This is a genomic window from Microcoleus sp. Pol14D4 (genome assembly GCF_036701245.1).
Taxonomy (GTDB): domain Bacteria; phylum Cyanobacteriota; class Cyanobacteriia; order Cyanobacteriales; family Microcoleaceae; genus Microcoleus.
Window position 1 is genome coordinate 1 of the sequence record NZ_JAUBQM010000013.1, and the last position, 91,887, is coordinate 91,887.

The following is a 91,887-nucleotide window of genomic DNA, read 5'->3' on the forward strand; positions in this document are numbered from 1 at the left end:
GGCTTAACTGCTTATCAAGCTATTCAAAAAGCCCTCTCTCTTCATGGCTCCCTTTTTTCCCCTAGTTGAGCAATTACAGTTTATGTTGATAGCGACAGGTTTCAAGCTGCCGCTAAAATCAGTATCTAAGCTGATGCAAGATTAATGTTTAATTGATGACTTCAAAATTCACGCACTCAAAACTTAAGACTACTTTAAGCTTGAGTATTTTTAATTAGAGCCACTTCAATTTTGTCACCAGCCTTTTGACTCACTTGTGCGCGCAAACCTGGCCCAAAAAAAGTAGCTATTTTGTCTTGCTTTTCTTCCCAGACTTCGATCGGCATTAGCGGCGAATAAAACTCTAGAATTAACCCATAAGCACCATCCACATTAACTTCCCGCAACCCTTGCAGGAGCGGCCGTTCCTCGTCTGTCGGGGCAAGGCCCAGGCGCTCCAAAGCATCATCTAAGTGCGCTTGTTGGCCGTAGCGAAATCGAGTGACATCTTTGCGGACTTGGTTTTGAGTATCTGTGGCCTGACTTTCTCGCAGCAGGAGAACTTCAGCAGAGGTAGGTTCGGTGAAATCCACTGGTTCGAGTTCGGCCGCTTTCAAGGCCAAACCTCCCAGCAACAGCGGAATTCCATAAAAAAAACCGGCTAGGTTCAGGGTAGGTCTGTCTGTGAAGTAGGCTCCGAAACCGACTGCTGCTATAATACCGCCAACAACTAAGGCTAGGTTTGCTAAAGAAATTTTGCGTAACATATTAGTGAGGTAAGTAGTCGGACAGAAATAATATACTTTAATTATTATCTGTCAAAAAGTCTTGAATAAATTTAGTTTTTTTGCCAAAAGACCTGCAAAAACTGCTAGCATCTATGAGCGCGGGAGCGGTGTGCATCCACAGTCTTGTCTCTAGGTTCAGAAGCTTATCCTGCCGGACTCGCCCGGGCACGCCATCGGTAAATATCCGTGTTAATTGCGCGGCGTTGGTTCCAGAAGGCAATCGAGATCGGCAGTATCATCAAAGTATACAGAGTGGCGATCGCGATCGACACTCTTGCCCTTTCAACCATTTTTCGGACATGATTAAAGACGAAGACAAACAAACTGCTGGAGCAAACAAGGCGGTTTTGGAGCAGATTAACTCGCTCAAACGCGAAGATGAAAGGCTTTATAATATCTTAGCGATCGATGTCTGGGCCCTAGCCAAGACGATGGATGAATATCAACCGGGATTTTGGGCTGCTTTTATGAAAAACCGGGAGAAGGCCCTGAAGCGATTTTTAGCTGGAATGATGAAAAATAAACCCGCAGATAGCAAACGTCCGCCTTTTTTACGCTAAAATGTGGCTGGAGTTTGGCTGAAGTTTTGATGTACAATCAAACTATAACACAGACCAAAAAACCCTGAGCAGGTTCATCACTTCCCATATAAAAACAGTGAAGGATTTGCCCAAAAAGGTATGTCGGTGAATTAAGAATCTCCGTCTGTTCGCAGGGGGGAATGTCAAATATTTTTGTTAATAGTAGCAAAGGCAAAAAACCATGGATGCACAAACAATCAAAGAGCGCGTAGCAGAGATCGAGAGCAAGCGGGAATCTCTCGTGCGGCTGTTAGATCGATCGGACTTGGGAGCCCTGAGAATAGATGTGAGTCAGGCGATCGAAGAAATTGACGATCTATTAGAAGAATTCAAGCGTACTTTTAACAGTTAGGGCCATTGGGCATTGGGAATGGGGCATGGGGCATGGGGCATTGTTGACTGTTGACTGTTGACTGTTGACTAATAGCTAATAACCAATAACAGATAGCTAATAACCAATAACAGATAGCTAATAACCAATGCCCCATTCCCCATTCCCCATTCCTAATGATTAATTCAAAACCATATCCATCAAAATTTGCTGAGAACTCACTTCCGGGCAATTAGCAGGCGGCCGCCGCTGAGAGTAGTGTCCTCCCGGCTGCAAATCCCAAGCTTGGCGGTTGTCAGCCAGCATTACCCCCAAAATTTCTTGCAATTCCTTGGCAATTGTCGGGTCTTCCACCTGAACGATCGCCTCAACCCGTCTGGTGAGATTGCGCTGCATCCAGTCGGCAGAACCAATATACACCTCTTCGTCGCCACCGTTGTAAAAATAAAACATCCGAGAATGCTCTAAAAAGCGGCCGATAATACTGATAACTCGGATATTTTCGCTAACACCTTCAACGCCGGGACGCAAACAGCAAATCCCCCGAATAATCAAATCAATTTTAACTCCCGCTTGCGAAGCTTCGTACAAAGCAACAATGATTTGAGGGTCAACTAAAGCGTTCATTTTAGCGACAATGCGGCCACAGCTACCGCTGCCGCCTTCGGTCTGCAACCGGCAAAATTCTGCCTCGCGGCGGATTAAAGCTAAAAACCGATCGCGCATATTGACAGGCGCCACCAATAATTTGCGATAAGATACCTGGCGCGAATAACCAGTCAAATAATTAAACAAATCCGCCAAATCCGATCCCAAATCCTCGCGACAACTCAACAAACCCACATCGGTATACAATCCGGCTGTTTTGGGATTGTAATTGCCGGTGCCGATGTGGACGTAGCGGCGGATGTACCCGTCCTCGCGACGCACTACCATCACAATTTTGGTGTGGGTTTTGAGTCCCACCAAACCGTAAACTACGTGAACTCCAGCTTGTTCTAACTTGCGAGCCCAATTAATGTTATTTTCTTCGTCAAACCTAGCTTTGAGCTCCACTAAAACGGCTACCTGCTTGCCGTTTTCCGCTGCTTGAATTAAGGCGCTGACGATCGGCGAATCTCCAGAAGTGCGGTATAAAGTCATCTTAATTGCTAAAACGGAGCGATCGTGCGCCGCCTCAGTAATAAACCGCTGTACCGTCGCAGCAAACGAGTGATAGGGATGGTGCAGCATCAAATCCCCCTGCCGGATGGTGGTGAAAATATCCTCGCCCTCTTCAGCATCCAACCTCGATTTGTCTAAAATCCTTGCCGATTCCGAGTTCCGCAAGCGTGGCGGCACAACTGGAGTCCAAGGCGGGTCTTTCAGTTCCGGCACCGGCAACCCCACAAAAGACATCAAATCCTTGAGGCCTAGCAGCCCCTCTACGACGTAAACATCTTGCTCTCCCAGATCCAGCTCCTCCATCAGCATATCTCGCAGCGCAGGCGGCATAATCGCTTGAATTTCCATCCGCACCGCAGAACCTCCAAACCGGCGCTTGCGGAGCTCCTGTTCTATTGCCAGCAGCAAATCCTCTGCCTCATCTTCCTCCACCGTCAAATCGGAATTGCGAGTAATGCGAAACGGGTGATATTCCTCAACGTCCATCCCCGGAAACAAAGCTTCTAAATTGTGGGCAATCACCTGTTCGAGGGGCACGCCAGTCCAAACAGGAGATTTACCCCTCTGCTGCCACTGCAAATCCCCCGGTAGTGGCAAAAACCTCGGCAAAACCTGCGGTACTTTGACGCGGGCAAATAATTCTTCCCGCGTGTCGGGGTCTCTGACTACTACTGCTAGATTGAGGCTGAGATTGGAAAGGTAGGGGAATGGGTGGCTGGGGTCAACTGCTAGGGGAGTGAGTACGGGAAATACTTGTTCTTTGAAGTAGCGGTGCAAGTAATTGCGCTGTTCTTGATTGAGGTCAATGTAGTCGAGAATGTAGATTTCGCTTGCTGCTAGTTTCGGCCGCAGGGTCTGCTCAAAATAGGAGTGCTGCTGAGTAACCATTGGCAAAAGCCGCTTGTTAATGGCATCTAGCTGTTGTTGGGGCGTGCTGCCGTCGGAGGTCAATTTGCTGACTTTTGCGTGTACTTGTTGTTTGAGGGCGCCCACGCGCACCATAAAATATTCGTCTAGGTTGGAGCTAAAAATAGCGAGAAATTTAAGTCTTTCTAGGAGGGGCGTGCGGGGGTCGAGGGCTTCGTGGAGCACCCGGTTGTTGAATTCTAGCCAGCTTTGTTCTCGGTTGAAGTAATATTGAGGATCGCTGAGGTTGATTTCAGTGTAGGTTTTGGCGGGGGTCTTTTTTGGCTTGGGCATGGTTTGAGGGACTCTTTGGGAGGCTCGGTGATGGCATCTCTAGAAATAGTATTGTAGGTTAAAGGATTTGTTCGCATCTGCTTTTGGTCGATCGTGCGTTCTTGTAATACCTGTAGGGAAACGGCATTGCCCTGTCCGACCCCTGGATTGCGAACCCATCCCTCCCATCCAATTCTGTACCGCATTCGGCAAGTCCTCTTGATTTCGCGGAAAACCTGTTAACGGCAATTGCAGGGGTGGGTTAAGCGTGCCATGCTTGATAAAATTCTGGGTAAGTCATATTTTCGGCACACTCCCAGATGACTTCGTGACATCTTTCATTCCGACCAAAATCATTTTTGTAGATTTCCGAAGTTAGGCGATTTTTCAAACCTGAGACTGCGGTGGCGAAGTGTTTACCTTTCATAATTTGCAGTAAGCTATCTGCCGGGTCAAAAATAGAATATTCAGGGTGATAATTAGGAATCAACTCTATTAAAGTCGCGATCGCAACTGGATAATATTTCTCTATTTTCCCTAAGCTAGATGCCGCTCGACACCGGGTATCTGGGTTAGCTGAGTTGCCGATTAAATCGACTAAAGTGGCGATCGCAACTGGGTGATTTTTGTCTATTTCTCCCAAATATTCTGCCGCTTGAAGCCGGGTCTGTTCATCACCTGAAGTGCGGATTAACTCGATGAAAGCGGCGACCGTCACTGGGTTATCTTTGCCGATTTTCTCTAATTTATTTCCCAATTCCCACAGATGATAGGCATTCTGAGAAGTGCCAAGCAACTCGACTAAAGCGGAGAGTGTAACTGGGTTATTGTTGTCTATTTTTCCTAAGCTTTCTGCCGCTTGAAGCCGGGTATATTCACTTTGAGAAGTACCGAGCAACTCCACTAAAGCGGAGATTGCCTCTGGGTTATTTTTGCCTATTGCCCCTAAGCTTTTTATCGCTTGACACCGGGTACTTTCAGCACCGGAATTGCGGATTAACTCGACTAAAGCGGCGATCGCAACTGGGTTATTTTTGCCTATTTTACCTAAGCTATCTGCCGCTGACCACCGGGTTCTTTCATTGGAATTGCGGCTTAACTCGACTAAAGCGCTGATTGCAACTGGGTTATCTTTATCTATTTTCCCTAAGCATTCTGCCGCTCGCCACCGGGTAACTTGATTGCGGGAAGTGCTTATTAACTCGACTAAAGCAGCGATCGCAACAGGGTTATTTTTGCCGATTCTTGCTAATTTTTCTGCTGCTTGATAACGAGTATCTTTAGGACGGTAGTTGCGGATTGACTCCAATAAAGTTTCGACCGCTACCGGGTTATCTTTGTCTATCCTACCTAAAATTTCTGCTGCTCGCCCTTGAGTAACTTTATTATCTGAAGTGCGGATTAACTCGACTAAAGCGGCGATCGCAACTGGATTATTTTTCCCTATTTTCACTAAGCTATATGCCAATATTATACAGGTAGGTACGTTATGCCGAGAGAAATGCGGGTAGAAATGGTTATGATCTGAAGTGCGGATTAGTTCTACTAAAGCTGCAATCGCTTCTGGGCTATCTTTGCCTATTTCCCCTAAGCTATACGCTGCTAGCCTCCCGGTCTTTTTCTCAACTGACTTGCGGAGTAACTCGACTAAAGTGGCGATCGCAACTGGGTGATTTTTTTCTATTTTCCCTAAGCTCTCTGCCGCTACACACCGGGTATGTTCATCTTGAGAAGTACCGATTAACTCGACTAAAGCGGAGATAGTTTCTGGGTGATATTTGCCTATTTCCCCTAAGCTTTTTGTCGCTCGCCTCCGGGTATATTCATCACCTGAATTGCGGATTAACTCGACTAAAGCGGAACCCGCCTTTTCCCGATCCGTCTCTTTCAGAACTTCCCTTGCTCTATCGACAATTGGATCTAGAAATGTCCGCCAATCCTGTTTTTGCTTATTAAAATAACCAAATCCCCAAATAACAATCTGCGACACAATCTCATCAGCAAGACTACAATCTTTAAACTCAGCAATCCCCGCAGCCGCTAGAAAATACGCCCGATATCCATAAAATTTATCCCACCTAACCTTAAACTTAACCAACGCCTTAATAAACGCTTCCTTCTCCTCTTTCTCTACTTCCTCCCGCCCCAACCACAGCAAAATCACCTCTTGCCACTGCTTCTCAAAAATGCGATACCTAGCATCAGGATGTTGCGGATTCTTAGGAATATGATTCAAGAAAAAGTGCCAATCCTCAACCGCCAACGCCGCAAAATATTCCTGAAACGTCAAATGGTAAAAAGCATAAATCCCCTCCGCCGTCTCCGCATCCCTCGCCACTAAATTCAGCCAACCCAAACGACAAGCTAACTCAAAATGGAATTCACCCATCACCCGATATGCCACACTTTCGGGCAACTGAAACCGATCCGTTTCATTTAACATCCCTGAGAGGGCCAATTTCCCCAAAGCCGCATTCAATTCCTGCTGCTGAATCCAATTCAGGAGCGGTTTTTTCCACTGATACAAAGTAGTCACAAACCGCTGATAAAGCTTAGCCTTAGTATCCGGCAAATCTCCATCCAAGGATTGCCAAGTGCCACACAATAGCGAACATCTCAGGGGATTTTTCACTAAATCTCGAATTCGCTCTTTCCCGGATGCTGCTAATGCTTCCCGTAGCTGTTGAGCGAGAACCCCCCCAGCCCCCCTTGCTAAGGGGGGAGCAAGAGTTTCATCTAATGCTTCGCGTAGCTGTTGAGAAAGATCCCCCCCAGCCCCCCTTGCTAAGGGGGGAGCAAGAGTTTCATCTTCTCTTGTCTGCTCCCCATCATCTCTTGTCCCCCCCCTTACCAAGGGGGGGTTAGGGGGGGTTCCAAACCATTTATCGATAAACATTTCCACCTGTTCGGGATAGGAAAACTCCAGAGTACGATAAGTATCAAAAGTATCCAACGCAGAGCCGATCGCATCCCAGACATTCTGCCGACAACTTAGCACAATTCGCGCCTTTTGAATACAGCCGCCAGTTCTAATTTGCTGCAGAATTTCCGCCAAAGGATTGCGATCTGCTACCGCCATCTCATCCGCCCCATCCAACACCAACCAAACGCGCTCAGCATTAAACTGTGCTAAAAAATCATCCTTAATTTCCGCAGTCGCCTCAGCCTTCCCAATTCTCTTAATAGCCGCCAACAGCCAATTATCAAATAAATACGGCTCTAATTCCTTCCCCTGCAAATCCGCCAAGGATACCCAAATTACAATCGCCTCGGAAATGCCCGCCGCTACCCAATTCGCAATCTGCCGCAACAGCATTGTTTTCCCCGCCCCTGGTTCCCCAATAATTCCTAACCGCTTACCATTGCTTTTAGGGATACTTCCTTGCTGGATAACTTGCTCAAGAAACTCGCTGTGTTCAAATTTTTGGGTAACTTCCTTTTCCCGGTACAAATCCGAACCTTCCTCAGCCGCAACATCCTCGCGTCGCTGAGTCACTTTCTGCCGTTCCACCAATCCCAGCGGCACATAAACATCATCTATTTCATGGTTGCCAAAAGTTAGCTGATTGCTACTAAGCCGCTGCTGTTCTTTATCCTCTAATATCTGCTGGCAAATAGCTTGCCAATCAATCGGCACATAAACAATCCGGCTTTTTTCAACTATCTCCTCAAGCCAAGCATACATCTCTTGGGTTCTGCCATCAATCCGGGTTAAACTCTGCCCCGTAAAAAAATGAAAAACTTTGTCATTGTCCTTGATTTCCCGAGCAAAGTATACAGATACCAAGGTAAACAATTCTTGCTCTAACTTAGTCTTGTAGGGTGCGACATCGCAATTTTCCAGGGCGACTTCCAGCAGTTTTGGCTTGACTTCTTCAACCTGATTCTGTTTTAACTCATCTGCGGCAGTCAGCAGCAATTCTATCTCATCTAAACCTGCAATGGGAATCCCAGAGGAGACTGTTTCTTTATCAACCTGTTCTAATTCTAATTTGAGCTTTTCGAGCTTTCGTTTCAACCAATCAAAATCCCGCCGCCTCTCTTGCAGCGAATAGGCAAAACTCTCTCGGTTAGCCGCATTTTTTGGATCGATTTCCTGTTTGCATTCTGATGCGATTTGTTGCTGAGCTTTCAGGAAAGAAGTTTTCAGCGCTTTTTCTAAATCGTGGTTGACAATTTTTCCGTTTCGTGAATTTTTTTTTATTCCCGTCAAACAGAGGTGCTTGAGTGCATCATTGGCTTGAGCGCCCACTATCCCATCGAAAGCGACCTTGAGAAGACCTCCCAATAGCAAAGCATTTAGCATTTGACGGTTCTCCTAATTTCGGGCTGCAAGCGGGTTATTTCAATGATAGGCGATCGACTTTGGTTGCGGGCGATCGACCTATGCTGAAATCATCACATCAAAACTTCGATCGCCACATCAAAAGTCGATCGCTGAAACATTGAATTTAGGCAAAACTTTCAACTACTTTTCTAGGATTACCACGAAATCCTCAATCATCACATCAAAAGTTCGAGCCAGCTTGTGGACTGCTGCAAAGTCAACCATTGCCATCCCCTGAGAACGGGCATAATTGCTAATGGTACTGTAGCCCACGCCCGATCGCTCCGCAACCTCTTTGAGCGTCCATCCCTTCTCGGCAGCCAACTCTCGAACCCGCAATCTGACTAAGCCTTTGCTCATATTCACTATTTACAAAATTTTGGATTTAGTATAATATATCAAAAAGCGATCGCCCCCGGTCTGCAAACTAAAGACGATCGCCAGTTAAAATTAATCCCGACAGATAATTTCTGTCGATCGCACTTAGCAGAGATAGATTTACCTACTACCACCAGATGCAACTACAATGATATCAGAAAATCAGTTAAGATCGTCAACGATCGGCGCATCAAAAATTATTCACAAATCGTCGATCGTCAATCCGCGATCGAGATTTGTCACCGAAGAAACAGTGGCACTCCTGTTCAACATCTCACCCGAACAGATATACCGGATCGATTGCTGCCACAACGTGGTGTACGTTCATGCTAAAGGCCTCAGTCGATTTGTCAGCTACGCTGATTTCCCCCCAATCTTAGAAGTAAAACCGCCCTGCGCTCAAGATTTTGTCGCCTGGTACAAACGCTGGAAACGGACACAAGCACCAGATTTTTGGACTAAATTCTATACGTACAACTTCAAAACGGCTGTTTCAGTTGACAGCTTGCTTGAATGGGGTAAATTAGTCGCTACAGTTAAATCGGTAATTTCTGCTTCAGCGCTGCAACAGCTACGAGATGTTTACGCTCAAGAAAAAACATTGATGGAGAATTTTTAAAGCAGTAGGGGCGAGTAAACCCGCGATTGTTGGCCACCAGCAAGATCAATGTAAGGTGCGCTTCGGCGCACCCTACGAAATAGAGATTCTACTCAAAACTCTTCTTTACCTTCCAATCCCCACATATTGGAAACCAGCCGTTTCTAAAGCCTTCTTGTCTAGGAAATTGCGGCCATCAATCATCACCGGATGATTCATCAACTTCGCCATTTTATCGTAATCTAAATTGCGAAACTGTTCCCAGTCAGTCACCAACACCAAAGCATCGCAACCGTCGGCCAGTCTTTCCGGATCGGTTTCTACCAAAACTCCCGACAAACCGTGACGCATCCCTGTTTGAGAAACAATCGGATCGTAAGCTTTAACTTTCGCTCCCAACCGATTCAAATTCTCGATTAAATTTAGCGCTGGAGCATCTCGCAAATCGTCAGTATCCGGCTTGAAAGTTAAACCCAAAAGTCCGACAGTTTTACCTTTGAGAATCTTCAAAACTTGTTGCAACTTTTCAATAGCAATCAACCGCTGGCGTTCGTTAACTTCCACCGCCGCTTTCAGCAAATGCGCCTCGTAGCCGTAATCGTCAGCAGTGTGAACTAAAGCCGAGACATCTTTGGGGAAACAAGAACCGCCCCAACCAATGCCCGCTTGCAGAAACTTGTTGCCAATCCGCGAATCTAAGCCGATACCTCGGGCAACTTGACTAACATCTGCACCGACGCGATCGCAAATATTAGCAACTTCATTAATAAAGCTAATCTTCGTAGCCAAAAAAGCATTAGCTGCGTACTTAATCATCTCCGCTGAACTGATATCAGTCATCACCACCGGAACCTCCGGCAAAGACGGATTTTCTGCAAACTTGCGATCGACAATCGGCCGGTATAACTGTAGCATCATATCCATAGCCCGCCGAGAGTTGCTGCCGAGAACAATGCGATCGGGATTAAAAGTATCGAAAACAGCACAGCCCTCCCGCAAAAACTCCGGGTTGCTAACTACATCAAATTGAACACCAGTTTTTGCTGCTACTTCCTCACCAGTAACCCCGTCACCGTTTTGAGGCTTTTGACGTTCTGCTAAACCATCTAGTACAATTCTTCGTACCCAATCTCCCGAACCGATGGGCACTGTCGATTTGTTTACGATTACTTTGTAATCGCCGTCGAGGTGAGCTCCAATTCCACGAGCAACCGCTTCCACGTAGCGAGTATCGCTTTCCCCAGTAGGCAAAGGAGGCGTCCCCACCGCAATAAACAAAATGTCTCCGTGAGCCACTCCTGCTGCTAAGTCCGAAGTAAATTCTAGATTGCCCGACGCAGATGCAGAGGACATTAATTCAGACAGTCCGGGTTCAAAAATAGGCGACTGTCCGGACTTCATTAATTTAACTTTTTCTTCGTTGTTGTCTACGCAAATCACGTGGTGGCCGATGTGGGCCAAGCAAGTGCCGGTGACTAAGCCAACATATCCTGTACCGATGACACAAACTTGCATAGAAATCTCCTCAAAGCTAGTAAATAAATCAGGTAGGAATTGGGAATTGGGAATTGGGAATCGGGAATTGGGAATTGGGAATAAGGAAGATTTTTTCTCTCCCCCACTCTCCCATTCTCCCCCTCTCCCAGTCTCTACTTTTGGTTTCCCTCGATGCGATCGCGGAAATCCTTTACAGTCAACTCTAAACCTTTATCCAGCGGCACAGTTGGCTCCCACCCCAACCAACTTTTAGCACGAGTAATATCCGGTTGTCGCTGTTTTGGATCGTCTTCCGGCAGCGGTTTAAAGATAATCTCTGCCCCTGGATTAATCATATTTTGAATTTTTTCTGCCAGTTCCAAGATAGTGTATTCGCCTGGATTTCCCAAATTCATCGGCCCGATTTGGTCGCTATTCATCAAACGAATAAATCCTTCCACCAAATCAGAAACGTAGCAAAAACTACGTGTTTGGGAACCGTCGCCGTATACAGTCAGCGGTTGGTTTCGCAAAGCTTGAGCAATAAAATTGCTCACTACTCTGCCGTCATTTTCCAACATCCGGGGACCGTAGGTATTGAAGATTCGCACAACTCGAATGTCTACCCCATTTTGACGGTGGTAATCAAAAGATAAGGTTTCAGCTACTCGTTTGCCTTCGTCATAACAACTGCGAATTCCTATACAATTAACGTTGCCGCGATAATCTTCTGTTTGCGGATGGACATCAGGATCTCCGTACACTTCGGAAGTCGAAGCGAGAAAGAATCTTGCTTTTACCCGTTTGGCCAATCCCAACATATTCATCGTGCCGATGACGTTTGTTTTAATTGTCTTGACAGGGTTGTACTGATAGTGTATGGGGGAAGCAGGACAGGCCAGATGGTAAATCTGATCTACCTCTAACCGAATCGGTTCCGTGATGTCGTGGCGGATCAACTCAAAATACGGGTTGTCCAGCCATTTAAGGATATTGCGTTTAGTCCCGGTGTAAAAATTATCCAAACAGACTACCTCATGTCCTTGGGCCATTAAGCGATCGATTAGGTGAGAACCGAGGAAACCCGCACCGCCTGTGACTAAAATTCTCATTGTGGAAACTGCCGTTCTGTTTAGGGGTAGGACTGGAGTACAAAAATTCAGTCGCTCGAATGAAACTTTCTAATAGAATAACAAAATTGCGATCGCCAATGTAAAGACTTATGAGTCACTTTTATAAAATCTTTAATTAACTTAGCATTGTCAAATACTTGGAAGAAAGTGCTATAATTCGCAAATGTTGGTAGCAATTTTTATTGAAGCTTTAATATTTCCGAAAAAACACTCTTGACATTAGTTATGTTATTTGTTATTGGTTATTGGTTACTTGATGACTTCGCTTTGAGGTTGGGCGATGCCCTAGGCGATAGGTGCGCTTCACGGGCTTATTTGAAAAAACCCGGGTCGATTTATCTGAAAAGCAATATGAGAGAAATTATGTCGATTTCGGGAAAAGAATGTCTGCCACTTTCAACCCTGCGTGGCACTCGTTCAATTGGAATTTCTGGAGATTCCAGCCAGAACTAAATCAGGTTGATTGTCTAGCCTTTAGTTTTACAGTTTCTCAAGAATTGAGCAAAGTTACGATCGGCTAAAGTTGTATCGAAGGCGAAGTCGGTGCCAGAGTCTGATAAAGTTCGCAGTCTTTGTATCATTAAGCGTCTTGCGAGGATATGCAACTGACTCTGGATGGAATGGGGACATTCCGGCCGCGCATCTGCATTGACATATTCAAAACATTCTCAAAATAAAAATTTGGTAATAATCTCGGGAAAACTGTAGTTTTGCCTGAACCGTTAGGGCCGCTAATGATGTAAATATTTGACCTAATAGTAATATTAATGTTATCGCTGGGGTTGTTGATTTAGTCTGTAAGGGCGATCGCGCTTCCTGATTTTAGTCGCTTCACGCTACCAATCTGTTGAATTGTGGCAAAATTTTAGTTACCGTTGTTATCGTTGATGTCTAGATTTTGTATTGATAGTTCTGAAGGTAGCGGTACAGTTATTTGTAGGAAAACATCAATTGTTATTTGATTGTTCTCAAACGTTATATTGCTTACATTAACTTTACTATTTTCAGATAAACCGTTTTGAATAGGTAATTTAGCAGGTGGCTTAGTTTTATATCCAGCATCCTCAAGCCATTCAGCAATATTTCTCCAGTTTTCTATCTTTTCAATGCCTTTACCCACAAAGGCTTTAACGTATTTATAAATAGTGGCACAGAGGTCAGTTTCAACACCCTTGGGATTCTTTTGCAGCTTTTCGGCGATTTCAGCGGGACTGTAGCCACAAAGCAACCCCCGCAGATGCAGCTTTTCTACGGGGGTGAGAGGCTTTCCCTTAACCGCGGCCAAGTCCGAGTACAGAGTTTTTAAGTCCCAGCGACTTTCTGCCTCGACGAAGCGATCGTTTGTGGATGCCATAGATGGGTGTCTCTAAATTTCCTGATGAAATTCTAACATAACTCCTGATGAGTATCAGCTTATTGCCAGACTCAGCTAGCGTATGATAAGTAAAGGCTAAAGCGCAAAGGGTACAAGTTACAAGTCAAAAAGTTGGTGGGAGCGCTTTTGAGCTATTACTGACTACAGTTAGCGATCGGACAGGGGAGTAAGGCTGAACTTTCGTAAATTTCTCGCTTTGAGTCTAGTCTCTGGCACAGGTAGTAATTTTTTTAATTTATTTTCTGGGTTTTTGCATAATTTTCTGGATTTGCCCAGATATATAAACAGGAGGCTGCAACAGGCCTTGTTGGGAAGGAGTTCGTGTTTGTGAGTGCGATCGGCGAAAGCTTTGCTATGCAAGACTTTTGCTGGGTGAAAGGCGAAGGTAGGCAATATAGGCAGTAGGGATGAAATAGTACATGGAATCGAGTCATTGGTATGAATCCAATTTTGGTGGTAATTGCCAAATAGATTCATAACCAATCTGAAGCTCGTAAAAAGTTCATTTTTCTACTTTCTTAAAAATTTAGTATAAAGGACTACAGATGGTATTCATAATTAAGGCAGAAATACTCAGTAAATGTGGGAAGAAAGTCATTTCTCAAGGCTTAATTTTATCTGGCATTTGTCTAACGCTGACAGGTTGTCCAAAACCAGAACCTCCTCCACCAACAACCAAGTATCATTTTTACATCGTTCTGTCACCCATTAATCAAGAGCAAGTTACACAAGCCACAGCATTTTTAACCCAAGCTAAAGGCAAGGTTGATAAAAAAGCACAAATTATTGTTCCAGGAAACCGCTACACAATCGCCAAGTTTTGTGAAAAAGACACGCCTGAATTTCCCACTCCTGGTACTGAATTGCCCGATGAAAAACCAGTATCAATTCAAGCTGTAACTGGGGAAGCGGACAAAGCACTCACTAGAATAGCAAATGGGGAAATAACCTGTAAGGCTAGTGCAGAATCTCTCGCAAACCTTGCACCTTACTTAAAGGATGCGGCATCTAAATACCCAGAAAAAATAATTGTTTTGATTCAAGCTCCTTGGAACCTCGCTGAGGTAAATCGAGCCTTTCCCAAAATTCAAGCTGGAATGGATCAATTAGCTCAATCAGACAAAGAAAAAGTAGAAAAAATTATTTTATTTGGCGTGAATGACGGAGCTGCCAATCAGGTCGCTACAGCCTTTCAACAGTTCAATAAGGATGGGAATAGAAAGGCTGAGTCTCCAGCTACAAGCGTTCCACAAACGCTTAACCACCTCAAGAAAATCCACACTGATGTCTTAAAGTTAAACTAGCTGAATTTATATTTGACAGATCATGCCCAACTCCGATGAAGCAGAAATTGACAAAAATCTCAACAGCCAATTTCCGGACGATATTCGTCACTGGTTGAGGAGAAACGATCCAGAACTCTATTTTATCTTGTTGTCAAAGTTGCTCCCAAAGTGCAAAGAACAACTGCTATTACAAAAAAATCTGAAGACTAGAGAGGAGGATTTACAAAAACTACATAAGTTGTTAAAAGATGCAGAAATTGAAGTGGCTGCTACAACAGCAGCACTTCGTTTTTGGGAACGAGACACTCCAATCATTTTTCCTGGCGTGAGATTTGGAAGATTTAGTATAGGCTTTTGGTCTCTCCCGCCTTGGTCATTTTTTAACACTTTCTTTGATTGGACGCTGAAAATAGGACTCAGTGTAGTACCAGTTCTTTCTTTATTCAGCATTTTCACTATTTCTGACTTGAATAACCTCCAATATACGCCGAGCGTTATAGTTAGTATTTTATGTGGAATATCACTTGTTTGGCTGACTTCAGCTACAGTGACTAACTGGATAGTTTCTCAGGATAAGAATAAACAGCATAATCAAGAAAATAATCAGTTACTAGAAGAGACAGAGGAAGGAAAAACAAGCCAGACTAAATTTGATAAAATTTATCGAGCTTGTTTTCCGGCGATCACAAAGTTGACCAAACTTATATTTCCTATTCCTATTTTGACAGGCTTGATCAAAATTGTAGTAGGAACTGATTTAAGAGTTGATAGTGATACATTCTTGTTTTTTATCATTTGGCTGTTAGAAGCTTTAATTGGGTATGCTACCGTACCGCCACTAATTGATTTAGCAAGAAGCAACAATATCAACTTAAGTACAGGTGTTCCCGAACCACTAGCGGCTCTGACGGGTGAGCAGAAATTTGAAATTCTTTTTGGTGTAAGTATCTTTGCTTTCATAAATATCATGTTTGCCATTGCTAAAGGCAGAACTTATCGAGTTAACTCTGAGAAAAAAATAGCCCTGGGTAAAGCTATTGCTCGGAGAGACATGAATAAAATATTGTTAGCTAACTGCCAGAAAGAGATAGCATACTTGAAAGAAAAGAATCAAGCGCTTGAGCAACTTCTCAGACCCAATAAATTAATTGAGAAGTTTCACCAGGGAATTGAGAATCTCTCAATTTGGGCTAGGCAAGGTAAAGACTACAGTGATATTGATGACCCTAGTCCCAATATTGAAATTACCAATAATGGAAAGCTACACAGTCCAAGCATTCCCGTTCAGGAAAAATTTACTTCTGGCCAGGAAGGTTCAGAAAATCTAACCAATCGATAAAAAATTGTCAACTAATAGGAGTAAAAACTATGTCATCGAATAATGAAAAAAGCACTAACTTTGAAAAAGTAGCCGCATTTGTGGATGCTGTTACTCTTCTAGCGTCAGGTGCAGGTGGTGTAGCTCCTCCTTCCCCTGATATACAGACCCAAAAACCCAATTATTCCATTGTTGAACAACAAAAGTCAGAAGCACAAAAACGGTATGAATCGCTCCCCAAAATTTCTAAGACACTTGAGTTGGAGGAACAATTAGAGACAAGGGGAGGCGAAAGAGAATCTGAACAAAGAGAGAAAAGAGATAACGAGCTAGAGACCAGCTTAAACGCAGAAAGTATGGCAAAATCTTCAGGTTCTCCCGATCCTGAACCTGAAAGCGAAGAAGGTGAGTACGTTAGTGAGTATATGAAGGATCTTGAGAGTCGCTTGGAAGCTGGGACCTTAACCCTTAAATCTCCCGAAGAACACTCTGAATGTGAACTCAGCGAATCGGAAACTGAATCTGAGTCTGAATATAGCAAATCGGAAACTGAATCAGCATCAGAAAGCCATAGTGAAATGAAATACGGTTAAGCATCGAGTTGCAATATACAAACGGTGATAAATATGCGGAACGCTGACGAAAATCAAGCAATACCACCAAAAGCTAATCAGTCTATTAATCACATGGGGTCTGTAAATCCGAATGTCTCGAACCAGCCGATAGAACAAGGCTCTATAAATCAACCCTTCAAACCAAATGGTGAACAGATGATTCAGGGGTCTACTCCTTCTGGCTTGAAGAAAATGATTGAGCAAATTTATCGTGAAGAAAAAATGGATCAGGTTGTGATTGTTCTTGATAAGGTAAAAAATGCTCGTCAAAGGTATGAAAACAGCTATTGGCTATATCGGATTTTTTTACCAGGCCCTTTCTTGCTAGTTTGGAATATAAAAAAACTCTTGCAATCCAATACCGTTACTTCTCAATTAGTGAAGACTTTAGATCCTGATGAAGTAGCTCTACTGCTGTCTAATGTACTTTACGCCGTCTCGCTGCTGTTTGGATTCGTAATTTTTATTTCATTATCATTAAAAGTATCAAACTTACAATGGTGGTTTGTTACTGGAAGTGTATTTATGTTACTTTTAGCAATAAGAGTCATTTGGTATGAAAAAATAATTCAGGATACTCGCTGCGTCAAATTATATGACGACTTCAGCAATGCTATCAAGGATCAAGAGGCAGAGGAGCGTCAGTTCATTGCAAACATTTGTGGCTTATATAATAAACTCAGAAACACTGAAAATGAATCTAAAGTTAACAGACTTCTAGATCGCATCAAAATAAACGATAAAAAAGAGTACAGAAGGCTTGAACTAGAAAGCCAAGAGAACTTACAAGCCCTTGAAGCAAGTGTAGCTTATGCTCAAACTAATGATGCACAAATGCGCCAAAAGCTCATAAATGAAACTGAGCTTGAGTATATGGCATCTAAATATCAAATCACAGGTGAGGGAATGTACGCGCAGGCACATCAAATAACTTTGGCAATGATTAGAAGTGAAGAGACAGTTCTAAAAGCACTTGCAGAGGCCTTGGTAGGCGATGAGAAAGCGAACCGTGATATGTTGCGTTTTATCCAACAGGAACTTGCAATATTAGGCGGTTTGAAAGGTGATTTAGGAAAAGATGGACGTGGGGCTTACGCTAAAGTGAATTTTAACGAAAAACTTCACGATCTTATGAAGACACGAGCTAAAAGATACGGGAGTACAGAACCATGATTGATTACATTGAAATTGAACTTTCTCATGGCGAAATCGTCGATTTTTTATCCTATCCTTTGGATCAAGCGTTTGACTGTCTTGAGGGTAAGCTAGTTAATGAGGATTTGTGTAATGCTTTAAAAGACCCGACTAACTACAGGAACCTCCATTCAGACCAAGGTGTAATCTTTCTTGGATTTGCCTCCGATCGACCTGATTATCTTTGCAGGTTTCCCGTGTGGCTACCTGCTGATTTAATCACGAATCACATTTTAATTGGTGGAGCCATTGGAAGTGGTAAAACGACTCTAACTTACAGGCTAATAGCTGGTGTACTAGAGAATTTTGGAACAGTCGTTATCGGTGAGGCTAAGGGTGGTCAAAACGGTTATGCCGAAGGTGCTGCCTTTACAAATTTAGCTTTGTATTTGCAGAAGAGATCTAACAGACCTGCATATCGCTGGCCTAGAGGAAACTGTTGGTTTAATTCTCTGCCATATTTAAGGGATAAATCAGACAGAGATAGTTTTTTACAAGCGATACGTCGGCTAATTCAAGTAGGTGGCGATATGCAGTTGTTTATTGACAACGCCGTTGAAATTGCCAGCCTGCTGATTGAGTATATGCAGATGGATACGAAAAACGATCCGAAAAAGTGTACGCTGAGAAAATTAGTTTACTTTCTCAGGTATCCCAGTGAAGTAGAAAAAAATATTACTAAGCTGATTAATCTTATGGGAGAGGTAAAGGGACTTGATTCGACAGGCAAGGCAGATTTCACAAAAATTAAAGACATCAAGCATAGACTGGAAACATCAAATTTTTTCAGAATGCTGAAAGATGAGTATGTGGGAACTCGTTCCGGGATAAACAGACTGGCTAATGAAATAGAAAAAGACGAAGATGTACTGTATTACAGTGAACCGCATAATCAAGGTCTGGATGGTCAGCCACTTGTCGAGTTAATAATTGATGACATACTCTACAATCGCTCACTGGTGATTGTAAGCCAGCCCCTAGCCAAGCCTAGTTCAGAGAGTGTTGGCGTTCTTTTCTGGGATTCTTTGTTGAATCAAATTTTAGAAATCGGACCAAAATTACCGAAAAATAAAGCTGGCAAGCGTAGAGAAAAAGTAGCAGTTTTTTTAGATGAAACTCACCGTTTACCTGTTGGCCAGTTGGGAGATGCAGGTGAGATTCTTCGTGAGTTTGGTGTTGGTTTAATAGAAATTACTCCTGCGGTTGTAGATACTGCAAGATGGGAAAAGAATAAATCGGTTTGGCAAACGATGATTTCTCTCAGCCCAGGAATTGATGCTGTCACCAAAGAAATATACGCTCATCTTCCTGCCATTCCACAGGATGATATTACTATTCGACCTTATAAGGATGCTCAAGGAAGAACAAGAATTGGTTATGAGATTAATGATAAATCATCTCAAAAACAGGGAAATGATAATCCAGGGGTGTCTTGGCGTTCTCTCCAATATACGGGTAATAGAACAGCTTTACTATGGTTGAACAACAATAAAGCTCTTTTCTGGATTGATTTTGAAAGTGAACTTCTAAAGCACATTGATGGCTTACTCAAAGATGCGATTTCCCCCAAGGCTTCAAGGGCTGTAAAAGCAGCCGTAGATTATGCTCTTGGATTGGTTAAAGAGTTTCGCGTGTAGTGGTGTCATGCTGATTGAAGAGCGATCGCCCTTATTTTAAATACAAACAATCAAACTACTTGCTCAAAAGAAGTTCATCAGATACAATTCCGAATTAAACGGAAACGATCTCACTTCCCTTAATTACAAAACAAACTCGGCTCTACATGAAAAAAACTCCCCAGAATCAATGCCAGCTCTTTGCTAATATCTCGATCGCCATTAACCACTTCATACACTCTTTTTTCAGATCCAATAACTCCCACTAAGTCAGCAGGTTGTAACTCTCTTTGTTCCATCAAAAACAGCAGTATTGAATGAGGCGTTGCTGTTGTTCCTGGTGCGTAATATTCCTGCTCAAATTTTTCAATCAATGCAATCAGCAATTCATATAACTCATTTTCTTCAGGAGTGCGATCGCCCCGGTGCATTAACTCTTGCACAATAGCCAGAGCCTTCTCATTATCCGCTTCATTTCTAATTATTTTAGGTTGATACAGAGACAATAACTCTTTGTATTTATCTGGATTAAAAGTAAGGGTCATTTTTCCATTTCTCCTTATCATACTCAGCATGGGTGAGAATATATTTGATATAAATTAATTGGCTTTCATAATCCATACTAACGATTAATCGATAATTATTACCTTTGATATTAAAAACTGTAAACCCCCCAACTGCTTCGGCTTTAGGAAAAACAGATTGTACCTCAATTAAGTTAGACCATTTAGCCTTGCTAGCAATTTTAAACCAGTTATCCAAAGCTTCCCCGCAATCAGCATGAGTTTCGCTATATTCACGCACCCGTTTGTAGCTGATTATGTGCATCTACTATACGCAATTTAAACTAAGTTTTAGTTTAGCTCAACCAATTTCTTTGGTCAAGAGCGATCGCCCTTAATCTGCAAAAGGTAGAATAGGCCCGAAAGCCTGTTCCTAGAACCCCATTTGTGGAACAGACCGGAAAGCCTGTTCCTAGAACCGACAAAAAAACAGACTCTTTGTGGAACAGGCATCTTGCCTGTTCCTGACAAAAAGCCACACAGATTACGAATCCCGATCGAGCTTCAGCACAGCCATAAAAGCCTCCTGCGGCACATCCACAGTACCCACAGACTTCATCCGCTTCTTACCCTTCGCCTGCTTTTGCAGCAACTTCTTCTTCCGCGAAATATCACCGCCGTAACACTTCGCCAACACATCTTTCCGCAAAGCCGGAATGTGCTCCGAAGCAATCACCTTAGCGCCAATTGTCGCTTGAATCGGCACCTTAAATTGATGGCGGGGAATCAACTCCTTGAGTTTTTCCGTCAACCCGCGGCCCACATTGTAAGCCTTATCCCGGTGTACGATCATCGCCAAAGCATCAACCGGATCGCCATTAATTAAAATGTCCATTTTCACCAACGGATTTTCGCGGTAGCCAATTATGTGATACTCCATGCTCGCATAACCGCGCGATCGCGATTTCATCTGATCGAAAAAGTCAGTCACCACCTCCGCCAAAGGCAACTCGTAAACCAGCGTAGTTCGGCCTTGACTGAGATACTTCATATCCATAAAAATGCCCCGCCGACTTTGAGACAGTTCCATCAGCGCGCCCACATAAGTTTCTGGCGACAGCATTTCTACCCGCACATAAGGTTCCTCAATTTTCTCGCGATACTGAGGCTCTGGCAAGTGGCTGGGATTGTCAATTGTTAACACTTCCCCTTTAATTGTTGTGATTTGATAAACCACCGAAGGAGCCGTAACAATCAAATCCAGATTGTATTCTCTCTCCAGTCTTTCTTGCACAATTTCCATGTGCAGCAAACCCAAGAAACCGCAGCGAAAACCAAATCCCATCGCACTCGAAGTTTCCGGTTCGTAAGAAAGGGCCGCATCGTTGAGTTTGAGTTTTTCTAAAGCTTCCCGCAAATCTGGAAATTGGTCAGCATCGATCGGGAACAAGCCGCAAAAAACCATCGGTTTTGCTTCTGTATAACCCGGCCAAGGCTCCGGTGCAGGCTTTTTGACCAAAGTAATCGTATCGCCGACGCGAGCATCAGCTACGGCTTTAATTGCCGCAGCCAGATAACCAACTTCCCCGGCGTGCAGTTCGTCTACTTGAACTTGAGTCGGTGAAAGGATGCCCAATTCATCGATGACATATTCCTTACCCGAAATCATCAACAAAACTCGATCGCCCTTTTTGACACTTCCGTCCATCACCCGGAAATACACAATTACCCCGCGATAAGGGTCGTAATAACTATCAAAAATTAGCGCCCGCAGCGGTTTGTCCACAGTATCCTGCGGCGCTGGCACCAATTCGACGATCGACTCCAAAATCTCATCTATACCAATTCCTTCCTTAGCCGAAGCCTCAATCGCCCCGCTACAGTCCAGACCGATAATTTCTTCAATTTCCCCTTTTACCCGTTCCGGTTCTGCTCCCGGCAGGTCAATTTTATTTAAAACTGGAATAATTTCCAAATTATTTCCCAAGGCAAGGTAGACATTTGCCAAGGTTTGTGCTTCCACGCCTTGAGATGCGTCAACCACCAGCAGCGCCCCTTCGCAAGCAGCGAGCGATCGCGACACCTCGTAAGAAAAGTCCACGTGTCCGGGAGTGTCGATCAGGTTGAGCACGTACTCCTGACCGTCCTTGGCAGTGTAATTCATCCGAGCCGCTTGCAGCTTAATCGTAATGCCGCGTTCGCGTTCGAGATCCATATTGTCTAAAAACTGCTCCTTCATCTCCCGTGCCTGCACAGTCCCAGTCGCCTGCAACAGGCGATCGGCCAAGGTCGATTTTCCGTGGTCGATGTGAGCAATAATCGAAAAATTACGAATGCGAGATACAGGGACGTTAGTCATGTTTTTTATCGAAGAGCTAATCGGCAAAGGATACTTTTTGTTGTATGATTACACAAGCAAGAGTAGAGTGCTTACTTCAACCTCTTACTGGGGATTGAGATGAAACCACAACAGAGACAAACCTCAAGAGTATCAGTTATTACCATTCAAGTGTCCGGGTTCGGTCGGACACCCAAAAGGAAAAAACTTTTCTCTGTCTCATTGTACAGAAAGCTGTTAAGCGGTTGAGGAAAGGTGGGGTGCAAATCAGGGACTGCAAATATCTAGTCCAGTCGGTTGTCATGAAAAGAATTGAAACTTAAGAATTAAAACTAGGATTTTTTAACTATGAGCCAGCCAAGTATACCCTCCCACAGTTCGTCAGAAAAAGTGGAACTATCTATCCATATAGATTCGGAACTGCTAGACCAAATTAAGCACTTGACGAATGACCCCAGCAAAGTCATTGAAACAGCAATCAAGCAGTGGCTCAGAGGCGAGCGCCGCGAAGACGAGCTGGCTCTGAGTTTACGCCGCAACCCCCCAGTCCCGCCGCGTGGTGAATGGAACGACTGAGCTGCTCTCGCCCCAGACGGCGCGCGCAAATCAGCAGGCTGTGAAATTTAGAGCGCGCGGACTATCTCCTGCAGATTTCGTGACGAAACCTACAGGTTGTGGGCGAGTTAACTCGGCTAACTGACAACCTCGGAACTATTCAAGGTGACAGAAAAAATGCCTGAGCCAGTCCCAGAGTTGAGCTGTTGGCAGCCTCAGATTTTGGCGTAATTTTCAAACTAGATAGTTAATCGGTGCAGATTCCTAATTCCTCAATCTAAATTTTTATTTCTTAATTACCCAAAACGGCTGAGAACGAATAGTGTTGAGTTTTGAGTTGAGTTCAGAATTAAATAATTAATATTTTATGAGTTCATTAATCACTCAAAAGTCAATAGTAGAAGCATAAAATTTTTGCAAAGTGTGAGTGTTGAGCGATTAATGTTTTAATTAAAAAGCCAAGAACTTTTTGGATTAATAACTCACCAATTAACAGTAGAAGCCCCAAACACTGGGGAGTATTGAGTTCTTTATTAAAAACTCAATACTCCCAAATCAGAACTACTTTCATCCCCTACTCTGATGGACTCTAACACAGATTTCCGGCGATCGAGCCTCGCCTCTACAGCCTTTTTTCAAGAGTTAGGGGCAGAATTAGTATTTACCCAAGACGGCTCTGGTAAATATCTATCTTTTTATTGGCAAAAAGCCGAACAGTACAACCTTACAGCAGAACAAATTGTCGATCGCCCCCTCAGCGAAACCCTGCAACCCATCCCCCCTGCGCCTTACCTCGATATCCTGCAGCGGGCGCTCGAAACCCTCGTACCGCAACGGTTCAGCTATCCATTTTGCCACGCCGGACAATATTTCCTCTTCGATTTGACACTTACTCCGGCGATCGACTCAAACGGCAAAGCTGCAAAAGTCTTAGTTATGGGAAGGCTGCTGTCTGACAAACCCACAGACAGACGGCCCGACTCCCCAGAATTTATGCTTTATCCAGCTTTGCCATCCCCATCGGACGCCCGCCCACCAATGTCGCTTCCAGCGAGCCACATCCCCGGTCGAGTTCTCCCTTCCTACTCGGAAATCGACCGCAAAATCATCTCCCAAATTGCTCAAAACCTGCACAAAACCCTCGATTTAGAAACAATTTGGCAGCAAACTGTTAACAGCTTGGGTCAAGTTTTGAACGCGAGTCGCTGCATCATCTGTTCATACAAACAAGACAGCGAAAATCTCGAAACTTCTCCCTTCCTTGCCTCGGAAAATCAGCAGAATTCGACCGCAGCAGCAGCCGAATTACAACAGTCAATAGCTAAGGACTCCTCGCCCCCGCTTTCCCCAGCTCAAATCGAAAATCTCCAATCGAAAACTTTTAAAGTAGTAGCTGAATACCGCCAAGAACCTTACTCTTCTATGCTGGGATTAGAACTGCGCGCAGCCGAACAGCCAGGGTGGATTCAAACTTTAGCCACCTTAAAACCAGTAGCAGTCGATTACGCCTCCCCCGCCGCAGATCCCTTCCACCGCCATTCCGTGCTCGTAGCAGCTACCTTTTATGAAGACCAACCCAATGCACTGATATGTTTGCACCGCTGCGGCAGTTCCCCAAAATGGAGTCATGTCGAACTCGAATTCGCCCGCGAGTTAGTCGCTCAAGTCGGCAGTGCGATCGCCCACGCTACACTTTACCAAGAATTAGAACAGGCCCGCGCCGAAGCCGTAGCTCTTTCCCAACTTAAAAGTCAATTTCTTGCCAATACTTCTCACGAACTCCGCACCCCCCTCAACGGCATCCTCGGCTTCCTAAAACTGCTTGTGGACGGCATGGCAGATGACCCCGAAGAAGCGCACCAATTTATCGAAGAAGCTTACCGATCGGCATTACATTTGTTCAATGTCATTAACGATATTTTGGATATCGCTAAAATCGAAGCTGGCAAAATGGAGTTAGACCTCGCTCCCGTAAAACTCGGCGAACTTTTGCAACAAGTTGAGAATTTTACACGGGTTCAAGTCGAGCAAAAGCGATTGCAATTTCAAATCCAAAAACCTTCTGTTGAGGACGAGATTATTGTGTACGGCAACTACCAACGCCTGCTTCAAGTAATCTTGAACCTCACGGGCAATGCGATTAAATTTACTGGGGAAGGGGGAATTCGCATCAGTGCTGAGGTTATTAAGAAAAAGGTGACAGTTCACAACCAGCAGTTCCCCGGAATGGTGAAAATTCGAGTCGCTGATACTGGCATTGGGGTTTCTCTCGACAAGCAAGATAAATTATTTGAGTCGTTTTTTCAGGTGGATGGCGCTCGTACCAGACAATACGGCGGCACCGGTTTGGGATTGGCTATTTCTCAAAAACTGGTAGAAGCAATGGGAGGTACAGTAAATTTTTACAGTATGGGGGAAGGACTCGGAGCTACGGTTACTTTTACTGTACCCCTTTACCAAGAACCACTATTTAAAAATTAATCATCGGTAATAAATTATCAATAATTTCTCCTCCGCACGTTGAAGGAATCAGGAAGCCTAAATCAGGAATCAGCAAAAAGTAAGAAGCAAGAAAAAATCAGGAAGCAGCAAAAAACAGCTCTAGCAGTTCTCAAATTTCGTGAGGCACTCGAAAGCTTTATTAGCAATTAAAAAACTGTACCTTACTCACTTAAAAATGGCTATATTCCTGTATTTGTGAGTTTTTTTGCCTTAATAAAAGTCATCTATAATTGGTAATTATCCTACAAACACAGTTCGATCGCCCACCAGCGTATAAATTTTGACTTTTATCCGTCGCCAAGCTCCCTCCTTGGGAGTTTTGGACTCCTATCGATCGCCCGCGCCACTTCCGATCCCCACCCAGAATTGGCATAAATCAAATCCGGGGGATACGGATAACAGCTCATCTTTAATCTATCGGCTGGTAGCTCACACCTCCTAGTAAACCCCCACAGCCCGCCAACTTTACAAGAACTTAATGCCTGCTTTTAGGACTGATTCAGCTTCCGAATCCCCTACTGTAAAGGATTGTTAAGAAAACTGTTGCATAAAGGACGCTCTCCGTTCTATGTGCCGATCGTAAAGATCTTGTAAAGACAGCCCAACTACTTAGTAATTTTTGAAAGCGTGTGGCAATATTTAAGTAGAATTACGTAATTTATAAGTGGGACAGCCGCAGGCTGGCAAATTGAGTAAATTCCTGCTCTGTTGCCGGAGTGGTAAACTTTTGCCAGTCTAGTAGAAAAAGGGTTGCTATGAATCAGCAAATATCAGCTCAATCGCAAAAGCTTTTACTCCAAATTGGCAGAAGTATTCGTCGAACCTTGGATATCCATACCATCTGGCAGCAAACAGTTAACACTCTGGGAGAAACACTAGGCGTCAGCCGCTGCATCATTTGTCCCTATGAAAGTTCTAACCTGCAAGTCAAAGTAGCTGCTGAATACTGCCAAGAACCATTTTTACCCATGCTGGGAATGGAAATCTCGCTCACAGCAGCACCTCATTTCCTTCAAGCTCTAGCCACCCTCGAACCAGTGGTAGTAGAGTCCTTTGCAGCCAATGACCCTTTTGGACCCCAGTCGCTGCTAGTGGTGGCTACCGCTTACCAAGAGCAACCTAACGGCATAATTAGCTTGCATCAGTGCAAAGGTCGATCGTCGGGGAAGGGTAAGACCGATCGACCTTGGACTCAATGCCAAATCGAATTTGCACAAGAACTCGCCGAGCAAGTAGGAAGTGCGATCGCCCTCGCCACTCTCTACCAAGAGCGCAGCAAGCGAGTACAAGGACTATCCCAGCTCAAAAAGCAATTTTTGTTGAAGGCGTCCCACGAGCTCCGCACTCCCCTAAATCACATCATCGGCTATCTACAACTAACCATAGACGACCAAGCTGACGATCCCATAGAGGAGAGAGATTTTATCGAAGAAGCTCACCGTTCGGCTATCCACCTTTCTGAGGTAATTTCCAATATCTTAGATTACATTGAGTTAAGTGAAGCTTGCCAAACTCACGCAGAGTTAGCCACTTTCAGGACTCAGGAAAAATCGGGGCATCAGTAAATCTTCTAGTGGCGTATTTAACAAGTCTAATATTTACCGTGCCAACAAGTTTTACCCTGGAAAAAGCTGATACTTTATCGATAGATTCCCTAAATAAATTCGGTAGCTGGTTCATCAATTATTTTTAGGGAATTATAGTTTTACACAGTACAGCATAGCAACTACTACACGTAGTAGCTTGGTGTATCGATCGTATTATGTCCGCTGGAACAACTCCCATCAAATAGGTTATTTGACCGGAAAGGATATTGCACGCATAAGATTGCACTTTCGCACTTTTAATGATTTTAACTTGTGCTTGATATAATTACCCACTGCCCTTTTTTTTCGGAGTTTTTGGAGGGCTGACATATCGCGCCCAAAAAGGTTCCTCCATATCTTTCATCGCTGCTAGTTTTTGGCGTTCTTCCTCTATGCGCTTGCGTTCTGAAATATCGGAAAATATGTTGATATTGCCGACAGTCTGGCCGCCCGCATCTCGCACGCGTGCGGCCCAAAGCCAAACATCGATCGAACTACCGTCTTTTTTCAACAAAGATATTTCCAAACCGTTTTGCGGTTTGCCATTAGACGCAGACTTTAGCAGCGCGTAAAAATCTTGCTTTTGGCCTTGAGGAATATTCGGTAAAGGTTTCCCTAGAACCTCAGCAGCAGTCCAGCCAAAAAGTTGTTCGGCGGCGCGGTTCCAAACAACGGTATGGCCGTCATTGCTGGTACAGTTAATTGCCAGCGGCGCCGATGCTATCTGGGCTTGCAAAACTTGGTTAACGAGTTGTAGTTTCAATTCTACTTGCTTGCGATCGGTAATTTCCTGACAAGCGCCCCACAAACGGACAACCCGTTCAGCAGTTTTGTCCCACACCACTTGCCAGTAGTCCCGCACCCAGCGCACCTCGCCTTTTTGATTAATAATGCGATACTCATTAGCTCCAGTGCGGCTGAAAGAACAGCCTTCTAATTGTTTAATTAACATTTCTCTGTCGTCGGGATGAACGAGTTCAGAGTTCCACCAACCAAACGATTCTAATTCTTCAGGAACGATCCCGGTGCAGCGCTCAAAAGCTTCTGTCGCCCACTCGCAGGCGAACTTGCCGTCGGGAAGTCCCTTAAAAGAATAGGCAAAATCCGAAGTGATTTGCGACATAACTCTGTAGTGGAGTTCCGACTCTCGGACTGCGATTTCGGCTTGCTTTCGTTCCCCTATTTCCCGCGAATTAATTATAATTCCCTGCACGCTAGAATCGTAAAGCAAACTGTTACCTATCGACTCCATGTAGATCCAAGAACCGTCAGCGTGGCGTTTCCGATATTCGATTGCCACCCCAATTCCTGGAGATTCTAACAACTTACCAAAATACGTCTGCCAAGCCAGCAAATCATCTGGATGGATTAACTCGCCGTGAAATTTACCAATTCTTTCTTCTGGGTTGTAACCCAAAAGCCGCTGTAGGGCTCCGCTGTGGTATCGAACTCGCCCGTCGGAGCCAACAATGCTAATTAGATCTGGAGAATTACGCAGCATAGCTTGCAGTTTTGCTTCACTTTTAGTTAATGCTTGATTGTCCCTGCGATGCTGGCTGATTTGTTTTTCCAACTGCTCCCGTAACTGTCTGATTTGCCCTACTTGCTGGGCTACAGTGCGTTCCAAAAGGCGATTATTTTTTTCACTTTCAACCAGCTTTGCCGCGTTATTTGTGGCGCTTTCAAACAAGCGGCTGCCAGCCATTTCCTGTAGAGAATTTGATAAATCTTCCAAAGTTTTTGTAAAAATTGCCTGTTGCGGGTGTGGCAATTCCCTAGCTTGTTCCTGCAATGTTTCTAAGTGTTTATAGACAGTTTCTAGCATTTTATTAAGGGGGGAATCTAATAGTTGCCTGCGGGTGCAACCCTTAAAAAGCGGACACAAGTTTTTTCAACATAACCCCTAACAAAGACTGGTAGGTGGCGATCGACCCATCGCGCTCTCAATAACCAGGCATTTTGGGACTTTATTTTCAAATCATAGCAACCGATAGAGACAGTAAATTCTTGTTGCGCCCTAATTGCCAGCCCAGCAGCACCCCAAAAAGTGCTCGCCAAGAGTGCGGGTAACTCCCCTACCCAGTGAATGTGGGGCTTCTCGCGGTTAAGCTAAACTAGATGGGTGTCAAGAGAAAGAGGGATTTATGACAGAGCAAGCCAACGCTCGCGATTTGTTTCGCGCTGCTTACGAACACCGCTATACCTGGGATGCCAATTTTCCCGGTTACAGTGCCGATATTGAACTCAAACAGGGCGACGAAGTATATACGGGTCATGTTTCTATCAAACCCGACATGAGCGTGGAAGTCAGCGGCATTGAAGAGGAGGAAGTGCAGCAAAGCGTCTACACCCAAATGCGCGATATTGTCACCCACCGCAAACGCTCGACATTTGAAAAATCTCACGGCAAAAATAGCTTTACCCTGGGCGAGAAGGACAGCACCGACGCTGTAGACATCTTGGTGCAAGGCGACTCAATGGGCTCGAATTATAAAATCCGAGGTCTCTCAATTTGTCAAGTCAGCCGGGTGATGGGCCGCATGGCTTTCGTAATTGACACACACAAAAGCTTAGAGACACCCGAAGGTTCTTTGGCGACTCACTATGATGCCGTTTTCCGGAACCCCCAAACAGACGAAATCATCAGAGAACTCGAATTTGAAGATACCTTTGAGAAGATAGGCGACTATTATGTCATGACAAAGCAAGTAGTTCGAGCAAAAGAAAAAGGTCAACTGACAACAACCGAGTTCAACTACTCCAACGTCAAACTGCTAGAACCAGCAGTAGTGTAGCGCGATCGAAAACCCAAGTTCTTAAATAAAACGGGTTTTTTTGGTTAACCTATCAGAATCAACTTGATTTGGCAGCAAGTAAGGCTACGATCGAACTAGAGAGCGAATTCAGATCGAGCATCAGCATGACAGAAACCGGGTTTCCGGCAGCCAGTTCACCTGAGTGCACAAGTCTTTTGTCAAGGAACCCGGTTTCTTAAATCTCGTGCGGTTGAGAATGCTGCCCTTGAGTCAAATAGAACAAAATCAACTGCAAGAAATCATCACAGAGGCGAAATATGACACTAGCACTAACCAGAGATAACGTCGAAACAGTTCTCGATGAAATGCGCCCTTACTTGATATCCGACGGCGGCAACGTCGAGCTCGTAGAAATCGACGGCCCAGTCGTACACCTGAGACTGCAAGGAGCTTGCGGCTCTTGCCCCAGTTCCACAATGACTCTGAGAATGGGGATTGAACGCCGCCTGCGCGAAGCCATCCCAGAAATTGCCGAAGTCGAACAGGTAATGTAATTAGTCAGTTGGCAGTTGACGGTTGACAGTTAACTGTTACCAGTTGACGTTTAACAGTTGACTGTTGACTGTTACCAATTACCAATTACCAGTTGAGTGTTGACTGTTGACTTTTACCAATTACCAATTACTAATTACCAATTACCAATTACCAATTACCAATTACCAATTATCAATTACCAAATTCAATGTCTCATCCTCTTTATGTAGCCTTCATTTGGCACCAACATCAACCGCTGTACAAATCCAGAATATCAGCTAACTCCACAGAGGCTCAATACCGACTGCCTTGGGTGCGCTTGCACGGAGTCAAAGACTACTTGGATTTAGTGCTAATGCTGGCAAAATATCCCAAACTTCATCAAACCGTAAACCTGGTTCCGTCCTTGATTTTGCAGATAGAAGACTGCATCGCAGACAAAGCATTAGACCCTTACTTGACGGTGACATTAAAGTCAGCAGAAATTTTAACCCTCCCAGAACAAGAGTTCATTTTAGAACACTTTTTTGACGCCAATTACCACACTCTGATTCAGCCGCATCCCCGCTACGCTCAACTCTACACTCAGCGGCAGGAAAAAGGCATTCAGTGGTGTTTGGCAAACTGGAAATTGCAGGATTTTAGCGACTTGCTAGCGTGGCACAATTTAGCTTGGATTGACCCGATGTTTTGGGACGACCCCGATATTGCAGGGTGGCTGAAACAAGGACAAAATTTTAGTTTGGTAGACCGAAAAAACATCTACTCAAAACAAAAAGAAATCCTCGCTCGCATCATTCCCCAGCACCGTAAAATGCAAGCTGAGGGACAGTTAGAAGTCTCCACAACCCCCTACACGCACCCGATTTTACCGCTGCTGGCCGACACCAACGGCGGTCGCGTAGCTATTCCAAACATGACGCTGCCACAACACCGGTTTCAGTGGGCAGAAGATATTCCCCGACACCTGAGAAAAGCCTGGGAAATGTATGAAGATCGGTTTGATTGCAACCCGCGCGGTTTGTGGCCGTCGGAACAAGCAGTCAGCCCGGAAATTTTGCCCTACATTGCCAAACAAGGCTTTAAATGGATAGTCTCGGACGAAGCAGTATTGGGGTGGACAATTAAACACTTTTTCAACCGCGACGCGACAGGGAATGTCTACGAACCAGAATTCTTATATCGCCCTTACCGTTTAGAAACTCCTGACGGTGATTTAGCCATAGTATTTAGAGACCACAGATTGTCCGACTTGATAGGGTTTACTTACGGTTCGATGGAACCGAAAAAAGCAGCATCAGATTTAGTGGGACACTTAGAAGCGATCGGCAAAACTCTCAAACACCGACAGTCCGACGGCCAAACAGCTTTAGAAAATCCCTGGTTAGTGACGATCGCCCTAGACGGCGAAAATTGCTGGGAATTCTATCCCCAAGACGGCAAACCCTTCTTAGAATCCCTCTATCAAACTCTCAGCGACAATCCAGATATCAAATTAGTCACAGTCTCGGAATTTCTCGACAAATTCCCAGCAACCGAAACAATTCCCGCAGCCCAACTGCATACCGGTTCCTGGGTGGACGGTTCTCTGACAACTTGGATCGGCGATCCGGCGAAAAATCGCGCTTGGGACTTGTTAGGGCCCGCGAGGCAAATGCTGGCAAACCATCCAGAGGCCACAGAAGAAAGCAACCCAGAAGCTTGGGAAGCGCTTTACGCTGCCGAAGGTTCCGACTGGTTCTGGTGGTTTGGCGAAGGCCACACGTCGAACCAAGATGCCATGTTCGACCAGCTATTTCGCGAACACGTAGCGGCGATTTACGACGCTCTCGGCGAGCCCGTACCCCCGGAAGTGCGGCGGCAAGTAGAGGTGCACCAGGTTCAAGGCGACCACCTGCCGCTGAGCTTTATTCACCCGGTGATTGACGGTATCGGCAACGAACAGGATTGGGACAAAGCCGGTCGGATTGAAGTTGGGGGAGCAAGGGGTACGATGCACCGGAGTTCGGCAATTCAGCGGCTTTGGTACGGGGTTGACCACTTGAATTTTTACATTCGCGCCGACTTCAAGGTAGGGGTGCGGCCGGGAATTGATTGCCCGCAGCAGTTAAATTTGTTCTGGTTTTATCCCGATCGCACGATGCACAACAGTCTGATTCCGCTGTCGGGTTTGCCTGACGAAGCACCGCTAAATTATCGATACCACCATCAGTTAGAGATTAATTTGCTGACGAAATCGATTTGGTTTCAGGAAGCAGAAGACGGCGATCGGTGGCAGCCCCGCATTAGCCGCGCCCAAGTGGGAGTGGATAAATGTTTGGAGGTAGCAGTGCCCTGGGCGGACTTGCAGATTATGCCCGACTGGCAGGTGAGGCTGATTGCGGTTTTATCGGAAGGGGATCGTTACTTTAGCTGTATGCCGGAAGATGCTTTGATTCCGATCGGAATGCCGTAAAAAGTCATTAGTCATTAGTCATGAGGCTGTAGGGGCGGGTTGCACTAGCTTTCATAGAATTGGCAGCCTAAATAAATATCAACTCGCCCCCTGAATTAGTAATTAGTAATTAGTCATTTCTTGAACCAACAAACAATTAAATAATTATCAAATTATATTAAATAGGGGCTTCAAATCGGGCTACCTAATGCCTCGCTCGTTTCGATCGCGTCCGGTTGATCTAAGGCTATAAAATTTGTTTGTAGTGAGGGCTTAATTTCTCATAAAAAAGAGGACTTAAGTCCTCGCTACAAAAGATATAATAGTTAATTTACCGGACATCATATCATTAGTCATGGGGAAATTAACACACTAATGAGCCGCATTTTACTCTTGATCGATCGCCACCAACAACTGAATTTGCCGATCGCCCACCTCAACACCGAGCATGAGGTGATCGTACTCGATCGCGCTTTAGATCCCAACTCCGAATTTCCCATTCCCCAAATCGCTTTTGACTTGTGCATTCTCGACGAGGCAAATTTCGATCGTATCGGGCCGCTGGTAGAATCATTAAAAGCTGCCGCCGAGCCGATATTTTTACCGTTTTTGCTTGTTAGTAAGTCCCAAACGCCTGCTCTTTTTGAGCAGCCATTTTCGCAGCAGGCAAAACCACTAGAACGCAGAATAGACGATTTGATAGTAACTCCCGCCGAACCTGCCCAACTGCATTTGCGGGTAGAAAATTTGTTGGCGCGCAGGCGGCTGTCCCTAGAACTCCACAAACTTCAGGAAGTAATTAAGGAAAGAACTGTTACAGAAAGCTTGTTAAAGGACTCGCTGCAAACGGCAAACGAAAACCTGCAACGGGAAATCACCAAGCGGGCGGAGGTAGAAGCTGCAGGGCGAGAAAACTCCTATCTCGACTTGCTGATGAATGCCATGCCAGATATTGTCTGCTTCAAAGATGGCGAGGGCAGGTGGCAGGAGGCAAATCGAGCGATATTGGAAGTGTTCGAGCTAGAAAAAATAGACTACCGCAGCCTCAAAGATTCTCAGCTAGGAGAACTCAGCAGTTTTTACCGGGAGGCCCTAGAGGCGTGCGAGGTGAGCGATCGAGAAGCGTGGGAAAAAGGTACTCTTTCTAGGGGGGAAGAAATAATTCCCCGATCGGACGGTACTGTGAAAATCTACGACGTGATTAAAGTACCCGTATTTCACCCCGACGGCAGACGCAAAAGTATAGTGATTTTGGGTCGGGACATTACCGAACACAAGCAAACTAGAGACGAACTCGTGCGCTTGGCCTCTATTGTCGAGTCTTCCGACGACGGCATAGTCGGCAAAACCCTCGCCGGGACTATTCAGAGCTGGAACGCAGGAGCAGAGAAGATTTACGGCTACTGTGCCGCGGAAATTAAGGGTCAGTCGATCGAGATTTTAGCCATACCCGAACGCCCCAAGGAAATACCCCAAATTTTGGAAAATATTAGGGCTGGAGCCACCATCGACCATTACGAAACCGTACACTTGCGGAAAGATGGGCAACAGATAGATGTGTCCCTGACGATTTCTCCGATTAAAGACGCGACTGGAGCGGTAACGGGCGTTTCCACAATCGCTCGCGACATCAGCGACAGCAAGCGAGTCGAAAAAGCCTTTGAACAACTCCGCCACCAAACAGAAATGATTTTGTTCTCCGCAGGAGAAGGAATTTGCGGGTTGAACAAAGAGGGAAAAGTAACTTTTGTCAATCCTGCGGCGGTGAGAATGGCTGGGTGTGAATCGAAGCAATTGATCGATCGACCACTCTCTGAAAGCTTACACCGTGTACAGGAAGAATGCTCAAAGGCGATCCAGCAACTCTCACCTGCAACAGACATCAATTCAGGCTCTGGACTTGTCCCACACTGCGCCGCACCGCAGGCGGGCAAACTGCTGCCGAACCGGGTAAGTTCTCAAATTTTAGCCACCTTGGAAGACGGAGAGGCGCGGCGCGTCACCGATGAGATTTTTTGGCGGCGAGACGGCAGCAGTTTTCCGGTTGAGTACGTTGTCGCTCCGATGCGAGAACAAGGCGAAATTATTGGAGCTGTAGTGACTTTTAAAGATATTACGGAGCAGCTTGCCGTCGAGCGCATGAAAGATGAATTCATCTCTGTTGTCAGCCACGAACTGCGGACACCAATGACCTCAATTCACGGCGCCCTGGGCCTCCTCAACAGCGGCCTGCTGGACGCTTACCCCCAGAAAGCTAAGCGGATGCTGGAGATTGCTGTCACTAACACTGACCGCTTGGTGCGCTTGGTCAACGACATCCTGGATTTAGAGCGGATGGAGTCGAGTTACAGCACTGCCGTCAAACAAACTTGCAATGTGGCTGAGCTGATGTTGCAGGCGGCTGACGAGATGCAAGGAATGGCTCAGCAGGCGGGAGTTACTCTGTCGGTGAAGCCTGTGGGGGCGCAATTGCAAGCTGTTCCCGATCGGCTAATTCAAGCCTTGACAAATTTACTCAGTAATGCTATAAAATTTTCTCCCTCCGGCGCTACGGTTTGGCTGAGCGGGGAGTTGACCCACAATCCGGATTTGGCAGAAAAAGCAGCCCACAAGTCGGTGTCGTCTCCGTCTTTGTTGTCTCCTGAGCCTGCCGCCGCGCCTCCGCACTTGCCAGGGACGAGCTCGTGGTACATCGTGATTGCTGTGAAAGACCAAGGGCGGGGTATTCCGCCAGACAAACTGGAGATGGTCTTTGAACGCTTTCAACAGGTTGATGCTTCTGATTCTCGCCAGAAGGGAGGTACTGGTTTGGGGCTGGCTATTTGTCGCAGTATTGTGCAGCAGCACGGGGGGCGGATGTGGGTGGAGAGTGTTGTGGGGGAGGGCAGCACTTTTTTCTTAAGTCTGCCACTTCTCAGGGAGGGGCTTGCAACTGAAAGTTAATTACTACCCAGGTGTACCCAAAGTTACTGATTTTGTGCAGATTGTTCGATCGAGTCACCGACAAACAATCTCAGCCTTTTCTGGCGTTTGGGGACAGCAGGCAAAAAGCGCGATTTGAGGTGGAAAAGCGGCTTTTTTTGGGTAGGATATTTTACAGCAACCGCGCCAGACGGTTAGGATGTTCTTAGTTGAAATCCTGCCGCTCGATTGCAACTTCGGTCTTCCTTGTTCCTTCTTTCTTCAACATCTGCTATACAGTTTTGAAAATTTACTGTAAAGTCTGATCGGCTAAAATAATTTGCTTTACAAAATATTCACATTTCGCCTCTAATCTGTGATCAGTTCTCATTTCTAAAAAAATGTTAATTTTGACTGCCAAGCGCATCTTGGTTATTGACGATGCGGAAGATATTCGGGAAGTAGCTCAAGTCAGTCTTGAACTGGTGGGGGGCTGGGAAGTCCTGACAGCGAGTTCGGGCCGCGAGGGGGTTGCTAAGGCTCTTGCCGAACAGCCTGATGCTATTCTATTGGACGTGATGATGCCTGACCAAGACGGGCCTACTACTTTTTTACAGTTACAAGCTAATAAGGCTACGCAGCACATTCCGGTAATTTTATTGACAGCTAAGGCTCTGGCTGGGGACAGGCGGATGTTCGCGGATTTGGGGGTGGTGAGCGTGATTGCCAAGCCTTTTGAACCGATGTTTTTGGCGGCTCAGGTCGCTGAAGCTTTGGGCTGGGAGCAAGAATAGATCGATCGCCCGCCTTGAATTGTACAGTTTTTCAAGCAGTAGTTTTGCAGGCAAAGATAGTTAAAAAAACTTGCTTTCTTTGGTATCGTTCCTGAGATCGAATCGGGTCGATCGGACAGGATATATGTAGCGACTTAGGCGCCGTGCCTTTCGTCTTGTCAGCTTAAGACAAAAAACCTCAGTCCGATATCAATTTCAACCCTGTCGGTGTTGGGGTGAAATTGATACAAATTATGGATGCCTAAGTTCCTATTGGTACTGCGCTTATTTAACGGCATTCGACCTCAGCCATGAACTGAATATTCCTGTGGGTTTCTCGGACAAATATAAGCTGGCAGGATTATTTTACTTTTTGTAACAACTCACTCGTCTTCATAAGTTCTTCAGGTTTTAGTTTTATGTTTAAGCAGAACGTCAGGGATCGCTCCTGACTGTTGGCAGACACATTGGGAGAAGACGACTATGCCCTCAGCTTACATTTTGCTACTAATAGTTTCTCTGGCAGCAGTCTGGGTTTACTGGCAAACCTCTCAAGATATTTTTGTTCTTGTGGCTTGGACCGGGCTGGGTTGTTTTATTTGGGGTTTCTCTTGGGCTCCTTGGAGCGTTCAGCTTTTGATTGTGGTGTTACTGTTAGGCCTCCAAAAGTTCTACTTGCGCGACGCTCAAAGCTGTGAGTGAAAGAGATTTTTGATTTTTGTGCCTGGAATTGAGATATGCAGGCATTCGTGAATCTCTCTAATGATTTGGTTATCGCTCCATATCTTCAAAAAAGGTTTAAAATATCATGAATAGTTGCCCTTGTTGCTCCTCTAAATTGCTCCGCCACGCTCGCCACAATCGCGTTTATTGGTTCTGCTCGCACTGCTGGCAGGAAATGCCCGATCTGTCGGAGATGATTTTAGGTAACAGCGTGCGGACTCACAAACGCGACGGTTTGGTGAAGGTGGCGACTTTGACTCCTAAATTGAGGATTTTTGAGTCTGTAGAAATTGCTTAGTTTGCTGGAGTTAGTCTCGCGATAAATATTGAGACGGAAAAGATTTTTGATTGTCCCATCTGTTAGATTTTTTGATAAAAAATGCAAAAGCCCCTTCCGTGTGAAGTGAAGGGGACTTAAGAGGGGGGGCTTTTGCACTTGTGATGGGGTCGATCGCCCGACTGAATTTCAGCTATTGTATGCAGTTAAGCTGATTACATCAAACCGATTTGAGAGAGAATGCCTTGACCGGTGAGGAATTCGGTAGCTAAGCCGATAACGAAGCCCAACATTGCCAAACGGCCGTTCCAGGTTTCAGCAAACTCAGTGAAGCCAACTTTTGCGTCTTTGTTTTCCATGACCAGAAACCTCGTTTAATTTCAACCTTATGTAACTAAACTTAACACAGCAGTACAAACTTTGCAATATATTTTTACAATTACTGTTCAAATGCCGGAGATCAGCGGGAGGTGGCCGCAGGGAGAGGGGCTCGCGGGGGAAGGAGGAGATTGACATCGAGCTTCGCTGTCTGCTAGGCTTAAGGGAAATCATTGGGTCATCAAAATTCCAGTGCCGAGCGTGGGCTGCTGTCTCACCTATCGTATATGTATATTTTTTTACACATATGCTTCAATATGTGATTAGTAAATAACAGTGCTAAGTATTTATCTAAATATCTATTGCAGTTGTCTATTAATCTCATATAGATGTATACATATAAGAATATTTACATATACGGTAGATGAGACATCAGCTCACACCTAGCGTCACCTGAAAAGTGTTTGCTTAGTGTGAGTTGTTCTCATTTATGAATTTTCCGACAGAAAATTATCCATATAAGATAAGTAAATTAGAAGTAGCATTAATCCCTACTTTTAAACCTTATTTGTTTGGGAATATTCATCTCTTACCAATCCCTAAGCAACATTCCTTATGTGCTGGATAACTGATGTTTCAATGCTGTTGTAAACAACAAGCAAAAGGAAACCGAAATGAATCCAAAGCAGAAGCATAACAAGAAGCAAAAACTTATCGATGATTATGGTCATAACTGTTGGTGGTGTGGTAAATGTCTCCCAAAAAATCAACTGACTATCGAACATTTGCGCCCCAAAAGTCTCGGTGGATCTGACTGTCTAGAAAACCTACGACTTGCTTGTATTTCATGCAACCAGTCTCGCGGAAACAGTCTCTACCCTCCCAAGTGGGTAAGGGGTAATTGTTTATAGGTAACTTCTCTATTCACCACCCGGTTTTTCAAATAAACCGGGTTTTACCCAGAAATAAACAACCATAATCTTCCCTAAGCGATCGAGAGAAGGAAATAACAAAGATGGCTATGAATAATAACGAACGAGTTGGCAATGCTTTAAAGTTTCTCTGTCAGAGATTGTACCCTTATGTGGAACAGCAAATGCAAGCATTTTACGGCGAGCGCTGGCTGGCAAAGGCTCAAGATTGCTTGGTCAACAATAAAATACCCAAAAAAAAAATAATAGATAATATTCTGCGTGAAGATGTTTTGACCCTGTTGTCAGTCATGTCAAAGCAGTGGGATAATGTCTTCAAAAAGCATCTAACTCCTTTTGAAAATGCTCTAGTGATTGAACTTATAGAAGTCCGCAATAATTGGGCGCACAATTCCTCATTTTCCAGTGAAGATACCTATCGCGCTCTCGGCAGTATTGCCAAACTACTTAAAGCTATAGCTGCCTCAGATGCAGATATTAAAGAATTAGAAAAGCAAAAACAAGATGTCATGAGACTTCTTGCTCAAGAGCAAACTCGTCACGAAACTCGAAGTTCTTCTGCGGAAGAATCTCGCTTTAGAGCAAGTTTAGCAGAATTACTAGAAACACTAAATTTTCAGGATGCTTCTTTGTTAAACCAGGCACTTACTCACCGCTCGTATCTTTACGAAAATCCGAAAGAAGTAAGTGAAGATAACGAGCTACTAGAGTTTCTTGGTGATGCCTTGTTAACTTTCCTGAGCGCTGAGTATCTCTATCGTGATTATTCAAATAAAAGTGAGGGTGAACTGACTTGCATACGTTCTGCGTTAGTAGATAAGGCACAGTTAGCGAAGTTTGCGATCGGGTTAGACATTGGCAAATGGATGCGGTTAAGCAAAGGTGAAGCAACAAATGGAGGTACTGCTAAAGAGTCGTTGCTCAGCAACACTTTTGAAGCAATTATCGGCGCGTATTTTCTAGATTCCGGCATTGAGGCAGTCCGCGATTTTGTAGAACCGCAATTTACGTCAGTAGTGGAAGAAGTTATTTCTTCTCAGCCAGAACCGGACTCTAACATTTTTGTAGACCCGAAAAATCAGCTTCAGGAATGTGTACACCAGAATATCGGGCCAATTACCCCTCAATACATCACAATCCAGGAGGCAGGGCCAGATCACGCTAAAGAATTTACTGTGGAAGTGCGTATAAATGGACAAGTATACGGTCAAGGTAGCGGTCGCAGTAAAAAAGAAGCTGAAAAACGTGCTGCTGAAGTCGCACTAAAAAAAGTCCGGCTAATATAGAGACGTTTTCGATGCCATTAATTTCCCAGCAAGTCAAGACCTAAAAATGCCAAAACTTCCAAAATTTAAAAATGAATCACTCCTCATTCGCGCGCTCACTCACCGTTCCTACGTTAACGAACACCCAGAAGCAGGCGAACACAACGAGCGACTAGAATTCCTCGGCGACGCCCTGCTAGGTTATCTAGTTGGCGAAATCTTGTACAAGCGCTATGAAGATTTTAGCGAAGCTCAATTAACTCGGTTGCGCTCTGGATTAGTCGATCAGAATCAGCTAGCAAAGTTTGCTGAGCAACTAGGTATAGGCAAGTTAATGCGCCTGGGAAAAGGGGCAGAACAAGATAAAGGTCGCCAAAATCCCTCTTTGCTTTGCGATACTTTTGAAGCGATTATTGGTGCGTACTATCTCGACTCAACCATTACACCTGTCCGCGCCTTTGTTAAAAAGCTGTTTATTCCAGTTGCTGATAGTATGATTTACCCTCAGTCCGATGCTGGGCAAAAAAACCTTGTAGACTCTAAAAATCGATTTCAGGAGTGGGCTCTGGCAAAATGCGGTCAAAACCCCGAATATTCAATCATTGACGAGGAAGGCCCCGATCATGCCAAAGAGTTCACTGCTCAAGTGTATGTCAGCGGTAAAATGTACGGTGTTGGCAGGGGTCGCCGTAAACAAGATGCTGAGAAAAATGCGGCGGAAGATGCGCTAGCAAAGCTGAAAAAACCCGGACTGATCTAAACTTGAAAACATTGGTAAAAACTACTAGCTTTTTTGTGCGCTTCCGGCGTTGGCCAAGCCCTCGAAGACGATCGCCCGAATTGATTGCCAGAGCACACAATCAGCTATAATCAAAACTTGTGCAAGTGTTACCGCCGTCGATTGAGGGTTGCAATGGCAGAAATTCGTTGACGAGTACCCGAGTGTCGATCGTAATTTTGGGAAATATCAGAGCAATTCATGTCTACTCAAAACCCGACTACCCTAACTGTTGAAGAAGCACAGCAAATCCTCAAGGATTTCACTTGTCTGGATATGCAATCTGTAGCATCGCCGCTGGAAAAAAAGGCACTCCGTCAAGCGGTTTTGCTGGTAGCAAGTTTGTCGGATTATCAAATGTTGGGAGTGTGCGCTGATTCGACGGATGAGGGGTTTTTAGCTTTAGAAGCTTATTTGAAAGCATTGGGATATCAAGTGGTTTTAGATCCCAATGCTGTCTCGACCTTTGCTGGTTCGGTTTATATTAAGTTCAATACTTTGAAGGGGTCGTATTATGTTGACGGCTATCCCGGAACTTACCGGGGCGTTTTGATTTCGTGTCAATCTGCCTCAGAAGGTGGAGTTACTGGTACTTACGGTCATTTACCTCTCGATTTATTTGTGGATTAATGTGTCAGTATTCAGTTGATCGATTAAATTGAATCAAAAACTGACTCATGCACCTTACTAAGCTGTAGGGTGCGTCAGCCGATCGCCCTTCGATTCAGTTGAATCAAACACCGACTGACGCACCTTACTAAAATTAACCTTTACCAACGATCAATTCTGGTTCTTGTTCCGGTGCGATTCCTTCGGGCGGCAGTCCCAAAATATCGCTGTACAAGTTGACGTATTTCCGGGCCGAAATATCCCAGCTAAAATCTTCTCTCATGCCGCGCTGTTGCAGTTCTCTCCACTTATCTTTGTAGCGGAAACCTTCCCAAGTTCTGATCATGCAGGTGAACAAATCGAGGGGTTCGTAGCGATCGAAACAGTAACCTGTACCAGTATTGTCGATCGGGTTGTTGTGGGAAACGGTATCGACTAAACCGCCGGTGCGGCGAACCATTGGCACGCACCCGTAGCGGAGGGCGAGCATTTGGCTGATGCCGCAGGGCTCGAAACGGCTGGGCATCAGGAAGCTGTCGCAGCCTGCGTAAACGCGCCGGGAGAGGGCCTCGTTGTAAAGTAGTTGGGTGGACATCCGACCGGGATAGCGGGCTGTCATTTGCCAGAGTTGGGTTTCGTAGTAGCGATCGCCCGTTCCGAGTACAATAAATTGAGCGTCGGTATAGGCCATGAACAGATCGAGCATTTGAATTATCAAATCCAATCCCTTCTGTTCTACCAGCCGCGTCACCATGCCGATCAAAAAAGCATTTTTATTCACTTCCAAACCGACTTCTTCTTGCAGCGCAATTTTATTAGCGGGGCGCTTTTCAATAGTATCAACACTAAATTGTTGATGGAGGTACTTGTCAGTTGCTGGGTTGTAAGATTCTGTATCAATTCCATTCAAAATGCCCGATACTTTACCGCCTAGGTAAGACAGCAAACCTTCCAAAGTTTCCCCATAAGCTGGGGTTTTGATTTGCTCGGCGTAAGTCGGTGAAACTGTATTTACTCGATCGGCAAACTGTACGGCGGCAGCCATTGTATTGTGACCTTGCATATACCAAGGACACCAAGTCATCTGCTCCAAACGCCAGCGCCACGGCCCTTGATAAGCTAAATTGTGAATAGTAAAAACCGTGCTGATATCGGGGTCTTGGCTCATCCAAACAGGTATCATCCCCGTATGCCAGTCGTGACAGTGGATAATTTGGGGCTTCCAATGATTCCAGGCAAATTCAGCCGCAGCATTGGCAAAGAAAGTGAACCTCCAATCTTCATCTAAACCGCCGTAAACGCGGCGCGGCAAGAAAGATGGATGTTGTAATAAGTATAAAGGTACATCGGTTCCCGGCAAAACAGTTTCAAAGACCGAGAAGTTTTGGAACATGGCAGACCCATCCCAAACAGGTTTTTTGGGAACGTCCATTTTGTCGGGGACGAAACCGTAGTAGGGCATGAAGATGCGGACATCGTGGCCCATGCGCCGCAAAAATTTAGGCAAAGCGCCGACGACATCGCCCATACCGCCCACTTTAGCGAGGGGTGCTGCTTCGGCGGATACAAATAAAATACGCATTATTTTTTTGTGTTCCTTGAGATTGTTAGTCTAGATTAAGTTTAAATGGGGAGCGTCACAATATTAACGCGATCGTGCCAAATAAATAATTTTCGATCCCTATTCTCATATCGGCGTCGGTTCATCTGCAATAAAAAAGAGAGCGATCGCTTTTTGAGGTAACAGTGGCTGGGGATGAAAGTGCGATCGCCCGTACTCCCCTCCCGCGAGAATTTTCCCGATATAATCAAATTTATCTGTCACTTTCTGAGGGACGGTAAACATCAAAAATTGTATGCAGTCTGCTCACCTTTACGCATTAGTAAAACTGCACGCAAAGCCATCAGTATGTAATTAAGGAAATAGCGATCGCCTTTTCCGTCCCCTCTGAGAAAAAGGGCGATCGCCCGAATGACATATTACGGATAACTCCTGACTAATTCTGAGAATTGTCCTCAAAGGTCTCCTCAAATCCCGCTAGAAAATCATCCAAAGCTTCCGAGGCGATCGCCAAATTAATATTATCAGCATCTTCCCATCCCCACGTATTCACCCCAACCACTTGACCTGCCATATTAATCAGCGGCCCGCCGGAATTGCCCGGATTAATCGCCGCATCAGTTTGCAACACCTTCACCTCACCCACATCATCTTCGTCGTCATCGCCTTCTTCATATTCCTCTGGTTCGCGAATTGCACTGACAATACCTTGAGTTACAGTTGAAGCAAACTGCCCCAAAGGATTGCCCACAGCAATTACTCTATCTCCCACTTTCACATCAAAAGACAACTCTAAGGGAGGATATTCTTGGGGAGAATCCACTTGTTCCCCTGTGTTCGGGTCGAAGGTAAAATCGCTAATTAAGAGTAAGGCTAAATCTTCTTCAGCATTACCAGTAAACACCACCTCGGCCAATCTCAATTTTCCGTCGTGAGTTTCGACTAAAACCTGTTCGATTTCATCTTCTTCATAGAAGTAATCTTGATCTGCAATATCTTCTATAACGTGATAGTTCGTGACAATTATGTCCGGCGATACAAAAAACCCGCTTCCAGAAGAAATCTCTTCTTCTGTATCCCAATCCATGACATAAATTGACACTACCGACGGCAAGACTTGCTCGACTACATCCGACAAATTTCCTGGTTGAGTTTTGAACTCTTTCAATTGCTTCTGCAAAGCTTGTTGGTCGGCCTGCATTTTGCTATACAGTTGCTGAACTTTTTTCAATTCCAGCTTTAATTGAATTTCTCTAGCGCTCATATTGGGCTTTTACCTGAAATAAATTGCTGATTAATTTTGGGTGTTTGATTGTAGATTGTGGATGGGTAGATTAAGAATTATAAGACTTACGAAAAAAAACCGGTTTTTACCATAAATCTTGGGCTATACAGCGAGACTTACATCAGAAACCGGGTTGCTTAACACCCGTGCGGAGCGTCCTAAATTAGTCAGATATTTTTGAAATCTATCGCGCAAGTCCTACCTAAAATCCCATCAAAAATCTACAACCAGACTGCTACTCTACCTGTTTTGCCAAAGCAAACCGCCTGTTATTTTTATTTTACAAAAGGCGATATATCACGTCTAAAAGCATTGACAAAGAGATGCGAATTGGTTTTAGGAACCGCGCTGAACTTGGACAAATATTTCCTCCAAAATTGCACTAGCACCCTGTTGGCGCAGGCGGTGAGCGAGGTCAATTCCGATCATTTCAGCAGTCTCGGCGGCGCCGGAAACACTATCTTTGACGAACCGCTTGCCGTCGAGACTCGATACCATTCCGGTTAAGGTTAATTGACCGTTTTCTATTTTGGTATTGACGCCGATCGGCACTTGACAGCCGCCTTCTAATTCCCGCAGAAATGCGCGTTCTGCATAACATCTTTGGGCGGTTTCCGAGTGTTCGAGAGCTTTAATCACTTCCATGATTTCTGTATCTCCGGCGCGGCATTCGATGCCCAAAGCACCTTGGCCGACGGCGTGAAGGGAGATTTCAGCAGGGATAATTTGGTGGATGCGATCGCCCATTCCCAATCTTTCGAGGCCGGCCACTGCTAAAATAATCGCGTCGTAACCGCCCTCATCTAATTTAGCGAGTCTAGTATTGAGATTGCCGCGAATATCTTTAAATTCAAAATGAGGGAAATGGTGTCGCAGTTGAGCTAGTCGCCGCAGGGAAGAAGTGCCGATTACTGAACCTTCTGGCAGGGTGTCGAGTTGCTTGTCTTTGTGCTTGGAGTGAACTACCAGGGCGTCAGCGGGATTTTCCCGTTCGGTGACGCATCCTAAAATTAAACCCTCGGGCAAATTGGTAGGCAAATCTTTGAGGGAATGAACGGCAAAGTCCGTTTCATTGTTAATCATCCCCGTTTCTAATTCTTTGGTGAAAAGTCCTTTATCGCCAATTTTAGCGAGGGCGACATCAAGAATTATGTCCCCTTGGGTGGACATGGTGTGGACTTCAAAAGTGTGTTCCGGGAAGTGTTTCTGTAGCTGTTCTTGCACCCAGTGGGTTTGCACGAGAGCGAGTTGGCTTTTGCGGGAACCGATGCGAACGGTTCGGGAAGGGGCAGATGTGGTTGGGGACATAAGATCGATCGGAGGATAGCTTGAAATCAGCCAATATATTCACCTGATCTAGCGTACCGCAGGTGGGGACTTTAATTGCTCGTTGAGATAATTCGGGCGATAAAATAGAAATACCAGGTTTTGACCGCCTGTGTGAAAAAAGGATGCAATGGTAGGCGAACTCCAAACCTTTACATAATAAGCCATTGCCAATCTAAAATCTAAAATCGTATGACCGCCAGCAGCCGTAAGCCTTGATGATGTTTCCCATCCTGCATGGGGCGTCGCTGGCACGGGGGCGATCGACATTCCGAAGCAAAGGCTGCCGGCGATGTACGATTTACCTAGGGTAGAGCCGGATCAACCTGGTTGGCATGAGGAGTTAGCTTAGCTGCAGCGAGAAAGAATTAGCTCAAAGGTTGCGAGATTTGGGGAGAGAAATGTAGTTGTGAGGGGAAAAGGGCGATCGTAATTGCGATCGTACTTCTAAAGCCACCAAATAGCTTAGCATCAAAAGTGAATTTGTCAAATTACTCAAATCCTAAAACTATGAAAAGTGCTCTTGATGTAGCTCGTTACTTTTTATGCCGTGTCGATCGAGAAGCAGGCGATACCATTTCTGGGCTGAAACTGCAAAAGCTCGTGTATTATGCACAAGCTTGGAGTTTAGTCTTTAGAAGCCAGCCACTATTTCATCAAGATATTGAAGCTTGGGTTTCTGGCCCAGTTGTCCGCGATGTTTGGCATGAGTACAAAGCTTACAAATATAGCGATATTCCGGCTCCCGATAATTTTGAAGAAGAATTTGAGGAAGATGAAATCGAGGTTCTCGAAGAAGTTTGGAATGCTTATGGAGAATTAAGTGCTAAACATCTTGCAGAATTGACGCAATCAGAGACACCTTGGCTCAACGCCCGCAAGGGATTAGAACCTGCGGAAACATCAACTAAAATCATCTCCCGCGAGGATATGAAATCCTGCTATGCACCTTTGGTGGAGGCGTAGGTGGGAAAAAAAAGTCACATACCAAAGCCATCTCAAAAAAAGCAACAAAGTAGAATTCCAGAGCAGGCAACTCAGTTAAATCGACCAAGCAGTACAGATGATGAGCATCCTAGCTTCAGATTTACCTATGCAGATAAAAATCGTTGGCTTTTGTCTGAGTGGACATCATCAGAAATCAATGACCTAATTGAAGGACTAAAGAAAATTGAGAAATATACTTGGGGTCAAATCAAAGGTCACGGATCAAAAAAACGAGGTGAATCAGTGGGAACTGGTTATAAGTTGATTAACATTCATCCGACTTTGCCGGACAATATTCCTGAAGATGAGAGGTTATCCGAAATGCGAATTGATGAGAAAAAACGGCTATTTGGGTTTCGCGTTCAGTCTGTTTACTACATCATTTGGTTTGACCGCGACCATTCAGTTTGTCCAGAATAAAGTTTATGAGGAGTGAAAAAGGGCGATTCCCTACCCTGCATGAACGCACGCGCGTTCGGGAGAGCTTCGCTCGCGCGTACCTTTTCCATTTGTCAGCAAAATCTAACGTTGCCCTGCTTGAAGTGCAGAATTTGCTATCTGGACGACTTCTTGCTGCCGTGCGTTTTTCCTTGTGACTCGGTACAGCACCCCCAGCCTTTGCCACTCAACAAAAGCAGTGCAGTAAGCACCGCAATTATTGAAATAAATTCCCCTGATGCCGCCTGCCAATTCAATGCTTCTATAAGTATCCTGCGGCAATCGCGAAGGAGGCGAAAACGGCTCATTTCTTTTAGCTTCGATTGTGCCGAAATAACAGGCTCCTGCCCGGCATCCTTTGCCTAAATACATTCCCACAATGTAACCGTGGGCACCGGCTTGCACATCAAAATCAAGTTGCTGAATGTCAGATAAAGGAAGTCTACTCGGAAGAAAAACAGGCACTCGCGTTTTGCCTTTGATTTGTCTAGAAATGTTACTCGCAGGAAAACGACTGTTAGCTTGGTTTGTACCTGAGTTATCGGGGATTGGGGGAAACTTCTGCACAAAATCCCTCCACTGCACAACTCTATTTTTAGCAATGTTCAGAGTGGGAATAGAGTATTTTTCTAGCGAAAAAGAAGGGCGACCATTTTTTAGGTTGAAACTGCGGCGAATCACTGTAATTTCTGGTTTCCCTAACCCGTAAGCTTTGGCTATGGAACGGGCGAGATTGCAGCTTATTTTGAAGCGTCCCATCTCAATATTGCCATTTTCCGCTTGATAAGACCAAGTGTAACCCTCAGAAGCCCGATCGCGATCGCACAAAAAATGAGAAATCTCAAACATCTTGGCAATATGAACATCGTACAATCGCAACTTGCGGCTGCCGGCCGATGTTGCAGTGTTGCGATCGGATACAATAAATTGTATCGGTTGCCAGCTATCTTCAGGGGAATAATTAAACCAGCGGATTTCTGTAATCGGGAGTTCATTTCTGGCTAACGCTGAGTTTGGTGTCAAAGGTGCGTGAAGCGAAGCTATCCCGTTCCCCGCAGGGGTTCCCGAAGGGTAGGGAATCGTAAAAGCAGTCACCACACAAGCAAAAATCGCTGCAAATAGCCATCTTCCCCTCATCCTGATTTCCCCCTAAGTAGGTCAGCGCAAAAAAAACAATAGCATCTTGTAAGGGGCGAGTGCGAGTTAAGATATATCATACAATAACGGTAAGGTGCGTCCTTACGCACCCTACATATAGAAGTTGTGCCTCCCCGACTGCTAAACTTAACGCTTCCCAGCTTGAATAGCAGAATTTCCTATTAAAATTAAATCAGATTCTCGTCCGTTCTTAATGGCGACGGTATACATAAAACCCTGAGTTTTCCACTGAAGAGTTGCTGTGCAGTAAGCCCCGCAACCGTTATGAAAAACTCCTTTCACTCCGCCCGCAAGCTTGACATTTTTTAACGTCTTAGTTACCCCTTCTAGTTTTGTAGTAAACTCGCCGCCTTTTTGACCTTCAATTGACCCAAAAGTGCAAACAGTCGTACCGCCGCAATCGGGTTTATACTCGATTGAAATACTATAGCTGTTTGCTTGTGCTGTAGTTGGATAGTACATTTTTTGCGGAACCGGAATCCTGCTGGGAATAAAAATAGGCACTTGCGTTTTGCCTTTTAACTTTCGCAAAATTTCATTTACCGGAAACGCAGTGCCTCCTTGAGCAATTTGTGTTGTTCCCGATTGTCGCTGCGACAGTTGTGAAGATCCAAAAACAACCGAGAGAGGTACTAAAGCAGTTAATACACCAGCAGAAGTAGCCAAAAGTAATAATTTCTTCTTCACGGTCTTTTACCTTAATATTTCAAGAGTTTAGTTTGGCGGCGAACCGCATTCACTTATGTACAACCATAATTCAAAATACAAAATTAACACTAGGTTTTCCGGGAGAAATGTTTTTTTACTATCTTGACAAGGTTGCCAGAATATGAAGTCATCTATAATATAGAGAAGGCGAGCAATTTAGGAGTCGATCGTGGAACTGCAAGAGTATTTGCGCCAGCACGGATTGGAAACTTTGTCCGAAACTTATCATATCAAAGTTACCCGCCACCGCCAATATCCCGATTTAGTCTGCCTGAAATACTCGCAGATAGAATCTCCCCTGGGCGAAAAAATAGTCCAGCAGTGCCGAGGCATTATTTTAGATTCATCTCAAGATTGGCAGATAGTTTCTTATCCCTACGACAAATTTTTTAATTACGGAGAAATTCACGCCGCTGCAATTGATTGGAGTCATGCCAAAGTTTACGAAAAACTAGACGGTTCTCTGACTGTACTGTATTTTTACAAGGAAGAATGGAGAGTGCAATCTAGCGGCACTCCCGACGCCGCCGGCGAAGTTAATGGTTTTGGGTTCAGCTTTGCCGAACTTTTTTGGAAAGTATGGCAAGAATTGGGATATCAATTGCCACAAGAAACCGACCAGTGTTTTATCTTTGAGTTGATGACGCCTTACAATAGAATAGTTGTCCAGCAACAAAAAAATCAAATCGTGCTGCACGGGGTTCGCAACACTCAAACGCTGCTAGAAACAGACCCGAGTCTTTGGGCTAATAAATACGGCTGGGAATTGGTAGCATCCTATCCTTTAACTAGCTGGAAAGAAGTTATCGAAGCGGCTCAACATTTAGACCCGATGGATTCGGAAGGGTATATTATCTGCGACGCTAACTTCAACCGAGTTAAAGTTAAGTCTCCGCAATATGTCGCGATTTCCCATCTGCGCGAAGGGTTTTCGACCCGCCGCATGATTGAGATTGTTTTAACTAATGAAGGAGAAGAGTTTTTAGCTTATTTTCCTGAGTGGACTCAATTGTACGAAAAAGTTAAGGATAAATATCAATCTTTGGTTGAAGAAATCGAGGAGGTTTACCGACAGCACGAACATATAGAAGTTCAGAAAGATTTTGCTTTAGCTGTGAAACATTTGCCCTATTCCGGGATTTTGTTTTCTTTGCGCGCCAGAAGAGTTGCGGGAGTGAAAGAAGCTCTCCGCGATGTTACTATTCATAAAATAGAAGAGTTGCTGGGTTTAGATTACATCCATCTAGGATTGTGAAGAAGAAGGCACGACACGGATTTTGACACGGATTAATTATCGAGCGTGAGGCAGATGTTTAAGAAAGAGGGAAAAGGGAATATTAATGCCCAATGCCTCATGCCTCATGCCTAACTACCAATTACCAATTACCAATTACCATGAAAAGAGTTATTGTACTTGTTGGTTTACCTGCTTCGGGAAAATCTCAATTTGCTAGGGAATTGCTGCTGTCTGAACCTGCAAAGTGGGTGCGTAGCAATAAAGATTTGCTCAGAGAAATGGCTCACGCTTCTCATTGGTCGCCTGCGAATGAAAAGTTTATTGTGCAGTTGAGAGATACGATTATTTTGATGGCTTTGGAAAGCGGCAAGCACGTTATTGTTGATGATACTAATTTTGGGCCTCACATCGAGCATATCAAACAGTTGGTTAAAGGTAAAGCCATCGTCGAAGTTAATGATTCTTTCCTGCAAGTTCCGGTGGAGGAATGTATTAAACGGGATTTGAAAAGGCTTAATTCGGTGGGCAAAGATGTGATAATGAAGATGTACAATAAGTACGTGCGGGTTCCCGTTTTGCCGCCGGAATATAACCCGGATTTGCCGGATGCAATTATTGTGGATATGGACGGCACGCTGGCACTTCTCAATGGCAGAAATCCTTTTGATGCTTCTACGTGCGATCGCGATTTGCCCAATCAGCCCGTCTTAGATACAGTTCGCAAGTGGCAGTCCAGCGCCCATATTATTGTAGTGTCGGGCCGCACAGACGACTGTCAGCCTCAAACGGAAAAATGGTTGCAGCAGTATGAGGTCAATTATGCCGCTCTTTATATGCGGAAAACCGGAGATATGAGGAAGGATGCGATTATGAAGGAAGAATTTTATCGGCAGCATATTGCAGGAAAATATAATGTTAAGTTTGTGTTGGACGATCGCCAGCAAGTTGTTGATATGTGGAGAGGCTTGGGATTGACGGTATTCCAAGTAGATGAAGGGGATTTTTAAGACCGGGTTTTTTGGCGCGGGTATCTCCCAACTCCTAATGCTACAATCAAAGTAACATTGACAAAAATTTTGTTATGATATCCATTCCCCAACCAGCCCAAAAAATGACCGTTGAGGAATATCTCGAATGGGAAGCTCAACAAGAGATTCGCCACGAATATGTCAACGGCGAAGTTTTTGCCATGACGGGCAGTACAATTCATCATAACGATCTTGCACTTAACTTTTACACTGCATTACGCCCGCATCTGCGTTCCATAGGCTGTCGGATGAACGTGTCAGATGTGAAATTGCAAGTTAACTTTCAAAGCCGTTACTACTACCCTGATGTGATAGTCAGTTGCGATCCAGAAGACATTAATTCGCGCAATTTCATTCAGAATCCTAAAATCATTGTGGAAGTTCTTTCTCCCAGTACAAGTGCTAAAGATCGGGATGAAAAATTCACTTGTTACCTAAAAATTCCGACTTTGCAAGAGTATATCTTGATTGATTCACAAAAGATTTTTGTTGAGCGTTACTGTCGGGGAGAGGGGAGAACGTGGCTGTACTATTCTTACACTGCTGGGGAGATTATCACTTTATCAACTATTGGGTTTGATTTGCCGATCGCACTTTTGTATGAAGGTGTTGGATTTGAAACAAAAACAGAAACAGAAGCATAAAAACACCCTTCATTTTGCACCTCTTTCCTGAACACGCTTTCTGGCCTGTTCCACAGAGAGTGAATTTTCTTGTGGAGAGTAGGGGTTGGGCTTCGACGCCGCCCATAAAAGCCGATAATGAACAGGCAAGATGCCTGTTCCACAATTATTTATCTATCGCGTCCAAGCCAGCCAGCGGTTAAACAAATTTTTCACAAACGGCGTCAAACGAGTGCGATTGTAAGCATCTCCCGCTTTCCGAATTGCATCAGCTTGTGTCGGATACGGGTGAATTGTGCTAGCAATTTTTCCTAAACCAATATTATTAACCATTGCTAAAGTAATTTCGCTAATCATATCACCAGCGTGTCGCGCTACAATAGTTGCACCTAATATTTTATCGCTGCCTTTTTTGACGTGAACTTTCACAAATCCTTCCTCTTCGCCGTCAATAATTGCCCGATCGACTTGACTGAAAGGAATTAAAAATGTATCGATATCAAGGCCTTTTTCCTTAGCCTCGTGTTTGCCAATTCCGACGCGCGCAATTTCCGGGTCTGTGTAAGTACACCAAGGTATCGTCAAAGCGCTGAGCTTTTTGCGCCCGAAAAATAGAGTGTTTTGAATTACCATTCTCGCGGCAAAATCAGCCGCGTGAGTAAATTTATGTTTCATGCAAATATCCCCAGCGGCATAAATGCGGGGATTAGTAGTTTGCAAATTATCGTTGACAAATACGCCTGTTTGTGTATCGTATTCAACGCCCACAGCCTCCAGATTCAATCCTTCCACGTTAGGCGATCGCCCTGTACTCACAATAATTTCATCTACTATTACCGATGCTTCCTTATCTTGATATTTATAATAAATTACTTTGCCTGCATTTGTTTTTTCAACGCGCTCTATTTTAGATTCTAGTATTAGTTGAATTTCTTCGCGTACAAAAGCCTGCTGCACGATTTTAGCAGCATCCGCATCTTCTTGGTCTAAAATCTGAGCATTTTTGTGCAGCAACACAACTTCCGAACCCAGCCGGCGAAAGGCTTGAGCCAATTCGCAGCCGATCGGCCCTGCGCCAATTACTGCCAAACGTTGCGGTTTTTCCGTGAGGTTAAAAACAGTTTCATTTGTCAGATATCCAGATTCTTGTAAGCCGGGAATTTGTGGTTGTAACGCCCTTGCACCTGTGGCAATTACTGCTTTTTTAAAGCGGAGAGTTTGACCTGCAACTTCTACTGTATTGTTGCTAGTAAAACGACCCGAACCTAAAAAAACATCAACTCCTAATTTGTACTGGTAGCGTTCAACAGAATCAACATCGCTGATTCCCGCCCTGATGCGGCGCAGCCGTTCCATCACAGCGGCAAAATCCACTTCTGCACCGTTAGAAATATGAACGCCAAATTTACTGGCATTCCAGATATCGCCGACTGTGCGGGACGATCGAATTAAAGCTTTTGACGGCACACAACCGACATTCAAACAGTCGCCGCCCATCAAATGTTTTTCAATCAAAGCAACTTTCGCGCCCAAACCTGCGGCACCGGCAGCAACAATTAATCCAGCGGGCCCCGCGCCAATTACTACTAAATTATAAGAACTAGCCGGCTGCGGATTTACCCAATCGGGCGGATGCAAATAGGAGACTAATTTCTGGTTGTGTTCGTCCATCGGGGGGACAGTTACGCGATCGACTTTTGACGGCAGCATTGGCAAATCCTCCTAATTAAATACTTTCTTCCAAAGCTTTGCTGGCTATCCGAGTGACAAATACAGTAACAGCGACAGTAGCAATAAAACCGAGGATATTGAGCGACCATTTTGCTGCTTCTGTTTGGGGACTTGTGGACTGACATATCGCGCCTATCGCAGCAACCTCTCCCACCAAAGAACCCGAGTAAACGTACATAATTGTACCCGGTATCATGCCAAAGGAACCCAGCACGTAATCTTTCAAAGAAACCTGAGTAATTCCCAGAGCGTAATTCAATAAATTGAAAGGAAATAAAGGACAAAGACGAGTCAAAAAAACTATTTTTAATCCTTGTTGGGAAACTGCGCGATCGAGAGCTTTAAACTTGGGGTGAGATTCCATATATTTTACCACGCGATCGCGGCACAAATAGCGCCCGATCGCAAAAGCAAATACAGCACCTAAAATGGACGCCACAAAGACGTAAACCGAACCCCACCACAAACCAAAAATTGCCCCCCCTCCCAGCGTCAGCACCGAACCCGGTACAAACAGCACAGTAGCCAAGTTGTAAGTAGCTACAAAAGCCACCGGCGCCCACCACCCTAAATCCTCGATCCGCATTAACACAGCTCTCAAAACATCTTGAACGTAGGCATATCTAGTTGCTACAATTAAAAGAGCGAGCAAAAGGGCGATCGAAAAAAACAACACTATGCGTTTAAATTTTACCCTAGCATAATTTTGGATTCGTTCTTTTGCCATGATTCACCCGCAAATATTTATCAGCATTATACTTCCCACTTAAATTATTACTGTAAACGATCCTAAAAGCTATCGTCATGACACCAAAAGCCCAACTTCCCATCCCCGAACATTTCGACCCCAAAAAAGTAGGCGAATTCTGGCGAGTCCCCTACCAAGAACGTGCCGTCCAAGCCCAAGATTGGGCAAAGCAGCACAGCATCCAGCCAGCATCCAGCGACAAAAACCGCATTTGTTTGCTGATAATCGATGCCCAAAATACCTTTTGCTTGCCTGAATTTGAACTATTTGTGGGCGGGCGTTCCGGTAGCGGTGCAGTTGATGACAACCTGCGGCTGTGCGAATTTATTTACAGCAATTTAAACGCAATTACAACCATTGCGCCCACAATGGATACCCACACCGCCATGCAAATTTTTCATCCAATCTTTTGGATAAACGAAGCTGGCGAACACCCCCTACCAGCCGCAACTTCTATTACATTTGAAGATGTCCAAAAAGGCATTTGGAAAGTCAATCCCGCCGTCGCCGATAGCATCAGCGGGGGCAATTTTTCAGCACTCGAAAAACAGGCTTTCCACTACGTCAAAAAACTCAGCGACGATGGGAAATATCCCCTGACAATTTGGCCCTATCACTCGATGCTGGGCGGCATCGGACACGCGCTGGTTTCTGCGGTGGAAGAAGCAGTATTTTTTCATACTATAGCCCGCAACAGCCAAGCAGTTTTTGAAATCAAAGGCGGGAATCCACTGACAGAAAACTATTCTGTTTTGCGGCCAGAAGTTTTAGATGGATTCGACGGCAATCCGATTGCGGAAAAAAATTCTAAGTTTATGGACAAATTGCTCGATTTTGATGCAGTAATTATTGCCGGACAAGCCAAAAGTCACTGCGTTGCTTGGACAATAGATGATTTGTTAACGGAAATTTTGACGCGAGATCCGAATTTGGCAAAGAAGGTTTATTTGTTGGAAGATTGCACTTCGCCTGTGGTTGTTCCGGGTGTTGTGGATTTTACGGAACAAGCAGATGCAGCTTATCAAAAATTTGCGGCTGCGGGAATGAATGTGGTTAAATCTAGTGAGTTAATTCTGGGCGATTAAAGACGAGTTTTTTATCTTGGGGTTTTCAGTGCAAAAAAAGTATACAGGATTAACCAGAGGCGGTAATTTTTGTTCGCTTGGCACTCTGCTGCGATCGCATTTAACTGATTACTTATGATATCATATCCGGTAAATCACTTACGAGAGAAGCGTAGTTAAGGAGTTTCCCGATGGCTGAAAGCGAAATTTATAGTGTTGTTCTTTTTCGGGAGGCGAGTGTGCAAGCAATTTCCAAACTCTCCGTGGCGATCGCCACGACTCTTCTGATCGCATCTTTAACTGCAACCAAAGCCGGCGCAGTTCCCGTCACCTACGATTTCACCGTCACTGTTACCAAAGGCAGGTTAGCCGGCAATTCATTCAACGGTTCTTTCAGCTACGATGATGCGAAATTGAAGGGAACTGGAGTGGAAGAAGTGGGAATTGCTGAGGGATTAACAACCTGCATTAATTACCTGGGACGCACTTACCGCGAAACCGATGATACCAGTTATCCTACCTTTCCAAAACTCAGATTTGAGGATGGAAAAATCGCGCAGCTAAACTTCTGGATTCAGCCAAATCAGCGAGTTAATTGGTGGAATTCAAATGGATGGGAAGTCAAACTTTCCGATCCTAAAATGAGCGATTCAACTGTTCCCAATTGTCAAAAACGGTGAGGCGTGGCCAAGGTGCGATCGACTCTAAAAATAGGGTGTTTCGTAATTGCGGGATGATTTTGATGCTTTTGTGGCATCGACTCTCGTACCCCGAAGGCGTGTATTTTCACAGCAGGCGGGACGCCTAACCCTACTCCCCACAAGAATCCTCCTCAAATTCTGCAACGCCCCTAAAATAGAGGAGGAATTAGATGCAACTGCCTACGGTTATATGGGTAATTTCATGCAGCCATGCTACGAAGGTGCGATCGCCGATCGTCTGCTGGGGCGATCGAATATTTGCGATCGCTAGGAACGAATAACTCAAAGATTGTTTGAATAAAAACCGCATAATTCCTATTTTCTGCAGGTCAAGAGTGCCTCTGCGTTGGATGATTTCCCATAACTATTTCCCATCCAATCGGGGAACTCCTTCCAAAAAACTGCCGCTCAACATTAACTCAGTTATCCGGTCTAATTTGCCGCTGATTTTTAATTTTTTGTCTTTTTGAAAGCGCTCAATATCTGCTGGCAAATTACCCGAATTATATCCTAATTTACTCAAATAGTCAATAGCTTGCCGATCGCTTAACAAGATATCCGCCGACCGAAAAATCGGCACGTATTCCTCGCGCCAAATCTGGGCAAAAGTTGCCCTATCTAAATAGAAAATCCTGCCCCGCGCCGGGTCTCCAATTGCAGCAATACTGTCATTCATTCCCAGCAAAGCCACCGCGTGCGGTAGTTTCCGAGGGCCGTCAAACAGCCAAACTGCTAGCACTCCGGGGCGATTAATTTGCTGAATTTGCTCCCAAGTTGGCGCCAGTTCGATCGCATTTACGCCCAAAGCTCTTGCTGCTATTATTAACTGAGGCATGGAAGTTCCCAAGCGACTCGTGCCGGCAAAACGCGCTACACTCGATTCCGTCGCCTCGATTCCCCAACGCCTCAAAACTGTTGCTAGCGCCGCCGGCGCGCAACTGCTGTTAGATGTTTGTCGAAATACACCGTTGGGCAGCAAATTATCTATTAAATCAGCGTAAATGGGCGCCATAAAATAGTTTTCAGCGCCTGTAAATCCTCCGAATCCTAACAAGCAAATTAAAATTACTGCGATTACTTGCGATCGCGCGGTAAACCAACTTATACTAAAACCAATACCGCAGACTCCCATCAACATGACTCGTAGCAAAGTCCAAGTAACTCGCATCCCGTGAAAGCGCCACTCGATCGGCAAAGCTGGCATTTGAGGCAGATTTAGAGCCAGTAGCAGCAAGGCAATATAAAAACCCAAAAAGGCTAGGGCGATCGAATTTCTGCCCTTAAACAAATCGTTAGCCGTCACTCCAGATCGAACTAACACCCGCCCGAACCGCATTCCCCAGAGTAACATCACCGAACCCAGCACCAGCGTCACAAACATTTCCATAAGTTCAGAATTTGATCGCTTAACTAGGTTGTAACATTTATGCGATCGACTTACACCCCAATCAAGAGTTGGAGGGAGTCCGAGTGGGGGAGAGAATTTGACGATGTTTGGGCTTTGTTCCTCCATTACCCGCTACAATCGAATAAACAGGATTTATCCAAAATCGATGCAGGCAAAACAATCCTCAAGCCTAAAGACTTTGACCTGCATCGATTTTGGATATTAAGTTTTGCCATATTTTTTTGATGAGTCTGAATAAATGGTTGAGAATCAGATAATTTAGCTACCTAACCTAAAAGGAGATATTGCCATGTTTGCCAACTTAAAGCTGAGAAACCTGATGTTACTCGGATATGCAGTTCCTATTGCTTTGAAGGCGATTAATTGATTTATTGTAACAATAAGGAAAATTTCGATGATTAACTTCAAAGCGACCAAATTAAGACAGCGTATCCTGTGGGGATATTCCATACCGATTTTGCTTTCAGTTGGAGCAGCTACTTTGGTTTTTTTTAATGCTAAAGAGGTAGAAGAAAAAGGCAAATTGCTAAATAATTCTCATGCTGTTGTTATAGATTTGAAAGAGCAACAGCTAGGATTTGCAGGTATGCAAAAATCTGCTCGCGGGTATTTTTTGGCAAAAGATAGTGATTTTTTAACTGAATACAACAATGCGGTAAAGAGCTTTGACGAATTCTATCAGGATTTACTGAAGCGGGTTCAAAACCCACAGCAGCGCCAGCGGCTAGAGGAAATGAATGTCTTACAAGATAAGATAGACAAAGGCTATAACCAAGCCTTTTCTTTGGTTGACCAAGGTAAGCAAGACGATGGACTTAACTTATGGAAGAGCCAAATTGTACCAAAGCTTCGTCAGGTTGATGCTATCGCTAAGGAGTTTCAAAGAACCGAGGAAAGTAATTTATTCGCTCAAGAAAAGAAACAGATTCAAGCTTTGCAGTTCCTGAGTACAGTGGTGATTTTAAGCACGGCTTTAGCAGCGATTATGGCAATTGCGATCGCTCGGTGGATTGCTTCAGGAATTGCAGAGACACTGAATCAGTCCGTCAATATAATTGTTAGTTCTTCCACAGAGATTGCTGCCACAGTTGAACAGCAGGAACGCACAGCAGCACAGCAATCTAGCTCTGTAAATCAAACTACAATCACAATGGATGAGTTGGGCGCTGCTTCCCAACAATCAGCCCAGCAAGCCCAAGCTGGTGCGGAATCTGCACGCCAAGCTTTACAGATCACTGAAAAGGGAACCCTAGCAGTGGAGCAAACCCTGGAATCGATGATAATTTTGAAAGAAAATGTCGGGGCAATCGCGGCACAAATTCTGCAATTGAGCCAACAAACCCATCAGATTGGCAATATCTCTACTGATGTCACAGATTTAGCCAATCAAACAAATATGCTGGCACTGAATGCCTCAGTAGAAGCAGTCCGGGCGGGCGAAAACGCCAAAGGTTTTACTGTCATAGCCACAGAAATCCGCAAACTAGCAGATAAAAGTAAGAAATCAGCAGAGAAAATTAACCGCCTAGTCGATGATATCAAAAATGCGATAAATTCCACTGTAACGGTGACAAAGGAAGGTACTAAAACAGTAGAAGAAGGAACAAAAATCAGTCAAGAAACGGCAGCAGCTTTCTCGGAAGTAGCAAATGCTGTTAACAATGTGGTATTGAACAATCAACAAATTTCTCTAACTGCTCAACAACAAGCAATTGCGATTAAACAAGTAGTGGATGCGATGAACAGCCTCAACCTAGCAGCAAAAGAAACCGCTAGTGGTATTACTCAAACCAAAGTAGGCACTCAACAATTGAACGATGCAGCCCAAAATCTCAATTCAATGGTCTAAAGGGTGCTCAGTTTTTTGGGATAGCAGACGAGCAATTGATAGCATTGAGTCATGAATTGAGCTCGCTGCCCTCCCAGCTTGTCAAACAGTCGGCATCCAAGTCAAAGTGTTCGCAGGCGATCGCATCGCGAAAGCCAGGGCGATCGAATTTCAGGCCTTAAACAAATCCTCTTCTGTAACGGACGATCGAACTAACACCCGCCCAAACAGACTTTCTTCAACCAAACCTAAAGTTGGCAAAATGTCAAGGGACTCGATCGACTTTTCCCCATCTTAGCCACCAAGTCCCAAATAAGATTTAGCGCCGGAAAAAATCCCCAAAATCTCTTGCCACAAACGGCCACATCGGTTGTAATATAGATGTAAGTCACAGCCCGTTAAAGTAATCAACCAACAATTAAGCCGCTCAATATATTCACGCTCCAACGAGCGATGAGTTGTATTGAGCGTGCCTATTAAGGAGCGATCCAAGCTCGTCAGACACCCCAAATATTCAGGAAGAATCATGCCATCAAGATCCGCCAACGATGTAGACGTAGCAGAGCAATATTGGCACTACCTAGAAATATCCAAGGTTGCAACTATCTTAGAAACCAACCTGGAAAGCGGTTTAGAACCGACAGAAGCCAACCATCGCCAACAGAAATTCGGGCCCAACGAACTAACGGTTAAAGCAGGGAAACCAGCCTGGTTAAAATTCATCCTGCAATTTAACCAACCCCTCCTGATCATCTTGCTGAGTGCAGGTTTAATCAAAGCAGTGATTGGAGAATGGCTAAACGCTAGCGTAATTTGGGGCGTAACAACCACCAACGCTACTATTAGTTTCATCCAAGAAGCTGGAGCCGAGAAAAAAATTGAAGCCCTAGCCCAAGCTGTCACCACCGAAGCCACAGTCATTCGGGGTGGCAAAAAATTAAGAATTCCCTCCAAAGAACTCGTAGTCGGTGACTTAGTAATCCTGACTTCCGGCGACAAAGTACCGGCAGACTTGCGCTTAGTGAAAGTCCGCGACTTGCAAATCGACGAATCGGGACTCACCGGGGAATCTGTTGCGGTCGAAAAAGAATTAGGACAGTCTGGAGACATAGTTCTGCCAAAAGAAACGCCGCTAGCAGAACGGGATAACATGGCCTATGGCGGCAGTTTTGTCACTTTTGGCCAAGCTAGCGGCATCGTAATTGCGATCGCCAATAAAACCGAAACCGGCAAAATCTCCCAACTATTAGATCGCCACATCGACCTCACCACCCCCTTAACCCGCAAATTCAACCAATTCAGTCAAAACTGGCTGTTATTCGTGTTGGGAATGGCGACCTTGACCTTCGCCGTCAGATTGGGACGGCCAGTCCCTGCGGGGATTTCAGCCTTTAAAGAAGCAGTCGAACCCGCTGTCGCCCTGATTGTCGGCGCAATTCCCGAAGGCTTACCCGCCGTCATTACCGTCACCCTAGCCGTAGGCGTTTCCCGGATGGCAAATCGCCACGCGATCGTCCGCAAATTGCCCGCAGTGGAAACCCTCGGCGGCGCTACAGTCATCTGTTCCGACAAAACCGGAACCTTGACGGAAAACCAAATGACGGTGCAAGAAATCTATTCTGGCGGCGAATCCTACTCGGTTACGGGTACGGGATACAGCCCCGAAGGTGAAATTCAACTCAACCAACTGCCAATTACTGTCAGCCAAACTCCAACTTTGCAAGAATGTTTGCAAGCTGGACTCCTTTGCAACGACTCTCACCTGGAATTTAAAGATGATGATTGGATTGTCGTCGGAGATCCGACAGAAGGAGCGTTAATTGCTGCAGGCAAAAAAGCTGATTTGAGCCAGCAAATTTTGTCCAAGTCAATGCAGCGGCTGGATTCAATTCCCTTTGAATCTCAGTTTCAATACATGGCGACGCTGCACCGAACTCCCACTGGCAAAATTTTGTACGTCAAAGGTTCCGTAGAATCAATTCTCGGCCGCTGCGGTTCCAGTCTCGACACCCAAGGAAATCCGGTAGAAGTCGATCGCGCACAAATTCACCACCAAGTGGATGAAATGGCAAAGCAAGGCTTGCGCGTCTTGGCTTTGGCGAAAAAGTCAGTACCCCAAAGCCAAAATTCCGTCGATCACTCGGATTTGGAGTCAGGGCTGATTTTCTTGGGACTGCAAGGCATGATTGACCCGCCACGGGCAGAAGCGATCGCAGCCGTCCAAGCTTGTCAAACCGCCGGCATCCAAGTCAAAATGATTACCGGCGACCACATCGCTACAGCCAAGGCGATCGCCCGCCGCATGGGATTCCGCAAAACTAAACACCACAGGGAACTTGTAGCCTACACCGGCGCCGAGCTCGCCTCCATGAGCAAGCAGGAACTCGGCGAAGCCGTAGAAGCCGGCTCAGTTTTTGCCCGCGTCGCCCCAGAACAAAAACTCCGCCTTGTAGAAGCTTTGCAGCAAAAAGGCGAAATCGTGGCGATGACGGGAGACGGCGTTAACGACGCGCCGGCCCTGAAACAAGCGGATATCGGCATTGCGATGGGCAGCGGTACTGAGGTGTCTAAGGAAGCCGCCGACATGATTCTTACCGATGATAACTTTGCGTCGATCGAATCTGCTGTTGAAGAAGGGCGATCTGTTTACAAAAATCTGCTCAAAGCAATCAGCTTCATTCTCCCAGTCAACGGCGGAGAATCGATGACAATATTGCTCAGCACCCTCCTCGGTCGAGAATTGCCGATTTTGTCGCTACAAATTCTCTGGCTGAATATGCTCAACTCGATCACCATGACTGTGCCTCTGGCTTTCGAGCCCAAGTCAGCGGGAGTCATGAAACAGCAGCCCCGACCGGTAAACGAACCTTTCCTCACCGGAAATCGGATCAAGCGGATCATCGCGATTTCTCTTTACAACTGGACTCTGATTTTCGGAATGTTTGAATGGGTGCGCCAAGCGGATTGGGGAACTTTGGCACTAGCCCGCACGATGGCGATTCAAGCTTTGGTAATGGGGAGAATTTTTTACCTGTTGAGTCTCAGCCAGTTGTTGCCTTCTTTGATTGCTAAGTTTAGCGGTTCTAAGGAAGAAGTTAGCGGCGCTCCCGCCCTCGGTGTGGGAATTGTCCTGGCGGTGATTTTGCAGATCATCTTTGCTAATTCTCCGTTTGTCAATCGCATATTTGAGACGGCTCCGATGAATCTGGATCAGTGGCTGATTTGTTTCGGAGTCGCGCTACCGATGATCGGTGTTGCTCTCTGGGTCAACCGCTTTGACCCGCCCAACTAATCGAATTTGTAGGTACTGCGATCGATTAGTAATTTCGGGTGTTCAGAAACCCGGTTTCTTCAAGAAACCGGGTTTCTCTGTTTTACAGAAATCGAACCTGAAAGCCCGCGTCATATCCTATCCGTTAAATTACTTACGATTAAGCGCCTATTTTAGTCCACCACTGAAAACCTGTTAACCCTTTTCAAACAGCAAGATAGTATAAAATGAAATATTTCTGTATAATCAACTACAATTAAGCATTAAAAAAATAGAGACATATTAACAAAGTAAATGTGCACCGGGGGCGATATTTGCCGCTTATTGACAATAGATTTGAATTGCCCCCGATCGCCATTCGCTACAACCTTTAGCCCGCCAGTCTTGATTAGAAACAGTTTTGATAAGCCAACCCGATCGCTCTTCCAAACTGCTCCTGAGCGATAGCGGACTGCTAAAAGATTTACTTATCAATCAAATTTAATAATTGTTTTATAATTTCCGCAAGAGTACGGTAAGCTAATAACGAAGCCAAGGAAACGTGCGGCTCGCAAAAAGTGAGTTCACACAACTCGGCAGCTCGAGATATCGATATTAATCAAAAAAGTCAAATCAGCAGGGATAGTTTAAAGACTTATGCTAGCGATAAATCTTTTGCTCCCTCCTGCCAACTTGCGCTCAAAACAGTTCGCTCAACCCAATTAGCGAACTGAAAAAAAGCGCATTGATAAACTTCAGTGATGTCGTTACAGAAGATTATGAATTGCAGCGAGGCTAGACTATGACAAGATTTTCCGATCAATTTTCCAGACGCAAATTTATCGTCACAGCAGGTGCATCTGCCCTGGGTTCAATACTGCTCAAAGGTTGTTTGGGAAATCCCCCAGAACCCGGTGCAACTGCCGGTGCTGACGGCGCGACACCCGCAGCTACCTCAGTAGTGGCTGTTGCCAACGAGAAAAGAGTCGAAGGAATTGAAAGCACTAAAATCACATTGGGATATATCCCGATCGTCGAAGCAGCACCTTTAATCATTGCCCAAGAAAAAGGCTTTTTTGCCAAATACGGCATGACTGAAGTCACGATTGCCAAGCAAGCCAACTGGGGTTCTGCCAGAGATAACCTAGAAATCGGATCGGCAGGCGGCGGCATAGATGGCGGCCAGTGGCAAATGCCCATGCCTTATCAAATTAGTAAAGGGTTGATTACCAAAAATAGCGTCCAAATCCCGATGTATGTTCTAGCCCAGTTGAACACTCAGGGAAATGGAATTGCGATCGCCGGAAAACACAAAGGCAAAGGCATAGGGCTCAAACTAGATCAAGCAGCCCAAGACTACATCAAAGGCCTCAAACAAGCAGGCACGCCCTTCAAAGCAGCCTACACCTTCCCCAAAGCCAATCAAGACTTGTGGATTCGCTACTGGCTAGCAGCTAACGGCATCGATCCCGACACAGAAGCCGAGTTGCTAACAGTACCGTCAGCGCAAACCGTAGCCAACATGAAAACCGGCAGCATGGACGGTTTCAGTACCGGCGACCCCTGGCCCCTGCGGATCGTCACAGAGGACATCGGCTTTATGTCCGCCCTCACGGGCCAAATCTGGAAAGATCACCCAGAGGAATATCTCGCTATTCGTGGCGACTGGGTAGACAAACACCCGAAAGCCACCGAAGCCCTGCTAGCAGGACTGATCGAAGCCCAGCAGTGGTGCGACAAACCAGAAAATCGCCCCGAATTAGTTGCCATTACTTCTGGCAGAAACTACTTTGACGTACCTCCGGCAGTTTTGACACCTCCCTACCAAGGCAAGTACATGATGGGTGACGGTCAACCAGAGATTGACGATTTCAAGATGAGTCCGCTGTACTGGAAAGACGATCTCGGCAACGTTTCCTATCCTTATAAGAGTCACGATTTGTGGTTCTTAACCGAAAGCGTGCGCTGGGGTTTCCTGCCAGCAAAAACCTTGGCAGATTCTAAGGAAATTATCGATAAAGTCAACCGCGAAGATTTGTGGAAAGCCGCAGCAAAATTAGCCGGAGTTGCTGATGCTGACATTCCGAAAAGTACGTCTCGGGGCGTTGAGAAGTTCTTTGACGGTACAGAATTTAATCCGGAAAAGCCAGAAGCTTATCTCAAGAGTTTGGCAATTAAAAAAGTGTGATGGAGTCTTAGCTTCCCATAATTTAGTCTCGAAATTTAGTCTCGAAAATACACAGCACCAGACATAGGAGATTAGCAGCATGGCTGTAAGTACAAGTCGGAGAGGCGGCAATGCACAAGGAGCTTTTGGCGAGTTTTGGAAGAAGAATTCCCCAAATATCTTGCCGCCAATTTTAGGAGTTTTGGGGTTTCTGTTGGTTTGGCAATTCTTGTCAAGTACGGGACTGATCAAACTGCCAGGGCCGATCAGCATTTGGACTGACGAACGGACGCGGATTTTGTTGCTGTATCCTTTCATGAACTCCAAAACCTACGGAATTGGCTTATTTTGGCAGACTTTGGCGAGTTTGGAACGGGTGGCAAAAGGCTACACTCTCGCGGCCGTTGTGGGAATTGGTACGGGTGTTTTGGTAGGTACAAATCCTTTTCTAAACCGCGCTTTAGATCCCCTTTTTCAGTTTTTGCGGATGGTGGCCCCTTTGGCTTGGGTGCCCATTGCCCTGGCTGCACTGCAACAAAACGAACCTGCTGCTTTGTTCGTGATTTTTATCACTTCAGTTTGGCCCATTTTAATCAACACGGCTGAAGGTGTTCGCCAAATTCCCGACGATTACAACAACGTTGCGAAAGTGCTGCAGCTTTCTCGTCAGGAATATTACATGAATATCTTGTTTCCGTCGGCGCTTCCTTATATCTTCACAGGATTGAGAATTGCGATCGGTTTGGCTTGGCTGGCGATTATTGCTGCGGAAATCGTGATGTCGGGAATTACGGGTATCGGCTTCTTTATTTGGAATGCTTACCAGCAAAACTACATCAGCGAAATTCTGTTAGCGGTGTTCTACATTGGGGCTGTTGGTTTGTTGCTCGATCGCATGATGGCTTGGTTGCAGCAAAAAATAGCCCCCCCTCAAGGAAAGTAGCTAATTCTATGGTTTAACGGTTGGCGGTTGACGGTTGACTGTTACAGGAAGTACGACCTCCGAGGCTCAGAAACCTGTTTTTTCAACTATTGTTGAGGGATTAAACAAAGTATTTTGGTTAGTTTAAAGACCAGTTTTAGGCATCCAGGAATGTATTAACTATTAGCTGTTATATATTAACAGCTAACAATCCACAGCGAACAGTCAACAGTCAACAATCAATATCTAGCGAAATAACAAACCTACAAAAAAGGCAAGAAAATCATGTCTGTTTTGATTGCAGTAGAACAAGTCGGAAAAGTATTTAATTTAACAGACGGCGGCACATACATAGCCCTCAAAGGCATCGACTTAGAAATTAAAAAAGGAGAATTTATCTCCTTGATAGGACACTCAGGCTGCGGTAAATCTACGCTACTAAATATGGTGGCAGGTTTGGATCTGCCGACAGAAGGATTGGTGACAATAGAAGGACAAAGAATCACCCAGCCAGGCCCCGATCGCATGGTAGTATTCCAAAACTATTCCCTGCTACCTTGGCGGACGGTCAGAGAAAACATTACCCTAGCCGTAGACTCGGTGATGAGCGGCTTACCCAAGGCCGAACGCCTCGAAATCGTTCAAAAACACATCGACATGGTGGGCTTGACTCCCCACGCCGAGAAGCAACCCGCACTGCTGTCGGGCGGACAAAAACAGCGCGTGGCGATCGCCCGTGCTCTGGCCCTGCGGCCCAAACTGTTACTCTTAGACGAACCCTTCGGCGCTTTGGATGCTTTGACTCGCGGCAACTTGCAAGAAAAGTTGATGGAAATTTGCCAAGAGTACGAAATCAGCGCCCTGATGGTAACGCACGATGTGGATGAGGCGGTGTTGCTGAGCGATCGCATCGTCATGCTCACCAACGGCCCAGAATCGAAGATTGGCGGCATTCTCGAAGTAGACATCCCCCGCCCCCGCAAACGGATGGAAGTAGTCTCACACCCCAGCTACTACGCTCTACGCAGCGAAATGATTTACTTCCTCAACCAGCAGAAGCGCGTCAAAAAACTGCGGGCGCGGAAAGTACCCGCGATCGCCCGCCACGGCCTGGAAAAAGTCAACCTCGAACTCGGCTTTATTCCGCTGGCAGCCTGTGCTCCCCTCGCTGTCGCCAAAGAAAAAGGCTTTTTTGCCAAACACGGGCTCGATGAAGTCCACCTCGTGCGGGAAACAAGCTGGCGCGGCATTGTAGACGGCATCGCTGCAGGTTACTTAGACGCAGCTCAAATGCCCTCTGGAATGGCGGTGTGGTTGAGCTTGGGGGGCCACCAAGAAAAGCCGATTCCGACGGTTACAGCCCTCACCATGAGCCGCAACGGCAACGGAATTACCCTCGCGAGGCGCTTTTACGACCAAGGAATCTACACTCTGGCAGACTTTAAAAAAATGCTCCAGAGAACGCCCGCGCAAACGCACCGTATGGGAATCGTTCACCCGTCTTCGATGCACAACCTGTTGCTGCGTTACTGGTTGGCTTCCGGCGGCATTGACCCGGATCGCGATGTGTTGCTGAAAAATATCCCACCGGCTCAAATGATCGTTGACTTGCAGGGCGGCACTATTGACGGTTTCTGCGTCGGCGAACCTTGGAACTTGCGGGCCTCGATGGAAGGAGTCGGCTTTACGGTGGCGACAGATTTGGAACTGTGGCCCGGACACCCCGGGAAAATTTTGGGGGTGCGGGAAGACTGGGCAAATGCTTATCCCAACACTCACATTGCTCTAGTCAAAGCTTTGCTGGAAGCTTGTCACTACTGCGCCGATCCAAATCACGCCGCCGAGGTTTCGGAAATTGTCGCGGGAAGGGAGTACGTCGCCACCGACAAGAGTTACATCCAACTCGGCGACCCGAAATCTGTTGCTTGCAACCTTGATACTCCGATGCGGGAATACGCCCACCACTTGTTTTCTGGAGAGGGGGTGAATCGCCCGAGCCGCACCGAACAACTGTGGCACATGGTACAGATGGCGCGCTGGGGCGATACTGTGTTCCCGCGCAACTGGGTGGAAATTCTGGAACGGGTGGTGCGAGTCGGTGCGTTCAGCACGGCGGCCCGAGAGCTGGGGATGGCTGATATTACTTACACTCGCGGTTCTCTCAGCTTGTTTGACGGCTCGGTGTTTAATGCTGACGATCCGATCGGCTATCTCAACAATCTGGCGATTAAACGCGATTTCACGATGGCGGAAGTTGTACTCGATTCCGGCCGCAGAGCTGCTTAGAGCGGTTTTTAGTTCGATAAAAACAGGGTAATTGCTAATTGTTAGTTGTTAGTTGTTAGTTGTTAACTTCTAATTGCTAGTTAGTAATTGCCTCTTCCTTCTTCCCTCTTGCCTCTTCCTTCTTTCTTTGCGAATCACCCACTCACAATTTCCTAAACCCATGCTCAACACCACTAAAAACCAGACGAACACCAAAACTCAAATCCAGCGGGGAAAAAGCCGCCGCCAACCTTTTTTGGTGATGGACAATGTTTATAAAGTATATCCAAACGGTTACAGGGCTTTAGAAAACGTCAATCTGAATGTAGCTGAGGGAGAGTTTATTGCTCTGATCGGACACTCGGGCTGCGGCAAATCAACACTGTTAAATATGGTGTCGGGTTTTAGCCATCCGAGCCAGGGCACCGTGTCAATTAATGGAGAGCGCATTACGAAGCCGGGCCCCGATCGCATGGTGGTGTTTCAGGGTTACGCTTTGCTGCCTTGGCGGACGGTGTTTGAAAATGTTTATCTGGCGGTTAATGCTGTATTTCCGAATAAGTCGAAAGTAGAAAAAAATGCGATCGTCAATGAGCATTTGGCGATGGTGGGATTGACAGAAGCTGCCCAGAAAAGACCGCCACAAATTTCAGGGGGGATGAAGCAGCGGGTTTCTATTGCCCGCGCTTTGGCAATTCGCCCGAAAGTGCTGATTTTAGACGAACCTTTTGGTGCTCTGGACGCAATTACTAAGGAGGAATTGCAGGAAGAGTTGCTGAAAATCTGGAACGATCACCGCTGTACGGTGTTGATGATTACTCACGATATTGATGAAGCGCTGTTTTTGGCCGATCGACTGGTGATGATGACTAACGGCCCGTCGGCGACAATTGGCGAAGTTTTGGAGATTCCTTTCCCGCGTCCGCGCGATCGGGTTCAAATGATGGAAGATCCGGAATACTACAATTTGCGGAACTACGCCCTAGATTTCCTGTTCCGTCGTTTTGCACACGATCACGATGCTTAATCGGTTGGCAAATCAAAGTTAAAGAGGAGAATTATGAGACTTCTCGAAAAATTTTAATTCTTGTGCGGAGTAGGCTTTGGGCATCCTGCCGACCCAAGACGAGCTTTTTTGCAGAAGTCTATTGAAAAGTTGAAGCCCCAGTGTTCCCCGGTTTCAGGGGAACATCGCTAGGGGCGCAATTTTCCCGATCCGGTTGGGTAAACTGAAGCTTAATGGTGGGCGATAAGTTTTTTCGGACGTTCGGATCTTTTTCCGATATTTTACGTCTACCAGCGAAGAGACCCGATTGCCTAGCTGTCGGTAAGCTGGCATGAACTGAGCCCACCTTCGATCGAGGGTGGGCTTCTTCTTCATGTTATTAACTGTTTTTGGGCGATCGGTGGTTGGTGCATTCCACCCTGGGAACTGGCACACTGCAGGAATGCTTATCGGTGTTTCATGGATTAAGGCTTTTGTCAATATAGCGGTTTTCAGTTGACTGAGGTACAGATATCGGCTGTGGAAACGGTTTAGCCTAAGTCCGGGGCGGGGTTCTGTGACTTTTAACAATTGGTATAAGACTAATGATTGTAGCAACACTTTTTTAAATTTGTATTACTCAGGTTGGCACGGAAAACTCCTTTGGGTCAATATCCCAATTTACCCAGCGAATTGCTTCTTGAGCTGATTCTAGATCGGGCGGCACTCGCAAAGCGTGAATGTGTCCCGTACTTGGACAAGTCATTTTTAACAAATAAACTGGCTTTGCATTACCCTCGTCATCAAAATCATCGTCAAACTCGATGCTTAATAGAGTGTATTTCTGCCAACTATCTAATTCTGTCACCGCTAATTCTTGACAAATGCGCTCGTAAGTAATTCCCTGAATTAACGCGCGCCGAACTTCTGCATTCTGTTCCTTCAACAACCATTTAGACTGCCACTGATCCGGGTGCAGCCTGCCGTACCATTCCGGCAAAATCACGCCGTGATAGGCGTAAATCGAAACACCGTCGGCAAATTGTACCGCTGGTGTTCCTTCGGCGTGCAAGCGGTGGTTGCTGTCTGCAGAAAGTGCGATCGGCTTTTCGCAGATAATGCAAACTTTTTCAGAGGGATAAATCCAGCCGCAATCCTGCACAATAGATTTAAAAACACTCCAATTTCTGCCGTAGGAATGAGTGAAATTAAAAACCGAAATCCAAAAATCCAACAGACTGCCAAATGATTTTCGGTGCTTTTTTGCCGATCGCACTTTAAGCCGATTTAATTGTTTCCGCAGCTTGTTCAGGCGTTAGTTTTTTAACCTTAGTCTGCGACATACCTCCAACCTTGCGGTTCATATTCGCGCTGAATTCGCACCATCCAATTACCTTCGGGAATTGCGATCGCATGGTGTTCTTCGTGACTCAATAAAGCTGTCGGTGAAAGCACCCGCAAGTACAGAGTGCCGTCTTTTTCGTAGAGTTCAGCTTGTCCCTCAATAATCTGGTGAGAATGTCCGGTGACTTCACCTTCGGCGAGAGTTAGGTGAGGTTTTTTTTCTCCTTCGATTTGCTGTACGGGAGTGAGAATTACGTCGCCTTGTCGGATGGGTTGCATAGGTTTTTTCTAAATTTTGTTTGCTGGTGTCGGTCGATCGAGCTTTTCTACCGCAATTTTATACTACATTTGTAATACACGGCTGTCAAGAACCACAAACCAAATTCCACTTTTTCTCTATACCGGAGTAATACCGCGCCGAAACTCCTTAACTGCTTCAACCCTAGAAGCTATCAGCAAGCAGCGAGACAGTAGGTTGATGTCTAAACCGGGCAGAACTTCGCTTTGGTCAATTTTTTCATATCCGTGCGATCGCAAATGATACAGGCTAAATACTCCATCCTCCCAAAAGCAAACTTCGGGTACTCCCAAGGCTTGGTAGCGATTCAATTTGCTTTCTTCCCCACTGCTAAACACTACTTTGATGGCAACATCGGGGGTAATACCTGTTGACTTGCCAATTAAAAAAGATTCATCAGCTTGTACTGAGACTTCCTGTTCCTTCTCTTGGGTAAAGCTACCCAACGGGTTAAACTCAATGTCTTTTTCAACAAAGTAGTCTATCAGCAAACCTGCGATCGTCCTGCTGAAAGATTCATGTTCTTGCGAAACTGCTAAGATTTCTACCTCACCTTTGAAATAAAAAAGTCTGATACCGGGGGAATCAGAAAACCCCTGCTCGATTAGCTTGAATTGTTCCCAATCAATCCCGGAATCAATTAGGCGCTGGTCTTTTTGTTTGTCTAATGTTGCTGTCATGGCACGACCTCATTTAACTATTTTATAGCAATTTTAATTCGCACAATTTTGCAAGCACATTTGTATGGTGCGTCCGACCAAAAAACCTGTTTAAATCGAAACTAGCGCTCTCTGACACACCATACAATTTTATTTAACTATTATATTATCCTTCAAATGCGGCAACCGAAACTCGATCGCGCCCTGCTTCTTTCGCCCGATAAAGCGACTCATCGGCGATCGCAATTAGCGCCCCCGGATGCGACATCGGCGCCGGAATGCAGCAAGCTACACCCAAACTCAGCGTCACGTATTCGCTGACAGCAGACTTAGCGTGAGCTATGTGCAAACCCCGCACCTGTTGTGCGATCATTTCAGCTACGCAAGTGGCACCTTCAATATCCGTATTCGGCAAAACTACTACAAATTCTTCTCCACCGTAACGGGCTACTAAATCTGCCGCTCGCTTGACCGAATGCTGGATCACTGCCGCCACTTGCCGCAAACATTCATCCCCCGCTTGGTGACCGTAAGTGTCGTTGTAAAGTTTGAAATAATCAATGTCGCACATAATCAAAGACAGCGGTGCTTCTTCCCTTGCCAAACGCCGCCATTCCGTATCGAGGTATTCATTAAAAGAGTGGCGGTTTCTTACCTCAGTCAAACTGTCGTAATTTGCCAAATACTGCAAGGCTCGATTCACTGTTTCTAACTGCTGTTTCTGCTGCTGCAACTGACGGTTGAGCTCCGCCAACTGCTGTTCGGCTGAGTGCGATCTCAACAAATTTCTCACCCTAGCGAGCAATTCCCTCTCGTCAAAAGGCTTTGAAATATAATCGTCAGCACCCGCATCCAAACTTTCGATTCGAGCTTCCATCCCCGATCGCGCTGTCAAAAATATTACCGGAGTGGATTTCAATTCTGGCGTGTTCCGAATCTCCTTGAGCAAATCCAGTCCGTTTTGTCTGGGCATGATTTGGTCGCTAACAATCAAATTTGGCTGCAAACTTTTGGCTTTTTCTAAACCTTCAACCCCGTCCCTCGCCACGGCGACTCGATAGTACGGAGTTAATAAAGTTTGGAGGTAAGCCAGCAGAAAATTGTTATCTTCTACTACCAGCAACAGCGGTAATTCTCTGCTGTCACTTGTTAATTGTTCCAGATAATTTTTGTCGTCCAAACTGTTAGGTTCCGGTAGCAGGGCATGGGGTGTGGTTGCCCGAATATTTCCCGATCCCCACTCTCCGGAGCCGAATCCAGTCAGTCCAGCCAATTGGGCGATCGCGCTCACCAACTGATTCGCTTCCACCGGCTTCGACAAATGCCTCTGAAACCCTGCCTCCAGCGCCGATGCCGAATCTTCTTCCTCGATGCCTCCCGTCAGCGCCACTGCCGGCAGCAGTTGCCTGTGTTCGGACATTTCCATTGCTCTGATGCGGCGGATCAAATCGCAGCCGTCGGCTCCCGATACCGTCATATCGCTCACCAACACGTCGGGTCGCGACTGTTGCAACTCCGCCATCGCTTCGCAGGCGCTACCCACCGCTGTTACCTTGGCTCCAAATGCTTCGAGGCCAGTTTTGAGAAATTGGCGGATCTCGGCGCTGCTTTCGACCACCAGGACTTGTTTTCCCGCTAGGGGTCTGGAAACCGATCCGGGTCTGCTTTCCCTTTGGGCGATCGCAGCAGTGCGATCGTCGGGTGCATTTTTGTTGGCGCTCGGTAGCAGCACCCCAAAGGTTGCCCCCTGACCGAGGCCGGGACTCGAAGCCCAAACAGTTCCCCCGTGCAGTTCCACCAACTGCCGCACAATTGACAGCCCCAGCCCCAGCCGATTTTGTTCCTTATTCTGGAAGCTGTCTGCAGGGCGGAAGTAGTCAAAGATGTGTGGCAGAAATTTGGGGTCGATGCCGCAACCGCTGTCGCTGACCCGAATCAAGACCCCTGACTGACTAGGCTCGATCCACACTTGCACTGGGTATGGTGTCGATTCTGGGGTGAATTTTATGGCGTTTGCAAGGAGGTTCCAGACTACTTGCTGCAATCGTTCTCCATCTGCCAAAACGTAGGTGACCGCGGGGTCGAAATGTGTTTCTAAGCGGAGGTTTTTGGCATCGGCGGCGGGACGCAGAGTGTCGATCGCCGATTCTATGATAGACGGGAGGTGAACTTGGCCGATGTTGAGGCACACTTTCCCTCGCAGCAAGCGCGAGAGGTCGAGGAGATTGTCTATTTGTCGGTTTTGTAATTTGGCGTTGCGCTCGATGATTTCCAAAGCGCGCCTGGTGGTGGCTTCGTTTAAATTGCGCGATCGGGCTAGCTGCGCCCATCCCAAAATCGCGCTCAGGGGCGATCGCAGTTCGTGGGAGGCGATCGCCAGAAATTCGTCTTTTGCCCGGTTGGCTTCGGCTTGGGCGGCTTCAACGGCTTTGCGAGCGGTGATGTCGAATCCGATCGCCAAATACTGACAGGGTTTTCCCTTGCCCTCCAACAGTGGAACTACTGCTGCGTACACCCAATAATCAGTTCCATTCTTAGCTTTATTCTGAATGTCTCCTTGCCAAACTTCACCTTTGGCAACCGTTGACAGCAAATTTTTGATCGATCTCGAAGATTTATATTCCGAATGGAGGATGCCAAAGTGGCTGCCGATTAGTTCAGCGCGGGAATAGTTGGAGATGCAGCAAAGTCGATCGCTGACGTAGTTGATAATTCCTCGCGCGTCAGTCCTCATCGCAATTGCCGATCGGTCGATCGCTATTTTAAAATCTAAACATTCTTGTAGCGACGCATCTACTTCTTTTGTCGTAGAAAATTGATCGAGCCGATCGGACGCTTTTTGTTGCTGGCGATCGGGCTTATCCTTACTCCGTTGTTGGATTTCCATTGTTTCTATCTTCCCCTGACGGCTGACACCTAATCTACTTGCATCCTGATTCATTATCACAATTTTCTTTCCCGCGCCTGCGGGTGCAATACTTTGTATCTCTTTATCTTCCGGAAAAATTGGCAGTTACCACATCCACTCGGGAGTCAACTCAATTTTTGTTTATAGTTGGCTAAAGTTTGTCAATCTGAGGACTGATTTTTTCATATCTAGCCGATCGTCGGCTCCTTGCTAATTCCCTTTTATATTTTATATTTTATATATTACTATGTGAAATTACTAACAAATTTAGGGTAGGGAGCACGCACCTAAAGTTGCATTATTGTTTGAAACGGGTATCATAAGCGTCAACTTTTGTCTCACAATTACTCCCGGTAGCTGGCACAAAGTCTCGTATTCGGCTGGCTTTTGGGTCTGTGGCATTCTGTCTCACCTGCACAGAAAGACAATATGTGCAGGGCTAGAAACTTCCCAAATCAGGGGCGGCTTGGGGTACGCTAAGTCCCTATCTGGCGATCGTCCGTAACTTCTTTTAAATTATTTTATTCTACATCTTGACAGGTCTGTAGATTGTTTGTATTATAAATGTAATATACAGTGATATAAGAGAACCGCCCAACTGCATTGACGCACTATTGACGCACTATTGACGCACTATTGACGCACTATTGACGCACTATTGACGCACTATTGACGCACTCAACTATTAACAATTTGAGGAAAATTTTCTGTGAATTTAGACGCTGTACGCGAGCAATTTGAACAAATAGCCTTTGATTATGACGGTTTAATTCCCCGCCTCATTCCGCGCTATGGCGAGCAACACGATGTAATATTGCAGTTAATCACTTCTGAAACTAATGCTAACATAAAAGTTCTGGATTTAGGCGCGGGGACAGGCATACTGTCGGCAATGATTTTGTCAGCATTTCCTCAAGCAAATGTCCTAGCCTTTGACATCGCCGAAAATATGCTGAAAATTTGCCAAACAAACTTGTGCGCTTTCCGAGAACGGCTGACCTTGCAGCAAGGAAACTTTACAGAAGATGATTTCGGTAGCGGTTACGATTTGGTAGTTTCAGGCTTGGCAATCCACCACCTCGACAGCGCAGGTAAACAACAGCTATTTCACAAAATTTTCCACTCGATTAATCCAGGGGGAATCTTGCTAATTCGAGATATTGTGACAGGTGCTACTCCCCGGCTGACTGAGCAATACGAACAGTTGTGGCGGCAGTACATGAAAGCTAACGGAGAAGATGATGCAGCCTGGTTTAAAAAATATCGAGAAGAAGATATTCCCTCCTCTGTGGAAGAGCAGACACAGTGGCTTGCAGAAGCTGGTTTTGCAGACGCAGGATGTCACTGGCGCTATCTAAATTTTGCTATTTTTGGCGGAGTTATACCCAGGTAGAAAGCATTCGGCAGAAGGCAAAGTTTTTCATAATTATCAAAATATAAATCTCGTCAAAAATGGCACTACTAACACTTTTTTATTCACGGATGCAGAACCTACTTCTCTAGGTGCTTAAGAGCGCACATCACCGCTATAATTCGCGCAAAATCCCATTTTTATATCCGAAAATCGTTTCCCAAAAACCTGTAAATGCGGGTTCCCTAAAGCGCCCTACGGCATTGCAAACAGATTCAATAAACCTGCCTCCAATCAACGATATAACCCGCTACTGACATTTTGTAAAAGGTGATTTAAAAGCTAAATAAATCAAGTAAAATTATGAACGATTCTCGATTAGTAAAAATCAGCCGATATCTCAGCAAACACCTGCGTCACGCGCCCTCGCGCATCGGCATCGAACTGGCTCCAGGTGGCTGGGTTCCTGTTAGCGAGCTCCTCGATGCGTGCCAAAAAAATAACTTTCCTGTTCAGCTTGCAGAACTCAAGGAAGTAGTCGCGCAAAACGACAAGCAGCGCTTTTCATTTAACTCCGCAGGCACTCTAATTCGTGCCAACCAAGGACACAGCATCGAGGTTGACTTACAGTTAGAACCCGCTGTTCCCCCAAATATTTTATATCACGGAACAGGTAGCGCTGCCGTCGAGTCAATTCTCAGTCAAGGAATTAGGAAAATGTCGCGGCATCACGTTCATTTGTCCGTGAATATCCAGACGGCGCGCCAAGTAGGTGCAAGACACGGCATCCCGGCAGTCTTTACTGTAGATGCCGCAGCAATGCAACGTGACGGCCATACATTTTACTGCTCGGAAAACAAAGTTTGGTTAGTAGATTTTGTGCCAGCCACTTATCTCAAAATAATTTGATGATTTTCCCGTATTTTGTAGAAGGTGTACGACAAAAAATGTAAAATAAGAGTAAGTAGGATTTTTGCCAAATGAGTGCGGAAAACATGGGCGATCGCGAAAACAATTTTCATCAAAACAATTCTCCCAATAGAGGTCTGCTAGGCTCTGGCTGGCGACCTTTTTACCGTCAATTTGATTGGGAACACCTGGTACATTTAGCGTCTACCGATCCCTTAGAACTAGCTCAAAAAACTTTAGGCGCAGCTAGCGACATTGCCGATGCAATGGGACGACACCAATATACTTGGTGGGCAAATATTTTAAATGTATTTTCCGAAAATACTCGCTACGAAATTGATGAGTTTTGGGATTACATTACTCCGCAGCCAGTTTACCCGGATTACCGCTACAAAGACGTTTTAGTTACCGAAACGCCTGTGGTGCAATTGGTCAGCCGCGCTAGTATTCCCATCGACTACGTTCTCAACAAACTCCAAGAGATTACTGTTTTCAAAGTTCTGGATTTGCTCGGAAAACCGGATGCGATTACCCAGTTTTTTATGGAGCGACATTTTTCTTATCCCCCGGAGCGGTTTGTTAGCTGGGAACGCTTAGAAGTTTTGGGTACTGTTTATGCTTCTTGGGCTCGATTCGGCTGCTGGCTGCAAATAGACAGCTACGACAGGGGAAGACGCTGCTACACTCTAATTTGCCAAGATATTGCGCCGCTCGTTAGCAAGGCAACTTATAATTTAGCGGTGATTCTGGGAGGGTACAAAAGCCGCGTCGGACAGGTTCACAGCCAGTTCCCAATTCGCACGTTTTCTGCGGAAGTTCAAAGTTTTACCGATACAGTTCAGCAGGCAATTTTAGATCAAAATCAGTTGGCTGTTTTGGTTAGTGGCGAACCGGGGACGGGAAAAACTGCTTGGACGCAAGCGGTAGCAAAGGAAATTTTAGTGCCGCTGGGTTATGTGATTTTTATCTTAGACCACGATGCTGTGGAAAATTTTGTGCCACCGAGTTATTTAGAGCGGATTTGTATTATTATCAATGAGGCTGATAATTTGGCTCAAGATCGATCGACTGCCGAGGCCCAACGCACTAACAAAACTGAACATATTTTGAGTTTGCTGGATGGAACTTTGTATCAAAGCGTCATCGACGAACACGGCATTCAATTTCAGCAAAAACTCGTAGTTTTGATGACTTGCAACACCACTGAAAGATTGGATCCTGCAATGTTGCGGAAAGGAAGAGTGGATTTTACCAGTGAATTTACGCACAAATTTGTTTGAGCGCTCTCTTGCATTCTCAAGCTATCTGGCGATCGCACTAGCTACACGATCTCATACCATGTTCAATGTGGGATTTTCAATTAAAGAATTAGGAATGACTGATGAAGCTCAAGGTTTGGATCCCGGGCAGACAGTTGCATTCTTTTGGGAACTTGTCTAAAATACCGAAAAATCACCAGGAAATTTTCTGACTCTCAAAGTGTGGGGAAAATTTCTTGAAGACCTACAGATCATTGCTGTAAACAATCGCTTAAAACCCTTGTCTCTCTGATTTTTTGCCGAGTCTCGCTGCCCTCTTGGGCCCCGGAATAGTCGGGGGAGACAAGAGTTCACTCCAGTCGCCTCCGACTATTTCGCAGAGGCAGGCGCGATCTGTGCCTCATCGTCACACAGCAGGCGGGCACTACCTTTAGCCTTAAGTTGATAGCAATGCCTATAGACATATCCCCATCAAAAATGATATCAATGATGGGTGATACCCTCTAAGGGTATTGTCCGAGAGAGCAAATCAGGGGAAAACAGCATTTTTGGTGTAAAACAGAGTTTTTCAAACTTGACAGCTATGGAGGAAATCCCAAACCGTGCAAACTAAGCCAGTTCAGCAAAAAAGTCAGGGACTGGGAAGGTACGTTGACGGGAATGTCCCGATCGCCCAACAACCCGCAGAGGCAGCCGTGTCCGAGAGTAAAGACAGATTTCGGCGGTTTGTTGAGCGCTCCGCCGACGCCGTGGCAATGGTAGATTGTGAAATGCGCTATCTGTCGGTTTCCCGTCGCTGGGAAACAGATTCCGGGATCGGCCGCGGGGAGGCGATCGGCCGATCTCATTGGGAACTGTTCCCGAATCTTCCGGAATATTGGGAGCAAAATGCCCAGGCTTGTTTGGCGGGTGTTTTGGAATACAGCGAGTTTGTGGCAGGGCGATCGATCGCATCTGTATCAGGAAAAATCGCAAGCGGCTCTGTCAGCGAGTCGGTAAGATGGGTATTTCAGCCTTGGAAAAATAACGAAGGTGCGATCGGCGGTTTGATGTTGTTTGCATCTAAGATCGCTGAGGCTCCCGCTCAAACTAATTGCTCTAATAAATTTCAGTCCGAGGTCAAAAGCAAGCAGTTAGAAACAATACCGCAACTAACTCAAATTGCCCTCGAAAATGCTTCTGATACAATCTTTTTTACTACCTCCGACGGTCAAATTTGCTACGCGAATAAAGCCGCTTGCCATCTTTTCGGCTACTCGGAATCGGAACTGCTAAATATGAGGGTTAGCGACATCGATTCGCAGTTGCCAGCATCGGATTGGCGAGAACACTGGGTTCAACTCAAGGAGCAAACCAACCTCACTTTTGAAACCAGTTACAAAACCAAAAACGGCGCCAGTTTTTCCGTCGAAGTTAAAGTCAATTATTTAGAATACGGTGGCTGCGAATACCGCTGCGCTATCGCCCGCGACATTTCCGCTCGCCTCGCAGCAGAATCAGCGCTCGTAGAGGCAAAAGAGCAACTTCAAGCCGTTTTGGACGCGGTGCCCGGATTGGTTTCTTGGGTAAGTTCAGATTTGCGCTATTTGGGAGTAAACCGACATTTAGCTAGCGCTTACAAAATGCCGGCAGAAATATTTATCGGTCAAAAAGTAGGTTTTTTAGAGACAAGTCCCAAATTTAACGATTTAGTATACGATTTCTTTGCGAACCCTAAAAAGAAAACATCTCAAGAAGTAACAGCGAGCATCCGAGGAGAAAATAAAACTTATCTAATAGTGGCTCAAAAATACCATAACAATACGGCGGCGGTATTTGTGGGATTGGATATTACAGAAAGTAAACAGTCTCTTTTAGCTTTGCAAGAATCCGAAGAACGCCTGCGACAACAAGCGGCTAAATTAGAGCAGACGCTGTTAATTTTGCAGCAAACTCAAACTCAACTGATTCAAACAGAAAAGATGTCATCTCTGGGGCAGTTGGTAGCAGGAATAGCGCACGAAATCAACAATCCAGTTAGTTTTATTTCTGGCAATGTCAGCCACGCCACTGGCTACATTCAAGAACTGCTGCGATCGATCGACCTTTACCAAAAATATTATCCCCATCCCGTGCCGGAAATTCAAGACTTGATGGAAGAATTAGACTTAGACTTTATCAAAAAAGACTTGCCAAAACTGCTAAATTCAATGAAAATCGGTTCCGAAAGGATTCGCGATGTCGTGCGATCGCTCCGCTTGTTCTCGCGTACCGACGAAGCCCAAATGAAGCCGGCTGATATCCACGAGGGTTTGGACAGCACTTTGCTGATCTTGCAAAATCGCCTGCAAGCTAAAGGGGGACGGCCGGGGATTTCTCTAGTTAAAGAGTACGGGGATTTGCCGCGAGTTCACTGCTATGCGGGACACTTAAACCAAGTGTTCATGCACTTGTTGACAAATGCGATCGACGCTTTGGAAGAAGGGGGGAGAAATGCCGAAAAGTATGGTAAAATGCAAAGTCAGTCTTTGTTGTCTGCAGGCCGAGCGAGAGCTGAAGTATTCAATCCCGAAATTCGGATTCGGACTTTTGTGGTAGGGGAAAACGAAGTTGCGATCGCCATTAGTGACAATGGCCCTGGCATGACTGAAGAAGTCCTCGACTGCATCTTTGACCCTTTGTTTACGACTAAATGTCCAGACACGAGCACAGGTTTGGGTCTAGCAATATCCCAGCACTTAGTAGTAGAAAAGCACGGCGGTGAGTTGCGCTGTGTTTCGCGTCCGGGAGAGGGAACGGAGTTGATAATTAAAATTGCGATCTGCAACGATTAATTAGCTATTTACAAATAGGAAATAAGATGGTAATTGAGTGGCTCAAATTTAAAGTACCTCAAGAAAAGTGGGAGAAGTTTATTCAGCGAGATCAGGAAGTTTGGACGGAGGGACTAAAAAGTTTGGACGGTTTTTTAGGCAAAGAAATTTGGGTAGATCCGGTGGAAAATGAGGTGGTGATGTTGATTCGCTGGGAAACTAGGGAGAAGTGGAAGTCGGTGCCACAAAGCACAATCGAGGAGTTGGATGCCAAAATGGGCGATTTGCAAATTGCGATCGCCGAAAGTCGCGAATATCAAGTTCGCAAGTTTTTGCATTAGTGAGTCAGCAGTCAGTTGATTGTGTTAATTTTTGAAAGATTAATCATAAGTTTTACCTTGATTGTACCCCAGACATCGACTTGGTATTTGGTGTGAAGGGCGATCTATCTCGGTACAATCATCCCAGTGTTTGGTATTTGGTGTGACGGGCGATCGCTCTTGATGCGTGATGGGCGATCGCTCTCGGTACAATCGTCGCAGTGGAAGGGGGGCTATGGATAAGATTGTGATGAGAAAAAGAGATGGGATTTTGGCGTTGCTGAATACAGCTAGGAATTCAGATTTCCCAATTGCTATCAGCCCCCTTGAGGGTGAGTTTTGTAACATCAAGCCAAAAGTTGATTCATACGCCCGAATCAGCAACGCCTAAATTCTCCGAGATAAAGGATTAACAGAAATTGATAACTGCGAAGCGCTCATTCACCGCTACCAAGGCAATCCCTTATGGTTAAAAAGCGTGGCGAGTCTGATTCAATAGTTGGGAATAGGTGTGACTGACTTATTAATAGATGATACCCTATTGTTACCCGAAGATTTGAAAAATTTTTTACAGCAGCAGTACGATCGCACTTCCGAACTAGAAAAACAAGTCATGTCCTTGTTGGGGACAGAAAACCAGCCAGTCAAATTCGCAAAATTGCTACAAAACGGACAAATATCATCATCAGATTTGCTAAACGCATTGCAATCTCTATCGCGGCGCTGTTTGCTCGAAAAACAGGAAAGTCTTTACACTTTGCCACCTGTACTGAAACAATATATCAAAGGGTTATAACCCAAATTATACTGGACGCATAAATACCAAAGAAACCTGGTTCTTTACCGATTCTGCTGGCTGCGACGAAGTATTTTTGTAAAAAAACTAGGTTTATGAACCTCATGCTTAAGTCCTAATTTTAAGAAAATTTTGCATAGAGAGCTGAAATAAAATTCACGCTTAAAAAGCCTACTCCTAGTACGAGAATGATAAAGATGGCGATACTGAAAATAGACTTTAGCCGATCGCCAATTCCGGGTTTTTCTGAGTTCATCGGTCAATTTTTGCAGTAAATTTGAGAGGGGGAATTGAGAAAGAGTAGATTATACCAATGGGCGAACAAAAAGGCAACTCCCGACAAGCTCCAAACGACGATCGCCCTCAGTAGGTCGCCTTTTTTTAACTTTTAATCTAAAATTCAAAATCTAAAATAGTCTTAGGCATTGTTCGGTTAGCCTGGACAGCTATTGTCGATCGCCCGAACCCGGTGGCGCTAACTCCTGTAAAATAGAGGGCGCGTTGGGGCGAACCTTTTAACAGCCGGAATTGGGCGCGATCGTCACAGGCTCCCAAATACATAATAATATGTCAGTCATCCTTAACTTACTCACAAAGGTAAAAATAGAAGAGTGCCAAGAAATAATCTAAAACATATAACTGAAAAAAGGATAGAAATCGATGCTCCACCCAATCTCGCAACCTTACCAACAACGAGCAAATACTATGACCCAAAGAGCCGTGCGGAAGCCAAAACCCTCTGTTGCAAACCACTTGAGACCAAGTTTTCCTCAAAGGCACTGGCTGGAGCTGGCGGAGTACGCCTCTCTGGCGGCCTCTGGTGTGGGTTCCGTGGCGGTGGCTGTGTCCGGTCAAGCTTTTTACGGGGTAGCTCCCCTAACTTTGGCTTTGTCGCTGAATGTTGCTAACCGGTATCGGTTCGAGCAGCAAGTGCGGGTGCATCAAAATTCGGAAATGGCTCAAGTCCAAAAGTCTGTCAATAAAGTCGAAAAAACGGCGGTGACGGTAATTGTTAAATTACGCAAGCAGTTGTCAGCAGATATTGCAGCGCTGCGCCAGCAAATGGCTGCAATGCCTAGGGCAGAAGGCTTTGAGGATTCGATCGATATTCAGCGGCAGTTGCTGAGTTTAGGAGAGTCGGTAGCTTCTTTGCAAGAAATCGTGGCGTCTGCTGTACTCGATGTCCGCCAGCAGGTGAGCGAACAACTGCAAGATTTATCGGTTGGCCAATCGGCGAATCTCCAAGCTGTGGAACAGGCTATAGAGCAACTGCAAAGCGCGACGCAAGGCTTGGCAGAAACTTCTATCACCAGAGACGACTGGGAAGTAGTAAATACTCGATTTTTGGAAATCCAGAAAGTCATGGCCAATTTGCAAAGCCAACTGCAAGCTCCGGCACACCAATCGAGTGCGGATTTGTCTATTGTCCAAGCTCAAATTCACCGTTTGGAACACGAGCAGCAAGAAGTTGTCAAACCTCACCTCAAGCGCTTAATCTCGGTTGTCAAGGAGTTGCAGCACACACAAGAGAGCAGTCATTAATAATTAGTGAACACTCATTAGTCATCAGTCAGAAGGAATATTTTTCGACTCTGACATTCTGCGACTCACGCCCGATCGAACCCAAATTTTTCGACAACTGTGTTACAAAATGAAAAGCTAATCTGTCTAGTTCACCTGTTTTCAACCTGTTACAAGAAAATTAAATGACTGCAACCGTAACTATTGCTGATAACCCGTTACTAATCGGTCAAGGATTGCCGACCTTTGACGCGATCGAACCAGAACACGTAGTCCCCGCTGTTACCCAACTGCTGACCGAACTAGAAGCCTCGCTAGCTGACTTAGAATCGTCTGTAGAGCCGACTTGGAGCGGCTTAGTAGAACCATTGCAGCGACTCGGAGAGCGTTTAAATTGGAGCTGGAGCATTGTCGGACATTTGATGGGCGTGAAAAATAGCCCGGAACTGCGATCGGCTCACGAAACAGTGCAGCCGGAAGTAGTAAAATTTTGGAGCAAGCTCAGTCAAAGCAAACCACTTTATGAAGCTTTTAAAGCGCTGCGGGCTAGCGAAAATTGGGACAGCTTAGAGTCAGCTCAAAAGCGAATTGTCGAAGCCGCTCTCCGAGATGCCCAACTCTCCGGCGTCGGTTTAGAAGGCGAGCAAAAAGAGCGTTTTAATGCCATTCAATTAGAATTGGCCGAAATTACTACCCAATTTTCTAATCACGTCCTTGACGCTACCAAAGCATTCAGCATCACCCTCACAAACAAAGACGAAATTGACGGTTTGCCACCGAGTTTGTTGAGTTTAGCAGCTCAAGCCGCTCGCAGCGCGGGCGAAGAAAATGCGGATGCCGAAAACGGCCCTTGGCGGATTACTTTAGACTTTCCGAGTTACGGCCCTTTCATGCAGCACAGCACCCGCAGCGACTTGCGCGAAAAGTTGTACAAAGCTTTTATCGGCAGAGCAAGTAGCGGAGAATTGAATAACTGGCCGTTGACCGATCGCATTTTAGCTTTGCGCCAGGAAAAAGCTGCTTTGCTCGGGTTTAGCAGTTATGCCGAATTGAGCTTGGCGAGCAAAATGGCTCCCGACGTTGCAGCAGTGGAAGCTTTGTTAGAAGAATTGCGCTTAGCTAGTTACAGTGCTGCTGTTAAAGATTTAGAAGAATTGAAAGCTTTTGCTGCCGAAAAAGGCGCGCCGGAAGCTGGAGATTTGAAGCACTGGGATGTAGGTTTTTGGTCGGAACGGCGCCGGGAAGAAAAGTTTGCTTTTAGTGCCGAAGAATTGCGCCCTTACTTTGCTTTGCCACAGGTATTAGAGGGGTTATTTGGATTAGTAAAGCGTCTGTTCGGCGTGACAGTAACTGCGGCGGACGGTCAAACTCCTGTGTGGCACAAAGATGTGCGCTATTTCCAAATAGATGATGAAGCAGGAAATACGATCGCCAATTTCTATTTAGACCCCTACAGCCGTCCCGAGGAAAAGCGCGGCGGTGCTTGGATGGACGAGTGCGTGGTGCGCGCTAAATTTGTGGAAGCCGGAAAGACAACAACACGGTTGCCGGTGGCTTATTTGGTGTGCAACCAAAGTCCTCCTGTTGACGGCAAACCGAGTTTAATGACTTTCTTGGAGGTCGAAACTTTGTTTCACGAATTCGGTCACGGTTTGCAGCATATGCTGACAACGGTAGACTATCCGGGCGCTTCGGGCATCAATAATGTTGAGTGGGATGCGGTGGAATTGCCCAGTCAATTTATGGAAAATTGGTGTTACGACCGCGCGACTTTGTTCGGGATGGCAAAGCATTACGAAACCGGGGAAACTTTGCCGGAACACTACTACCAAAAACTCCTAGCAGCGCGCCACTACATGAGCGGCAGCGTCATGCTCAGGCAAGTACATTTTAGCAGCGTTGACATAGAACTGCACCACCGCTATCGATCGGGCGGCAGCGAAACTGTGGCCGATGTCCGCAACCGCATCGCTAAAACTACCACAGTTTTGCCTCCTCTGGAAGAAGACGCATTTTTGTGCGCTTTCGGACATATTTTTGCGGGCGGCTATGCGGCGGGATATTACAGTTACAAATGGGCGGAAGTGCTCAGCGCTGATGCTTTTGCGGCGTTTGAGGAAGCAGGTTTGGAAGATGAAAGTGCGATCGCCTCTACAGGTAGGCGCTTCCGAGATACAGTGTTAGGATTGGGCGGCAGTTTGCCCCCGATGGAAGTGTTTAAAACTTTCCGGGGACGCGAACCGAGCACTAAAGCTTTGTTGAGACACAGCGGTTTAGTTGCAGCTTAATTTAAGTGTGGAATAACTGGGGATTAATGCGGGTGAATTTATCTGCATTAATCCCAGTTTTTTGTTGGCAAAAATTTACGCAGTTCCTTTATGCGTATCGTGCGGTGTGGATGAAGTCTTACCGCTATAATTTATATCTAATCAGGTAGCATCGGAATTATTCATCTCTCTGTTCTCTGACTCTGTGTTCTCTGTGTTCTCTGCGGTTTAATCATTCCCATTCAACCGCAATTCATCTCATGCGTAAAACCCATTTCTTCCTAAATCTTGCTGAATTCAAAATGTTTGTAGTAAAAACTAAATTGCTCAGATTTTTATACTAATTCTCACAATTATGGCAACATATAATCCTGCGACCATCTGTAGAGAAACGGCAATGCCGTGTCCGGCGCGAGACTCTGCAAGTTTTCAGATTTTTTATACAATTGATAATTTTAGCCACACTTTTTTATCGGTATTAATAAAACTAAAATTTTCACTACAAACCCATTTTATTATAGAACATCATGCAATAAAAATCTGTATTTTAGCACATCATCCCCAATTTTTTGGTAAAAAATCGGGCAGAAAGTGCGTTAGCGAAGTCCTCGAAGAGGATCGCCAGCAGCTTTTAGTTTAGCTTGGAAATCTCATCAAACCAGCATTTGCAAATATTTACTGTTATCGATCAATGATTATACTTAAGTTTCCCTCTCCTGGAAATTAACTTTATAATTCGCAACATTTATAGGCTTTTGTCTCGATACAGGTAATGCTTTTATTAGCAACTAAAAATTGAGGAGTTTACCGAATCTTTAAGATACAGCGGCAACACCGAGTCTTTTTTAAATTTTTGATAAAGAACGGGGTACTCGGCGTCAAAAAGGTAAAAAATTAATCTCAACTAATTTTTTTAGTTGAGATTAATTTTAGGATTGTAATAAAAAATATTTGTATATATGATAAAAAGTAAGGATTGATAGTTAGTCGTTCACCCATAGATTAAGATTTTCATGGATATTCAATTAATTAATATCGGTTTTGGTAACATTGTGTCTGCTAATCGAGTGATTGCCATTGTCAGTCCAGAGTCAGCGCCAATTAAGCGGATTATTACTGATGCGCGGGAGCGGGGACAACTGGTTGACGCGACTTACGGCCGCCGCACGAGAGCGGTAATTATTACAGATTCGAGTCACGTCATCCTCTCAGCGATTCAGCCGGAAACGGTTGCTAATCGTTTTGCGCTCAGCAAAGACAGTCAAAGTCGGGATGATTGAGGTTTGTCAGTTGCAATTTGAGCGCTGACAGTCTAAAGTAAGCGGAAACTTAAATTATTACACGTTTCTATTCTAAAGATGAAATCTGGTAAATTAATTGTTCTGACGGGGCCTAGCGGTGTGGGGAAAGGCACCTTAGTGCGATCGCTCCTCAATCGCCATCCCGAATTGTATCTTTCGGTATCCGTGACAACTCGTGAGCCCCGTGAGGGAGAAATTGAGGGACAGCACTACTATTTTGTCAGCCGCAGCCGCTTTGAACAAATGGTTGAGGCTGGAGAGTTGGCCGAATGGGCCCAGTTTGCCGGTAATTTTTACGGTACTCCTTATTTTGGTCTCAAGCAAGGAATTGGTGAGGGAAAATGGGTAATTCTCGAAATTGAGTTGGAAGGGGCTAGGCAAATTAGGAATAATTTTCCACAGGCGCTGCGAATTTTTATTTTACCTCCTTCTTGGGAAGAATTGGAACGGCGCCTGCGGACTCGGGGTCAAGATTCCGAAACGGCGATCGCCCGTCGGTTGCTGCGTGCTAAAGAGGAAATTGAAGCGGCGGGGGAATTCGATTTTCAAGTTGTTAATGACGATTTGGAAGTTGCTTTGAAAAAGCTAGAATCAATACTTAATTTTGTTGAGCTTTCAGCTAACTAATGGCTAATTACCCATTTCTCCGTCCTGGCTAAAACTTCGCTACTTTGTTTGATAGCCACACAAACTTTTAAATTCAATTCCAGAATATTTACTGAAGGCGAAATTTTTCTCAACGGTTCAATTTCGCGAGCCGAACAGCCTAACATTTCCATATAAGCTAGCGTCCACCCAATAGCTGGAACATCGCCTACATTGCCTTCTCCGGCGCAAAGGTAACAATCCAATTCGCCCTCCGGCCCACACTCAGGGCAAACCCAATTGCCCAGTTGTGAATGGGGCAGATTTGTGCGGGAGGCGGATGCAATTGTTAATGCTTTAATATGATTTTGAACTACTTGTTTAAAACCTCGGTTTTGGTTGCTGCGCTGGTCGGAATGTGTGTGCGATCGCCCGATTGCTACTGCTTGCTGTTGTGGCGAAGCAACAGATACTGTTTGATTCTCCTTGGTTACTCTAGATTCGCCTAGGTTCGCAGTTAGCTGAATACCATAGTCTTTCGACTCCTCAGTCTGAGAGTGGTTGAGTGCGGTGGAGGAATCGGGTTCGGAAGTTGTGAAGGATTGTTCTATGCGATCCTCTTCGAGGGCTTCGCCAACGGCAAAATCTTGCATTGAGAGGTGATGTTCGATCGCCAAAGACCAAGTTCTTTTATGTCGGAGGTCGCCATATTTTCTGGCTTCTTCCTCAGTAATGCCGATCGCCGCAGCCTCTTGGCGCAGCACATTCATCGAAGTGATTGTATCTGATATCATGAGTTTGTTTGCAGTTAAATTTACGATTGCCCGCTCAGCCTACAAATAAATTACCTTAGATATACTACAATAGTCCGGACTATTTTGAGATCCTAGTGGGAAACCCTTGATTTTCCGTTAGCAAGTCGATTTGGCAATCGCCCTGAAACCCTTATTTTACCCTTAGCAATCGCACACTGTCCGAAGCATTGATAGTAGCCTAAATCTAAAATCTAAAATCTAAAATCTAAAATTGGATGACTTCAATTCTTCCCGATACAGCTTTATCTGTTGCCGGACTAACATCTTACCTGCAAGAGTTGTTGGAGGGCGATCGCAACCTGCAATCAGTTTGGCTGACAGGCGAGGTGTCCAACGTTTCGCACCACCCCAGCGGCTGCTTTTTCACTCTGTGCGACACCGACAAAAGCGCTGCTATTCGCTGCGTGGTGTGGAATTCTCAGCGGCAAAAATTGGTGCAAATCCCGGAAAAAGGAGAACAGTTGCTGGTTTTGGGAAGCATCCGGGTTTACAAAAATCGCGGCGAGTACCAGTTGACTGTTGTGCAATCGCTACCGGCTGGGGAAGGATTGCAGGCTTTGCGGTTGCAGCAATTGCGATCGCGCTTGGATGCTGAGGGTTTCTTCGATCCCGCCCGAAAGCGCCCGATTCCCGCACACCCGCAAATTGTCGCCGTGGTGACATCCGATACAGGCGCTGCTTGGGGAGACATTCAGCGCACTCTAGCCCAAAGATATCCCGGTTTGCGGGTGTTGCTGTCGCCGACAGGAGTGCAGGGAGAATTGGCTGCTGCTGCCATTGCTAGGGCGATCGCCCGCGTAGAATTGGACGGTAGGGCTGATGTGATCGTTTTAGCGCGCGGCGGCGGTTCTGCGGAAGATTTGGCTTGTTTTAATGATGAGAGAGTTGTCAGGGCGATCGCCAATTGTGCGATTCCAATTATCACAGGCATTGGCCACGAAAGAGACGAATCTCTAGCCGATTTAGTAGCAGATAAACGAGCCCACACTCCCACTGCTGCGGCCGCTCAATCTGTACCCGTTTTAGCAGATCTTTACTTTGAACACAAGCAAAGAATGCTCAATTTAGCAAACGCTGTGCGGGAAAGATTTGAGACAGAAGAAGAGCATTTGCAACTGTTACAAAATCGATTAAAACGTTTGCCTGCGACATCCCGAACTTTGCGGCAAGCAACTGGTAAACTGGAAGTATTGCAAGAAAAGTTATCAGCACTGAATCCGGCGGCGGTATTGCAAAGGGGTTATGCGGCGGTAATCCAAAGTGACGGTACGATCGTTCGCACAACTGAGGGTTTGGAATTGGGAGAGGAATTGACTGTGAGGTTGAGTCGGGGCCGACTGAAAGTTAAGATTGTAGAAGTATTGGATGCGGAAGAAAAGTTATGATTGATTCGCAGTTGCGCCAGTCTGACTGGAATTATGAGGAAACGGTCGATCGAATTGAAGCGATTATCGATCGGGTGGAATCGGGAGAGTTGCCTCTAGAGGAGGTTTTCGAGCAGTTTGGGGTGGCTGTGGAGTGTTGGCAGGAGTGCGAAAGATTTTTGGCGCGGGGGAAGGAACAGATGGATTTGTCGATCGAGCTTTTAGCTGCAGAACCCGATTTTTAACCGGAGATAAACTCGGATTAATGTGGATGAAATAGCGCGTTTTGCCGAAAGTCCGACAGGGAATTAATTCCCTGTCTCATAGCGAAAGTCCTCTGAAGAGGACTGTTAAATTCATGAGTCCTCTTGAGAGGACTTTCGCTATGAGGCGGGGGTTGAAACCCCCGCCGGAATGTGTGTCTGACGTGTTTGTTGACACAATCAAACACCACAACTCAATGCAAACCCTGACAAATAAACCCCGACCAATAACTCAAATTATCAAAAGGATTTGACATAGTGTAAATATTTTGTTTCAAACTTTCATATCCTTTCTTCTGTTTCTGAATCTGATTCTCCCGCTTCGTTATTTTCTTCAACTCCGCCCCCAACTTATGAAACTCATCCGTCTCCTTGTGGTAGGATTTATGCCGCAATTTTAACTTTTGTTTTTTCTTTTGAAGCACAGCCAATTTTGACTTTAAATCCCCAATAATTCTCTGAAGCAACGGCTCGATTTGCGGTTGATAAAGCTCTTTCAACTCCGCACCCGAAATTGTCCGCAACCTCACCTGTGCCCGTCGCAAAGCCTCTGGACGACTCAATCCATCCCGACGATACTTATAGTAAAAAATTGAAAATAACGAAGTAGCAAAATCATCCACCGCCCACAAAGTGCTGACCACACTCCGAGCTCCCGCACACAAAAAACCCGTTCCCAAACTAAGAAGATTATCGGTAATTTCTGTCCCTCCTAAATTAGTTTCGCAGCAGGACATAAACACATCGGATAACTGCGGCAAGCGCCAACCCGGTGTCATCAATTCCCCTAACGTGATACTCCCGTCTCCTAAAAACAAGCGCGATTCTAAAGGATTGTCCAAACGCGAGACAGCGTGGTGGCTGGAGTGGATTACATTCACATTTTGGGCGAGGTTTCGATAGGCTGCGACTGTTGCTTCTTGACTTCCTTTTAAGCGCTCAGATTTGGTCACAATTTCGGCAATTTGTTCGCACTCAAAACGAGTGAAGTACAAGTCATCCGTAGCATTTTCCACAATCCCGTATTTGGGCGATTCGATGGTTGGGCGTTGATTGCAATACTCCAAGATTCGGCAACTCGGAACATAACGCAGCAGTAATTTATCTCCGAGGAAAGCATTTCCATTAATCGGCAATGCCCCCAGGGGAATCTGATGCAAAAACAGATGCGGAATCACAATCAATTCCTCAATTCTATCCAAACAATTACCAATCAACTCATCAACTTTCAACCGCTGCGATAACTGAGACAAAAACTCACCCATCCCCTGTTGCCAAATTTTCCGATCCTGCAAATAAGGCGACAACCAACTCTCAAAAATCCACTTCTGAAAATTTTTCAAACCCTCTCCCTGACAAGTGTGAATCTGCGGCGCTTTATCCTTGTAAATCACAAAAACATGAGTGTCATCAGTCGTGGTATAAAAACAGAGAATCGCCGTCTGCGAATTGTCAATGAGTTTCTGCATCTTCGCAAACTCCATCGGATCGACTTGAACTTGTCCCGCTAAAACTGGATCTAAACTGCGAATATTTTCCCAGATTCGCAGTTTCTCCCCCTCCAATTCTTGAATCTTCTCCGTGTAAGCAGACAAATCTGCCCGACTGCGCGACTGACTCCCCACACCGGCTAATTCTTTATTGCCTTCAGAAGGTTTGCGGAGTTGTTCAACTTCTGCGTCAATTTCCCGCTGCTTCGCCTCAAATTCCTGCAAATACTTTTGCACGGCGGGCGGAATTTCGCCGCTAGCATACAAATCATTGCTGTGCATTAAATCGACTAACCGCTGAGCACGGGTTCTGTCGCAGTATTCTATGGCTTTTTCCAGTTGGTTGCTGTTGACAGAAGCTTGAATTGCCTTTTCGTAAACACCTATAGATTCAGCTAAAATCTGCTGGCGGATATCGTCGGAAGTTGCCCAACTTCTGCTTTTTTCTACTGCTTGAATTGCTTTCTCGAATCCTTCCAAGGCGATGTCCCAAAAACCAGCAGTGAAAGCGGTATTGCCGAGGTGTCTACCTGATTGCAACCAGTCTAAAGGGAAAGCAGTAGGAGTGCGAATTTCTAATGCTAAGCGAAAACAGGCGATCGCCTTTTCTATATTCGCCGCCCTGACTCCTTCTATTCTGTCACTATAGGCATTCCCTAAATTGTTTTGAGTCGCTGCCCATTGTTCGGGATAATTCTCGGGGGTACGGACTTGTAATGCTTCCCGAAAACAGGCGATCGCCTCTTCTATATTCGCCGCCCTGGCTCCTTCTCTTATGTTACTATAGGCAATCCCCAAATTGTTTTGAGTCCCTGCCCAATATTCGGGATAATTTTCACGGGTATAGACTTTTAAAGCTTCCCGATAACAGGCGATCGCATCTTCTATATTCTTTGCCCTGACTCCTTCTCTTTCACCATAGGCAGTACCCAAATTGTTTTGAGTCAATGCCCATTGTTTGGGATAATCCTCGCGGGTATAGACTTCTGATGCTTCCCGATAACAGGCGATCGCCTCTTCTATATTCGTAATTGCTCAACTAGGGGAAAAAAGGGAGCCATGAAGAGAGAGGGCTTTTTGAATAGCTTGATAAGCAGTTAAGCC

The 91,887-nt window shown here is 45.5% G+C and carries 79 protein-coding genes; 49 read left to right on the plus strand and 30 right to left on the minus strand.

Translation table 11 applies throughout. The annotated features are described in order from the left end of the window. Positions 1–194: 194 nt before the first annotated feature. On the minus strand, positions 195–746 hold the full coding sequence (locus QUA33_RS07700) for a DUF2854 domain-containing protein (protein ID WP_333095010.1): 552 nt from the start codon (positions 744–746) through the stop codon (positions 195–197). Positions 747–1,066: 320 nt separating this feature from the next. Between QUA33_RS07700 and QUA33_RS07705 the strand changes: the two genes are divergently transcribed. Then, positions 1,067–1,327, plus strand: a complete 261-nt coding sequence (locus QUA33_RS07705; protein WP_333147807.1) for a hypothetical protein — start codon at positions 1,067–1,069, stop codon at positions 1,325–1,327. Positions 1,328–1,529: 202 nt separating this feature from the next. Next, entirely contained in the window at positions 1,530–1,700 is a 171-nt protein-coding gene (locus QUA33_RS07710) for a hypothetical protein (RefSeq protein WP_015176488.1), read from the plus strand. A gap of 159 nt (positions 1,701–1,859) precedes the next feature. Here the strand turns inward: QUA33_RS07710 and ppk1 are convergent, their stop codons facing one another. The 3 genes from ppk1 to QUA33_RS07725 all read right to left on the minus strand — a co-directional run bounded on the left by ppk1 (position 1,860) and on the right by QUA33_RS07725 (position 8,709). Beyond that, the gene (gene ppk1, locus QUA33_RS07715; protein ID WP_333147809.1) at positions 1,860–4,043 is read right to left on the minus strand and encodes a polyphosphate kinase 1; all 2,184 of its coding nucleotides are present in this window, start codon (positions 4,041–4,043) and stop codon (positions 1,860–1,862) included. 241 nt (positions 4,044–4,284) lie between these two features. After that, positions 4,285–8,328, minus strand: coding sequence for a HEAT repeat domain-containing protein (locus tag QUA33_RS07720; protein WP_333147811.1), 4,044 nt, complete (start codon positions 8,326–8,328; stop codon positions 4,285–4,287). A 162-nt stretch (positions 8,329–8,490) separates the two neighbouring features. After that, positions 8,491–8,709 carry a helix-turn-helix domain-containing protein gene (locus tag QUA33_RS07725; protein WP_006632503.1) on the minus strand — a complete coding sequence of 73 codons (219 nt, stop codon included), beginning with the start codon at positions 8,707–8,709 and terminating at the stop codon, positions 8,491–8,493. A gap of 166 nt (positions 8,710–8,875) precedes the next feature. Between QUA33_RS07725 and QUA33_RS07730 the strand changes: the two genes are divergently transcribed. Then, on the plus strand, positions 8,876–9,346 hold the full coding sequence (locus QUA33_RS07730; RefSeq protein WP_333147813.1) for a hypothetical protein: 471 nt from the start codon (positions 8,876–8,878) through the stop codon (positions 9,344–9,346). 105 nt (positions 9,347–9,451) lie between these two features. Here the strand turns inward: QUA33_RS07730 and QUA33_RS07735 are convergent, their stop codons facing one another. After that, a complete protein-coding gene (locus tag QUA33_RS07735) occupies positions 9,452–10,840 on the minus strand; it encodes a UDP-glucose/GDP-mannose dehydrogenase family protein (RefSeq protein ID WP_333147815.1) in 1,389 nt (462 codons plus the stop codon). Between the two features lie 134 nt (positions 10,841–10,974). After that, positions 10,975–11,913, minus strand: coding sequence for a UDP-glucuronic acid decarboxylase family protein (locus QUA33_RS07740; RefSeq protein WP_333074146.1), 939 nt, complete (start codon positions 11,911–11,913; stop codon positions 10,975–10,977). Positions 11,914–12,317: 404 nt separating this feature from the next. Between QUA33_RS07740 and QUA33_RS07745 the strand changes: the two genes are divergently transcribed. Then, positions 12,318–12,455 carry a hypothetical protein gene (locus QUA33_RS07745; protein ID WP_333147817.1) on the plus strand — a complete coding sequence of 46 codons (138 nt, stop codon included), beginning with the start codon at positions 12,318–12,320 and terminating at the stop codon, positions 12,453–12,455. 344 nt (positions 12,456–12,799) lie between these two features. Here QUA33_RS07745 and QUA33_RS07750 read toward each other — a convergent pair whose 3' ends face one another. Beyond that, positions 12,800–13,288 (minus strand): helix-turn-helix domain-containing protein, encoded by a 489-nt coding sequence (locus tag QUA33_RS07750; RefSeq protein ID WP_333147819.1) that lies wholly within the window; start codon positions 13,286–13,288, stop codon positions 12,800–12,802. A 566-nt stretch (positions 13,289–13,854) separates the two neighbouring features. Between QUA33_RS07750 and QUA33_RS07755 the strand changes: the two genes are divergently transcribed. From QUA33_RS07755 to QUA33_RS07775, 5 genes are read left to right on the plus strand one after another with little or no spacing between them, the layout of a single operon-like run. Beyond that, positions 13,855–14,613: a hypothetical protein gene (locus QUA33_RS07755; RefSeq protein ID WP_333147821.1), complete on the plus strand. Its 759-nt coding sequence runs from the start codon at positions 13,855–13,857 to the stop codon at positions 14,611–14,613. 22 nt (positions 14,614–14,635) lie between these two features. Further along, on the plus strand, positions 14,636–15,934 hold the full coding sequence (locus QUA33_RS07760; protein ID WP_333147823.1) for a hypothetical protein: 1,299 nt from the start codon (positions 14,636–14,638) through the stop codon (positions 15,932–15,934). A gap of 29 nt (positions 15,935–15,963) precedes the next feature. Beyond that, complete coding sequence (locus QUA33_RS07765; protein ID WP_333147825.1) at positions 15,964–16,506, plus strand: hypothetical protein; 543 nt, start codon at positions 15,964–15,966, stop codon at positions 16,504–16,506. 33 nt (positions 16,507–16,539) lie between these two features. Then, positions 16,540–17,700, plus strand: coding sequence for a hypothetical protein (locus tag QUA33_RS07770; RefSeq protein ID WP_333147826.1), 1,161 nt, complete (start codon positions 16,540–16,542; stop codon positions 17,698–17,700). Then, positions 17,697–19,358: a hypothetical protein gene (locus tag QUA33_RS07775; protein ID WP_333147828.1), complete on the plus strand. Its 1,662-nt coding sequence runs from the start codon at positions 17,697–17,699 to the stop codon at positions 19,356–19,358. The genes QUA33_RS07770 and QUA33_RS07775 overlap by 4 nt, the downstream gene beginning before the upstream one ends. 119 nt (positions 19,359–19,477) lie before the next feature. On the opposite strand, the gene QUA33_RS07780 is transcribed toward QUA33_RS07775, so the two are convergent. From QUA33_RS07780 to lepA, 3 genes are all read right to left on the minus strand, one after another. Further along, positions 19,478–19,882 (minus strand): transcriptional regulator, encoded by a 405-nt coding sequence (locus QUA33_RS07780; protein ID WP_333147830.1) that lies wholly within the window; start codon positions 19,880–19,882, stop codon positions 19,478–19,480. Then, complete coding sequence (locus QUA33_RS07785; RefSeq protein WP_333147832.1) at positions 19,866–20,165, minus strand: type II toxin-antitoxin system HigB family toxin; 300 nt, start codon at positions 20,163–20,165, stop codon at positions 19,866–19,868. The genes QUA33_RS07780 and QUA33_RS07785 overlap by 17 nt, the downstream gene beginning before the upstream one ends. 219 nt (positions 20,166–20,384) lie before the next feature. Beyond that, positions 20,385–22,199, minus strand: coding sequence for a translation elongation factor 4 (lepA, locus tag QUA33_RS07790; RefSeq protein ID WP_333101039.1), 1,815 nt, complete (start codon positions 22,197–22,199; stop codon positions 20,385–20,387). Positions 22,200–22,526: 327 nt separating this feature from the next. Here lepA and QUA33_RS07795 point away from each other — a divergent pair, with 327 nt between their 5' ends. From QUA33_RS07795 to QUA33_RS07805, 3 genes are all read left to right on the plus strand, one after another. Continuing rightward, the gene (locus QUA33_RS07795) at positions 22,527–22,754 is read left to right on the plus strand and encodes a type II toxin-antitoxin system CcdA family antitoxin (protein WP_333069950.1); all 228 of its coding nucleotides are present in this window, start codon (positions 22,527–22,529) and stop codon (positions 22,752–22,754) included. 561 nt (positions 22,755–23,315) lie between these two features. Next, entirely contained in the window at positions 23,316–25,214 is a 1,899-nt protein-coding gene (locus tag QUA33_RS07800) for an ATP-binding protein (RefSeq protein ID WP_333101040.1), read from the plus strand. A 776-nt stretch (positions 25,215–25,990) separates the two neighbouring features. Further along, a complete protein-coding gene (locus QUA33_RS07805) occupies positions 25,991–26,800 on the plus strand; it encodes a GAF domain-containing protein (RefSeq protein WP_333101041.1) in 810 nt (269 codons plus the stop codon). Positions 26,801–27,107: 307 nt separating this feature from the next. Here QUA33_RS07805 and QUA33_RS07810 read toward each other — a convergent pair whose 3' ends face one another. Next, positions 27,108–28,646, minus strand: coding sequence for a PAS domain S-box protein (locus QUA33_RS07810; protein ID WP_333147834.1), 1,539 nt, complete (start codon positions 28,644–28,646; stop codon positions 27,108–27,110). Between the two features lie 319 nt (positions 28,647–28,965). Between QUA33_RS07810 and QUA33_RS07815 the strand changes: the two genes are divergently transcribed. From QUA33_RS07815 to QUA33_RS07845, 7 genes are all read left to right on the plus strand, one after another. Next, the gene (locus QUA33_RS07815; RefSeq protein ID WP_333147837.1) at positions 28,966–29,616 is read left to right on the plus strand and encodes a DUF3386 domain-containing protein; all 651 of its coding nucleotides are present in this window, start codon (positions 28,966–28,968) and stop codon (positions 29,614–29,616) included. Between the two features lie 278 nt (positions 29,617–29,894). Then, positions 29,895–30,131 carry a NifU family protein gene (locus tag QUA33_RS07820; protein ID WP_006632519.1) on the plus strand — a complete coding sequence of 79 codons (237 nt, stop codon included), beginning with the start codon at positions 29,895–29,897 and terminating at the stop codon, positions 30,129–30,131. A 188-nt stretch (positions 30,132–30,319) separates the two neighbouring features. Continuing rightward, a complete protein-coding gene (locus tag QUA33_RS07825) occupies positions 30,320–32,566 on the plus strand; it encodes a glycoside hydrolase (protein ID WP_333147839.1) in 2,247 nt (748 codons plus the stop codon). Positions 32,567–32,920: 354 nt separating this feature from the next. Continuing rightward, complete coding sequence (locus tag QUA33_RS07830) at positions 32,921–35,488, plus strand: PAS domain S-box protein (protein WP_333147841.1); 2,568 nt, start codon at positions 32,921–32,923, stop codon at positions 35,486–35,488. A gap of 359 nt (positions 35,489–35,847) precedes the next feature. Continuing rightward, the gene (locus QUA33_RS07835; protein ID WP_190655560.1) at positions 35,848–36,240 is read left to right on the plus strand and encodes a response regulator; all 393 of its coding nucleotides are present in this window, start codon (positions 35,848–35,850) and stop codon (positions 36,238–36,240) included. A 462-nt stretch (positions 36,241–36,702) separates the two neighbouring features. Further along, positions 36,703–36,921: a hypothetical protein gene (locus QUA33_RS07840; RefSeq protein ID WP_333147843.1), complete on the plus strand. Its 219-nt coding sequence runs from the start codon at positions 36,703–36,705 to the stop codon at positions 36,919–36,921. 196 nt (positions 36,922–37,117) lie between these two features. Then, positions 37,118–37,240 carry a hypothetical protein gene (locus tag QUA33_RS07845; RefSeq protein WP_333074128.1) on the plus strand — a complete coding sequence of 41 codons (123 nt, stop codon included), beginning with the start codon at positions 37,118–37,120 and terminating at the stop codon, positions 37,238–37,240. Between the two features lie 194 nt (positions 37,241–37,434). On the opposite strand, the gene QUA33_RS07850 is transcribed toward QUA33_RS07845, so the two are convergent. After that, on the minus strand, positions 37,435–37,578 hold the full coding sequence (locus QUA33_RS07850; RefSeq protein WP_015176459.1) for a chlorophyll a/b-binding protein: 144 nt from the start codon (positions 37,576–37,578) through the stop codon (positions 37,435–37,437). Positions 37,579–38,211: 633 nt separating this feature from the next. On the opposite strand from QUA33_RS07850, the gene QUA33_RS07855 reads away from it, so the two are divergent. The 4 genes from QUA33_RS07855 to QUA33_RS07870 all read left to right on the plus strand — a co-directional run bounded on the left by QUA33_RS07855 (position 38,212) and on the right by QUA33_RS07870 (position 41,142). Further along, on the plus strand, positions 38,212–38,448 hold the full coding sequence (locus QUA33_RS07855) for an HNH endonuclease (RefSeq protein ID WP_333147845.1): 237 nt from the start codon (positions 38,212–38,214) through the stop codon (positions 38,446–38,448). Positions 38,449–38,558: 110 nt separating this feature from the next. Continuing rightward, complete coding sequence (gene rnc / locus QUA33_RS07860; protein ID WP_333147918.1) at positions 38,559–39,755, plus strand: ribonuclease III; 1,197 nt, start codon at positions 38,559–38,561, stop codon at positions 39,753–39,755. 46 nt (positions 39,756–39,801) lie between these two features. Continuing rightward, complete coding sequence (rnc, locus tag QUA33_RS07865; protein ID WP_333147847.1) at positions 39,802–40,494, plus strand: ribonuclease III; 693 nt, start codon at positions 39,802–39,804, stop codon at positions 40,492–40,494. A gap of 219 nt (positions 40,495–40,713) precedes the next feature. Further along, complete coding sequence (locus tag QUA33_RS07870) at positions 40,714–41,142, plus strand: DUF1824 family protein (protein WP_333147848.1); 429 nt, start codon at positions 40,714–40,716, stop codon at positions 41,140–41,142. 133 nt (positions 41,143–41,275) lie between these two features. Here the strand turns inward: QUA33_RS07870 and glgA are convergent, their stop codons facing one another. The 5 genes from glgA to QUA33_RS07895 form a co-directional block, all read right to left on the minus strand. Then, positions 41,276–42,703 (minus strand): glycogen synthase GlgA, encoded by a 1,428-nt coding sequence (gene glgA / locus QUA33_RS07875; protein ID WP_333147850.1) that lies wholly within the window; start codon positions 42,701–42,703, stop codon positions 41,276–41,278. Positions 42,704–42,808: 105 nt separating this feature from the next. Continuing rightward, a complete protein-coding gene (locus QUA33_RS07880; protein ID WP_333147852.1) occupies positions 42,809–42,946 on the minus strand; it encodes a hypothetical protein in 138 nt (45 codons plus the stop codon). A 172-nt stretch (positions 42,947–43,118) separates the two neighbouring features. After that, positions 43,119–43,946 carry a trypsin-like peptidase domain-containing protein gene (locus QUA33_RS07885; protein ID WP_333147854.1) on the minus strand — a complete coding sequence of 276 codons (828 nt, stop codon included), beginning with the start codon at positions 43,944–43,946 and terminating at the stop codon, positions 43,119–43,121. Between the two features lie 357 nt (positions 43,947–44,303). Further along, entirely contained in the window at positions 44,304–45,275 is a 972-nt protein-coding gene (gene hemC / locus QUA33_RS07890) for a hydroxymethylbilane synthase (RefSeq protein WP_333147856.1), read from the minus strand. A gap of 48 nt (positions 45,276–45,323) precedes the next feature. Beyond that, entirely contained in the window at positions 45,324–45,563 is a 240-nt protein-coding gene (locus QUA33_RS07895) for a hypothetical protein (RefSeq protein WP_333147858.1), read from the minus strand. 240 nt (positions 45,564–45,803) lie between these two features. Here QUA33_RS07895 and QUA33_RS07900 point away from each other — a divergent pair, with 240 nt between their 5' ends. Together QUA33_RS07900 and QUA33_RS07905 are read left to right on the plus strand one after the other, a co-directional pair. Further along, positions 45,804–46,259 carry a type II toxin-antitoxin system antitoxin SocA domain-containing protein gene (locus QUA33_RS07900; RefSeq protein WP_333147860.1) on the plus strand — a complete coding sequence of 152 codons (456 nt, stop codon included), beginning with the start codon at positions 45,804–45,806 and terminating at the stop codon, positions 46,257–46,259. Next, positions 46,260–46,700, plus strand: a complete 441-nt coding sequence (locus QUA33_RS07905; protein WP_333147861.1) for an MAG6450 family protein — start codon at positions 46,260–46,262, stop codon at positions 46,698–46,700. A gap of 102 nt (positions 46,701–46,802) precedes the next feature. On the opposite strand, the gene QUA33_RS07910 is transcribed toward QUA33_RS07905, so the two are convergent. After that, complete coding sequence (locus QUA33_RS07910) at positions 46,803–47,855, minus strand: hypothetical protein (RefSeq protein WP_333147863.1); 1,053 nt, start codon at positions 47,853–47,855, stop codon at positions 46,803–46,805. 147 nt (positions 47,856–48,002) lie between these two features. Beyond that, a complete protein-coding gene (locus tag QUA33_RS07915; protein WP_333147865.1) occupies positions 48,003–48,563 on the minus strand; it encodes a hypothetical protein in 561 nt (186 codons plus the stop codon). A 190-nt stretch (positions 48,564–48,753) separates the two neighbouring features. Between QUA33_RS07915 and QUA33_RS07920 the strand changes: the two genes are divergently transcribed. From QUA33_RS07920 to QUA33_RS07930, 3 genes are all read left to right on the plus strand, one after another. Next, positions 48,754–49,839 carry a T4 RnlA family RNA ligase gene (locus QUA33_RS07920; RefSeq protein WP_333147867.1) on the plus strand — a complete coding sequence of 362 codons (1,086 nt, stop codon included), beginning with the start codon at positions 48,754–48,756 and terminating at the stop codon, positions 49,837–49,839. Positions 49,840–49,979: 140 nt separating this feature from the next. Then, positions 49,980–50,828, plus strand: a complete 849-nt coding sequence (locus tag QUA33_RS07925; protein ID WP_333147869.1) for a phosphatase domain-containing protein — start codon at positions 49,980–49,982, stop codon at positions 50,826–50,828. Between the two features lie 74 nt (positions 50,829–50,902). Beyond that, positions 50,903–51,493 (plus strand): Uma2 family endonuclease, encoded by a 591-nt coding sequence (locus QUA33_RS07930; protein WP_333147870.1) that lies wholly within the window; start codon positions 50,903–50,905, stop codon positions 51,491–51,493. Positions 51,494–51,646: 153 nt separating this feature from the next. Here QUA33_RS07930 and QUA33_RS07935 read toward each other — a convergent pair whose 3' ends face one another. Together QUA33_RS07935 and QUA33_RS07940 are read right to left on the minus strand one after the other, a co-directional pair. Then, entirely contained in the window at positions 51,647–53,182 is a 1,536-nt protein-coding gene (locus QUA33_RS07935; protein ID WP_333147872.1) for a mercuric reductase, read from the minus strand. Between the two features lie 16 nt (positions 53,183–53,198). After that, entirely contained in the window at positions 53,199–53,930 is a 732-nt protein-coding gene (locus QUA33_RS07940) for a TVP38/TMEM64 family protein (RefSeq protein WP_333147874.1), read from the minus strand. A gap of 77 nt (positions 53,931–54,007) precedes the next feature. Here QUA33_RS07940 and QUA33_RS07945 point away from each other — a divergent pair, with 77 nt between their 5' ends. The 3 genes from QUA33_RS07945 to QUA33_RS07955 all read left to right on the plus strand — a co-directional run bounded on the left by QUA33_RS07945 (position 54,008) and on the right by QUA33_RS07955 (position 55,987). Continuing rightward, on the plus strand, positions 54,008–55,036 hold the full coding sequence (locus tag QUA33_RS07945; protein ID WP_333147876.1) for an isochorismatase: 1,029 nt from the start codon (positions 54,008–54,010) through the stop codon (positions 55,034–55,036). A gap of 170 nt (positions 55,037–55,206) precedes the next feature. After that, positions 55,207–55,695 carry a hypothetical protein gene (locus QUA33_RS07950; RefSeq protein WP_333147878.1) on the plus strand — a complete coding sequence of 163 codons (489 nt, stop codon included), beginning with the start codon at positions 55,207–55,209 and terminating at the stop codon, positions 55,693–55,695. Between the two features lie 46 nt (positions 55,696–55,741). After that, positions 55,742–55,987 carry a hypothetical protein gene (locus QUA33_RS07955; RefSeq protein WP_333147880.1) on the plus strand — a complete coding sequence of 82 codons (246 nt, stop codon included), beginning with the start codon at positions 55,742–55,744 and terminating at the stop codon, positions 55,985–55,987. A gap of 93 nt (positions 55,988–56,080) precedes the next feature. Here QUA33_RS07955 and QUA33_RS07960 read toward each other — a convergent pair whose 3' ends face one another. Then, positions 56,081–57,103 (minus strand): cysteine peptidase family C39 domain-containing protein, encoded by a 1,023-nt coding sequence (locus QUA33_RS07960; RefSeq protein ID WP_333147882.1) that lies wholly within the window; start codon positions 57,101–57,103, stop codon positions 56,081–56,083. A gap of 415 nt (positions 57,104–57,518) precedes the next feature. Here QUA33_RS07960 and QUA33_RS07965 point away from each other — a divergent pair, with 415 nt between their 5' ends. The 6 genes from QUA33_RS07965 to QUA33_RS07990 all read left to right on the plus strand — a co-directional run bounded on the left by QUA33_RS07965 (position 57,519) and on the right by QUA33_RS07990 (position 68,583). Next, positions 57,519–58,973, plus strand: a complete 1,455-nt coding sequence (locus QUA33_RS07965; protein ID WP_333147884.1) for a methyl-accepting chemotaxis protein — start codon at positions 57,519–57,521, stop codon at positions 58,971–58,973. Positions 58,974–59,478: 505 nt separating this feature from the next. Beyond that, on the plus strand, positions 59,479–62,244 hold the full coding sequence (locus QUA33_RS07970; protein WP_333147886.1) for an HAD-IC family P-type ATPase: 2,766 nt from the start codon (positions 59,479–59,481) through the stop codon (positions 62,242–62,244). 760 nt (positions 62,245–63,004) lie between these two features. Then, entirely contained in the window at positions 63,005–64,390 is a 1,386-nt protein-coding gene (locus QUA33_RS07975; RefSeq protein ID WP_333147888.1) for a CmpA/NrtA family ABC transporter substrate-binding protein, read from the plus strand. Positions 64,391–64,469: 79 nt separating this feature from the next. Then, the gene (gene ntrB / locus QUA33_RS07980) at positions 64,470–65,312 is read left to right on the plus strand and encodes a nitrate ABC transporter permease (RefSeq protein WP_333147890.1); all 843 of its coding nucleotides are present in this window, start codon (positions 64,470–64,472) and stop codon (positions 65,310–65,312) included. Positions 65,313–65,576: 264 nt separating this feature from the next. Next, a complete protein-coding gene (locus tag QUA33_RS07985) occupies positions 65,577–67,577 on the plus strand; it encodes a nitrate ABC transporter ATP-binding protein (RefSeq protein WP_333098264.1) in 2,001 nt (666 codons plus the stop codon). A 160-nt stretch (positions 67,578–67,737) separates the two neighbouring features. Beyond that, positions 67,738–68,583: a nitrate ABC transporter ATP-binding protein gene (locus QUA33_RS07990; protein WP_333147892.1), complete on the plus strand. Its 846-nt coding sequence runs from the start codon at positions 67,738–67,740 to the stop codon at positions 68,581–68,583. Between the two features lie 598 nt (positions 68,584–69,181). Here QUA33_RS07990 and QUA33_RS07995 read toward each other — a convergent pair. The 4 genes from QUA33_RS07995 to QUA33_RS08010 all read right to left on the minus strand — a co-directional run bounded on the left by QUA33_RS07995 (position 69,182) and on the right by QUA33_RS08010 (position 73,783). After that, positions 69,182–69,817, minus strand: a complete 636-nt coding sequence (locus tag QUA33_RS07995; RefSeq protein WP_445243224.1) for a DUF6745 domain-containing protein — start codon at positions 69,815–69,817, stop codon at positions 69,182–69,184. Between the two features lie 53 nt (positions 69,818–69,870). Continuing rightward, positions 69,871–70,164: a hypothetical protein gene (locus QUA33_RS08000; RefSeq protein ID WP_333046142.1), complete on the minus strand. Its 294-nt coding sequence runs from the start codon at positions 70,162–70,164 to the stop codon at positions 69,871–69,873. A 117-nt stretch (positions 70,165–70,281) separates the two neighbouring features. Next, the gene (locus QUA33_RS08005; RefSeq protein ID WP_333147894.1) at positions 70,282–70,863 is read right to left on the minus strand and encodes a Uma2 family endonuclease; all 582 of its coding nucleotides are present in this window, start codon (positions 70,861–70,863) and stop codon (positions 70,282–70,284) included. Between the two features lie 145 nt (positions 70,864–71,008). Further along, positions 71,009–73,783: a diguanylate cyclase gene (locus tag QUA33_RS08010; RefSeq protein WP_333147895.1), complete on the minus strand. Its 2,775-nt coding sequence runs from the start codon at positions 73,781–73,783 to the stop codon at positions 71,009–71,011. A 676-nt stretch (positions 73,784–74,459) separates the two neighbouring features. Between QUA33_RS08010 and QUA33_RS08015 the strand changes: the two genes are divergently transcribed. From QUA33_RS08015 to QUA33_RS08040, 6 genes are all read left to right on the plus strand, one after another. Further along, positions 74,460–75,143, plus strand: coding sequence for a methyltransferase domain-containing protein (locus QUA33_RS08015; protein WP_333147897.1), 684 nt, complete (start codon positions 74,460–74,462; stop codon positions 75,141–75,143). 321 nt (positions 75,144–75,464) lie between these two features. After that, the gene (locus tag QUA33_RS08020; protein ID WP_333147900.1) at positions 75,465–76,010 is read left to right on the plus strand and encodes an RNA 2'-phosphotransferase; all 546 of its coding nucleotides are present in this window, start codon (positions 75,465–75,467) and stop codon (positions 76,008–76,010) included. Positions 76,011–76,081: 71 nt separating this feature from the next. Next, positions 76,082–77,290: an AAA family ATPase gene (locus tag QUA33_RS08025; RefSeq protein ID WP_333147901.1), complete on the plus strand. Its 1,209-nt coding sequence runs from the start codon at positions 76,082–76,084 to the stop codon at positions 77,288–77,290. Positions 77,291–77,871: 581 nt separating this feature from the next. Continuing rightward, positions 77,872–80,082: a PAS domain S-box protein gene (locus QUA33_RS08030; RefSeq protein ID WP_333147903.1), complete on the plus strand. Its 2,211-nt coding sequence runs from the start codon at positions 77,872–77,874 to the stop codon at positions 80,080–80,082. Positions 80,083–80,108: 26 nt separating this feature from the next. After that, the gene (locus QUA33_RS08035; RefSeq protein WP_333098279.1) at positions 80,109–80,402 is read left to right on the plus strand and encodes a TIGR03792 family protein; all 294 of its coding nucleotides are present in this window, start codon (positions 80,109–80,111) and stop codon (positions 80,400–80,402) included. A 490-nt stretch (positions 80,403–80,892) separates the two neighbouring features. After that, positions 80,893–81,177 (plus strand): hypothetical protein, encoded by a 285-nt coding sequence (locus tag QUA33_RS08040; RefSeq protein ID WP_333147905.1) that lies wholly within the window; start codon positions 80,893–80,895, stop codon positions 81,175–81,177. A 121-nt stretch (positions 81,178–81,298) separates the two neighbouring features. Here QUA33_RS08040 and QUA33_RS08045 read toward each other — a convergent pair whose 3' ends face one another. Further along, positions 81,299–81,433, minus strand: coding sequence for a hypothetical protein (locus tag QUA33_RS08045; protein WP_333098282.1), 135 nt, complete (start codon positions 81,431–81,433; stop codon positions 81,299–81,301). 137 nt (positions 81,434–81,570) lie between these two features. After that, positions 81,571–81,738, minus strand: coding sequence for a hypothetical protein (locus tag QUA33_RS08050; protein ID WP_333098284.1), 168 nt, complete (start codon positions 81,736–81,738; stop codon positions 81,571–81,573). Between the two features lie 144 nt (positions 81,739–81,882). On the opposite strand from QUA33_RS08050, the gene QUA33_RS08055 reads away from it, so the two are divergent. The 4 genes from QUA33_RS08055 to gmk all read left to right on the plus strand — a co-directional run bounded on the left by QUA33_RS08055 (position 81,883) and on the right by gmk (position 86,893). After that, a complete protein-coding gene (locus QUA33_RS08055) occupies positions 81,883–82,719 on the plus strand; it encodes a hypothetical protein (protein WP_333147907.1) in 837 nt (278 codons plus the stop codon). A gap of 164 nt (positions 82,720–82,883) precedes the next feature. Then, entirely contained in the window at positions 82,884–84,986 is a 2,103-nt protein-coding gene (locus tag QUA33_RS08060; RefSeq protein ID WP_333147909.1) for a M3 family metallopeptidase, read from the plus strand. Positions 84,987–85,978: 992 nt separating this feature from the next. Then, positions 85,979–86,245, plus strand: a complete 267-nt coding sequence (remA, locus tag QUA33_RS08065; protein WP_333147910.1) for an extracellular matrix/biofilm regulator RemA — start codon at positions 85,979–85,981, stop codon at positions 86,243–86,245. Positions 86,246–86,323: 78 nt separating this feature from the next. Then, complete coding sequence (gene gmk / locus QUA33_RS08070) at positions 86,324–86,893, plus strand: guanylate kinase (RefSeq protein ID WP_333098291.1); 570 nt, start codon at positions 86,324–86,326, stop codon at positions 86,891–86,893. Here the strand turns inward: gmk and QUA33_RS08075 are convergent. After that, on the minus strand, positions 86,890–87,645 hold the full coding sequence (locus QUA33_RS08075) for a hypothetical protein (protein WP_333147912.1): 756 nt from the start codon (positions 87,643–87,645) through the stop codon (positions 86,890–86,892). The two genes, gmk and QUA33_RS08075, sit on opposite strands and share 4 nt — an antisense overlap. A 236-nt stretch (positions 87,646–87,881) precedes the next feature. On the opposite strand from QUA33_RS08075, the gene xseA reads away from it, so the two are divergent. After that, entirely contained in the window at positions 87,882–89,051 is a 1,170-nt protein-coding gene (xseA, locus tag QUA33_RS08080; RefSeq protein ID WP_333147914.1) for an exodeoxyribonuclease VII large subunit, read from the plus strand. Further along, positions 89,048–89,275: an exodeoxyribonuclease VII small subunit gene (gene xseB / locus QUA33_RS08085; protein ID WP_333046043.1), complete on the plus strand. Its 228-nt coding sequence runs from the start codon at positions 89,048–89,050 to the stop codon at positions 89,273–89,275. Before xseA ends, xseB begins: the two co-directional genes overlap by 4 nt. Positions 89,276–89,487: 212 nt before the next feature. Here xseB and QUA33_RS08090 read toward each other — a convergent pair whose 3' ends face one another. Continuing rightward, on the minus strand, positions 89,488–91,731 hold the full coding sequence (locus tag QUA33_RS08090; protein ID WP_333147916.1) for a CHAT domain-containing tetratricopeptide repeat protein: 2,244 nt from the start codon (positions 91,729–91,731) through the stop codon (positions 89,488–89,490). Between the last annotated feature and the right edge of the window lie 156 nt (positions 91,732–91,887).

Excerpts from the sequence above, each read along its gene's own strand:
- QUA33_RS07725 (WP_006632503.1), bottom strand. The coding sequence starts at position 8,709 with ATGAGCAAAGGCTTAGTCAGATTGCGGGTTCGAGAGTTGGCTGCCGAG.
- QUA33_RS08075 (WP_333147912.1), bottom strand. The coding sequence starts at position 87,645 with ATGATATCAGATACAATCACTTCGATGAATGTGCTGCGCCAAGAGGCT.
- QUA33_RS07970 (WP_333147886.1), top strand. The coding sequence starts at position 59,479 with ATGCCATCAAGATCCGCCAACGATGTAGACGTAGCAGAGCAATATTGG.
- ntrB (WP_333147890.1), top strand. The coding sequence starts at position 64,470 with ATGGCTGTAAGTACAAGTCGGAGAGGCGGCAATGCACAAGGAGCTTTT.
- xseB (WP_333046043.1), top strand. The coding sequence starts at position 89,048 with ATGATTGATTCGCAGTTGCGCCAGTCTGACTGGAATTATGAGGAAACG.
- QUA33_RS07810 (WP_333147834.1), bottom strand. The coding sequence starts at position 28,646 with ATGCTAGAAACTGTCTATAAACACTTAGAAACATTGCAGGAACAAGCT.
- QUA33_RS07835 (WP_190655560.1), top strand. The coding sequence starts at position 35,848 with ATGTTAATTTTGACTGCCAAGCGCATCTTGGTTATTGACGATGCGGAA.
- QUA33_RS07780 (WP_333147830.1), bottom strand. The coding sequence starts at position 19,882 with ATGACCCTTACTTTTAATCCAGATAAATACAAAGAGTTATTGTCTCTG.
- QUA33_RS08050 (WP_333098284.1), bottom strand. The coding sequence starts at position 81,738 with ATGTATTTGGGAGCCTGTGACGATCGCGCCCAATTCCGGCTGTTAAAA.
- QUA33_RS07925 (WP_333147869.1), top strand. The coding sequence starts at position 49,980 with ATGAAAAGAGTTATTGTACTTGTTGGTTTACCTGCTTCGGGAAAATCT.
- remA (WP_333147910.1), top strand. The coding sequence starts at position 85,979 with ATGGATATTCAATTAATTAATATCGGTTTTGGTAACATTGTGTCTGCT.
- glgA (WP_333147850.1), bottom strand. The coding sequence starts at position 42,703 with ATGCGTATTTTATTTGTATCCGCCGAAGCAGCACCCCTCGCTAAAGTG.
- hemC (WP_333147856.1), bottom strand. The coding sequence starts at position 45,275 with ATGTCCCCAACCACATCTGCCCCTTCCCGAACCGTTCGCATCGGTTCC.
- ppk1 (WP_333147809.1), bottom strand. The coding sequence starts at position 4,043 with ATGCCCAAGCCAAAAAAGACCCCCGCCAAAACCTACACTGAAATCAAC.
- QUA33_RS07815 (WP_333147837.1), top strand. The coding sequence starts at position 28,966 with ATGACAGAGCAAGCCAACGCTCGCGATTTGTTTCGCGCTGCTTACGAA.
- QUA33_RS07705 (WP_333147807.1), top strand. The coding sequence starts at position 1,067 with ATGATTAAAGACGAAGACAAACAAACTGCTGGAGCAAACAAGGCGGTT.
- QUA33_RS08020 (WP_333147900.1), top strand. The coding sequence starts at position 75,465 with ATGAACGATTCTCGATTAGTAAAAATCAGCCGATATCTCAGCAAACAC.
- QUA33_RS07990 (WP_333147892.1), top strand. The coding sequence starts at position 67,738 with ATGCTCAACACCACTAAAAACCAGACGAACACCAAAACTCAAATCCAG.
- QUA33_RS07985 (WP_333098264.1), top strand. The coding sequence starts at position 65,577 with ATGTCTGTTTTGATTGCAGTAGAACAAGTCGGAAAAGTATTTAATTTA.
- QUA33_RS07965 (WP_333147884.1), top strand. The coding sequence starts at position 57,519 with ATGATTAACTTCAAAGCGACCAAATTAAGACAGCGTATCCTGTGGGGA.
- QUA33_RS07940 (WP_333147874.1), bottom strand. The coding sequence starts at position 53,930 with ATGGCAAAAGAACGAATCCAAAATTATGCTAGGGTAAAATTTAAACGC.
- QUA33_RS07795 (WP_333069950.1), top strand. The coding sequence starts at position 22,527 with ATGAGCCAGCCAAGTATACCCTCCCACAGTTCGTCAGAAAAAGTGGAA.
- QUA33_RS07900 (WP_333147860.1), top strand. The coding sequence starts at position 45,804 with ATGAAAAGTGCTCTTGATGTAGCTCGTTACTTTTTATGCCGTGTCGAT.
- QUA33_RS08035 (WP_333098279.1), top strand. The coding sequence starts at position 80,109 with ATGGTAATTGAGTGGCTCAAATTTAAAGTACCTCAAGAAAAGTGGGAG.
- QUA33_RS07735 (WP_333147815.1), bottom strand. The coding sequence starts at position 10,840 with ATGCAAGTTTGTGTCATCGGTACAGGATATGTTGGCTTAGTCACCGGC.
- QUA33_RS07850 (WP_015176459.1), bottom strand. The coding sequence starts at position 37,578 with ATGGAAAACAAAGACGCAAAAGTTGGCTTCACTGAGTTTGCTGAAACC.
- QUA33_RS07820 (WP_006632519.1), top strand. The coding sequence starts at position 29,895 with ATGACACTAGCACTAACCAGAGATAACGTCGAAACAGTTCTCGATGAA.
- QUA33_RS08000 (WP_333046142.1), bottom strand. The coding sequence starts at position 70,164 with ATGCAACCCATCCGACAAGGCGACGTAATTCTCACTCCCGTACAGCAA.
- QUA33_RS07825 (WP_333147839.1), top strand. The coding sequence starts at position 30,320 with ATGTCTCATCCTCTTTATGTAGCCTTCATTTGGCACCAACATCAACCG.
- QUA33_RS08055 (WP_333147907.1), top strand. The coding sequence starts at position 81,883 with ATGACCCAAAGAGCCGTGCGGAAGCCAAAACCCTCTGTTGCAAACCAC.
- QUA33_RS07760 (WP_333147823.1), top strand. The coding sequence starts at position 14,636 with ATGCCCAACTCCGATGAAGCAGAAATTGACAAAAATCTCAACAGCCAA.
- rnc (WP_333147847.1), top strand. The coding sequence starts at position 39,802 with ATGCCAAAACTTCCAAAATTTAAAAATGAATCACTCCTCATTCGCGCG.
- QUA33_RS07935 (WP_333147872.1), bottom strand. The coding sequence starts at position 53,182 with ATGCTGCCGTCAAAAGTCGATCGCGTAACTGTCCCCCCGATGGACGAA.
- QUA33_RS07730 (WP_333147813.1), top strand. The coding sequence starts at position 8,876 with ATGATATCAGAAAATCAGTTAAGATCGTCAACGATCGGCGCATCAAAA.
- QUA33_RS08045 (WP_333098282.1), bottom strand. The coding sequence starts at position 81,433 with ATGAACTCAGAAAAACCCGGAATTGGCGATCGGCTAAAGTCTATTTTC.
- QUA33_RS07710 (WP_015176488.1), top strand. The coding sequence starts at position 1,530 with ATGGATGCACAAACAATCAAAGAGCGCGTAGCAGAGATCGAGAGCAAG.
- QUA33_RS07740 (WP_333074146.1), bottom strand. The coding sequence starts at position 11,913 with ATGAGAATTTTAGTCACAGGCGGTGCGGGTTTCCTCGGTTCTCACCTA.
- QUA33_RS07885 (WP_333147854.1), bottom strand. The coding sequence starts at position 43,946 with ATGAGCGCTAGAGAAATTCAATTAAAGCTGGAATTGAAAAAAGTTCAG.
- lepA (WP_333101039.1), bottom strand. The coding sequence starts at position 22,199 with ATGACTAACGTCCCTGTATCTCGCATTCGTAATTTTTCGATTATTGCT.
- QUA33_RS07830 (WP_333147841.1), top strand. The coding sequence starts at position 32,921 with ATGAGCCGCATTTTACTCTTGATCGATCGCCACCAACAACTGAATTTG.
- QUA33_RS08010 (WP_333147895.1), bottom strand. The coding sequence starts at position 73,783 with ATGAATCAGGATGCAAGTAGATTAGGTGTCAGCCGTCAGGGGAAGATA.
- QUA33_RS07800 (WP_333101040.1), top strand. The coding sequence starts at position 23,316 with ATGGACTCTAACACAGATTTCCGGCGATCGAGCCTCGCCTCTACAGCC.
- QUA33_RS07855 (WP_333147845.1), top strand. The coding sequence starts at position 38,212 with ATGAATCCAAAGCAGAAGCATAACAAGAAGCAAAAACTTATCGATGAT.
- QUA33_RS07975 (WP_333147888.1), top strand. The coding sequence starts at position 63,005 with ATGACAAGATTTTCCGATCAATTTTCCAGACGCAAATTTATCGTCACA.
- QUA33_RS07755 (WP_333147821.1), top strand. The coding sequence starts at position 13,855 with ATGGTATTCATAATTAAGGCAGAAATACTCAGTAAATGTGGGAAGAAA.
- QUA33_RS07750 (WP_333147819.1), bottom strand. The coding sequence starts at position 13,288 with ATGGCATCCACAAACGATCGCTTCGTCGAGGCAGAAAGTCGCTGGGAC.
- QUA33_RS07805 (WP_333101041.1), top strand. The coding sequence starts at position 25,991 with ATGAATCAGCAAATATCAGCTCAATCGCAAAAGCTTTTACTCCAAATT.
- QUA33_RS07930 (WP_333147870.1), top strand. The coding sequence starts at position 50,903 with ATGATATCCATTCCCCAACCAGCCCAAAAAATGACCGTTGAGGAATAT.
- QUA33_RS07745 (WP_333147817.1), top strand. The coding sequence starts at position 12,318 with ATGTCTGCCACTTTCAACCCTGCGTGGCACTCGTTCAATTGGAATTTC.
- QUA33_RS07700 (WP_333095010.1), bottom strand. The coding sequence starts at position 746 with ATGTTACGCAAAATTTCTTTAGCAAACCTAGCCTTAGTTGTTGGCGGT.
- QUA33_RS07910 (WP_333147863.1), bottom strand. The coding sequence starts at position 47,855 with ATGAGGGGAAGATGGCTATTTGCAGCGATTTTTGCTTGTGTGGTGACT.
- QUA33_RS08005 (WP_333147894.1), bottom strand. The coding sequence starts at position 70,863 with ATGACAGCAACATTAGACAAACAAAAAGACCAGCGCCTAATTGATTCC.
- QUA33_RS07785 (WP_333147832.1), bottom strand. The coding sequence starts at position 20,165 with ATGCACATAATCAGCTACAAACGGGTGCGTGAATATAGCGAAACTCAT.
- QUA33_RS07960 (WP_333147882.1), bottom strand. The coding sequence starts at position 57,103 with ATGGAAATGTTTGTGACGCTGGTGCTGGGTTCGGTGATGTTACTCTGG.
- QUA33_RS07770 (WP_333147826.1), top strand. The coding sequence starts at position 16,540 with ATGCGGAACGCTGACGAAAATCAAGCAATACCACCAAAAGCTAATCAG.
- QUA33_RS07775 (WP_333147828.1), top strand. The coding sequence starts at position 17,697 with ATGATTGATTACATTGAAATTGAACTTTCTCATGGCGAAATCGTCGAT.
- QUA33_RS08060 (WP_333147909.1), top strand. The coding sequence starts at position 82,884 with ATGACTGCAACCGTAACTATTGCTGATAACCCGTTACTAATCGGTCAA.
- rnc (WP_333147918.1), top strand. The coding sequence starts at position 38,559 with ATGAATAATAACGAACGAGTTGGCAATGCTTTAAAGTTTCTCTGTCAG.
- QUA33_RS07870 (WP_333147848.1), top strand. The coding sequence starts at position 40,714 with ATGTCTACTCAAAACCCGACTACCCTAACTGTTGAAGAAGCACAGCAA.
- QUA33_RS07720 (WP_333147811.1), bottom strand. The coding sequence starts at position 8,328 with ATGCTAAATGCTTTGCTATTGGGAGGTCTTCTCAAGGTCGCTTTCGAT.
- QUA33_RS07945 (WP_333147876.1), top strand. The coding sequence starts at position 54,008 with ATGACACCAAAAGCCCAACTTCCCATCCCCGAACATTTCGACCCCAAA.
- xseA (WP_333147914.1), top strand. The coding sequence starts at position 87,882 with ATGACTTCAATTCTTCCCGATACAGCTTTATCTGTTGCCGGACTAACA.
- QUA33_RS07845 (WP_333074128.1), top strand. The coding sequence starts at position 37,118 with ATGCCCGATCTGTCGGAGATGATTTTAGGTAACAGCGTGCGGACTCAC.
- QUA33_RS07840 (WP_333147843.1), top strand. The coding sequence starts at position 36,703 with ATGCCCTCAGCTTACATTTTGCTACTAATAGTTTCTCTGGCAGCAGTC.
- gmk (WP_333098291.1), top strand. The coding sequence starts at position 86,324 with ATGAAATCTGGTAAATTAATTGTTCTGACGGGGCCTAGCGGTGTGGGG.
- QUA33_RS07895 (WP_333147858.1), bottom strand. The coding sequence starts at position 45,563 with ATGTCGATCGCCCCCGTGCCAGCGACGCCCCATGCAGGATGGGAAACA.
- QUA33_RS07765 (WP_333147825.1), top strand. The coding sequence starts at position 15,964 with ATGTCATCGAATAATGAAAAAAGCACTAACTTTGAAAAAGTAGCCGCA.
- QUA33_RS08025 (WP_333147901.1), top strand. The coding sequence starts at position 76,082 with ATGAGTGCGGAAAACATGGGCGATCGCGAAAACAATTTTCATCAAAAC.
- QUA33_RS07950 (WP_333147878.1), top strand. The coding sequence starts at position 55,207 with ATGGCTGAAAGCGAAATTTATAGTGTTGTTCTTTTTCGGGAGGCGAGT.